The following is an 82,940-nucleotide window of genomic DNA, read 5'->3' as shown; positions in this document are numbered from 1 at the left end:
TTTTGTCGCTTACACACACAGGTTCGGCGATTTTTTTCTGTTTCCTTCTATAAAATTACTTCTATACATAAAAAGGGGCTGTCCCGTCGATAATATCGACTTATGGGACAGCCCCTTTTCCATACTTACGTTCCCGGCGCAGGTACAACCGTTGCGAGCCAGAAGCTTAGAATGACGACGGACGAGCTAACAAACATGATCAGCATCCACGTCAGTGTCTGACGATGGAATACAAGCTTTATGTCTTTAAACATCGCGCTTACGGAAGGGAGCTTGCTCATTTTCAGCATCAGCAGTTCAAGTCCCAGCAGGATCGTCGTTGCAGCAGCAGAAACCATGCAGAACGGGCAGATCGCTTCGATCACGAACAGCTGCAGGTAAACGAAGAAAGCGGATGAAAATACGCCTGCAATCGTAATCGGGGTAAGCACCTTCAGAACGAGCGGATGCTTCGTGTGATACCAGAGACCAGCAAACAAAAGCACCGTCAAATAATAGAAAGCTCCAAGCATTGCAAGCGGAATGCCCATCACATAAGCCCATTCACTCGTCATGACCGCCCACGGTGTTCCCGTCACATCAAACCCTGCCGGCAGCGGCAGCACCCAGAAATGAATACCCGTCAGAAAAACACTGACAGCCCAGCCGATAGCGGCGACTGCTGTAAATAGTGCGAACAGCTTCGGCACCGCTTTTCCATACGCGTATCCTGTATCAGCGGAAGCGCTGTCGCTGTTTTTCTCATTCATCCACATTTGCTCTTGTACCATTTCACTCATCGTTTCATTCCTCCTTGTTATATACCTAGCGGGGTATCTGTTAGATATATTAATATACCCCAATGGGTATGTCAACCCTTCTTGTTTATTTTCGTTTGAACATATTAAAAACCCGTCCACCAGCGGCAGACGGGGCGTTTTCTTTCCGTTATATCCTATTGAAAACCGCTCAGCTTTTCCAGATTTTTTCGCACTTCCTTTTCGTTTTTCCATCATCCAGCGATGCGATCAGGATCCGGGCGGTTTCAGCTGAGCGTTCATCGTTACTATGCTGATAGAGCCGCTTCAGCCCCTCGATGATGTCACTGCGAACGAGCGATCCATTCTTTTCGCTTTCTGCTTCTTCAAAGCGTTCTTTCATGTAAGGAAGCAGCGTATTCCGCTGTTCTTCCCCTGCCAAGCCAATTCTCCAGGCTGCTTGCAGCGTATGCCGGGCTGTCACAAACTTCTCATCCTTTGTCACCTTCCAAAGATCCGGGAATACGTCGAGAATCCGCTGCTCCGGATCGCTGATTGCCAGCTGAGCGAGATACTGGCCGGCCCGGGCCCGTCTGTGCGGATCCGAATGCTTAAGATCATCCACCAGCTCCTCCCAGATCTCATAGGTCCAGTCTACTTCCTGCTTCGTTTGTTCCATAATAACCGTGTAAGCCTCATAGCGTGCTTCCTTTGTACCGTGAGCAGAATCATCAAACCATTTACGCACATCCGGATTCATCATGTTACTACCCCCTGCATGTTTTTTTGCCATAAACGACGATCGTGCCAGTACCCGTATAAGGCATGGTGCTCCAATGCTGCCTCAGCTGAACATCTGTAAATCCGTTTTTTTCGAGAAGCGGACGCAGTTTTTCCGGCTCTGTGTATCGGATGGTGAGTGCTTCTATCAGGCGCTCGTCGGCGTCGTACAAGCTGGAGTGGAGCATGCCTGTTTGCGGATCGTATGTGTCAACTTCGCGTGTGCCGTTTACCTCATCTATTTCAGTCTCGGTTCCTGAATGCGGCGGTGTCCGCGTATCGAAATACAAGCTTCCTCCGGGCTTTAAATGGTGAAAAACTGCTTCCAGCAGGCTGTTCTGCTCCCCTTCCATCAGGAGATGCTGAAAGGAATGACCTGTCATAATAATAAAATCAGCTTGAAAGGGAAGTGAAAAGGAAGCAGCATCCTGCTGAATAAATGAGGCTTCGATGCCTGCTGCTTTTGCTTTTGCGATAGCACGATCAAGCATTGCTTGACTGATATCGATGCCTGTCACAAAAGCTCCTGCTTGTGCCAAAGGCAGAGTTGTTCTACCCGTTCCGCAGGCGAGGTCTATCACAATGCTTCCGTCCTTGATGACACCTTTTAGAAACTCAGCCTCTTTCTGAATGTGGTCATAGCGCACGTCATACCGTTCCGGATCATCATACGGATTGATTGGCATCACTTCATTCCCCCCCCTCTGTTCGTTTACCTCTTTTTCTCTCTATTTGTTCAACAGTTTTTCATAGCAAACCAGTTGATTGTTAGGTGCCCGAAAGGTATCCTTTACATTAGCACATGAACTTCCGGAAGGAGCGAATTCGACTGTGACAAGCGTCGACAGATTGAAAGAGATTATTTTGGATCACACGTCGCACGTGTTCCTCATTACAGATCCGAAGCAGCCTGATAATCCTATTATATACGCAAACAATGGTTTTTTTGAGTTGACAGGATATACAAAAGAAGAAGTGATCGGCCAAAACTGCCGGTTCCTTCAGGGACCTGATACAGACCGCCGGGCAGTCGCTGCTATGCGCCGTGCTATTGAGCAAAAAGATCCGTTTACGGTAGAACTGCTGAACTATAGAAAAAACGGAACGCCCTTTTGGAATTTGCTTCACATTGACCCGGTCTATGTGGAGGATGAGGGGCAGTATTATTTCGTCGGCATCCAAAAAGATATCACTGACTTAAAGGATAAGCAGTCGCGGGCCGATTCCTCTCAGACAGAGCTGGACCTGCTTTCTACGCCCATTGTTCCTATTACAGCTAGTGCGTCGGTGCTTCCTCTGATCGGGCAGATCGATGAGCGACGCCTTGAGATGATCACAGAACGCCTGACTACAGGGCTCGCCGATACCAGAGTGGAAACCCTTATTCTTGATTTAACCGGCTTTCAAATGGAGGATGAAGGGGTTGCCGACAGCATCATCCGCCTCGGCGAAATTCTTCAGCTTCAAGGTATTGAGATGATCGTAACCGGTATTACGCCCGAAACAGCTATGAAATACCGTAAACTCGACCAGAGCCTTTCCAACTTTCCCTCTTTTCATTCTGTTAAACAGGCCTACGAATCGCTGCAGCAGTAGCCAGGTCGTCCAGCTGTATCAGGCTGGACGACTTTTTCTTACCGACTGCCGGGAGACGGTTTAACGATGTCCCGAAATGGGAAAAGCACTAACTGGGGTGTATTCATATGGAACTCAGCCGTACGGAAAAATGGAACATATTCCTGCTTCGTCCGCTAGTTATGACGCTTGTAGCTATTGCAACGCTCTTTTTGCTGGAAGCAGGTTTACCAGACTGGCCGATTATGATTGGCATCACAACCGGCTTGTTTGCCGCGCCGCTCATCACCGCACTCTTTTTTCCAAAGCTGCTTACTAAAAAGCGTCCCCAAAATCCGACCCGGAAGCAGAAAATCGGCCGGGCCGTGTTCTTCAGCGCAGGCGGACTGCTGATCCTTTTTATTGTGGTTCGTTTCTTTTGGCAGATCGCTGCCTGAGAATCAGCTGTACCCGTTGAGAATCCTTCTTTTTCCCTGTCGAAAACCTTTTATCTCACCGATTCTCCTTCGTGATAAATCAACTAAATGCACTATTTTTCAGCGTTTCGCTTTTTATTTTGCTTATAATTTATTATAATTATAATCTGAGAATGAATATTGTATCTTTCTCACTTTTTTATGTGCGAAGGAACAATCGCTCTCTGAATCTTTTCAAAAAATGGAAAGGGGTAGTTATGAACATGGATAACAACGAAAACATGGACAAGTGCCCGGTTACTGGTCAGAGCTTGACGGCAAGTATTCCGACAAGCAGTCCGACAGGCGGCACGAAGAACAAAGACTGGTGGCCGAACCTGCTGAACCTCGATATTCTTGCACAGCACGATACGAAGACCAACCCTCTTGGCGAAGACTTCGATTACACAGAAGAGTTCCAGAAGCTCGACTATAAAGCAATGAAGGAAGACCTTCACAAGCTTATGACGGACAGTCAGGACTGGTGGCCTGCAGACTACGGTCACTACGGCCCGTTCTTTATCCGCATGTCCTGGCATGCAGCCGGTACTTACCGTACAGGCGACGGACGCGGAGGCGGCGGAAGCGGCTCCCAGCGTTTCGCACCGCTGAACAGCTGGCCGGACAACGGTAACCTCGATAAGGCCCGTCGTCTGCTTTGGCCAATTAAGCAGAAGTACGGAAACAAAATCTCCTGGGCTGACCTGCTCGTTCTTGCCGGAAACGTTGCGATTGAATCCATGGGCGGTAAAACGCTTGGCTTCGGCGCTGGACGTCCTGACATCTGGCACCCGGAAGAAGACGTGAACTGGGGTCCTGAAACAGAGTGGCTTGGCGATGAGCGCTATTCAGGCGAACGCGAGCTGGAAAACCCGCTTGCTGCCGTGCAGATGGGTCTCATTTACGTGAATCCGGAAGGACCTAACGGCGAGCCGGATCCACTCGGAAGCGGACGAGACATCCGTGAAACGTTTAAGCGTATGGGAATGAACGATGAAGAAACAGTAGCACTCACTGCCGGTGGCCACACGTTTGGTAAGGCCCACGGCGCTGGTCCGGCTGAATCTGTTGAGGATGCTCCGGAAGCTGCTCCGGTAGAATCCATGGGCTTTGGCTGGAAGAGCAGCCACGAAACAGGCAACGGTGCCTACACGATTACAAGCGGAATCGAAGGTGCCTGGACTCCGACACCAACGAAGTGGGATATGTCTTACTTTGACGTTCTCTTCGGCTATGAGTGGGAGCTTACGAAGAGCCCGGCCGGCGCCTACCAGTGGGAGCCGAAAGAGCTGAAGGAGGAGGACCATGCGCCTGACGCGGAAGATTCCTCTAAGAAGCGCACGATCATGATGACGACGGCCGACATGGCAATGCGTATGGATCCGGACTACGAGAAGATTTCCCGTCGTTTCCACAAGAATCCAGACGAGTTTGCTGACGCCTTCGCATCTGCATGGTTTAAGCTGCTTCACCGTGACATGGGTCCTAAAGACCGCTACCTCGGACCGGAAGTGCCGGAAGAAGACTTTATCTGGCAGGATCCGGTACCTCGCGGCAACTATGATCTGACGGATGCAGAAATCGACGAGCTGAAAAGCAAGATCCTTGACTCCGGTCTATCTGTAGACGAGCTCGTGAAAACTGCCTGGGCTTCTGCAAGCACTTTCCGTATTTCCGATATGCGCGGAGGTGCCAATGGCGCCCGCGTCCGCCTGTCCCCTCAAAAAGACTGGGCGGCAAACGAGCCGGAACAGCTTGCGAAAGCACTCGATGTGCTTGAGGGCATTAAGAACGAAACAAGCATCAACGTCAGCCTTGCTGATCTGATCGTTCTCGGCGGTAACGCGGCGATTGAAAAAGCTGCGAAGGATGCCGGCTTTGATGTAACGGTGCCATTTACTCCAGGCCGCGGTGACGCGACACAAGAGCAGACCGATGAGGAGAGCTTTGAAGTACTGGAGCCGGTTGCAGATGCATTCCGTAACTACCAGCTCAAGGAGTTCGCTGTCAGCCCGGAAGAGCTCATGGTTGATAAAGCACAGCTCCTGAACCTGACTGCACCGGAAATGACCGTTCTTGTCGGCGGTATGCGTGCACTGGGTGCAAACCACGGCGGAACAAAGCACGGGGTCTTCACAAGCCGTCCTGGCCAGCTGACGAACGATTTCTTCGTGAATCTGCTGGACATGGGCGTTGAGTGGGCTCCTGCCGATAATGGTGTATATGAAGCACGTGACCGTCAGAACGGCAACGTCGTTCGCACGGCAACACGCGTCGATCTCGTATTCGGTTCCAACTCCGTTCTCCGTGCCGTATCTGAAGTTTACGCACAGGATGACAACAAAGAGAAGTTCGTGAACGACTTCATCAACGCATGGGTGAAGATCATGGACGCTGACCGTTTCGACGTCAAAAAATAAACAGCTGTATGTCAGCCGCCTGTCCGGATTCATTCCGGCAGGCGGTTTTTCTGTTTGATTTCCCGCCATTGCTTCTTTCCTGGATCTTTTTTCACGGATTAGGCTGATTGTCGTTTATGCCTTCGTTTCTCAGGGAAAATGTAGAACGTGCGTTCTTTTGACAAGCCAGACGAATCCGATCGCTTGCGTTGTGAAGCTGTACATAATCATTCTTTGATTAATCGTTCAATTGGAACAGGTAAACAGAACCTCCGGCCGGGCTTTTTTTCCGCGGCTGTTCTGAAAATGTCGGTTCCAGACACCGCAATGGGTTATGAGTGCTGCGGTATTCGCAAGCGCCTGGATGACTGCTGGCAACTAATTTGCTGGGGAGAGTGTTGTGCATGAAGAAGTTGACGACTGGGCAAGGTGTACCGATTCGGGATAATCAAAACTCCCGCACGGCCGGCGAAAACGCCCCGACGTTATTAGAGGATTATCAGCTGATCGAAAAAATGGCGCACTTTGACCGGGAGCGTGTTCCGGAGCGCGTCGTTCACGCGCGCGGGTTTGGTGCACACGGAACATTTCGCACAGCTGCGAGCATGAAACCTTATACAAAGGCTCATTTTCTGCAGGAAGAAGGCACGGAAACACCGGTCTTTGCACGCTTCTCCACCGTGATTCACGGTAACCATTCGCCGGAAACGCTCCGAGATCCACGAGGATTTTCAGTTAAATTTTACACGGAAGAAGGAAACTACGACTTCGTCGGCAACAACCTTCCTGTTTTCTTCATCCGCGACGCCATGAAATTCCCTGATGTGATTCACTCCCTGAAGCCTGACCCGCGTACGAACATTCAGGATCCGGACCGCTTCTTTGACTTCATGTCCCTGACGCCGGAATCGACGAACATGCTCATGCACTTGTTTTCGGACGAAGGGATTCCCAGAAGCTACCGGCATATGCGCGGCTCAAGCGTCCATGCCTTTAAATGGGTGAACGAACACGACGAATATGTCTACGTGAAGCTGCGCTGGGTACCGAAGCTCGGAATTGAAAATTTATCCGAATCGGAAGCATCCGAGATTCAGGCAGAGGATTTTAATCATGCCACCATGGATGCATATGAGGCGATTGAACGCGGCGACTTCCCTCAGTGGGACCTCTATGTGCAGTTTCTGGATCCTGAAAACGTTGATGACTACGAGTTTAATCCGCTGGATGCTACGAAAGACTGGTTCGAATCGGATTTTCCATATCATCACGTCGGTACGTTGGAACTAAATAAAAACGTGGACAACTATTTCGCTGAAACAGAATCAGTCGGCTTCAATCCCGGCGTTCTTGTTCCCGGCATTGAGCCTTCTGAAGACAAAATGCTGCAAGGACGACTGTTTTCGTACTCAGACACACAGCGGTACCGGATCGGCCCGAACTACCTGCAGCTGCCTGTTAACTGTCCGTTTGCGAAAGTAAATCACTATCAGCGCGACGGTTTCATGCCGGTAAATCAGCCGACAGACCCGGTGAACTACGAGCCTAACCGGTATGAAGAGACACCTAAAGAGGACCGTTCCCAAATCGACCACGTCGCTCCTGTTTCCGGTCCGGCAGGCAGGATTCCAATCGACAAAAAAGCCGATTTTCTGCAGCCGCAGCAGGTGTGGGATCACTATTCCGATGCTGACAAAGAAGCGCTCGTCTCCAACCTGACGAATGCGCTGCAGGACGTACGGGAAGACACACAATTACTGCAAATCTGCAACTTCTACCGCGGCTGTCCTGCATTAGGGGAAAAGCTCGCAGAGAATTTGTCTGTCGACATCAGCGCCTACCGGTAAATAACCGTAGCTCTGCAAGATCTCTTATGATCAAAAGAGGTGCCAAGCCATAGCGGCCGGCACCTCTTTTTCGTGTAAAAAACGGATTCATCGTTACTGGTTTTACCGATCTTCAAACTCTTTACGGAGGATACTCATGCGAATATCATCGTGAAACGTTCCCTCTACCAGCGCTCCCTCGCGCTCGATCCCTTCTTTAATAAAGCCGCTCTTTTCATAGCAGCGGATCGCACGAGTATTATACGCGAGCACCTTCAGTTCCACCCGGTGAAGCCGAAGCGTTTCAAAGGCATAGCCGAGTACGAGCTTCGTAATTTCTGTGCCGAGACCCTGCCCCCAGACGGACGGGTCGAACAGACCGATCGCAAATCTGGCTTTTTCGTCTTCCCAGCGGACGGTAAGTCTCGCCTGTCCGATCAGACGGCCTTCATATTCGACACACCATTCATGGGGATGGCGGCTGATTGCTTCCAGAAAAGCTGCCGCATCCGCTTCTGTTTTTAAAAGGCGCCGATGCCGGTCTTCTCCATACATGTGCAGCATTTCCGGATCAAAGTCGACTCGCATATAGTCCGTATGATCCTGCTCTGCCGGCTGCCTGAGCAGCACTCGTTCTCCTCGTAATTCTGGCGGTTGCTCCATGGTCATACCCCTCTTTCTCCACAACTATTATATCCTTTTATGGAATATAAAACCAGACTGTTTCTTTTCCCCTTCTTTCTTCACACTGATACTGAGAGAAGGAGGGAGAATATGCTTGGACTAAAACGTAATGATGTAAGGCTTGTACCGTACGATCCGCAGTGGAGCCAGAGGGCAGACGAACGGATAAAGGAGCTTTCTGCAGTAACTGACATTCCTGAGAACCGTTTTGCTCATATTGGCAGCACGGCAATAGCTGACATGCCCGCAAAGCCCATCATCGACCTTGCTATCGGTGTGGATCAGTTAGACGCAGATCACAACGATTTATTCTGCCGCTTAAAGCAGTGCGGATTTCTGCGCCTGCGCGTTCAAAAGCAGGAGGAAATCGTATTTGCAGCGTTTACGGACGATTCTTATGAAACGAAGACTCACATTCTCCATCTGATGACGTACAACGGCGAGCTGTGGAACAACCTGCTATTTTTCCGGAATTATATGAACACACACTCTGCTGAACACAGTGCATACGCCGCTCTGAAAAAACGGGCAGCTGCCGCTCATCCGACCAGTATTCCTGCCTATACGGAAGAGAAAACCGCCTTCGTCCACCATATTTATCAGCTGCGCACCTAACCGTTTACTATCTTTTCGTCTACAACAAACGAATTACTTCCCAGTTAAAATGTCAAATTTTACTGGACTAAAGCAGGAAAAACGTGTAAATTCCGGACAATTTCGCCTCGCTCTGGTACCCTGATGTATGAATTCACAGGCGGAGGTAAGGAAATATGAGACCATCAGGCGTAACAGTTGCTGTTCTCCTGCTGCTTGCAGGCTGCTCCGGCAGCGCTGAACATGAGCAGGAAACGGAAGTGCAGGAGCCCGAGACACAGAACGACTCAATTGAAGAGGAAGAGAAGGCAGAAGAAACGGATGATGACTCGACCTCTTATTCGTTTGGAGATTTGGATCGGTTTGGCAGTGAACCGCAGGAATGGATGCAGGCAGCGCCAGGATCCTATAGTGAGGACGACTACGATGAAGATGAAGTGATGACGGTACTCTCTGATTCGATCGAGTCCGGCACGAGCGATGACGAACTCTTTCTGCAAGTGCTTGATCTGACAGCGTTTGATTACCGGAACTACATCGAAGAAGCACTGGCGCTCGAAATCGACTACGAGGAGCTTACGGTACGTCCCGGCGATACAAGCAGCTCCGAAGAGGATGTACAGGGGCTTCATGTTCAGGTTTTATTTGATGCAAGCGGAAGCATGGCTCAGTCTGTCGGGGATGAGATAAAGATGGATGCGGCGAAAGAAGCCGTGCATGAATTTGCGGCTGAACTGCCGGAGCACGCAAACATATCGCTGCGCGTATACGGACATCAGGGAAGCAATCTGGCTGTCGATCAGGAGGAGTCGTGTGCAGGCACGGAAGAGCTTTATCCGTTAGCTCCTTATGAGGAAGCAGCATTTACAGAGGTGCTTGATTCATTCGAACCGACCGGCTATACGCCGATTGCAGCGTCGATTGAAGCTGCTGGAGACGATCTGCTGGCATATGCAGAAGACGGGGACGAGGTTGTCGTCTATATTGTCAGTGACGGAGAGGAAACGTGCGGCGGTGATCCCGTTCAGGCAGCAGCTGATCTGAACGAGAGCGGCATTAATGCGGTCGTTCACATCATCGGGTTTGACGTAGAGGATGATGAGCACCAGGCTCTTATGGACATTGCCTCTGCCGGCGGCGGTGACTATATGCAGGCAGACGATGCAGAAACGCTGCGCCAGACGCTTCGCGAGGAACAAAGCGAGCTGATCAGCGCCTGGCGGGAGTGGCAGGCAGAGAATACAGACGTCAGCCGCGAGCAGCAAAGCGACTATCTCGACCGCTCCCGGGAGCTGCAGGAGACGATTACGGATTTGAGCAGGGCCGAACAAGATCGATTAACCGACCTGAGCCGGGCGCTGGAGGAACAGAACGACGATTATTCCGGCATTCCTCTTCGCTCTTCTGTAACAGACCGGGGTATCGCCATCCGCTCTTATATCACGGAGTCCATGATTCAATTCCGCCAGCAGGCAGTCGATGAAGGCATTCAAAACCGCCAGGATATCACAGAAGAAGGCATCAACGAACGCCAGGATATTATCCAGGGGGATGACAATGAGTAGCAATCTGAAGGGAAAAACGCATGACCTGCAGGAAACAACACGAGCTATCACCATGTATTACGTACTTACTGCCATTCTCTTTCTAGGCGGTGCGGGTATCGTGTGGGCAGCCTACCAGACAGGTTCGGCTGCCGGCCTCATCGTTCTAGGTGGAACAGGACTTGTCCTCATGCTCTCGAGCGTCCTGCTGGTTCATAAAATCCGGAAACTCGATCAGTTCATTGCCTACGGCATCGATGAAGAAAAGCAGGAGATATGGATGAGTCATGAAAAAAGCGGCAGCAGCGAGCCGCTTGACGCCATCCAGATTCCCTTTTCTGCTATTGAAACGGTCCTGCTGGCACCGCAGCTTCAGGCGTATACAACTGGCCAGGGCTCCACTAGTAAAACGATCTATACGTACATTCCGGTTGTACTTGTCGTCTTCCAGGAAGCTGGACAGACACGATGGATGGATATTTCGTTTCGGGACGATGAATCGGCCAATAGCTGGCTGGCTGATGCCCAACACGCCGGTCTGTCTCTTTTCCGCACAGATGAGTCGGTGAACAAACTTTACCGCGACCCTGATGCAGCCGAGCTGATTCAAACGGACCTTTACAAAGAACCGTTTACGTTTAACGGCAGCGTGATAAGCTACATCAACCGGCAGCGTCGCGAGGACCATGCCTATCTGCCGGAATATACGCCTGAGATGGAGACACATTCTCATCACTATGTCACGTTTCCATGGAGACTGCCGCACCTGTTTATAGGCTCCACTACGCTGCTGCTGATGGTGATGCTGCTTGATCAGTGGTACGTGCTGATGCAGCCGGGAAGTATGGCCGGGGACATCAGCCTCGTCGGAACAATTGGTGCCACGATTGTGTTCGGCGCCTTTCACATTCTCTACGGCTACCGGTTTGAACGGGTGAAACCGATCACCCTCCTGCCGATCGCGCTTCTATCCGCAGCATCTTACGGAACGGCCGTCTTCCTTCTGTCGCTTCTGATTGTGATGATGCAGCCCCATGATCCACGGATGCTTGCTCCTTACGCGGTCTTATTTTTCCCGCTTATGCTCGTCACACTGTTCGTTCGCAGGCAGAAGCCGGCTCACCATCATCAAGCTGTAAGAGTGGCAAAGAAAAGCATGCGCAACACGTCTTCTGCCTAGCTGAAAGTCCGTCTGCTTCCAGACGGGCTCTTTTCTTATAGGAATTGCTGCAGCTTTGCGCTACAATCATCGTAACGATCCGATTGGAGGGAGCAGACATGATTCAGCGGTATGGCACGTTCGAAAAGGACGCGATGGTCGTCGAGTATACACAGCGTGGCGAAGGGCCGCTGGTTCTGTTTTTGCACGGCGGTCATGCCAGCTGCTTCGAGACGATCGGGACAGAGGCGCTGCTAGAGGAAGGATTTTCCATCATTGCTCCATCACGTCCCGGCTACGGGGTGACGTCTCCCGTCCGCAATCTCGATGCTGCATGTACGCTTTATGAAGGATTGCTTACCCACCTTGGATTGGAACGAATTCATGTGCTGGCTGCCTCGGCAGGAGGTCCTGCAGGCATCCGCTTTGCCGCCCTTTATCCGGAAAAAGCTGCCTCGCTGACGCTGCAATCTGCCGTAACCAAGGAATGGCTTACCCCTGCAGACCCTGCCTATAAAGCGGCGAAGGTTCTCTTTCATCCGAAACGGGAGCGCTTCACGTGGCAGCTGCTGCAGCTGATAAGCCGTCGTTTTCCAAAGCTGCTTTTTCGCCAGATGTTTTCCTCCTTCAGCACGCTCTCCTATCAAGAAGCAGCTTCACGCATAGCCCCCGGCGACGCGGAAACATTTGCACGAATGATGGCCTCGCAGCGCTCGGGAAAAGGCTTTATGATCGATCTTGAGCAGTCACGTGAAGCAGGAACAGACACACTCGCTGCGATTACCTGCCCCGTTCTGATCATGCACAGTCCGTTCGACGCCTCGGTTCCGTTTGCGCATGCAGAGCACGCGGCAGCCATGATACCGAATGCCAGACTGGAAAAGCTGCATGCATGGGGGCATCTGATCTGGCTCGGTAAAGAAGCCGGCACTACCGACCGCCTGCTGCTGGCCTTTTTACATGAGCATCAATAGATAATCGCCTTTTCGAAGCTTTAGATACAGACTATCGACCTTTTGGACTACCATAAAAAAGGCGCTGCAAAGCATCCGGGTACCTCCGTAACCACTTGTATGTAAAGAAGGGATTTCACCATGACACTCTGGTTTTTACTTGCCGCAGCCAGCGCCATTATCTTTGGTCTGGCTACCTTTTGCTTTAAAGTGAACGCGTTCAAAGGCTGGCCGCTCCTGCCGTTTTTTGCAGGCGTTTATGCCAGCGGCACTGTCGGCTTTGCTGTAACGGCGTACGTGGAAAACGTGCTGTATCTCTCTGCGGTGATTCTGCTCAGCGGAATGATTGTAGGAATCGGCTCCACGTTCGGCAATCTGCTGTTCATGCGGGCGCTCGAATATGGACCGGCGAGCCTGACCTCCCCGCTCGTGAACACGAATATTCTCTTGATCGTACTCATGTCTGTTATCGTTTACGCAGAACGCCCCGGCGCAATGGAATACACCGGGATCTTTCTGATTGTCGCAGCCGTGAGCCTGCTTCCGCTTGACCCCCGAGAAAAACTGAGTATTCCAAACCGGATCTGGTACGTATTTGTGTTTGCTGCGACTGCGTTGTTTTTTCTGCGTAACGGCGGTCTGAAAGTAACGGAAGAGCTTGCGCTTCCAAATACGACTATCCTTTTCGTCGGCTATGCAGTTGGCCTGCTCTGGTCGCTGCAGGCGCTGCTTCGTTCTCCTCAGAGAAATTCGCCTTGTCGACTGAAAAGCTTCCAATTTGGACTCGGAGCCGGCTTGTTTTCCTTTGCCGGCATGCAGCTTTACGCGTGGGCTTTGCAGAGCGGGCCTGCCAGCATCGTCTCCCCTGTATTTTCCACGAACAGTCTCGTTGTGGCGCTGTTGTCGGTGCTCTATTTGCGGGAGCGCCTCACCCGGCTGCAGACGGTTTCGCTTGCGCTCGTCTTCATCGGGATCCTTCTGCTGCAAATAAGCTGAATTTTGACACCAGCTGACTTTAAAAGGTGAATGTTCGGAGGAGAAAGGTAAACGTTTCTCTCCGGTATTTAATCCTTTCTTCGTTTTAACAGTTCTAAGTTGATGCTCGTAAACAGGTCCAAGCCCATGTTAATGCTTTTACAGCTACAGGTTGACGGTTTAGGAAGCCTGTTTAACGCTTTTGCAGAAAAAGTTGAACACTTTCGTTTTCACTATCTGCTGAAGACCGCCGTGCGCAATCAAAACACCCCCATCCGGTTCACAGAACCGATTGGGGGTGTCAGCTGTTATTCTACTGTTACGGACTTCGCCAGGTTACGAGGCTTGTCCACGTCGCAGCCGCGGTGAAGCGCTGCGTAATAAGAAATGATCTGCATTGGCAGAACGCTCACAAGCGGTGTGAGATATTCGTGCACGGCAGGCATCACAACCGTGTCTTCTTCGTGTTCGCAGCCTTCCATGCTGATAAAGCAAGGGTTCGCGCCGCGGGCGACAACTTCCTTCATGTTTCCGCGGATATTCAGGCTGACATCTTTCTGTGTTGCAAGCCCAATCACCGGTGTTCCTTCTTCGATCAGCGCTATCGTCCCGTGCTTCAGCTCTCCGCCTGCAAAGCCTTCTGCCTGAATGTAGGAGATTTCCTTCAGCTTGAGGGCACCTTCCATGCAGACGTAATAGTCGAGCGAACGGCCGATAAAGAAGGCATTTCGCGAGACGCTGAGGAATTCACGCGCTACTTCTTCGAGCACTTCTTTTTTCTCTGTGAAAATTTCCATTGCGTTTGCAACGATCCCGAGCTCCTGCAGCGGGTCAAAGTCGATTTCTACTCCGCCTGCACGAGCAGCATCCACTGCAAGAATAGCCATCACAGCCATCTGCGCCGTGTAGGCTTTCGTTGACGCAACGGCGATTTCAGGGCCTGCATGCGTGTGCAGCGTATAGTCTGCTTCACGGGACAATGTGGAGCCTGGTACGTTTGTAATCGTCAGTGCCGGATGTCCCAGCTCCTTCACGTTCACGAGTACACCGCGGAGGTCAGCTGTTTCTCCGCTCTGTGAAATAAAGATAAAGAGTGGTTTCTTGCTTAGTAATGGCATGTTGTAAAGGAACTCACTTGCAATATGCGTTTCTACCGGAATGTGTGCGATTTTTTCGATCAGTTCTTTTCCGACCAGTCCGGAATGATAGCTCGTTCCGGCCGCAATAATATAGATGCGGTCTGCATCTGTTACCGCGCTGCGGATCTCTTCGTCGAGCTTAATGTTTTCGTTCTCATCCTTGTACTTCGTGATGATGTTCCGAATCACAAACGGCTGCTCGTCGATCTCCTTCAGCATGTAATGCGGGTACGTGCCCTTTTCAATGTCGGTGGAGTCGAGCTCTGCGATATAGGAATCGCGGCTTATCTCCTGGCCGTCCAGCTTCTTCACCTGGGCTGTTTCACGTGTAACAACAACGATTTCTTTGTCTTCAATTTCCATGAATTCGTTTGTTACCTGCAGCATCGCCATCGCATCAGACGCGATAACGTTTACGCCGTCAGCCAGACCGATCAGAAGCGGGCTTTTATTCTTGCCGACATAGATTGTGTCACGATCGGTGTTATCGAGCAGTGCCGTCGCGTAGGAGCCTTCGAGCATGCTGAGCGTTTTACGGAACGCTTCCTCTGTCGACAGGCCTTCTTTTGAGAACGTATCAACAAGCTGAACGATGATTTCTGTATCCGTGTCAGATACCATCTCCACACCTTCAAGATACTCTCTGCGAAGCTGCTCATAGTTTTCGATAACCCCGTTATGCACAATCGTGAAACGGGCAGTCGCACTCTGGTGCGGGTGAGCGTTCAGCTGGCTTGGTACGCCGTGCGTCGCCCAGCGTGTATGACCGATGCCGACTACGCTGTCTTCAGACGTATCCACAACGTCCCGAAGAGCAGCAATTCGGCCCTTTTCTTTATAGACATGAATTCCTGATTCATTCGCAATCGCAATTCCTGCAGAGTCATAGCCGCGGTACTCGAGCTTTTCGAGTCCACGCAGGAGAATCTCCTTTGCATCTGCTGTTCCAATATATCCTACAATTCCGCACATAGCTAAATGTCCTCCCTGTGAGCAGGGCAGGTTCACGCCGGGGGCATGTCCGCCCCACTCTTTCTCGTTTTAATGGTTGTGTGTATCAGGAAATCAGTCAATAAGCTTTTGTTCAGCAAGTCGCCTCGCTGGTTTAGCTCCTTGTTGCGGCTGTGATTTCAGGCAGCCGGGAGGCATCCGCCGAACGTTCGATAACCTCCTCCTCGTCAACTGCACATCGGCAGTCCAGGCGCTTTTGAATGATGTTTCTCAGTCTTCTTTCCCCCTTTCACGCATTTGAATGACCTCATCATACTACACGGCAAAACAGCGGTCAATCGTTTTTTGCACATTTTGGAAATGTTCTGTGTCACTATTCGATCTCCACTTGTATCCGTCAGCTAAATGGGCCGGACTCGCTGTGTTAGTCGCCGCTCAGCGAAGAGTGTTACAGCTCGTCCTCTGTTTTCTGTAACCTGTTTCCCCATCCGTTAATCATGAAATTTGCCGAATCGTCATCCGCCCCGTGTACGGTGTTTTTCTAATCTGAGACCATTTAAAGAAGGCCATGTGCGTCCTTAAAATTCGACAAACGAAATCCTGTCAGGAATAACTGTGACGTAATTGCGTTTTCATTGTGTTGTAGAGGCGATGAGAGCGCTTTACTATAAAGGTACAAGCTACTTATTCTTTATCCTGAAGGGGGATTTCACATGAGTCAGGAACAACAAAAATCGACACTGCGGACACGAATTCAGCGGGTCGGAAGCTTTTTAAGCAGCATGATCATGCCGAACATTGGGGCGTTCATCGCCTGGGGCTTGATCACTGCGCTCTTTATTCCGGATGGCTGGGTGCCATATCCGACGTTCGAAGCGCTCGTCGGTCCGATGATCACCTACCTCCTGCCGCTGCTCATTGCCTACACCGGCGGTAAGCTTGTCCATGATACACGCGGTGGTGTCGTTGGGGCGACTGCCGCAATGGGTGTCATCGTCGGTGCAGAAGTGCCAATGTTTATCGGAGCCATGATCATGGGTCCACTCGGCGGCCTCCTCATTAAACAGATTGACCGTCTGCTCGAAGGGAAAGTACGTCAAGGCTTTGAAATGCTCGTCAACAACTTTACAGCTGGTATTCTTGCGATGCTGCTTGCACTCTTCGGCGTCATCACGGTCGGTCCGGTCGTATTCGGTCTGACGCAGGCGCTCGGTGCAGGGGTGGACGTCATTGTATCACTCGGCCTGCTCCCGCTTGCCAGTATTTTCATTGAACCAGCAAAGGTATTGTTCTTAAACAACGCAATCAACCATGGTATTCTCAGTCCTTTAGGTCTGGAGCAGGCTTCCCAGCAGGGCTCTTCGATTCTGCTGATGCTTGAAACAAACCCAGGTCCAGGACTGGGCGTGCTGCTTGCGATCATGCTCTTTGGAGTCGGCTCGGCAAAGCGTACAGCACCAGGGGCCGCGATCATCCATTTCTTTGGTGGTATTCACGAAATCTACTTTCCGTACATCCTGATGCGCCCGATTCTAATTCTGGCAGCAATCGCCGGCGGTATGGCAGGCATCTTCACCTTCTCGATCTTTGATGCCGGACTCGTCGCAACACCTGCACCAGGAAGCATCATCGCGTATACGCTGATGACGCCGCCGGGCGGTTATCTCGGGATGTTCGCCGGTGTGTTTGCAGCCACGGGTGTCTCCTTCCTTGTCGCTTCCATCATTCTGAAGACGACGAAGAATCCCGCTGAAGATGATATGTCCGGGGCAGCTGCTAAAATGGAAGAAATGAAAGGCAAGAAGAGCAGCGTTTCTGGTACGTTTGCAGAAGGCGAGCAGGCTGCGCCTGAAGCTGGAATCGATCCGTCAAACGTCAACCGCATCATTTTTGCCTGTGACGCAGGTATGGGCTCAAGCGCAATGGGAGCTTCGATCATGCGTGATAAGGTGAAAAAAGCAGGACTCGACATTGATGTGACGAATACTTCCATTAGCAACCTTCCGGAAGACGCCGATATTGTCATCACCCATAAGGACCTCACGCCTCGTGCAAAAGAAAAGCGTCCGGGAGCTGATCATGTATCTGTAGAAAACTTCCTGAACAGCCCGGAATACGACAAGCTCGTGGAGCGACTGAAGCAGTAACAGACTGGAGGGACGTATATGTACGTATCCGCCCGAGACCGGCGCATTCTGGATGAGCTGCTAGCACATCCGGAAGGAGTCACGGTTGCCTATCTGGCCGAAGCGCTGGATGTGAGCGAACGCACCATCCACCGTGATCTGACGACATTTGACAGTCTTCTGCAGCCGTATGAGCTGACGCTGGAAAAGAAGTCAGGGACCGGGCTGCGCCTTTCCGGACCAGATCAAGAGCTTCAGGCTCTTACAGAGGACCTGTCAGAGGCCCGCAGTATTGACTTTTTGCCTGAACAGCGTCAGCTGCTTTTATCATATAAGCTGCTGACAGCAACAGAACCTGTAAAACTGCATGCTCTCGCCTCCGAACTGCACATCACGGAAGCAACCGTCCGCAGTGATCTGGATAAGCTGACAGACTGGATGGAGCAGCATCAGCTGACGCTGCTGAGACGACGAGGCTTTGGGATTCAGGCAGCCGGTGAGGAGCAGGCAAAACGGCGCGCCATTCGCGCGCTGCTTGCCAATCATCTAAATGATACGGATCTGCTCCGCTTCATCCGCCGCAAAACGCTTGCAGAAACCGGCGGACGAACGAAGGCAATCGCCGACCAGCTGCTCGGTTTCGTCGACGAAGATCGGATTCAGGAGGTCGAACGAGCTGTCGAAGAAGTCACCCGCCGGCTTCCGGTTCCTATCGCCGATTCTTCCTATGCTGCGCTCGTCGTCCATCTTGCGCTGGCACTGGAGCGTATTCAGCTCGGTGAACGGGTACAGATGAAAGAGGAGCTGCTGGAGCGTCTAAAGCAGACGCAGGAATTTCCGCTGGCTGCTTCTCTTGCTGCACGGCTCGAGGAACGGCTCGATTTAACCATTCCTAATACAGAGATTGGCTATATTACGATGCACCTTCGCGGCGCCAAGCTGCAGCGGGATACAGCGTTTCAAGCGGACCCGGATCTGGATATTTCCTTTCTTGCCAGCCGCCTGATCCGCCACGTATCCGACCGGTACGGCACGGCTTTTTCCGGACACGCATTGGAAAAGGGCCTCACTGCTCATTTAAGCCCCGCTCTCTATCGCATGCAGCAGCAAATGAGCATTCATAATCCGCTTAAGGACACGATTCAGACTAAATACCCGCAGCTGTTCGCTGCAGTGGCAGATGCCGCTCGTCACGTGTTTGCTGAGCTTGATGTTCCGGATGACGAAGTTGGGTTTCTCGTGCTTCACTTTGGATCGGCGCTGGAACTCGATGACGGTCGTGAATACCACGCCTACGTTATCTGCTCCACTGGTATTGGCTCATCCAAAATGATGACCGCCCGCCTTAAACGGGAGCTGCCGCAGATCACGTCGATGGAACAACTCTCGGTTTATGAACTGGATCAGAAAACGCTTGATCCTGCCGATCTCATCATCTCGACGATTGCCCTGGATGACGCGTACGATTACATTCAAGTAAATCCGTTCTTAACCGATGATGAACTGGCTGAGATTGAACACTATATGGCTCGAAAGCCGGGAAGAACACCAGATTCCGTTTCCAAACAGCCTGCAGCGGGTACGCTGGAATCGATGCAGTCCCAGCTGAACGAAGCTCTGCAGCTGATGCAGCACGTAGAGCTGATTCAGGAATCGACTGCCGTCCCGTTTTGGCAGAGCATGCAGAATACGCTGCTGTATTTGCAGGGAAAAGGATTTGTATCAGACGCCCGCGCCGTTAAAAACGCGCTGCAGGAACGGGAGCAGCTTTCCGGAGTCGGACTTCCGAACACGCAGCTTGCGCTCTATCATGCGCGGAGCAGTGACATTCGTGAACCGGTGTTTCTGCTCGTGGAACGCCTACATCCAGAACCAATCCGAGCCATGGATGGCTCCACCATTCATGTCAGGCGCCTTCTGCTCATGCTCGCACCGCTGGATATGAGTGATACCCAAAGCAGCCTTCTGAGCAGCATCAGCGGCATGATTGTAAAGAATGAACGCAACCTCCGCCTGTTTGCGGAAGGAAGCGAAAAAGAAATAAAAGATGTGATGAGCGGAGAGTTTTTACAGCTTATCCGTGGAATAACGAACGAATAAAAAGGAGTGTTTCATCATGACAAAAGCAATTCTTCCAGAGGAAAACATTCAGCTCGGCGTAAAGGTGACAGACCAAAAGGAAGCGATCCGCAAAGCCGGGCAAATTCTCGTTGACGGCGGCTATACGGATGCCGGCTACATTGACAAAATGTTTGAGCGGGAAGAAATCACTTCCACTTTCATGGGGAACGGTGTCGCCATTCCGCACGGCACTGACGACGCAAAGAGCAATGTTCACTATTCTGGTCTGTCTGTTCTGCAAATTCCTGATGGCGTAGAATACGGCGAAGGAAATACGGCAAAGCTCGTATTCGGCATCGCAGGAAAGGATAACGAGCACCTCGAAATCCTGTCGAAAATTGCTATCCTTTGCTCCGAGGAAGCAAACGTAGAAAGAATGCTGAACGCAACAACAAAACAGGAACTGCTCGACATGTTCCAAGAGGTGGAGTAAATGAGAGCCGTCCATTTTGGGGCCGGGAATATCGGCCGCGGCTTCATCGCTCAGCTCCTTCACCGGGCAGGCTGCCAGGTGACATTTGCTGATGTAAACAATGAGCTGATCAAGCTGTTAAAGCAGGAGGAGAGTTATCAGATTTTCTTCGCAGCCCCTGATCAACCTCCGGAAACCGTTACCAACTTTACTGGCCTGCATTCGCAGCACGAGAAAGAGGAGCTGCTTGCTGCGCTTCGGGAAGCAGATCTCGTCACAACGGCTGTCGGTGCGCCTGTTTTAAAGCACCTGGCCCCTGTGCTGGCAGAAGCGGTTAAGGAACGACTGGATTCAGCCTGGCCGCTGACGGTTATCGCCTGCGAAAACGCAGTCGGCGGCACCGACATGCTGCGCATGCACGTAAAGGAACACCTTTCTGACGAGCAGGCAAGCCAGGCAGAAGCGTTCATCAGCTGGCCGAACGCAGCAGTGGACCGCATCGTTCCGATTCAGGAGCAGGCTCATCCGCTGGACGTACTCGTAGAGCCTTTTTACGAATGGACCGTTGAGAAGAAGGCTATTCACGGCCCGGTTCCGCCTATTGACGGGATTCACTACGTGGATGATCTCGACGCCTACATCGAGCGCAAGCTCTTTACCGTGAACACTGGTCATGCAGCTGCAGCTTATCACGGCTGGCAGAGGCAGCATGCCACGGTTCAGGAGGCGATGAAAGACAACGAGGTCCGCAGTGAGGTGGAAAGCGTGCTGCAGGAAACCGGAAAACTGCTGACGGCCAAGTACGGCTTCGATCCGGACACGCATGCCGCTTATATCCGCACGACGCTCAGCCGTTTTGAGAACGATGCTTTATCTGATTCTATCGACCGGGTTGCCAGACAGCCTCTGAAAAAGCTCGGCGCTCGGGAACGTCTTATCAGCCCTGCTCTGCAGCTGGAAGAACGTGGCATAAATCCGGAAGCGCTGTTACGCACGATTGCAGCCGCACTCGCCTACGATAACCTGCAGGACGAAGAAGCCGCCCAGCTTCATCAGCAGCTGGCTGTGAGTTCCGCTTCTTCCGTTTTGGCAGCTGTCAGCGGACTCGATCCGGACAGTCCGCTCGTACAGCAGGCAGCCGCCTTGTATGAAGCCATTCAAGCATAATAAAAACACAAAGGCCGCCCCATTTGGGACGGCCTTTGTCAGACTGTCGATAAAGTTTTTTTAGGTGAATAACGTTGCATCTGCCTGTATCTGCGGACCCTCGCTTTCCGGAGGGAACGGGCTCAGCTAACCGCTTCCTTCTTCCGTCGGAAGCGCTGGATCTTCGCCTCGTTCTGATCCTCCCGGAGTCGAAGTCCTTCGATGTCGGCAGCTTGCAATACGGTTCATATGTGCGGCTTTTGCTGACACGATTTTCGATACAGATAGAACCTTTACTTTGAGCCGTTTACGTGTTATATAAGGACGCCAGTACGTCATTGAATTTCATGATAAACGTAAAAAAAGTAGTTTCGTCAGCCTGTCGCAACGTTATTCTTTAAGAATCAGAGCCGATTTCCCGATGTGTCCGGCGGGGACGCCTATCGAATCAGCGCAGTCTGAAGATACCGTGCCGTTCAGATCTGCGAACGGCATCAACGCACGAGCGGAGCCGGACTGGCTTTTGAAGGCTTCTTGTAAAAAGCCTGTGTCCGAGTGAAGCCTCATCGCCGTTCGAACTTGAACGGCATGAAAAGCGCGAGCGGAGCCGGACCGGCTCTTGAAGGCTTCTCGTGAGAAGCCTGTGTCCGAGTGAAGCCGAGCCATCCTTCCCTTCATACAGGGGTCAACCTGAGAAATAGCTGAAGGCAAGCCCACGGCAGGCTAGGTAAGCAAAAGGGAAATACCACAAAATGAATAAACATGTAGCCTAATTGACTTTGTCTATATTCTGACAAAGACCGCCCCATTTGGGACGGCCTTTGTATTATTTTTGCAGGCTGCCAAGCTCCTGCTTCACGATGTCAACTACTTTCGCGACGTATTTATCGCATGTTTCCGCTGTTGGAGCTTCCGCCATGACACGCACGAGCGGCTCCGTTCCGGATGGGCGTACCAGAATGCGTCCTTCCCCATTCATCTCTGCTTCAACCGCTTCGATCTCCGCATTGATAACGGAATTGCCTGCAAGGGCATGCTTATCCTGCACCCGGACATTCACAAGCTTTTGCGGATATTTTGGTACTTCTGCTGCAAGCTCAGACAATGGTTTGCCGCAGGTTTTAACGATTTGCACAAGCTGGAGAGCTGAAAGCAGCCCGTCCCCGGTTGTGGAATGATCCAGGAAGATCAAGTGTCCGGATTGTTCCCCGCCAAGGCTGTAGTCACCGTTGCGCATGGCTTCCATGACGTAGCGGTCGCCGACAGCAGTCTGCTTCGTGGCGATCCCTTCCTGCTCCAGCGCTTTGTACAGACCAAGGTTGCTCATTACGGTCGTCACAAGCGTATTTTGCTTCAGGTCGCCGCGGGCATTTAAATACTTGGCGCAGATGTACATAATCTGGTCTCCATCTACAATCTGTCCCTTTTCATCAACGGCAATCAGTCGATCTGCATCGCCGTCGAAGGCCAGACCAATGTCAGCCCCTTTTTCCTTCACAAGCTCAACAAGCTCTTCCGGATGTGTGGAACCAACCTGTTCGTTGATGTTTACCCCGTTTGGCGACGAACCAATACAGGAGATCTCTTCTGCTTCAAGATCTGCAAATAAATGGTTCGCAAGCGGAGAAGCTGCCCCGTTGGCACAGTCAAGTGCAACATGAAGACCGGAGAAGTCATTTTCCACCGTCTGTTTCAAGTAACGGAGATATTTTTGTCCGCCCTCAAAATAATCGCTGACAACGCCAATATCGCCGCCGACTGGCCGAGGAAGATCGTCCTCCATATCATCTTCCAGATGAAGCAGCTTTTCAATTTCTTCTTCCTGCTCATCCAGCAGCTTAAAGCCATCCGACCCAAAGAACTTAATGCCGTTATCCGGAACCGGATTGTGTGAGGCTGAAATCATGACGCCAGCGTCAGCGCTGAGCGCTTTTGTCAAATACGCAACGCCAGGTGTCGTAATGACGCCAAGACGCATGACCTCGGCTCCAATGGACAAAAGCCCGGCTACAAGAGCACTTTCCAGCATGTGTCCGGAAATACGGGTGTCCCGTCCAATTAAAATCTTCGGCTTGCTCGTCTCTTTCGTCAGGACGTAGCCGCCGAAGCGTCCCAGTTTAAACGCGAGTTCGGGCGTCAGCTCTGTGTTGGCTGTACCGCGGACTCCGTCAGTACCAAAGAATTTCCCCATCCAATATCTCTCCTATTCTTCATCTTCATTTATAGTCGAATTATCGTCTGCCGGTTCATCCGGCTCGTTTTCATCGGTCGTTGTTTCCTCTTCTTCGCTTTCCTGAGCGTTGACTTCGACATTTTCGTCAGCGGCTTCATTGTTCGCGTTCTCCTGCGGTTCGTCAGCTTCCTCAGACGTAGTCGTCTCCTCCGAAGCATCGTTCGCCGCTTCACTGCTCGATTCGTCCTCGATGGTGATTTCCACGTCAGATCCGTTTTGTGGAAAGCGGACGTTCTGCGGGCCTCCAATTGCTAAAGGTACCATATGCGTTCCCTCTTCAAGCCCGTCCACATCAACTGACGCTTCCAGATCATCCCGGCTGATCCGGTCAAGCTGCTCCGTGCTGCCTAGTGCACGAAGCGTAAACGTGCCGTCTTCATTTCCCGGGAAATGAAACGTCCAGTCATCCGGCAGGGACTCCACATCAATAGAGAATGAAGAAAATTCCCGCTCTTGCTCTGCAGTCGTATCAATCTCAACCGTCACTTCTCCCGGTTCGACGCGTTCAACCCCGTCCGGTACCGGTACAGGAACGGTCAGCGTCGTATCTCCTTCGAGCTCCTCTAAGTCAAGCTCATCAAGATCAATCACGGAAATATCGTTTAACACATCGACTGGACCGTAAATCGTTACTTCCTCCGGATCCAGGCTGACCGAATCAATCGCCAGTCCATCAGCAAGCTCGCCATTGCGGCTCAGCCGAAGCGGAACGGATTTATTCGGGCTTGTGATTGGTACGGTAACGTCTACGGCAGGCGGATCGGTATTGATGCCCAATTCGTTTCCAGACTCATCATATAATACCACAGAAGCGGTATCAGTAAAACTCTCTGACCGGCCGCTCACGTCAACTGCGGCCCGAACCTGTGCAACCTGCTCCAGCATGCCGGATGCAGCCGTGACATCAATCGTACCTGGCGATGCCTCCGGTTCACCGATCGTATAGCCTTCTGCAAGCTCCTCTTCGTTCAGAATCTGGATATCGACCGGATAGGAGGCTGTCTGCCTCTCTTGAAGAGAGACCTGTACGGTAAGCGGAACAATCGAAACTCTTAAATCAGGCGGAAAACCCCGGTGCTGAATTCGTTCAAAGTGCGTTCCCGCTTCTTCATTTTCCAGGTCGATATAGATTTCCTGCTGTCCCTGAGTTGCCTGGCCGAGCGTCAGCGCGCTGTTTGGTCCGCGCAGCACAACCTGAACCGTTTCCGGCGCATCAGTCAATACATATTGTTCATCATCGTAATACACGTTTAACGGCACTTCCTCCAGTACCCGCTCGCCATCGGTCACTCCCGGTATCGGCAGTCCTGCGCCGGCCTGCTGAGGCTGTGTGTCCATGTTTACCATCAGGAAAAGCATGATCGCAATCACAATGGATGCCAGTTTAATGAACCATCCTTTGCTGAACAGCCTATCCATTTTTACGGCCTCCCCACTGCCAGCGGGATGAACCATTCGTTTCCTGGCGGCTCAGCAGCTCGCGCTCCAGCATGCTGCGAATCCCGTCTTCCTCCAGGTTTCGGTGCATCTCGCCGTTTTTCGTAATTGATATACCTCCAGTCTCTTCTGACACAGCAATCGTAATAGAATCGGTTACTTCACTGACCCCTAAAGCGGCACGATGTCTCGTCCCAAGCTCTTTGGAGATAAACGGATTTTCAGAGAGCGGCAGGTAGCATCCGGCCGCCATAATTTCGTTTCCTTTTATAATTACGGCCCCATCGTGAAGCGGGGCGTTCGGGATAAAAATGTTAATCAAAAGCTCTGATGTGAGCTCTGCATGCATCGGAGTACCGGTTTCAATGTAATCAGTCATTCCCGTGTCACGTTCAATCGACATGAGGGCCCCGATGCGGCGCTTGCCCATGTACTTCGCAGCAGTAATGATATGCTCAATCGAATGGCGCACCTCCTGATCATCCGCCGACGATGTTGACTGGAAAAAGCGGCCGCGGCCAAGCTGTTCCAGGGCACGGCGAAGCTCCGGCTGAAAAATGATAATGATCGCGAGGAGACCGTATGTAACTGCCTGCTGCATAATCCACTGCAGCGTATTCAATCCAAGATAGCCGCTTAAAAACCAGACAGCTAAAATAACGGTAATCCCTTTCACGAGCTGGACAGCCCGGGTACCGCGTATAACCATAATTAATTTATAAATAACAAAAGCTACCAGCGAGACATCGACAATGATGGCGAGTGCCCGCAGCAGGGTGAGATCTTCCAGCATAATGTTTCCCCCAGCGCCTTTACTCAGGCAAGACATTCCAACGATTCTCATTATATCATAGTTATCCGGGCTCTTATCGTAAAATACCATGGGAAATTCGCCGGAATCACGCGGGTTATTCTCATCACTCTTTATGTAGAATGAAGTGACAAGCTTTTGCTTTTACAGTATTTTCTCTATGCACCTATTTCTTAAAAAGCTCTGCACCCGCAGAAAAAAAACGGTCACTTCAGCTGAGAACTCGTTTAACCGCTGCCGGTTCATAACGCCTATTCGTTTCGCTTCTCCAGTCCCGACCTCTATACTAAAAAAAGCTGCCCCCTGTATGTAAGGAGGCAGCCTGTTTTATTCCTCTTCCGATGCTGGTGTTAGAAAGGGAACCGCATCATTCCAGAGCGTCTTCATTTCGAACCAAAGCCATTCGAAAGTCTGGTTGATCTCTTCAATATCACCGCTGATCTGGGCGGAGGAGGCCTGCAGATGACGGCCGTTGACGACGGTGATGTCGCCGGATACTTCACCATTCACTTCGACATCTCCATTGCGGATAAACAAATCGCCTTGAATGGCGCTGCCCTCCGGAATAATAACGGTCCTCTCTGACTCGTTTATAATAAAATGCCCGTCGCCTCTGACGACGATTTCCTCTTCTGCTCCAAAGCCTGCAGAAAGGCTTGTTACGAAGACGAGGAAAAAGACAGCTGCCGTAAGCACGATCGGGTGCCTGCGGATCCACTGCTGCCAGCGCTTTGTCTTTGACTGTTTCGGAAGCCTGTCCATGACCCCCGCAGTAAAGTCCTTCGGCGCTTCAAAATGGGACGCACTTTGAATGATGGCGGTTGTTTTTTTCAGTTCCCGAACATGCTTTTCACAGTCCGGACACGAGTGAAGATGCTCTTCAAATTGTTTTGATTCAAGCAGCGTCATTTCCTCATCTAAATACTGATTAATCACTTGCTGCTTATCCCGTGTGCACGCCATGGCGCCTGTCTCCTTTCTGCAGCTAGGCTTGACCCAGCCGCTTGCGAAGTGCTTTCCGTCCACGATGGATACGGGTTTTCACCGTCGCTACCGGGAGATTCATAACCTCGCTGATTTCTTTCAGCGACAGATCTTCCAGGTATTTCAGTATAATAGCAGAGCGGTATTTCGGTGGAAGTGCCATAATTTCATCCTGAATCCACTGCTGCATCTCCAGCTTCACAACCTGATCTTCAGGCAGATCAATGTCTGCTGCAAACTGGGAGTGGTAATCCAGGTTGTCGGTGCCGCCTACTTGATCCTCCAGATGAAAATCCGGTTTTTTTCTGCGGATCCGGTCAATGGACAAGTTTGTCGCAATCCGGAAAATCCACGTGGAGAACTTTCGGTTTTCATCATAGGACTCGATGTTCGTGTAGGCACGCAGGAAAGCTTCCTGTGAAACATCCTGTGCTTCATGTGCATTTCCAAGCATGCGGTACGCAATATGAAACACTTTATCCTTATATAAATCCACGAGCTCAGCGAACGCATCCTGATTGCCGCGCTTAACCTCACGAACGATTTTTTTTACTACTATGTCCATCCCTGCACCCTCCGCTTCGCTGCGGTTACTTCATTTACGACTGCAACCTGATAAGGTTTCAAAAATACCTTTCTCATTTTACCATGAGAAATGGAAGAAAACACCGAGGGACCGGGATTCAAAATCACTAATATTATGGAAAAACAAAGCAGTTATCCAGAGCTGGAGTTGCCCGTCCTGTCCATTTACGGAATACCCGCATCGAAAGTTTCATTTTTATTTTCGTTGACCAGCTTTTTTGTTCGTTCCGCTTAAGACTCACAAAAAAACACCTCAGACGATAGATGCGTCCGAAGTGCTTCAAACAATATGTATGGTGGAGCCTAGCGGGATCGAACCGCTGACCTCCTGCGTGCAAGGCAGGCGCTCTCCCAGCTGAGCTAAGGCCCCGTATGTGATATGTAAATGGTGAGCCATGAAGGACTCGAACCTTCGACCCTCTGATTAAAAGTCAGATGCTCTACCAACTGAGCTAATGGCTCTCGTTTGATTACAGATAAGCTGCATGTCTCTTCGTCTGCTTCGCTCTTGTCGCGTACCAGATGTACACTCACTTTTACGTTCTTAAGGCTGTCTTTACCCATTTTCTTTTGCGATCACCCATGAAAAGAAAATGGCAGGGCTAGCAGGATTCGAACCTGCGAATCACGGAATCAAAATCCGATGCCTTACCGCTTGGCTATAGCCCTGCGTTATGGTGCTGGCCAGAGGACTTGAACCCCCAACCTACTGATTACAAGTCAGTTGCTCTACCAATTGAGCTAGGCCAGCTCACACCATAAAAAAAGAAAAATGGTGACCCGTACGGGATTCGAACCCGTGTTACCGCCGTGAAAGGGCGGTGTCTTAACCACTTGACCAACGGGCCATGATGGAGCTTCCTAGCGGGCTTGAACCGCTGACCTCATCCTTACCATGGATGCGCTCTACCAACTGAGCTAAGGAAGCATGGCTCCACAGGTAGGATTCGAACCTACGACCGATCGGTTAACAGCCGATAGCTCTACCACTGAGCTACTGTGGAATAAAAAATAGAAACGTGTTGACACTCGCTCCTCCTCCAGGGAGAAACCGGCGTCCATCATCGTGAAGGTATAAAAGAAAAAAAGGACCTAGCGACGTCCTACTTTCGCAGGGGGAGAGCCCCCAACTATCATCGGCGCTGGTGAGCTTAACTTCCGTGTTCGGCATGGGAACGGGTGTGACCTCACCGCTATCGTCACTAGGTTATGGTGTTTGTGTCCCTCAGGACATTTAGTATATTACTATAAAGTGAGTCCGCTTGGCAAGGGGTTCGTGATACTTTTTTATATTTTTTTCTCTCTCCCGGATGACTGCCTGATCTCCAGGAAGGAATGGAGGACGAAAACCAGCGTATAATCAAGTTTTCATCCTCCCCGCATGTTATGTCGCGCGCTTTTGCTTTTTGCCTTTTTTCTTCTGCTTTGTTGCCGCCGTAATTTTACGGTCCCGCTCCTGATCTGCCTTTGTGGAGGGCTGCTTGCCGTTTGGCTGTTCGTGCAGACGGTGCAGGACGAGGATCTGCCATGTATTCGCAACGAGCAGAGGCACAATTGCATTGATGATAAACGTCATGTCATTCTGAGTCAGCGCCGGCACCCACTCAATTGTCGTCACAACAACCATGAAAAACAGAGTCGGTACGAACGCGGAGTAGTTCGTTTCACGGGACTTGATGACTGCTACAATCCAGCTGTAAATAAGCAGGAGAATCGGCATAACCGCATAGCCGACGATGCTCTCTCCATCCGCAAATACGAGCCACCTGAAAAACATCAGGTCGAACAGGGCAAATGCAATGAGAACAATCTGCACCTTATTCCATAACGAGGCAGATTTGAACATCCCAAGCCCGAAGCGGTGAATCGTCAAGTAAGCGAAGAAGCCCATCTGAGCGATGACTGTCCAGATCGCAGCCGTGATCGCTACGACCGTCAGGCCGGCAAAATTAAAGTTTGCCAGATCATTTATGTGTGTCTGAAAATCGAGGAAAAAGCCCATTAAAAAGCCAAAGCCTGTTCCGATTAACAGCGTGGAATTAAATAGAAAAACGACTTTTCTCGAATTCACGCGTGTTCCTCCTAACGCATATGTGTCCACGCTCCATTGTAGCAGAAGCCGCACAGGCGCCGCCACCGTTTTCACCGGCTTGTCACAATCTGACGGTCAAAACATTCCGACCACGAAAAACCGGTGTGAGGGGGATCCTCACACCGGGGCAGATCAGCTATCTTTTTTTGTCTGCTCAATTACCTTTGACGCAATCTCGCTGTAAATTTTCCCGATCTGGTGCTCCTCTTCATAAACCGATGGTGCAAACACACCGCGATCCATGTCAGGCTGACCGAGCGGCACTTGTGCCAGCACGCTCGTTTTCAGTTCTTCAGCAAGCTTGTCGCCTCCGCCCTGTCCGAACACATATTCTTTTTCACCAGTCGTTTTACTTTCAAAATACGCCATGTTTTCAATAACACCAAGAATTTCATGCTCCGTTTTCAGCGCCATTGCGCCGGCACGCGCTGCAACGAAGGCTGCTGTTGCGTGCGGTGTAGTGACGATAATTTCCTTCGTCTGCGGCAGCATGGAGTGAATATCAAGCGCCACATCTCCTGTTCCCGGTGGCAGATCGAGAATCAAGTAGTCGAGATCATCCCACTCTACTTCATTGAAGAAGTTATTGAGCATTTTCCCGAGCATTGGACCGCGCCAGATGATTGGCGAGTTGTCCTCCACGAAGAAGCCCATGGAAATGACTTGTACGCCAAAGCGCTCCACCGGATAAATCCGTTCTCCTTCCACACGAGGGCGTTCTTCGATTCCCATCATATCTGGTACACTGAAGCCGTAGATGTCTGCATCAATGATTCCAACCTTTTTCCCTTCACGAGCAAGCGAAACAGCAAGATTGACGGACACCGTCGATTTTCCGACGCCCCCTTTACCACTTGTAATGGAAATGAACGTCGTTTTATCTGTACGATCCAACAGGGATCCGCTCTCTTCTTCCTGTTCCGAAGCGTACTGGGCAATGACGTCGTCTGACAGCTTCTCAAAACGGAGGCCGACAGAGTCAGCACCAGCTTCTTTTAATGCCGTCACGACTTCATTTTGAAGCTGCATCTGCTCAGCAGTTCCCGGCTGAGCAATCGCCAGCTTGAGACTGAGAAGCTTTTCTTTTATTTTGATTTCTTTAATGGCGCCGATTTCTGTAAGCGATGTATGCAGGTGAGGGTCATTTATGCCCTCGAGCACGCTTTTGACTTGTTCTTCCGTGATCATGCGGACACCTTCCTTTACGTGAATGAATTCGATTACAACAACTGCCATTATAACACAGACACTGCCGTGCTTCAGTGTCGCGCACTCCAAAAGTTCACTTCTGACAAAAAGAACCTTCATGAGAAGGCTCACGAAGGTCACGCGGATTTAATTTGTAATCTGCACGTTTGTAAACGGGAAAAACACGACCGTAGAACGACCTACGATAAACTCTTCATCAATCAGACCAAGACCGTTTCGGCTGTCCAGACTGTTACCGCGGTTATCCCCCATGACAAAGTATTCCCCTTCCGGAAGCGTCACTTCGTCAATCGTCTCATTGTAATCATAAAGCTCATCCAAATACGGTTCTTCTATCTGTTCTCCGTCAACAAACAGCGCCCCTTCTTCCATCTCCAATGTTTCACCAGGAAGGCCGATCACTCGTTTCACGTAGTGACGGTTGTTTTCACCTTCTATAATGATGACATCGCCTCGTTCAAATTCACCGAGCCACGTTGCCGTTTTGTTTACCAGGATTCTGTCACTATCATATAAGGAAGGTTCCATAGAAGCTCCTTCCACTACATACGGAGCGATAAAAAACGAACGCACAACAAACGCCACAGCCACAGCTACAATAATCGGTACGAGCCATGACCCTTTTTTCTTTTCTTCTGCCACGTCGGCATCCTCCTCTGTTCACTCCGTGAACGTCGTTAGTTTCGCCCATCATAATAGCATATTTCCACGTGAAATACACGGTTCAAGTCTGTGAAAAATTACAGAAAGATTGCAAGTCCATAAAAAAGAACCCCTGAATAAGGGGCTCTTCTTGTACATAGTGTCCCTATGTACGCTTATAAAGAGATGATAGCAATTAGAGCAGACTCAGGATCAAGCTGATAACAACCAGCGCACCAATAACCATTAAAATAGTTCGAAGCATAATGAACGTCCTCCTTATAAGTGATTATTGCTCCATTCCTTTTTTATGAAAAAAATAAACCGTTACCTCATTTTTTACATAGTTCAAACGATGATTCCTCTATGAACGTTCCTGCAAATACGCTTCAATCAGCGGCCAGAACTCCGGGTGCAGATGGAGGTCATTGTGGCCTCTGCCTTCGAGCAGATGAAAGACTGCCTCTCCCTCATATTCATCCAGCAGTGCCTCTGTCCGGGCAGGCGTTATAATCTGATCACTGCCTCCGGCGAGCACGAGCATGTGCTCCAGCTCGTTGATACGTGACGCCGTATCGAATTCTGAGCGCAGCAGTGTACGCACTGGCAGGAAAGGATACGCTTCTGCTGCGACTTCTTCCAGACGATCAAAAGGAGAGATCAGTACAACGTCATCCGGCTGAAAAATGGCTGCTGTTCTCACTGCAATCGCCGTCCCGATGCTTCTTCCCATCATTGCTGTGCGCTCATAGCCAGCAGCAGCTTCTTCAAATATATGCTCCGCATCCTGATAGAGCGCCTCTTCCTCTGGCGTGCCGCCGCTCATACCATACCCCCTGTAATTGACAAGCAGCACATCCCAGTCTGACAGCGGACCGGCCATCTCCATGATCTGGCCGGAGACTTCTTCGCCGTTGCCTCCGTAATAAACAAGCAGCTGCTCTCCCGGCTGTTCTTCTGCCTGCATGAGCCATCCGTGCAGTTCAGTTCCGTCATCCATCTCAAACTGGACCGTTTCCGCACGTGGTTCGCGCGCTGCGGCCTGCTCTGCCTCCTGCTCGGACATCGTCTGCGGAAAGAACAAGAGCCGGTCCTGAAACAGGTAAATGAGCAGTAAAAGAAGCCCCGCTGCGCCGCCTGCAGTCAGGATCAGCTTCACCAATGTTCCCATGGTACTCCCTCCTCATCTCTATATACCCTCCTACCCGATTCACAGCGCACTCAAAGCTGCTTTCAGCTGGAACGATACGTGTGGGCGGTTGTGGCGCGCCCAAGGGCAAAGACATCGATTAACTACCAAATTCCTTTTTCATTCATGGATCGCTTCTGCCCAACGCGAGGCAAGTGCCATGCAGCGTTGGCTAAGAACGACTTAACGCCATGCCACAGCGGGAACTATAACGGAACAGACCATTCTGAGAACCAGGGAGCAAGGCGATGCAAACCACTGCCTCTTTCTTCCTCACTCAAAAAAAGAGGCTCTCCGTCATGGAGAGCCCCTTCTCATGCCGTGGCTGTTTTACAGCATCTGGCTGATGGATTTTGGAAGCAGGTACTGAAGCAGGTAGTCCGGGCCTCCGGCCTTGGAATCCGTGCCGGACAGCTTGAACCCGCCGAACGGGTGGTAGCCGACAATCGCCCCGGTACAGTTGCGGTTGAAGTACAGGTTCCCGACGTGGAAGTTCTGCTTCGCGTACTCGAGGTGGTCAACGTTGTTGGAGATCACCGCGCCGGTCAGGCCGTACTCGGTGTTGTTCGCAATGTCGATCGCCTCTTCGTAGCTCGATGCCTTGCAGAGCGCCAGCACCGGTCCGAAGATCTCCTCCTGCATGATGCGCGCATCCGGTGCGGCATCGCCGAAGATCGTCGGCTTGATGAAGAAGCCGGTGCTGTCATCGGACTCGTCGCCGGTGAGCAGCGTCGCTTCTTTCTTGCCGATCTCAATGTAGCTCGTCACCTTGTCATACGCCTTCTGGTTGATGACCGGTCCGAGGTAGTTCTCGTACTTCTCGCTGTCGCCGAGCGTGAGCTTTTCCGTCTCTTCGACGACGCGCTGCGCGACCGTGTCGTACAGATCCTCATGGATCACGGCACGGCTTCCGGCCGAGCACTTCTGGCCGGAGAAGTTGAACGCGGCCGTGACGATCGCGTTGACCGCCGTTTCCACGTCGGCATCCTTATCGACCACGACGGTGTCCTTCCCGCCCATTTCCGCGAGCACACGCTTCAAGTGGCGCTGGCCTTCCTGCACCTTCGCCGCCCGTTCCATGATGCGAAGGCCGGTGGCCTTCGATCCGGTGAACGTGATCAGCGCCGTGTCCTTGTGATCGACGAGGTAGTCGCCGATTTCATGCGGCTCTCCCGGCACGAAGTTCAGTACGCCGTCCGGCACACCCGCTTCGCGCATGATGTCCACGAACTTCGCGGCGATGATCGGTGTCGGCTCGGCTGGCTTCAGGAGCACCGTGTTGCCGGCGACAAGCGGCGCCACCGTCGTGCCCATCATGATCGCCGCCGAGAAGTTCCACGGCGGAATCGTCACCGCGACCCCCGCGGACGTGTAGAGGTACTGGTTGCTTTCGCCGTCACGGCTTTCAATCTTCTTGCCGTCTTTCAGCTCGATCATCTGGCGGCCGTAGTACTCGAGGAAGTCGATCCCTTCGGCCACTTCAATGTCCGCTTCCACCCACGGCTTGCCCGCTTCCTTGACGACCGTCGCCGACAGCTCGTGCTTGCGGCGGCGCATGATCGCCGCGGCACGGAACAACAGCTCGGCGCGCGCGACCGGGTTCGTCTGGCTCCAGGCCGGGAACGCCTTCTTCGCAGCCTCAAATGCCGCGTCGATGTCCTTTGTGGACGCTTTGGAGACGCTGCCGATCACTTCGTCGTGGTTGCACGGGTTGTAGCTGACGAGCTTGTCCTTGGTCGTGACCTCTTTGCCGTCAATGACGAGCGGGTATTCCTTGCCGATGTCTTTTTTCACGACCGCGAGGGCCTCTAAAAATTCTTTCTGGTTCTCTTCCTTCGTGAAATCCGTAAACGGTTCGTGCTTATAATCTGTATACATAGCTCCTGTCCCCTTTCGTGAGTAAAAATCAGCATAAGCTCATTTCGACACGAGGAGGAAGTGATCCTTCTAAACAGAAATATTCCTTCAATTCTGAATTTAAGAGGTTTGATAGGTACTGTAGCCTCCTGGGGAAATGTACAAAGGAATATGGCAACTTTCCTCTCGGTTGATCGAAAAGCTGACAGGAATGACACTGTAAAAAGCATCAGTCTGCATCAAGCCGCGCTCCTCAAAATAAGCCTGCACATCATAGAGCAGCTCGTATTTCCCTTTTTGAAACGTTTCCCCTTCCAACAGCGGATGAAGAAGACGGCCGGAATCATCCAGCCGCCCTTCTTTCAGTTTCACATATTCTCCTTGTTCCTGAGTGTATCGCCAAAGCTCGACCAACAGCCCCGATGCAGGCCGGCCGATGCTCGTGTCCCACACGTGCGTAGTCAGCGTACAGCCCTTCGCAAGCTGCTGGATTGAAAAACCTCTCTCTTTTTCCCTGCCAGGTCTATCCGTGAACGGTTTCTGCATGATGATCCCTCCCGCGGCGCTGCCATTCTTTTACAATCAAATTAGCTGTTTGGCTTCCTTGATAGCCGGACGATGCAAACAAATCGTGCGGCGGTATAAATTCTTCTTTTATTTGCTGGTACACGAGGGCCGGAAACAGCTTTCGTGCCGAAGACCTGCGAAACAGGTCTTCTGTTCCACGCAGCCTCACAGGAGCGTGGTGCCCGCTGCCTGCAGCGAGACGAACGTCCGATACGTCTCCCTCCAGCGTAAAAGTCACCACCCCCGCAGCTGTTACGCGGCTTGAGGTGAACATATCCGGCTTCCCTGATGTCCGAAAAAACCGCAGCGTTTCCCCGCAGACGGGTACAGGATGTATTTCTACCGCGAGCAGCACCCGTTTCTCACTCGCGTCTTCTTTCAGCCATTCTTCCAGCGGCTGCTGTTTCACGCCTTCTGGCAGTGCCCAGATCAACACCGCATCATACAGCAGCAGCGGGAGCAGTGCCGCGCCGGACTGTAACAATACATCGACCGCAAAAGCCATCTGCCGCTCACTCTCCAGCAGTCCTTTTCTGCATGCTTCGGCGAGCAATGGTGCTTCGCGTTGAATCAGCGGATGGTGCATGAGTTCCTCATACGTTACAAGCGGTCCCGCATATATCGTTCCTTTGCGTTCACAAAGCCCTTGATGCAGCTCCGTTAACGCGTCCAGGGCAATCGTTTCTCGCCCGGCTCCGGCTGTGACCCGGATACCATCAACAGTGTAGCAGCAGTCTTCCTGAAATTGCTCAGTCAGTTCCCAGACGGCCTTCAAATGATCTGGTTTCCACACCTTTGTCGTTGTCACGATGATACCCTCCTCTTTGTGATTGGTCGCAGAAGACAGAAACGGCGGAGTATACCGTTTACTATAGAGGGTCAGTTTTCAATAAACAGTTATTTCGTCAGATCAGCTGACAGGATTTTTTCAATCTGTTATATTTTCTGACACACTTTTTCGACTTCTTTTTCCTGCTGTACCAATGCTTCAGCCGTCTTCCCCGAAGATTTCACACAAAAACGAACGGAGAATCTACATTGACACGCTATACTGGTACAACACGCATCTGATGATAGACAGAAAGGATGATCAGTGATGGAAAAAACAGCCTATACTCAGCCCGATGTCCGTCTTCCCGGTGAAAAGAGCGGTCCGCTGCAGGGGAAAACGTTCGCGGTGAAGGATGTCTTTCACGTAAAAGGGACAGCGAGCACGGCGGGGAATCCGGACTGGCTCCGCACCCACCCGCCTGCCAGTACGACGGCTCCAGCACTGGAGATTTTGTTAAAGGCGGGCGCCTCGATTCAAGGGCTGACCGTAACGGATGAACTGATGTACAGCCTGCACGGGGAAAATGCCCACTACGGCACGCCGCTTAATCCGCTTGCTCCGGAGAGTATACCGGGCGGATCGTCCAGCGGCTCTGCTTCTGCCGCTGCTTCGGGGGACTGTGATTTTGCCGTTGGAACTGACACCGGCGGATCGATCCGCATTCCTGCGGCGTATTGCGGACTGTACGGACTTCGTCCTACCCATGGACGTATTTCCACAGCAGGCCTGATTCCGCTTGCGCCTTCTTTCGATACGATCGGCTTGTTAAGCCCCGATTTCGATACGTTGCAGCAGGCCGCTTCTCTTTTTTATCCGCAGACAGATGAAGGACCGACCGATGTTTATTTCCTCGAAGAAGCGTGGGAGCTTGCGGAAGATAAGCAGATCATGGATCAGTTGGATCCGCTTCCGGTAAAATCAGGCGGACTTTCTCTTGCGCACCTGCAGGAAACGTTCCGCGTCGTGCAGGCTGCTGAGATATGGGAGCAGCACGGCACGTGGGTGACCGAGCATGTACCAGCGTTCGGCCCCGGCATTAAAGAACGGTTTGAAGCCGCTTCCCGCATTTCCGCAGCGGAAGCAGCTGAGGCGGTTGCAGAGCGAAACGCGCTTCGTAAGCAGCTTCAGCAGCTGGCGGCCGGAAGCATCCTCGTCATTCCAACCGCCCCGGGACCTGCTCCAGTCAAAAACCTGCCTCCGGTACAAGTAGACGATATAAGAACCCGCAGTTTGCGGCTTTGCGCGATTGCCGGCATCGGCGGGCTTCCTCAGCTGACGATTCCCATTAAGTCGGCTGGACGACGTATCAGCTTCTCTGTCATCGGCGCACCAGGTTCAGAAGACTCGCTCTTTTCCTGGGTCGGAAAGCACATTTCTAACGATGAACAAAGACTCAGCGTTTCACTCTTATAACAAAGAGGCTCTGCTGCTAATTTCTTACTTTTCCCTTTTTTCGTTTGCCGTTTCCTTTGTCAGGAAATATACCACAGTAAGACTATTGGAAAGGGGAACGCTACCTTGCAAACGACAGAATTAATTGAGCGCTCGATGCATTTAAATCACGGCTACTCATTCCAGGAATACGAGCAGTGTATTGAACGAAAGCTGACCGTTGAACGACGACGTGCCCGCAGCTATCAGGAAGGACTTGCGCAGGTGCATGCGATCAACCAGCGCATCCGTTAATGAAATAATCGCCATGGAGAGCCCCGGACAGAACCTTGTCCGGGGTTTTCTGCAGCTATGATCAGGGTACATTCGAACAGGCTATAACGTTCTCACGTTAAGATATCTGCCTATTTCATTTTTTATCCTGACACTAACGTCACCTTCAAGCCCATTACATTAATATTATGTAATTCCCTCTAAATACGTTTACTCCCACAGGTTTCTGGATATGGTTAACTATCACATAATAGGAGGGAACAGCGTATGAACAATGTAACCAATGAATTTCAAGCATTGCTCAGCGATCTCATTGGCTCTCTTGCGAATATTGTCGTCGCACTACTGCTTCTGCTGCTCGCATGGGTCATTGCACTCGCCGCAAAGAACATTATTTCAAAAGGGCTAAAAAAGCTTGGTGCCCATAAAGGACTCGCTAAAACTCCACTTGTCAAAAGTGAGGAACAAGGTGCAAGCATATTGGAAGCGACCTCCAAGCTGGTTTATTTCCTCGTCTTCATATTATTCCTGCCGGCTATTTTAGATGCACTGAACATGGAGTCGGTCGCCGGCCCAATCGCCAACATGACCGAAACGTTCCTGGAATTCCTGCCAAACATATTTGCAGCTGCTATTATTTTATTTGTCGGTATTTTTATTGCACGCCTCGTCAAGGATCTCGTTTACCGGTCCCTTGAAAGTCTGAAGGTTGACCACTGGTTTAATAAATGGACGCGGTTCGAAGGCTCTTCTTCTATGAAGCTGTCGGCGATTCTCGCGAACATCGTGTTCATCTTCCTGCTGATCCCGATTATCACGGTCGCGCTAGAAACGCTGAACATTCAGATGATCTCCGAGCCGATCACGAACGTCTTTAACAGCATTCTCGCAATGATTCCGAATGTCTTTGTCGCCATCATTCTCGTACTGGTCGGTTACTTTATCGCCCGTTTTGTCGGTGATCTGCTTATCAATCTGCTGCAGCGAACTGGTGTCGACAACGTATACAGCTTCTTCGAAATGGACGGACCGAAGAGCAGTTCCTTCCGCGTGTCCACCATTCTTGGACAGATTGTAAAAGTTGTTATCATCATCTTCTTCACGGTAGAAGCACTGAACGTACTCCAGCTGGAAGTGCTGAATAATATCGGCGGCGCCGTGCTTGCGTATCTGCCGCTGCTTGTCAGTGCCCTGCTGATTCTGCTTCTCGGTTTATTCGCAGGCCACTACCTTGGTGCCCTCGTGAAGAAATACTCCGGAAGCGGCTTCTATGCTTCTCTCGTAAAATATACGATCATCGTGTTTGCAGCCTTTATGACGTTTGATCAGCTGCAGTTCGCGACAACGATTGTGAATCTGGCATTCCTGCTGATTCTTGGTGCTGTTTCTGTCGCCTTTGCCATTGCCTTTGGTGTCGGTGGACGTGACTACGCTAAGACGAAGCTTGCAGAGCTTGACCGTAAAATGAAGAAAGAAAACGATAAGCCGGCTGACCCGTCTGCCGGACCGAAAACACCTGGCGGCCAGAGCGGCCCTTCAGGAGCATCCGGTACAGCTGGCGGATCAGACCGCACTCCGCCGGTGAACCCGCCTCGTCCACCTGAAGAAGATGCAGCTCCAAAACCGGTGGATCCAGACGACCCCGATCATCCGGACCACCCAAGGCCATAAAGACTAACGTTTGAAAGCGTCGTTCAGCATGCTGCTGAAGGGCGCTTTCTACTGTTTTTCACCGGTACGGTCCAGACTCTTGTGTCAGCGTTCGTTTTTCCACCATCCTGCATACATGCAGCACTATAGATGTAATTCACCTTAATTGCCGCCCGGCTCCTTTTTAACATAACGTGTATGTCATTCCGGCTTTTGATCATCGTTTGACCCTGGGAAGGATACCGCAGTCAGTGCAACTCGAAAAGACTGTGTCCTTCTTTACGATCATGCATAAGCCTGTCAGGCCGGGACGTATCTGCTTGAATGAATATTCAGTCAGGTAATCTGTCATTTCCCTTACCTTATTCTTATATATTACGATTTTCGAAATATTCAATTAGGTACATAGACCTCCCAACAGCTATATCGCCCCTTAAACAGGCAGGTCTTTTATCGATTTCATGCCTTCAATTGCACACAAAATGTGCATAGACACGGCACTTCGGTAGTATTTTCTCAATTCTAAAAATTCAATAGATTTATTGTGAAAATAATTGTAAAATTCTAATCAATGCGGCTGATCCTTCCTTGATAGGGGGAAGATGTCTGTCTGGATATTATCCGCACATACTATTTTGAGGAAAAGGGGCGTTTTGATGAAAGCAGCATTTCGTAAAAGTGTTGTCGTTTCAGTAGCAGCGTTAGTCGCTGGTTCCGGATTCAGCGGGACAGCAGTAGCGCAGGAGTCTTCCGATGAAGCTTCCGTTGCTACATTCCATCTCGATGCAGATAACGTTACAGAGGGCGACATTTCCGTTGTCGTTGAACTTGATGAAGAATCTGTTCTCGCTGCAGAACAGAGCGGCCGCTCTCAGTCTGCTGAAGTACTGGAGCAGGCACGAGCCGATATTTTTGAAGAGCTTGCCGAAGTAATTCCAGAAGCTGAAGTAAACTTTGAATACGATACTGTCTTCTCCGGTTTTTCTCTCGAGCTTCCTGGCGAAGAGCTGTATGAGCTTGCCTCTGTTGAAGGCATTAAAGCTGTATACCCGGATGTTGAATATGAAGTAGACAGCGTCCAGTCTGACGAATTCTCCATGGGCGAAGTATCGCCTGAAATGGACGAGAGCGCTCCATTCATCGGATCCGATGAAGCGTGGGATGCAGGCTATACGGGTGAAGGCGTGACGGTTGCCATTCTCGATACCGGGGTCGACTACACACACCCGGATCTGGAACACGCATTTGGCGACTATAAAGGCTGGGACTTCATCGATAACAACGATGACCCGCAAGAAACTCCTCCTGGAGATCCGCGCGGCGGTTCGACGAATCACGGAACGCACGTAGCTGGAACGGTTGCATCAAGCTTTGACAGCCCGTTCACAGGTGTTGCACCTGACGCAACGCTGCTCTCCTACCGTGTCCTCGGTCCAGGCGGCAGCGGCTCCACTCAGGGTGTTATCGCAGGGATTGAGCGTGCCGTGGAAGACGGCGCAGATGTGATGAACCTGTCACTCGGTAACGCAACAAACGATCCGGACTTTGCCACAAGCCTTGCGCTTGATCAGGCGATGGCTGACGGCGTAGTTGCTGTAACATCAAACGGAAACAGCGGACCGAACAACTGGACAGTTGGTTCTCCAGGTACTTCCCGTGATGCCATTTCTGTCGGTGCGACTCAGCTTCCATTTGACCTCTATACAGCTGAAGTGGTAACAGAAAGCGGACTGGATCTTTCTTCCGCTCAGGTAATGGGCTATGACGAAGTAGATGATCTGCTTGCACTGAACGACGGCGAGTATGAGCTTGTTGATGCCGGCCTTGCCACTGAGGAAGAAGTTGCAGAAGCGGATCTCGAAGGTAACATCGCACTAATCTCGCGCGGTGATTTCGCCTTCGTTGATAAGGTAACAAATGCAGCAGCAGAAGGGGCTGTCGGGGTTGTCATGTACAACAACGTAGCCGGTTCCATGCCGGAAATTCCAGGTCTGGCTCTGCCAACCGTTATGCTGAACCAGGATGATGGTCAGGCGCTTCTTGCTGACGTTCAGGCAGGCAACGACACTGTCTCCTTCGCGATCGAATTTGACCGTGAAGTCGGCGAAACAATGGCTGATTTCTCTTCCCGCGGACCGGTTATGGACACGTGGATGATTAAGCCGGATGTTTCAGCTCCTGGTGTCGGCATTGTCAGCACCGTTCCAACCCATAATGAAGAAGAGCCGCACGGCTATGCTTCTCTGCAGGGTACGAGCATGTCCGCACCGCACGTAGCAGGTGCTGCAGCGCTGATTCTGGAAGCAAACCCGGATTGGGGCGTTGACTTTGTAAAGTCTTCGCTTATGAACACAGCAGAAAACATGGTGGACCGCGACGGCAATCCGTATGCCCATAATTCCCAGGGTGCCGGAAGCATCCGCGTGATGGACGCAATTGAAACAGAAGTACTTGTTGTTCCTGGCAGCCACTCTTTCGGTATTTTCGAAAAGGATAACGGTCGTCAGGTGGAGCGTCAACACTTTGACATTCACAACACATCTGATGAAGCAAAGCGCTACTCAATGGAACTGACTGGCATGGAAGGCGTCCGCTTGCAGAACAGCAACAACCTGCGCGTACAGCCTGGACAGTCCCAAAAGCTGAACTTTGGTGTACAGGTTGACGCGTCTTCACTTGAGCCTGGCTACCACGAAGGTACCATTCAACTGAGCGACGGATCTTCTACTATTGAAGTACCGACGATCCTCTTCGTCCAGCAGCCGGACTACCCGATCATGAGCCAGCTTTCTCTAAGCATTAACAGTGCTGGACACCTTGCCGGAACCGTTAATCTGCCGGCCGGGGCTGATTACTTCAGCGTCTTTATTCAGGAAACATCCGGTGCAGTAGCCCCTTATGAAACTGCAGTTTCTGAGGACGTCTCCAACGGAATCCACGGCTTTACATGGGACCTGACACTCGGCGGCGAGCCAGCTCCTGCTGGAAGTTATGAGATTATAACCTATGCGAAGCTGGGTGAGCAGGAACTTTACATGTCCGGCGGAGTACTGACACTTAACTAATGTTGATTTTATAAAAACCGTTCCGGGAGCGAAAAGCTCCCCGGAACGGTTTTTTCATTGAATGGAATACTCTTTCCACAGGAAGTTCTGAATGCTCGTTTGTGACAGATCAACCTTCTCATACGGTAAAGACGGCTTTTCGGGCTCATATTATATGGATCGCTTCCGAGGTGCGGAAGCCTTCTTCTTTGCACTTTTTCAGGAAGGCAAAGCTCTACTACAATTCAAGAAAGTGCTTTAATGCGCCGCAAATACCATTCTGCGAGCCGTTTAACGAACTTTCTCCACCTCAGCACTACCGACCGTACCCGGATGAGTCTTCATATACAAAAGAGGCTCTCCACCTAGGAAAGCCTCTTAAAGGGATTTGTTTGTTCGAGAAAAGCGTCCCAATCAGTAGGCGCGGCTCCTTTGCTTTCATGGTGAATACGCTGGAGCACTGGCATCCCTATTCGACATCGAGGCGTCGCATAAAGAAGGGCTCCCTCTGTTTCTAATTAGCTCGTGCCAATCGTCAAGGGGGTCAACTGAACTGCCCGCTGCCGACATTGAAGGACCTCGACCCTGGGAGGATCAGAATGAGGCGAAGATCCGCCGGATAGCAAAACGAGAAGCCGAGGCCGTTCCCTCCGGAAAGCGAGTGTCCATCAATACAGACAGATGCAAGGTGATTCACCTGAAATCACGTTATCGACAATTTGAAAAGAGGCTCTCCGTCATGGAGAGCCCCTTCTCATGCCGTGGCTGTTTTACAGCATCTGGCTGATGGATTTTGGAAGCAGGTACTGAAGCAGGTAGTCCGGGCCTCCGGCCTTGGAATCCGTGCCGGACAGCTTGAACCCGCCGAACGGGTGGTAGCCGACAATCGCCCCGGTACAGTTGCGGTTGAAGTACAGGTTCCCGACGTGGAAGTTCTGCTTCGCGTACTCGAGGTGGTCAACGTTGTTGGAGATCACCGCGCCGGTCAGGCCGTACTCGGTGTTGTTCGCAATGTCGATCGCCTCTTCGTAGCTCGATGCCTTGCAGAGCGCCAGCACCGGTCCGAAGATCTCCTCCTGCATGATGCGCGCATCCGGTGCGGCATCGCCGAAGATCGTCGGCTTGATGAAGAAGCCGGTGCTGTCATCGGACTCGTCGCCGGTGAGCAGCGTCGCTTCTTTCTTGCCGATCTCAATGTAGCTCGTCACCTTGTCATACGCCTTCTGGTTGATGACCGGTCCGAGGTAGTTCTCGTACTTCTCGCTGTCGCCGAGCGTGAGCTTTTCCGTCTCTTCGACGACGCGCTGCGCGACCGTGTCGTACAGATCCTCATGGATCACGGCACGGCTTCCGGCCGAGCACTTCTGGCCGGAGAAGTTGAACGCGGCCGTGACGATCGCGTTGACCGCCGTTTCCACGTCGGCATCCTTATCGACCACGACGGTGTCCTTCCCGCCCATTTCCGCGAGCACACGCTTCAAGTGGCGCTGGCCTTCCTGCACCTTCGCCGCCCGTTCCATGATGCGAAGGCCGGTGGCCTTCGATCCGGTGAACGTGATCAGCGCCGTGTCCTTGTGATCGACGAGGTAGTCGCCGATTTCATGCGGCTCTCCCGGCACGAAGTTCAGTACGCCGTCCGGCACACCCGCTTCGCGCATGATGTCCACGAACTTCGCGGCGATGATCGGTGTCGGCTCGGCTGGCTTCAGGAGCACCGTGTTGCCGGCGACAAGCGGCGCCACCGTCGTGCCCATCATGATCGCCGCCGAGAAGTTCCACGGCGGAATCGTCACCGCGACCCCCGCGGACGTGTAGAGGTACTGGTTGCTTTCGCCGTCACGGCTTTCAATCTTCTTGCCGTCTTTCAGCTCGATCATCTGGCGGCCGTAGTACTCGAGGAAGTCGATCCCTTCGGCCACTTCAATGTCCGCTTCCACCCACGGCTTGCCCGCTTCCTTGACGACCGTCGCCGACAGCTCGTGCTTGCGGCGGCGCATGATCGCCGCGGCACGGAACAACAGCTCGGCGCGCGCGACCGGGTTCGTCTGGCTCCAGGCCGGGAACGCCTTCTTCGCAGCCTCAAATGCCGCGTCGATGTCCTTTGTGGACGCTTTGGAGACGCTGCCGATCACTTCGTCGTGGTTGCACGGGTTGTAGCTGACGAGCTTGTCCTTGGTCGTGACCTCTTTGCCGTCAATGACGAGCGGGTATTCCTTGCCGATGTCTTTTTTCACGACCGCGAGGGCCTCTAAAAATTCTTTCTGGTTCTCTTCCTTCGTGAAATCCGTAAACGGTTCGTGCTTATAATCTGTATACATAAATATCACTCCTTTAAGTAGAATAACTATTACTTAGCCAGTACTTTCTCAATGCGCTCCAGCGCCCAGTCAAGGTCTTCTTCTGAAATAATGAGCGGAGGTGCGAAACGAATGACATTTTCACGTGTTTCTTTGCAGAGCAGCCCTTCTGCCTTCAGTTCTTCACAGTAGGAACGTGCCGGCACCGTCAGCTCGACACCGATAAACAGGCCTCGTCCGCGGATTTCTTTGATTTTATCGTTATCAATTTTAGCGAGACGCTCACGGAAGTAGCTGCCAAGTCTGCGGGAACGATCAGCAAGCTGCTCTTCCTCAAGTACGTCCAGTGCAGCAACGGCAACAGCTGCGCCGAGCGGATTGCCGCCAAACGTAGAGCCGTGCGAGCCTGGATCGAATACACCGAGCACATCTTCATCTGCAGCTACGCAGGAGATTGGAAACACGCCGCCGCCGAGTGCTTTTCCGAGAATGTACATATCCGGCTTCACTTCTTCCCAGTCACACGCGAACGTCATACCCGTCCGGCAAAGGCCGGTTTGAATTTCATCTGCGATAAAGAGAACGTTGTGCTCGTTGCAGAGCTTCTGCGCTTCTTTCAGGAAGCCTTCCGGAGGCAGCACAACGCCGCCTTCACCTTGAATCGGCTCAACGAGAAACGCTGCTGTATTTGGCGTAATCGTCTGCTTCAGTGCTTCAATATCCCCGTAAGGAATGGTCTTGATACCTGGAAGCATTGGCCCAAAGCCCGTTGTATCATTTTCTTCCGCTGCAAGCGATACAGCCGTCATCGTACGTCCGTGGAAATTCCCGTGGCAGGCAATCACTTCTGCCTGGTTATCCGCGATTCCTTTGCGGCGGTAGCCCCAGCGCCGGGCCGCTTTGATCGCGGTTTCAACAGCTTCTGCACCTGTGTTCATCGGCAGCACAAGCTCTTTGCCGGTCAGCTCACTGACTTTATCATAAAAGAAACCGAGCTGATCGTTATGAAACGCACGGGATGTCAGGGTTACCTTTTCAGCCTGATCCTTCAGTGCCTGAATGATTTTCGGATGACGGTGCCCCTGGTTCAGTGCAGAATAAGCACTGAGCATGTCGATATAGCGGTTGCCTTCCGGATCTTCCACCCAGACCCCTTCTGCTTTCGATATAACGATTGGCAGCGGATGATAGTTCCGCGCCCCGTGTTTTTCCGTTTGCGTAATAACTTCCTTTGTGCTTACTGTTGTTGCCATGTGTATCACCCTTTCCATTGATCATCAGGCGTTCATCAACAAACAGAATGCCATCATAATGTTCCACCACTCTAATAATGCAAGAAAGATGCCAACTTTTAAAGCCTTCCTTGAAAGGGGTTTCAACGTATAGCACGCAAAATTATTTTTCTTTCGCAGAAAATAACACGCCAACCATTTTTGCGTCAGCGCATCGTTTTCCGGATACCGAGCTTTTTCATACGATACTGCAGGCTCTGCCTGCTCAATCCGAGCGTTTCGGCCGTTTCCTGTATCCTGAACCGGTGCCGCTCCAGCTGTTCAAGCACAAACCGGCGCTCCGCTTCATGCAAATAGTCCTTCAGCGTGATGTTTTCCACTGCTGCAGGCTCCGGCACCACGGCTTCTCTGCGCCTTTTTTTCTGAAAGTGGAGTGGAAGATGGCGAACCTCAATGCGATCCTCTTCAGTCATCATATTCAGCGCGCCTTCAATGACGTGCTCCAGCTCGCGGACGTTGCCGGGCCAGTGATAGCCGGTCAGCAGCTCATTTGTCTGCGTACTTACTCCCTGTACATCCATCTGAAAGAGGTCATTGTATTTAGTGATAAAAAAATCCGTGAGCACCGGCAGATCCTCCATTCGCTCTCTGAGCGGCGGAACAAACAGTGCTACGACGCTAAGGCGGTAGTAAAGGTCTTTACGAAGTCTGCCTTCAGTCACCGCATCAATCGGATCTTCGTTCATCGTTGCGATCAGGCGGACATCGACCTTTTTTTCCTCCTGTGCTCCAATCCGGCGCACCGATTTCTCCTGAATAACCCGCAGCAGCCTCGACTGCAGATCCGGACTTAACGAGTTCAGCTCATCCAGCAGAAGCGTGCCCCCCTCGGCCTGTTCGAATAATCCGGGCCGGTTCTCCGCTCCCGTAAAAGCTCCCTTTGTCGTCCCAAACAAAATCCCCTCAATCAGGCTTTCCGGAAGCGCCGCACAGTTCTGGCTGATAAACGGACCGGATGAGCGACTGCTGCCGTTATGAATACTTTGGGCGAACAGCTCTTTTCCCGTTCCGGTCTCACCGACAATCAGGACGGACGACGTCGTGCGGACGGCTCGTCGTGCATGATCAATCACTTCTTTCAACGCGGCACTTACGCCGATAATATCCTCAAAGCTGTAGCGCCTGCTTCCGTTTCGCATGTTCTCCTGCACGAGCCGCTCCAGCCGGGTGATATCCTTTGTCACCTCCAGCGCACCGATGATTGTTTCCCCGTCCCGCACGGGAAACGTATGGTTGATCGTTGTGATCTCGACTCCGCGCTTGTTCATGTACGTCTGCTTTTCGTTTCGTGCCTCTTTTCCCTCTGCCATCGCGCGGTGAAGCGTACTCCCGCCATCGTCGGTGAACCGGAACACCTCCCGGATCGGCTGGCCGATCACTTCCTCCGGATCCATGTTTTCGATTTCGGACAGCTTGCGGTTATACATAATCGTTCTGCCGTCAGTATCAATTGCATGCACGCCGACATCAATTTCCTCCATCAGCTTTTCATACATTTTTAAGTTCCGCTCATACTCCTTCACCGGCACGCCCCCTCTACAGCAAATTTTTTTGTCATCATAGCAGGGAATCCGAAAAAAAGCAAAAAAACCTGTCGTATCTCCAATTGCCGAATTAACAAGTAAGCTTGATAAGAAGAAGATAAATGATGAAACAGCTGCCTTGAAAATAGCTCGTTCAACCAACGTACATCATCGGCGAAGGCTTACCCAGGCGAAGGCTTACCCAAGGGCTTGTGCTCGACTACTATTGGCGAAAGAGCCTGTCGCCAACGTGGATTCTCGCACTGCGCTGATCCTTTTGGTGTCCTCGCCTTCGTTTCACAGCGTTCGTAATACTCCTCTTTCATGGTGCAGGTTGTCATTTCATGAGCGTCTCTGGTAACGTTCATTAACCGAGCTTATGTAATAAAGCAGACCTCCAATATAGTTTACAGCATCTCAAAAAAAAAGAGCCGGTAGTCCATGTTGGACCTCCGGCTCTCTGTTCGTAAGCGGGGTTACTGCCTGTCTACAAAAGGCTGCGTTTCCTTACTTTTCAGCGTGCTCCTTTACCCGGAACCAGCCTGGTGTGTTTACGATCGCATTCCAGAGCGGCTCTGGTACGACCAATTCTTCACGGTCATCCACCGACAGCTCGGTACGGATCTCATCCTCGCGCCCTTCTGCGACTTTTTCGATCCAGTGAGGTTCGACGACGAGCTCACGTCCGATTGCCATAAGAGGAACGCCGCCTTCCATTGCTTTGTCGACGTCATCCGGTGTATGCAGCGATCCGACGCCGACGACCGGGATGCGTTCACCTACTGCATCCTGAATCATCTGCACACGGGAGCGGGAGTCACTCTTGTCGCGCATCGATCCTCCGTGAAAATCCTGAACGGAAATGTGCAGGTAATCGAGCTTTTCACTGCTGAGACGCTCCACGAGCTGCATCGTATCTTCCATCGTAATCCCCGGATTCTCCATTTCCTCCGGTGAAATACGGTAGCCGATGATGAAGTCGTCATCTGCTTTTTCAGCGGCCTTCATGACGCTCTCCACAACTGCCAGCGGGAATGCCATCCGCTTTTCGAGGGTGCCGCCCCACTTGTCTGAACGGCGGTTGGAATGCGGCGAGAAAAACTGTTGAATCAGGTACGTGTTGGCACCATGAATTTCGACTCCGTCAAAGCCAGCTTCGATCGCCCGGCGCGTCGCTTCACCGAACGCTTCTATTACTTCATCGATCTCTTCCGGCTTCAGTTCGCGAGGCGTGACAGCCCCCTCCCGTACAGGTGCTACGGCACTGGCACTGACTGGCTGGCCGTCCGGAAGAAGCTCTGGGGGCGCCATACGTCCGCCGTGGAAAATCTGCAGAATCGCTTTTGCCCCCTCGCCTTTAATCGTATCTGCCAGCTGCTTAAGGCTTGGCACCAGCTCGTCGCGCTCCACGCCAATCTCGCCCGGGAAGCCTTGTCCGCCCGGCGTGACGTTGGCACATGCCGTGATAACGGCACCGACTCCGCGGGAACGCTCCCGGTAATAGTCACGCTCAGCCTGCGTCGTTTCTCCGTTTTCTGCTGAAGAAAAGTTTGTCATTGGCGCAAGCATTATCCGGTTGCGCAGCTCTGCCCCATTTGCAAATGTATAAGGTTCCATAAATCGTCTCATGTTCATTTCCTCCTTTAAATCGTTCATGCCTTTCTTATTGTAAGCAGATCTGCAGCGAATGAGAAATGATCTGCTCATCCCTCTTGCAGATCAATGGTGAATGTGCGAAACTATAAATCGTAATAGTTTCGATTTATAATATAGATCAGGAGGAGATGACGATGCTCTCTGCGAGACAGGAATTTGCAAGACGGAGGTGGCTTGACTCGGTTCCGGAGCCGCTCAGAAGCGTTTACGAATAGGTTTACCAGCGGGAGCTGCAGCTGGCTGATGCAGCTGAATCAGAGAGCGATCTGCTCGAGGCAGCCCGCCGCAATCCGCCCGTGCTAGAAGCGTCCGAAAAGTTCAATCTGGATCCGATGCATGTTTACACGCTCGTTCAAAAGCTTGATGCTGAATATATCGAAACCGCCCCTTCGATTGAAGAGGCGGTTCAGGTAATCGACTATACAGATGTCTATAAAAAATCCGGCGGAGCTCGCGAGCGGTATCTGCTGATTCAAAGTCAGAGATAAACCGTATCATCTTTTGACAATCGCTCCAGCTTTAAGCTGGAAAAACACGCTTCATACGAGGCACTTTTCCCTGGACAGCAGGCGTAAATCCCGGCCTCAAGCGGCTGCCCAGCGCTCTCCTCCAAATGGGCGATGCGAATTTGAAACCAGCTTTCGCCATCCTTTGAGGTGTCAATGAATACTTCATTTCCGACCCGGCTTATCCGGAAAAAAACCGGTTTATCCGGATCGGGCTCAGGTTGGGAAGACCAGTCTGAGTAGCCGTGCGTCGTGACGACAGCTCCAAGCTTGGACGGTCCTTTTTCCATGTATTCCACCGAAGCTTTGACCCATGTCTCTTCCGAATGCCGCAGGTAGATGCCCGCCTGATCGTACTGATGCTCAGCTCGTCCGCTGCAGCGGACCGTGAGACGAAAATCGCCCTTCATCCGCGTAAATAAAAATGGTCCATTGTCGTGACAAAATCCATAATGCGTCCGCTGCCAGTAGTCCGTCTCTGCAGCCGGCGCAATGCAAAGACCTTTTTCCCCTACATGCCACTCAGGCTCATTCCTCCAAGTGAAACCGTCCGGAAGCCCATTCTTAAAATCCGTTTCTGTCAGCAGCTCTGCCATCTCCATCCCGCCCCTTTCCAAACTGGTATGTACTCACCTTTACCCGCTTTAGGCCGGCTCAACCCACTGTTTTTAAGCTCAAATAAAGGGGAATAGCACGACGAAAGGATGTGGAGTGCATGAATCTGACAGATCGAATTATTATCGTAACCGGCGGGGCGAGGGGTATCGGCCGCGCAGTCGTCAGCCAGCTGCTTGACAAAGGAGCGATCGTTGCCGCCATAGCCCGTACGAGTGAATCGCTCGAAGCACTGCAGCGCGAGCTAAACAGCAGCCGCCTGCACACGTTTCAGGCAGACGTAAGTTCAGAAGAAGACGTGCTGCAGCTTTTTCAGAACGTTTCATCGACATGCGGACACCCGCATGCGCTTGTGAACAACGCCGGCGTCGGCATTTTTAAGCCGGTCGAAGAAATGACGGCCGATGACTGGGATCAGCAGCTGAATGTCAATACGCGCGGCGCATTTTTATGTGCGCGGGAAGCGTTCCGGATGATGAAGGAGAGCGGCGGCCAGATTGTAAACGTCGCCTCCAACCTTGGCTATGAAGTTCGGGAAAAAGCTTCTGCCTACTGCGCAAGCAAATGGGCGCTTGTCGGCTTTTCCAAAACGCTGAATCAGGAGGGCAGAGCCTACGATATCCGCGTATCGACCGTTTCCCCCGGACTCGTGCAAACCGATTTCGCCGGCGTCAGCGCATCAGAAAAAAGCAGCGGACTGCATCCGGACACAGTAGCCCGGACGATCGTGCAAACGCTGGAGCTTCCTGACGATACCGGTGAGATGGAAATCATCTTAAATCCGTAATCATTTCCCGGGAAATACCGATCGGGCAGCATGCGTAAGTGAAAGTGCCTCCCGGTCGGCAATCACCGTCACATTCGGGTGCCGCTGCAGAACCGTTGCCGGCACTTCTTCTGTTACAGGACCCTCGATCATATCGCGGACTGCCTCTGCCTTTTCGGCTCCGGACGCGAGCAGCAGAATTTCCTCTGCCTTCATGATCGTTCCGATCCCCATTGTGACCGCTTGACGCGGCACCTGTTCTTCTTTTTCAAAGAACCGCGCATTGGCTTCGATTGTTTCTTCCGTTAAATCCACCACTCGGCTTTTCCCATCAAACGGGCTGCCTGGCTCATTGAACCCGATATGTCCATTTGCGCCGATACCTAGAAGCTGCAGCTCAATGCCAAGCGATGTTACCAGCTTTTCGTAATCATCCGCCTCTTTTTCCGGCGAAGCTGCCTTTCCATCCGGCAAATATGCGTGTTCCATCGGGATGTCTACGTGCTTAAAAAAGTGTTCCTGCATATAGACGTGATAGCTGTTCGGATGCGTTGCTCCAAGGCCGATATATTCGTCGAGGTTTACCGTCGTCAGCTCCTTTAATGAATGACTGTGATGGTTGATCTGCTTTGTCAGCCGCTCATAAAATCTGATCGGCGTCCCTCCTGTTGCAAGCCCAAGCACCCGCATACCACTCTGCAGGCGCCGCCATACATATCCGGCGGCTGCTTCGCTCATATCTTCATAGTTTTTCGTCTCGATGATATTCATTTGTCCTCACCTCCGTTATACACACAGACTCCCTTAATGTATGTTTTAGCTACGTCCCCATTCGGATCAAGCATTGTGAAATCAGCGTCTTTTCCAGTGGCAAGACTTCCTTTCCGGTCGGATACACCGAGCGCCTTCGCAGGCTGAAGCGAGGCCATCTGCACCGCTTCTTCAAATGAAGCACCGCTGAATTCACTCATATTGCGCACAGCTTCATGCATACGAAGGACGCTTCCGGCGAGCGTTCCATCTTCCAGGACAGCTTCGTTGCCGCGCACTGTGACTTCCTGGCCGCCAAGCTGATACGTGCCGTCTTCTTTTCCTTTCGCCCGCATGGCATCGGTGATCAGCAGCAGCCGCTCCGCACCAAGCTGCTGATACGTAAACGCACAGGCTTCCGGACTGACGTGCACGCCATCTGCGATCAGCTCTGCCCGGACGCTGCCGTTCATGAGCACTCCGCCGACAACACCCGGATCCCGGTGATGAAATCCTCTCATTCCGTTATAAAAATGAGTCGCATGCGACACACCGCGCGCCAGGGCTTCAGCGGTCTGGCTGCACGTTGCATCCGTGTGGCCCATCGAGACGATGACGCCATGCCCAACAAGTACCTCTGTTAATCCTTCCTCGTCAAGCTCAGGCGCCATCGTCACAAGCCGGATCGTACCGCCTGCCGCCTCCTGAAATTCTTCAAACAGCTTGATCGAAGGTGGCACGATAAAGGCTTCCGGCTGCGCTCCCTTTCTGGCCGCATGGATAAACGGTCCCTCCAAGTGAACACCAAGCAGTTCAGCTCCTTCTCCATCAGGCTGGAATGCGGCAGCAGCTGCAAGCGCCTGCTTCGTATCTGCTATGGACTGCGTCAGCGTCGTCGCCAAAAAAGAGGTTGTTCCTTCGGCCGGAAGCGCGCGTGCGATCGTATCCAGTGCTTCCTCTGTGCAATCCATGACGTCGGCTCCGGCGGCTCCGTGAATATGAATATCGATAAAACCTGGAACGATTCGCAGCTCCTCAGCGTCAATCCGCTCTCCTTCATCCTCTTTCTGCGCAGGACGCAGTTCGGCGATAACACCTTTTTCCAGACGGAAGAGCGGATCCGGGATCACTCCCTGCTCCGTATAAGCATGTGCTCCTTTAAAGATCAGCGTCGTCATGTTTGTCCTCCTCTGCGCAGTTCGGGAATGCGCCTCTCCCAGCGTCTGATCAGCCTTTCGTTCCATTCATCAGCACCATCAATATTGCTGCTGAGCAGCACCGGTGCTTCTTCGCCCCAATCCAGCAGCAGACGAACCGTTTCAGCAGTGAAAGCATGCCCGGCCGTTGTCGCTGCCACCGTGGAAACCGGAGAAAAACGGACGTGAAGCCGCTCGTCCTGTAATACGGCATCACCCGGCGGAACGTGCGTGTCGATCACGACATCAGCCGCTTCAAACAGGCGCATACCGGCGTCGCCCCGCGGTTCTGTTTCCGCGGACGCCTTGACAGAAGTGATACCGATCACCGGCACCCCCGCTGCTTTCGCTGCCCGCGCCACTGCGAGTGGAGCAGGATTTCGTCCGGTAGTCGATACAACGATCATCACGTCTTCCGGACGCAGATCAAGCTGTTCCCTGAACACAGCCTCCCAGCCGTTCTTCCGTTCCGCCTCCATCGACCGAAGCGCCCCGTGCTGTGGAAGCAGTTCATCTATCCAGACCGGCCGGACCGGAACGAGTCCACCGGCTCGAAAAAACAACTCCTCTCCGATCATGTGGGAATGTCCGGCTCCAAAACAGTGCAGGATGCCGCCTTTTGCAATCGCTTCTGCAGCAAGCTGTGCTGCTTGATGAATAGCGCCCTCCTCCTGTTCAAGATCGTCCAGCAGCTCCCGTACTTTCTCCGTATAGGCGCGCAGCACCTTACTTCCCTCCCTGTGAACGCGGGAGATCAAGATGGAAACGGTAACGGTCTGCCCGGTAGCGGGAGCGGACAAGCTCAAGCGGGCGACCGTCTGCGGTGTACGTCTGCCGTTCCATGACGAGAACCGGTCCCCCGGCTTTCGCCTGAAGATGCATCGCCTCTGCTTCGCTAAGCACTGCGGCCTCCATCCACTGCTCTGCACGGCCGATCCGGATGCCGGCCCGTTCTTCCAGCCACGTATAGAGGGATCCAGAGGCAGCTTCTTCGGGCATCGGTCCTGAAAGTGCGGCCGACAGCCACGTTTCTTCAAGCGCCATCGGCACTTTATCCGCAAGTCGCAGCCGCTTCATATAATAAACAGGCTCATCCGGCTCCAGCCCGAGAAACGAAGCAGCCTCTGCCGGGCATTCCTGCTTTTCAAACGTTAATACCGTAGCCGAAGGCTCCATGCCGCGTGCGCGCATGTCTTCACTGAAGCTTGTCAGGCCACTGAGATGCTGCTCAATTTTTTCTTCGGCGACGAAGGTGCCTGTGCCTTGTTTACGATAGACGATCCCGTCATCTACGAGAGAAGCGATCGCTTGCCTGACCGTCATGCGGCTGATCGCAAACTGCTCCGACAGCTCCCGTTCAGATGGCATCATATCTCCCGGCTTGAGTTCTCCCTGGTCGATCCGCCGTCTCAGCTGCTCAGCCAGCTGATAATAAATCGGTATAGACGATTCCTTGTTCACCATAGCGTTCCCTCCTGAAGTCAATGTCTTTCTATATAGTGTAGCAAGTTTATGTATGGTTGTCTATACCACTATACATGCAGGGCATTTATTTCCCTGCTCTTTCAACCATTTCGTTGGCTGAAGCCTGAAGTCCGGTAATCAGGCAGTCCTGTCTGATCCACTCGTGCAGCGTTTCCAGTTTAATCCGGCGGGCCTCGGACACTTCCTCACGCTGTAAATCAAGCCTCTCCAAAGAAAACGGGCGCTCCACGAACCAGATATCGTGCACGTAGCTGTCATGCCACGTTCGCTTCAGCTTGTCTAACTTGGATAGCTCCAGCTCCATTCCGATTTCCTCTTTCACTTCCCGGACAGCTGCTTCCCGGGACGATTCCCCTGAAAGCGCCGATCCGCCTGGTGTTTCCCACATTCCGGGGTGCGGCTTTTCAAGGGCCCGCCGGGTTACGAGCACATGATCCTGATCGACGATCCACGTGTGCACGACTAAGTGATAGTACCCTTCCGGCAATGGTTTGCCGCGCTGGATCGTCTGCCCCGTCTTCTTCCCTTCCTGGTCAAGCAAATCCCAGATCTCCATTTGATCCCGCTCCTTTTTCAGCCAATCATCAGGCGGCTCTCATGAAACGATCACCTTTCCATTATGATAACAAAACGGCGGGGCCACCGCAGCCCGCCGTTTTTTCCTTTTCTACCCGTCGACAATAACGTCTTCATTCCCTATTTTCGCAAACCTGCCGAATCCGCCCATCATGTTTTTCACGTCGGTGATGCCGTTCTTTTGCAAAATACTCGCCCCGATTGCTGACCGCAGGCCGGTTCCGCACTGCACGAGCACCGGTTTGTCTGTCGCCACTTCTTTTATCCGGTGCGGAAGTTCTCCAAGCATGATGTGCGTCGAGCCTTCGACATATCCATTTTTCCGTTCGGCTGCACCGCGCACATCCAGCACGTGCACGCTCCCACTTTCAATCCAGACCGATGCCTGTTCAGGTGTCAGCTGGTCAAACGACTGCGGCTTGCCAATCGTCATCGCGACGGATGGATTGGCCCACCCTTTCAGCTGATCGAGTCCGATCGAGCGAAGCGCCGTTTTCAGCTCGTCGACCTGGGATTCTTCAACGATCGCGTAAATCGGCTCATCGTAGTTCAACAGCCAGCCGGCCCAGTTCGTAAACGATTTGTTCAGCGGAAGGTTCATCACGCCCTCCATATGGGCAGCTGCAAACTGCTCCGGCGGCCGTATATCAATCACTTGACCGGTTGAGACAGCTTCCTGGAGCAGCTCCTTGCCCATCACTTCTGGATCGGTGAGATCCTTCAAAAATGCCGGGCCTGCTTTATTCACTTTCTTCATCTCTGCGAAATAGACCGGCGGTTCCGGCTGGTCTGCCACAAGATCCTGTTTAAACTGCTCCTTATCCGTATACTGCAGCGCCCAGTTGAAGCGCTTCTCATAGCCGACAGTCGAACTCGGCACGGAACCGAGTGACTTGCCGCAGGCGCTGCCTGCACCATGCCCGGGAAGCACCTGAGTAAAGTCCGGCAGCTGCTTAAATGTCTCAAGCGAATGAAACATATCCTCCGCGCCGGCCGCGGCCGTGTCCTTTTGCTTGGCCGCTTTTTCCAGCAAATCCGGCCGGCCGATGTCGCCGACGAACACAAAATCACCGGTGAAAATTCCGAGCGGCTCATCCGCTTCTGCTCCGCCATCTGTGACGAGAAAGGATATACTTTCCGGCGTATGTCCCGGTGTATGCAGGACATCAAACCGGATCTTTCCGAGCATAATCTGATCCTGGTCCTTCAGCAGCTGATGATCCAGCATATCTATGTTCTCGTATTTCCACTCGGATGGCCCCTCATCCGACACATACAGAACGGCTCCGGTACGGTCGGCAAGCTCGCGGGCCCCGCACAAATAATCGGCATGAATATGCGTCTCCATGACACCTGTGATCGTCATTCCGTGCTCCTCAGCGGCTTTAATATACGGCTGCACGTCCCGGGCAGGATCAATCACGACCGCCTCATTCGCCGCCTGGCAGCCTACAAGATAAGATGCCTGGGCAAGCTTGTCATCATAAAAATACTGCAATAGCATAAAACAGTCCCTCCTTGAATCATTTATATACCCACATAGGTACTATCACCTTTCTTCTCCACAATTAAACATGATTCATCTGATTCGTCTGGAAATAAAAAGGGTAATGTCTTACTACTACATGCTTAAAGGAGGCATTCACATGAGTAAGGACGGAATGGAAGACAAGACGAAAGGTAAGTTTGAGAAAGCAAAAGGAAAGACAAAGGAAAAAGTCGGCGAGTGGACGGACGACAAGGAAACGAAGCGCGAAGGTACGAAGGAAAAGGTAAAGGGCAGCGTTGAAGATAAAAAAGGCGATATTAAAAACAAAGACTAGCAATGTCTGTTTTGAAACAAATCTGCTCAATGGGCCGAAGCCGTCCACAAAGAGATGGACGGCTCTGCTCTGCCACTAAATTGACAGTACTGTCATATAAAAGGAGTCGGTTTTTCGATGAAAGCTGTACAGATTGAAACGTTTGGAAGTCCGGATGTACTTGCATACAAAGAGCTTGATACGCCTGTTCCAGGTGAACAGGAGGTCCTGATCGACGTAACGGCGATCGGCGTCAATTTCGCCGATACGATGAGACGTCAGGATGCCTATGTCGTTGACACGCCGCTGCCGTTTATCCCCGGTTCAGAAGTCGTTGGTACCGTGTCCGCAAAAGGAAGCGGCGTCTCCGACCAGGTTCAGGAAGGACAGCGCGTCGCTGCGCTGATCGGAGAAGGGGCATACGCAGAGCAGGTTACCGCGCATGAAAAGACGCTCATCCCTGTGCCGGAAAACCTGAGCGACGAAGAAGCGGCTGCTCTTCCGCTGCAGGGGCTGAGCGCCTACCACATTATCCATACGATGGGCCGGCTTGAAGCCGGAGAAACGATTCTTATTCATGCGGCGGCCGGCGGTGTCGGCACTCTCGCTGTCCAGCTCGCCAAGGAAGCCGGGGCTGGCACGATCATTGCGACTGCGAGCACAGAGAAAAAACGACAGACCGCGCTCGATCTTGGAGCGGATCACGCCGTTGATTATACGAAGGACAACTGGAAGGATGAGGTGCTCAAGCTGACCGGTGATCATGGCGTCGACGTGGCTCTTGAAATGGCCGGCGGTTCCATTTTTCACGATACGCTCGAGATTTTAGCTCCGTTTGGACGCCTCGTCTTCTTCGGTGCCGCGAGCGGAGAGCTGCCGGAATTCAGTCCGTTCAGTCTGCTCGAAAAAAATAAGTCCGTCATCGGCTTCTTTCTGCCGCAGATGATGGCAAGACCTAAAGCATTTCAGGAAAGCCTGGAAACGATCATGCGGCTCGCTGCCGAGGGCAAGCTGAAGCTGACGATCGGCGGCACGTATCCGCTGCGGGAGGCGGCTTCCCTTCACGAAGACATGGAAAACCGCCGCACGAGCGGAAAAATGATCCTGACGCCTTAACCAATCCGCAGACCGACAAAGACTACGACCGCGAGCGCGAGGCCCGCAGACAGCAGCAGTGCTACACTGTAACTGGATGCGGCTGCCCGCGCTCCTTTTTCGTCCAGCTGCTTCACAAGCCGGCGGCTGTAAAGACCGGTGCCGACAGCGGTCACGAGAATAATCAGTGCCCCGGCCTGCTCCATGACGAGCATGTAAAGCGGGAGCGTCTCCCTGTTCAGCTGTAAAATCATGTACACGCCCGTCATCAAAACAATTCCAGCTGCAGGCAGGACGCCAAGATTGACAAACCTTGTCATACGGCAAATCTGCCGCTTTTCTGCTTCTGCTAGTTCCCCCTGCTGCGCCATTCCTCTCAGCAGCCAGGCGAAGGCTGCAAAGGAGCCGATCCAGAGCGCAATCCCCCCAATGTGCAAGCTGTATGCTGCTTCATATACCATGTTCATTCATCCTTTCTGCTGATAACGTCCAACTCAGCGTACCAGGCGAATATGAACAGCAAATGAACAACTGTTATGCTTTCGGCAGCGTCACGGTCACTGTCGTTCCCTCTCCTACACTGCTGTCGGCAGAAACAGCGCCTCCATGCAGCTCCGTCAATGAACGGACAATCGAGAGACCGATCCCGGTGCCTGCTTTTCCGGAGCGGGAGCTGTCTGCTTTGTAAAAACGGTCCCACATCTGCTCCAGCGCTTCTTTTGTCATCCCGCTTCCTTCATCACGTATCGAAACGGAAACTGATTCGCGGTGCTCCGTGAACGTAAGCGTAATCGTACTGTTTTTTGGTGAAAATGCGGCAGCGTTGGCGAGCAGGTTGATCCAGACTTGGTCCAGCCGCTCTCGATCCCCCCAGACAACCGCTTCTGTTTCTCCTGTCAGCACCGTGCGGCGGCTTCCGAGTTCGGGCCGGGCTGTTTCCAGAACCCGCTCGAGAGCAGGTTTAAGTGATACCGGTGCACAATCGAGCTCGATTCTTCCGCCTTCCAGCTTCGTGAGGTCAAGCAAGTCATGCACCAGCTTAATCAGCCGCTCCGTTTCTCCGCGCATGAGTCTATAGTAATAGGGGCGCCGTTCGTCCGGAATCGTACCGTCCTCCAGCGCCGTTAAAAACCCCTTGATCGACGTCAGCGGAGAACGGAGATCGTGGGTCACGTTGGCTAGAAACGCTTTTCGGAGCTGCTCCGTCTCGGCAAGCTCCTCCCCCATCTGGTTTAAAGAACGACCGAGCCGGCTGATCTCAAGCGGTCCGTGCTCATCGACACGCACTGAGAAATCACCGCCGCTTACAGCAGACGCCGCCCTGCTCATCTCACGAAGCGGATCTGCAAGGCGCCTGGATACAACCCAGACCATCCCTGCTGCAAGCATTAAAACACCGCCGATCGTGCCCGCAATCGCCGTGACTGCACGGATGTAATCATGCTCCAGACCGGTGAATACTGTGCGGATATAGCCCTCGTCAAATGACGACACGACTTCGTAATGCAGCTCGCCGCCGGTCCAGTAGCCTGAGGCCGCTTCGCTTCCGCTATCCAGCAGCTCTGCCTCGTAATTAGAGCCGCTGAGCACCGCGGACAGGCTTTCCTCTCGTTCATCTGAAGACCAGCCGTAGCGATCAGCCGTCTGCAGCTGGCTCTTCACTGCTTCCCGGATGTCAGCATGCCGCTGCTCAAAATCGTCGTACAGCGTGTAGTGAAACTGAATGATATAAGCGGCACCGAAGACGAGAAACGATCCGAGAATGACAGCAGCGTATGTCGAGAACAACTTTCGGAACAGCGACTGCTTTCTCATGTTATTTCCTCAAGCCGGTAGCCCGCCTGCCGCACCGTGACGAGTTGAACGCCGCTCTCAACCGTATCAAGTCGTCTGCGGATGCGCTTTACATGTACGTCCACCGTCCGGGGATCACCGTCAAAGTCCCGTCCCCAGACGGCATCGAGCAGCTGCTCTCTCGTCAGCGTCTGTCCGGAGTACTGCATGAAAAAAGCAAGCAGCTCCAGCTCCCGCGGCGGAAACAGCAGTTTTTCTCCGGCAGCCGTCAGCTCCCGGTTTTGCATGTCCACCTGCAAGCGACCGCTTGAAAGCAGGCTCCCGGTCGAAAAAGGGTGAGCCCGCCGGAGAAGCGCGTGAATCCGTGCCATCAGTTCATTCGGATCGAATGGCTTTACGACATAGTCGTCGGCGCCAATGTCCAGTCCACGTACGATGTCGTCCGCCTCTCCTCTTCCGGTCAGCATCAGAATCGGCAGCAGCGGATTGTCTTTTCTGATTTCCCGGCACAGTTCCCAGCCGCTTCGCTCCGGCAGCATAATATCAAGCAGAACTAAGTCCGGCTCCTCGTCATAGTAAGCAGCGAGCCCGGCTTCCCCGTCCGCTGCCGTGATGAGTTCAAGCTTTGCTTTATCTGTATAGAGCGATACGAGCTCGCAAATGTGAGCATCGTCTTCCACCATCAGCAGTTTGTACACGTTCCGCACCTCCTGCCTGCAGTGTAGCAGATTTTTATGAACACCGGATGAACAGCCTGTATGATAAACTGGAAAGAAAGATACATGAGGAGGGATGCACGATGGCAGTAGAAGATTTAGCTTTGCTTGAAGAAGCGAATCAGCAGTTTCAAGGCTTTGGCCTCATCCGCAGCGCCAATCTGGCACAGACGAAAAAGGGCGATCCGTTTTACAATTTGTCTGTCTCAAAAGGAGCAAAGGAAATCCCCGTGAAAGTGTGGAGCGATCAGATCAACGGCCGCGAAGACGAAGTAAAGCAGGTGCTGCAAGAAGGAAAGATTATTTACATAGAGGGCGATACGTCCACCTACCAGGATCAGCTGCAGATGACGGCTCGCTCGTTCCGTCCGATGCAGGAAAACGAGGTCGACCTGAACGAATTTTTGGAAATGCCGCCGGAACCGATCGAATCGCTGCAGCAGGAGCTCGAGCAGGCGATCAACCAAATTGTCGACCCGCTGCTGCAGGAGATCGTCTCCAGCATCTACACTCGCTATAAAAAGCCGTTCAGCAGCTATCCGGCTGCAACGAGCAATCACCATTCCTTCGTCGGCGGTCTTTTGTATCACACCGTTTGCATGGTACGGCTCGGACTCGACATCGCCGGCCGCTATCCTGCGATTAATAAAGATTTTATTATCGGCGGCATCACGCTGCATGATGCGTCGAAGGTGATGGAATATACGAATCACATTGCCCCCCAGTACAGTGTACCCGGTGAATTTATCGGTCATATTTCCATGTCTTCCATGCTGGTCGACCGGGAAGTACAGCGTATCCTGAGCGAACGCGGCGACAATGCCAAGCTGACTAAGCTGGAGCAGGAAGCCGTGTACCAGCTGCAGCACTGCATCCTCAGCCATCACGGCAGGCTCGAGTGGGGCTCGCCGGTCGAACCGAAAACTCTTGAAGCGCACATCATCCACCTTGTTGATATGATCGACTCCCGCGTCAACATGGTCGAGCGTGGATTAAAGGAGGCACCGGAAGGCGAATTCACAAAAGTGTTCCCGCTCGGCAAGCTGTACAAGCCGATGACGGATGAATAGACAGCACGGCAACGGAAACACCCGGCGAGAGCGTTCGCCGGGTTTTCAGGCTGTGAATCAAATCGGGCGCCGGCCCGGTGTTCGTATGAATGGGGAGTGTTCGTTTTGAGGAACGCTGTGTCACGTTTGAAGGTGCTTGTGTTGTTTTATTCGTTATCATGAACTGTTACGTTGCGTAAATCACTTTTGCCCGCTGCTGTGTTCTCTTTCGGCATTGTTATATCGCTTTCGAGCAGCGTTGTGCAGTTTTCACCAATCGTTACGTTGCTTTCAGGCCAAAAGAACCATCTTCCTGCACCGTTATCCACCATAAAAAAACCCGGCACAGCGGCCGGGTTTTATCGTGCTGATTTACAGCAATTTGCTCAGGAAGGACTGGGTCCGTTCGTTCTGCGGATTATCGAAGATCTGCTCCGGCTTCCCTTCTTCCTGAATGACGCCTTTATCCATGAAGATCACGCGGTCGCCCATCTCGCGCGCGAAGCCCATTTCGTGCGTGACAACGACCATCGTCATCCCTTCCTTGGCAAGATCCTTCATAACGCCGAGTACGTCTCCGACAAGCTCAGGATCAAGCGCCGAGGTCGGCTCATCAAACAGCATCACCTTCGGGTTCATTGCAAGCGCTCGTGCGATCGCTACCCGCTGCTTCTGACCTCCTGATAGACTTCCCGGATAAGCCTGTGCCTTGTCGGCCAGTCCTACTTTATCGAGAAGCTCCTTTGCCAGCTGATCGGCCTCGCCTTTTTCCTTGCCGCTCACTTTACGCGGGCCGAGCGTAACGTTTTCCATCACAGTCATGTGCGGAAACAGGTTGAAGTGCTGAAATACCATGCCGACCTGAGCGCGAAGCTTGTTAATATTTGTTTTCGGATCAGTGAGGCTTACGCCGTCGATGATAACTTCACCGCTCGTAATTTCTTCCAGCATGTTCATGCAGCGAAGAAACGTACTTTTTCCGGAGCCTGATGGCCCGATGACACAGACCACCTCTCGCTCTTCGACTTGAGCATCGATGCCGGAGAGAACCTCGTTATCCCCAAAGCTTTTGTGCAGGTTTTTAACTGTGATCATTATACATCCAACCTCCGTTCAACGCGTCGCAGAATGACCATACTCGGAATCGTAATAATCAGATACCCAAGACAGAGCATGATATACGGGACAAACGGATCCCCGGTCGTGCTTACATACTGACGCATCAGATACGTCATTTCGCCGAGTGAAATAACCGCGAATATAGATGTATCCTTCAGACTGATGATGAACTGGTTGCCGAGCGGCGGAATCATCCGCTTAAACGCCTGCGGCCAGATGATATAGCGCATCGTCTGGGTGGATGTCATTCCCATGGAACGGCCGGCTTCCATCTGTCCTTTGTCGATCGACTCAACACCACCGCGGACTATTTCCGCGATATACGCCCCGGCGTTCAAGGCGATAACGAGAATACCTGCCTGGATTGCCGTAAAGTTAATCCCGAGAAAATCGGAAAAACCGAAGTACAGGAAGAGCGCCTGTACGAGAATCGGCGTACCGCGGAATGCTTCTATGTAAACCGTGGCGATGCCGTAAACGACTTTGTTTTTGGAAAGCCGCATCAGTCCGATGAGACTTCCGATGATAAACCCGATAAATACCCCGACGAACGTGACGAGAAGCGTCAGCTGCATGCCGCGCCATAAAAACGGGAGCGTGTTCGTGTAGTGTGGACTCGAGAAAATTTCCTGTAAATTTTCAAGCATGTCCTTCAGACCTCCTCTACGAAATAAACCCGGTCCGACGAGTGATCAGACCGGGTCAACTGCCTGCAGTGTGTTACTCGTTGTTGTCTTCTTCGTTGTCTTCTGCTGGATCGTTTTCAACATCTTCGCCGTCGTTTACTTCTTCATCTGCAGTATCTGCTTCGTCCGCATCCTCTGCATCTTCCGGCTCCAGATTCATCGCATCTTCTGCTGTATCTGCAAGCTGGTCGAGGTTAGGCTCCTGACCGAACCACTCTTCATAAATTTCGGCATATGTGCCATCTTCCATCAGTGTTTCGAGCGCAGCATCTACGTCTTCACGCAGCTCGGAGCCTTCCGGGAAGGCAATGCCATACTGCTCACCAGTGAGCGTATCACCGACTGTTTCCATTTCGCCTACACCTTCTGTTTCAATGTAGTAGAGAACGTTTGGAAGGTCATAAATAGCGGCATCAACGCGACCTGCCTGCAGATCCTGGTAAGCGTTCACGATGTCTGGGAACGTGACCACTTCTGCATCCGTGTTTTCTTCCAGATAAGTCTGGCTCGTTGTAGCAGCACGCGTTGAGACACGCAGACCGTCGACGTCGTCGATGGACTGAATTTCTTCTTCACCCGGCTGTACTGCCAGAATCAGACCGGCACTGTAGTAAGGACGTGAGAATTCAAAGTTCTCGGCACGCTCTTCTGTGATCGTCATACCGGCAATTCCAATATCATAGCGTCCTGTTCCCATTCCGGAAACGATACCGTCGAATTCTACTACTTCCAGATCGATTTCGAAGCCGACTTCTTCGGCAATCGCATTGATCAGGTCAATATCGAAGCCTTCCATTTCCCCTGTCTCATCATTCAAAAATTCAAACGGAACGTAGTTGGAGTCTGTCGCCACCGTGTATGTAGGCATATCCCCATCTTCATTTCCCCCGCAGGCAGCAAGTGCTGCAACTGCTGCTGTACCTAAAACGATACCTGCCCATTTCTTTTTCATGTGTACTGATCCCCTCTCGTCCTAATGGTTTAATTAATTTGAAAATGATTACTGATAAAAAAGAGCGTATCATACAATTACATAATTATCAATATTCTGATAAAACATTTTTATGAATAAGCTGAAAAGTATGTCATATTTCCTTACATGATTTCAGCTCAAATTAAACAGGGAAAACGGCTGCTGTCAGCCGTTTTCTGCCGTTCTCTGTCATGCGTCACCTGACAAAAGCGTCAGCGTGTATACATTTTTAATCGAAAATGTTCGTAATTATGCACGAAGCTGGAATTGCTGCACTTTTTCCTGCAGATTTTCTGCAAGACGGGCGAGATCTGCTGAGCTGGACGCAATCTCTTCCATGGAGCTTAGAGACTGCTCGGTTGAAGCAGCTGTTTCTTCAATTCCGGCTGCCGACTGCTGCGACACAGAAGCAACTTCACTGATCGAACTGCGGATTTTTCCGCTTCCGGCTGTTACCTCGGCAAGCCGGCCGGTCAGGCCCTGCATCCGCTCAGCTGAAGCAGCCGCAGCCTGCTGAACCGTTTCAAACGCTTCGCCGGTCAGGCGTACCTGTTCCGCACCGGCTTCCGCTTTCTTAAAGCCGCTTTCAAGGCCGGCTGCGACAACCGCCGACTCCTGCTGAATCGCGTGAACGATGCTTGTAATTTCCGAGACGGACACCGACACCTGTTCCGCAAGTTTGCGCACTTCATCTGCTACAACGGCAAAACCGCGTCCATGTTCGCCTGCTCTCGCTGCTTCGATCGCAGCATTCAGCGCAAGCAGATTTGTCTGATCCGCCACACCTTGAATCATATCCACGAGCGACGTGATGTTTTTCGTTTTTTCATCCAGGCCGCGTACGTCGGCTACTGCAGAGCGCACCGCATCGTGAATGTCTTCCATCGACGTGAGGGACGAAGCCATTCGTTCGCGTCCTACGGCTGCCGCTTCATCAGCCGCCTTCGTATTTTCAGAAGCCGCCTCCCCTGCAATCCGGCTTGCTTCAATCTGCTCCAAAAACGCCTCAATGCTCTCCGCGAGCGTACCCGCACTGCCGGCCTGAAGCTCTGCACCGGACGCCAGCTCTTCCATCGTAGAAGCGACTTGTTCACTGCCATTTCGCATTTCATCCACGGATTGAAGCAGTTCCTCGCTGTTCTGCGTCACATCAGAGGAGGCATCTGCGACCCCTTGCAGGACATCTTGCAAGCTTTCCTGCATCGTGTTAGCGGATGTCATCAGCTCACCAAGCTCGTCCTTTCGGTTGACCTGAAGCGGCTCCCGCGTCAAATCCCCCGCAGCCACTGCTTTCATATAATCCGACACCCGGCTTGCTGCTCCGCCGATCGAGCGCCCGAGAAAGATACCGAGACCTGCTGCAGCGAGAACCGCAGCAACGGCCGCTGCAATCATTAACATACGGCTTTGCTCAAACAAAGACTGGTTTGCGGCATTGAGTTCCCCCGCAACTCCTTCATTAATCACGATCAAGGACTCCAGCGTTTCCTCCACCTGTGCAAACTCTGTTGCTGCCGTTTCTGTAAAGCGGGTAGCAGCCTCCACATTTCCATTTTGAATTTCCTCATTCATAAACTGTAATGCTGCTGAGAAATCCAGCCACTCTGATTCCAGCTGGCTCAGCGCTTCGGCTTCCTCTGACGTTAAATACGTTCCTGCATATGCTTCCAGGACACCATCTACATATTCCAGTTCACCAAGGGCCTCCTCTGCCCGCAGTACTTCTTCTGTCAATAGTGATGTCAGCATTTCTCCCCTGGCCATTTCGGCATGCTGCACGATGTCGATCAGGTAGCTTAATGCCATCACCCGATCCTCATACATCGTTTCTCCGTTCTGATTCATCGAACTGAGGCTTGAGAGCGCCAGCCCACCAATGACAAAAATAATGACAACAACGACCGAAAAAGCGCCAAGCAGCTTTGCTTTCAGCGTCACGATCTTCTCCCCCTCTTCGTATGGTGGCAGAGGCCCTTGTCCTCCGGTTCTAATATCGGCACCGGAGCACTTAGTTGGAAGCTGAAGGCATAAAAAAAGGTACCTTTCGTAAGTCGAAAGGTACCTTAGTGACTTCTGGACTTACGGTTTTTCCTGCTGCAGAAACTCCAGCATCAGCCGGTTGATGACGTCCGGCTGTTCATGATGAACCCAGTGAGTGGCATCGTCAATATAGATCAGCTCGCCCTTCGCGCAGTATTCAAGACTCACCTTCGCCGTCGTTTTGTGCAGAAACGGATCCCCCAGCCCCCAGAGAATCCGCACCGGTACCTGTACGAGATCGGGGCGAATCTCCTTGTGCCAAATGGCACGATACCAGTTCAGCATGCCGGTCAAAGCACCGGGCTGCGCCCAGGCGGTTTTGTAGCGATCGAGATCGTCTTCGGTAAACGCTCCCGGGTTGGCTGTCATCGCGATGCCTTTTTTCATCTGCTCCAGATCATCCGTCTGCATCAGCTTTTCGGGAAACTCCGGTATCTGGAAAAACGCCATGTATAAGCTTTTCAACAGCTGAGGCGGATAGCGGAGCAGCGCCTTGCCCATCGCTCCGGGGTAGGGGATGTTAATCGCCGTCAGCTTTTTGACGAGCTCCGGCTTTGTCGCAGCCGCGTACCATGCAACCGCGCCGCCCCAGTCGTGACCGACCCAGTATGCCTCCTGATAACCTAGCTGCTCGATCAGACCGGCGATATCGTCGCGGAGCAGATCAACAGTGTAGAGCGACGCGCCCTCGGGCTTGCTGCTTAAATTGTAGCCGCGCTGGTCCGGCACCGCGACCCGGTAGCCTGCCTCCGCAAGCGCTTCGATCTGATGGCGCCAGCCGTACCAGAACTCCGGGAAGCCGTGCAGCAAAACAACCAGTTCGCCGTCCTTCGGTCCGGCGAGTGCGGTGTGCAGGGTCACATGATTCGTATCAATAAATGTAAACTCTATATCAACTGCCATCATTCGTTCCTCCTCTGCTTATGGGGCCGCCGGCTGTTCACCGGTCCAGGCGGCAATTCGTTCCACCAGACCGAGCGTAAGGAGACCATTTCCTTCAGCTGTCAGCGGATTTCCGAGCGGTGTTGTACGGCGGATCAGCTGTGCGTACATTTCTGCCTCTGAAATACGCCGTCCAAAGCCTTCTTCGGCCCAGTGAAGCAGCAGCACCATCGCACCGGCTACGTGCGGAGCTGCCATTGACGTTCCGCTCAACTCCGAGTAGCCGCCGTCGAGGTACGTGGAGAGAATGTTATGACCAGGGGCAACGAGATCAATTTCATCGTTCGTGTTTGTAAACTCCGTCAGCTCACCTTGAAAATTGACTGCGCCGACTTGAATGACTTCATTATAAGCGCCTGGATAAGCAAACTCGTCTGTATCCAGATTGCCATCGCCTTCATTGCCAGCTGCGACGACGACTGCGATCCGTTCTGACACGGCCCGCTTCACTGCCTCGTGCAGTTCCGGAAGATCTTCCGGTCCTCCAAGCGACATGCAGATCACACGCACTCGCTCTCCGTCAGTACCTTCCCAGTCTACTGCATAGTGGATCGCGTCAACGACCGACTGCATCGAACCGCCACCGTTTTGATCAAGTGCCTTTAAGCTGAGCAGCTTCGCTTCCGGAGCCACACCGACTACGCCGGACCCGTTTTCAGCTGCTGCGATCGTACCTGCAACGTGCGTGCCGTGACCGTTATAGTCGTCATAGCTCTCCGGATCTCCCCCGTCATCCTGCGAAAAGTTCCTTCCTCCCACGATCCGATCCTCTAAGTCCGGATGGTTTAGAGAAATGCCCGTATCAATGACAGCTGTAACGTGTCCGCTTCCTTTACCTGCTGTGTTCCAGAAAGCAGGGGCCTCTACCATTTCAATTCCGCGCGGTACGTCCGACATTGTTCGAAACCGTTTTTCCACCTTATATGGAATCAGCCTTACATCGCTCATGCAGGACACTCCTTTCCTGTTTCCACTCTCATTCCCTTCCATAAATTGTACAAACACACACTCCTGCGGGACATAGCTGCTTAAAACAGCGCCCTCATTTCGGGCAGCAGCCATTCTGCGAAAATGGGCGGATTGATTTTTTAGCAATTTACGTTATTATTATAGTAACGAACTATTTTTCAATAGGACCTGAGACGTGTTTTTCTTATCAAATTTGGAGGATGAGTGCTGTGAATCATGCTGCAACTAACGCCTACACGCCGCTGCAGAAGCTGATGACCCGTTTTCTCTATCTAAACTGGTCGGTCCACTTGATTCTGATGATCCTCAACATTTTTTCTGGAGACTGGATATTGGCGAGTGCGCACGTGGTCAGCACGATCGTCGTTTTCCTGCTGCTGCCGTTTGTGCAAAAGGAGCAGTATAAGCAGATTGCGGTCACCCAGCTCGTTAACACAATTGTCCATATCACCATCGGCTCTTACCTCGTCGGTACAGCCGCCGGCCTTCATTTGTTTATATTAAATTTTCCTGTTCTGACCCTGATTTTTCTGCCGTTCGCCTGGCAGGTAGTCTTAAATACTGCTGCCGTTTCGTTTTTCTTTCTCATCTTTTTGATCGCCCCCGCTAATACCGGATATTTTCCGCCGACTGTACTCCAGACCATTTTGACGATGAACGTGTTTATGATATTTGCGATCTTTTTTATCTGCCTGCTGTTTTATAAGCGCATGCACGATCAAAAAAGCATGGAACGGGAAGCCGCCGAGCGGTTTGATCCCCTGACTGGCCTGTTCAACCGGCGTTGGATGTACGTACAGATGCAGGAAGCTCTGGACCAGGGGAAATCCGGCTATTTGGCGCTGCTTGATTTGGATAATTTTAAAAAAATCAATGGCGAGCTCGGTCAAACTGCTGGTGACCACGCCTTGGCTCAGGCGGCCGGAATTATTAAAGCGGAAAAAACGGCACACGCTATGGCAGCCAGGTGGGGCGGCGAAGAATTTTTACTCTATTTTCCTGATGGCGATAAATCAGAGGTCGAGCAGGCGGTACGCCGTATGGCACTCGCGATTAATGAGCTGCCAGAGCCGCAGGGCCTTTCCTTCACAGGCGGCCTGACCGAAGTCGATTCTTCCTTGGAGCAAACGCTGTCCAGAGCCGATCAGGCGCTCGTGGAAGGCAAGCAGTCTGCTAAAAATCAAGTAACGTTTCTGCCTGCTGCGGGTGCGTCATGAGCGCAGTCATCGATTGTAATTTTTGCCTCCATCTAGTAATATGGACTCTGAATCTATTAAGAATAAAGGTGATCGAATGACGATGTCTGTTCAGGAAGCGGAAATATTTGAGGATTTGGACGGCTTAACCGCCGATTTGATGGAAAGTCTGCGGGAGAGCTCTCCATTTTTACATGAGGACGAAAACAGCTATGAGATGCACTACCGTCTATCTTATGGGCTAATGGAGACGATCCGGCGCCGGCTTGAGGGGAAAAACGGGGCCACACCGCTTGATAAACTGGACTATGATACACATAACCGCGCTGCAGAAGGCGGACTGGAAATTGAAGATATGACCGGTTACTTAAATCAGATGCGCATGGAACTGCTGAAACGGCTGCAGGGGAAAGCCGAGCACACGTCGATGAGCTGCTATCAGCTGATCAACAGCGTCGTCGAAGTGTTCGATGAAGTGATTAACAGCACAACCTCGAACTACAACAGCCGCTATCAGGAGCAGCTCGAGCAGATGCGAAAGGAAATGCTGGAGCTTTCTGCACCAATTGTTCCTGTACGCGACCGCATTTCCGTGCTGCCGCTCATCGGCAATCTGACCCAGCGGCGCACGAGCAGCTTGCTCGAAAATACGCTCCCACGCCTGACCGAATCGAAAACACAGACGATCATCGTTGATTTTTCCGGCGCGTATGAAATCACCCAGGAGGTAGCCGACCATTTGTTTATGATTCTCGATTCGATGAAGCTCGTCGGACTGAAGGTGATTGTAAGCGGTATTCGCTCCGAAACAGCTCAGATGATCATTGAACAGAACATCAACCTCGCGGACTATCCAACATATCAAAGCGTGAAATCTGTCTTAAACGACATCGCCGGTCACGAGAACTGAGCTTATAAGCAGCCGGGATAAAATAAGCGCTGAAACAAGGTTGTCCCCTGTTTCAGCGCTTTTTTAGTGTGAGCCGACTCCCTATTGCTGCACATAAATCGATACAGATCCGCCGTCCGTATGGAATTCTCCCCAGCCGTCGCTGTTAATGGTGACAGACGCGCCGTGATTACCCGTCATATCGCTCCACGTTTCGCCGGCCCGATCTCTGCCTACATACATCCACTTTGATCCGCCGGGGCCATTGGACATAACCGCTGCCATGCCGGATCCGGGATGACTGCTGCTTCCTTCACGTGTCCAGCCGACGACATCCCAGTGGTCAAAATAGTCGTGCTGCGTACCGTATGCGTAATCCTGCCTCGCTTCCAGCAGCGTATCGAGCATTTCCTGCTTTGCGCCGATGCCGTCGTTCGGAATGCCGTAATAGTCCCCGTAAAAAACAGACGGATAGCCGCCTTCACGCGTCAAAATAACGGCGTAGGCAAGCGGTTTAAACCAGTCGTCCACCCATGATTCCAGCGATTCTCCCGGCTGCGTATCATGATTGTCGACAAACGTGACCGCATGCATCGGATGCGTTTCAACGAGCGAGCCGTCCAGCAGGTTGCGCATATCGTAGCTGCCGCCGGTTCTCGATGCTTCATAAAAATTGTAATTCAGCGGCACGTCGAACATGGATACATCCCAGTCCATCCGCTCCAGGTAGCTCTCAATCGCACCCAGATCATCCGCCCAGTATTCACCGACGACAAACAAATCCTGCTCCGCTTCGTTACGCTGGAAGCCGACCCAGTCCTTCATGTACCAGGCGGGTACGTGCTTCACTGCATCCAGCCGGTAGCCGTCGAGATTCAGCTCGTCCGTAAACCAGCTGCCCCAGTTCATCATTTCTTCCCGGACTTCCGGGTGGCTGTAATCAATGTTTGCTCCGAGCAGATAATCGTAATTACCGTATTCCAGATCGACGTCGGAATTCCAGCCTGTATGTGCCAGGCGGAAAAGGTGATCTTCTTCATACCGGGCGTCCCAGTCTACGCCGTTAAAATGAAACCAGCGCCACTGAAAATCAGAATATACACCATCTCTCCCTGGAAAGTCAAAGCCGGTCCACGCTTCAATTTCATAAGCACCGGAAATGTCCTGCATCCTGTTGGATCGATTTACCTGCACCGCTTCCACTGGCTCTGTAAAATCCGCCCCCATTTTATGATTCATGACGACATCGCCGTATACCTGGATTCCCTGAGACTGCACTTCGCTGATGGCTGATTCCAGCTCTGCCTTCGTTCCGTACTTTGTCCGCACGGTACCTTTTTGATGAAATTCACCGAGATCGTACAAGTCGTAGGCTCCGTATCCAACATCTCCCTGTCCGGAGCCTTTATAAGCAGGCGGAATCCAAAGCGCCGTAATGCCGGCATCGCTCAACGCCTCCGCCTCCGCGTTCATCCTGTTCCAATGCTCTCCGTCATTTTCGAGGTGCCATTCAAAATACTGCATCATCGTGCCATTTTCTGCTTCTGCAAGCGCTGTGCCCGCTGGCATCAGCATGAAAAAAGCCAATCCAGTCAGTAACGTCTTTTTCATGAAACCATCCTCTCTTTTATGAAATCGCTTTCATTTATGACGTTAGCCTGTCTTTTAGATCTTTGCAACGCTATTTAACACGTTCAGCAGAATGGCATAAGGCCTGTTGCGGCTATCGTTGTGCAAACGATTGTGCAACAGCGCGGATTATACAGGACTATTGTAGACAGGCAGGTCTTTGAGAAAGCAGATTCGCTTATTGGCAGGAGGAGGGAGCGTTATTCACACAGGACGACCGTTTATGAGCATGCTTTCGTCTGTAATGCGTACTCTTTGCCTCCTTATGCGTAACTGGAGGCCCTTATTCGCAGCGGGTGCCTGTTTTATGAGTAGACTTCTGCCCCTTATGCGTATCCAATGCCTCTTTATGAGGTGCTTTTCTCGTTTTATGAGGAAGCTCCGCCGTTTTATGTGAAACTGCCGCCCCCATGAAAAAAGGTGCCGGAGGTCAATCTCCGGCACCGCTCTTTTATGCGCTCTCCTGTTGTTTTGGAGCTGGATTTTTAATGAACATCGCGATCACGAAGCCGATAAATGACAGGCCGGTCGCGACCCAGAAAGAAATGTTCACTCCTTGGATCATCGCCTCGTTTTCGGAGATGCCGTTTCCCGAGGCCGCTGCCCCGACAGTCATCATCGTCACGAGAAAGGCCGTTCCGAGCGAGCCGCCGACCTGGCGGAGCGTGTTGTTCATCGCCGTGCCGTGCGGAATCAGATGCTCCGGCAGCCGGTTTAATCCGGCTGTAGTGACCGGCATCATCACCATGGCCAGCGCAAGCATACGGAAGGCGTGCACCGTCGCCATATAGGCAAACGATGTATCTTCGGTCAGTCTCGTGAACAGAAATGTCATCACTGTTAAGAGCGCCATGCCGCTGATCGCAAGCCACCTTGCCCCGATTTTATCGAAGATTCTTCCGGTGATCGGATTGAACACACCCATCAAAATGGCCCCCGGCAGCAGCATCAGCCCAGACTGAAATGCGCTGAAGCCGAGCATGTCCTGCATGTATATCGGCAGAATCGTCGCTGCCCCGATCATTGACATAAACAGCACAACGCCAATAATGTTGGAGATCGTGAAAATGCCGTAGCGGAACACGCGGAATTCAAGAATCGGCTCCGGCAGCTTCAGCTGGCGGCTGATAAACCAGAACAGCGCTACGGCGCCGACGGATACAGAGGCGAGCACCTGCGCGCTTCCCCAGCCCGTTGAACCGGCGCTGCTGAAGGCATACAGCAGCCCTCCGAAGCCGAGCGTCGACAGCATAATCGAGAGACGGTCAATTTTCGGAAATGTCCGCTTCGTGACGTTTTTCAACACGAAGTACGCGACGATCAAATCAATAACCGCAATCGGCAGGACAATAAAAAACAACGCACGCCACGGATACTGGTCGACGACCCATCCGGAGAGAGTCGGCCCGATTGCCGGGGCAAACGCAATGACCAGCCCGACAAGCCCAATCGCCTGTCCCCGCTTTTCAACCGGGAAGACCATAAATAGCACTGTCTGCATGAGCGGGATCATAATCCCTGCTCCGGACGCCTGGACGATCCGCCCAGCGATCAGCATTTCAAAGTTCGGGGAAAGGCCGGCAATGAGCGTCCCGAGTGCAAACAGGCTCATCGCCGTCATAAACAGTGCTCTTGTCGTATATTTTCCTATTAAAAACGCTGTAATCGGAATCATAATTCCGTTTACGAGCATAAAAATCGTATTCAGCCACTGCGCCGTATTCGCATCGATTCCGAGATCCCGCATAATCGGCGGAATTGCTGTGACAAGCAGCGTCTGGTTTAAAATCGCAACAAACGTACCTGTCAGCAGCACGGCGACGAGCGGGCCTTTTCGTATGTCGTCTGGCATGATGTCCTCTCCCGTCTGGTTCCTGGCTGGAACGCGCCTTCCTCTATCTTACTCTTTTCTACATACCCGAAAAAGGGTTCTGCCTGACGAGAGTCGAAGCTTTTGTTTACGATCCCGCTCCCTTTTCCGTACACTAAAGGAAACAGATGAAGAAAGGACCGATGCTATGAGCCGCACATTTTCACCATCATCGATGCTCCAACAGCTGCCGGAGCAGTTTTTTGCCAAGCTTGCCGGCACGGCTGCCGCTTTGAAACAGGAAGGCCATGATGTCATTAATCTTGGGCAGGGAAATCCGGATCTGCCAACGCCGGAGCACGTTGTACAATCCCTTCAGGAGGCTGCCGAAAATCCGCTCTACCATAAATATTCCCCATTTACCGGCTGGCCGTTTTTAAAGGAGGCTGTCGCCGCCTATTACAAGCGCGAGCACGGTGTCACGCTCGATCCGGAAACGGAGGTCGCCGTACTTTCCGGTGCTAAAACAGGTCTTGTTGAAATCAGCCAGTGTCTGTTGAATCCGGACGACCGTGCGCTGCTTCCGGATCCAGGCTACCCCGACTACCTTTCCGGTACGTCGATGGCCGGTGCAGACGTTACGTTTATGCCGCTCAAACAGGAAAATCAGTTTTTACCGGACTTCGGTCAGCTCGACAGCAGCGTGCTGGATGAAGCAAAGCTGATGTTTTTAAACTATCCGAATAACCCGACCGCCGCGGTTGCAAACAGCCGATTTTTTGAGGAAACGGTGTCCCTCGCCGAACGGCACGGCATCTGCGTCTGCCACGATTTTGCCTATGGGACGATCGGCTACGACGAGAAGCCAGTCAGCTTTATGGAGACGCCGGGCGCGAAAGATATCGGGGTGGAAATGTTTACGATGTCAAAGGCGTTTAACATGGCAGGCTGGCGGGTCGGATTCGCAGTCGGCAATGCCTCTGTTATCAAGCACCTGAACCTGCTGCAGGACCATCTGTACGTCAGCCTGTTCGGTGCCGTGCAGCATGCCGCCGCTGATGCGCTGAACGGACCGCAGGACAGCGTCCGAGAACTGACGGATACGTATAAAAAAAGACGGGACCTGCTTATCAGCGGCCTGCGCGACGCCGGCTGGGAGGTTCCTGCTCCGGCGGGATCATTTTTCGCCTGGCTCCCCGTTCCCGACGGCTGGACCTCGGAAGCGTTCGCTGACAAGCTGCTTCACGAAGCTCATGTCGTCACCGCCCCAGGCAGCGGCTTCGGACCTTCAGGAGAAGGATTTCTGCGCGTCGGTCTCGTCCAGCCGGAAGAACGGATTCAGGAAGCCGTCGAGCGGATCAGCAAGCTGGACGTGTTTCAGCAGTAAATAAAAAATCAGAAAATTTCATTTTCTGTATTGACTTCTTGTTGTAAGCGCTTTATTATGAAAACTAACTTCTTGAATACGTATTCAAGAATGTTTCAGGAGAGATGTCCATTGGTTTCGTCAAAAGATGTAGCTAGATATGCCGGTGTGTCACAATCCACCGTTTCCCGTGTTTTAAACGATCCTTCTAAAGTAAATAGTGAGAATGTTTTAAAAGTGCAGGAGGCAATGAGAGCGTTGAACTACAGGCCAAACTCTGTCGCCAGGTCTCTTGTCAGCAATAGAACACGGACGATCGCACTAATTTCGGGCCCCTTGCATAATCCATTTTTCGTGGAAACTACGACTTCCATTGTGAACTATGCAGAGTCCAAAGGGTATCGCACGATGGTCTTTTTCGAACACACCGATGAAAACAAGCCTATTTATGACGCTGTACTGTCTGAACGAGTAGATGGTATTCTTTTATCTTCAATTTTCAGAGAAGATCCGGTTTTTGACGACCTGCAAGCCCTTGACATTCCTGTCGTCATGTATAATCGCCGTCATAATAAAGGTGGTAATTTTGTAGAAATCAACAATATCGAGTCTGGCAGACTAGCTGCGAATCATTTACTGGAGCTCGGACACGAAAGGCTCGCTGTCGTCAGCGGTCCGAACTATACCTCGACCTTTCATGGTCGAAAGCAAGGATTTTTAGATGAATACAAGCGAATAACTGGAATGGACCTCACTCTAGACCTGATTAAGGAAACCAATACAACTGAAGCTGCTGTTCATCAGGCTGTTTTAGACATTATGAGCAGCAGGAAACCACCAACAGCCATCTTTGCAGCTACTGATGCCATCGCTATTTTTGCAATGGATAAGCTACAGCAAATTGGCTATAGTATTCCAGACGATGTTTCAATTTGTGGTATGGACAACGTGAGCTTAGCAAATCACCGGTCATTTCAGCTTACATCTATTGGACAAAAAGGTCCTAAAAATCTTGGTTTGATAAGTGCTGAACACTTAATTGAATTAATGGAAAAACCAGCTAATGAAGATGTTCAGATCACACTAGAACCAGCATTATATGATCGAAAGACAACAAAGCCCCGATTGTTATAATCGGGGATTCACTTTAAGTTTTCTTGAATACGTATTCATAGAAAGGGAGAGTTGACATGCAACTAACAGAAACTACTAGAGGTTGGTTTTTAAATGGCGAAGAAACGTACGTTGGTAAAACATATGATATTTTTCATCCCCATACAGAAGACAAACTAGCACAAGTGCCTGATTCTACTCCAGATATGATGAAACAAGCGATTGAGGCTGCGCATGCTGCATTCCCAAAGCTTAAAAAGCTAACGAAAAAAGAACGCGCAGACATGCTTTTTAAAGCAGCTTCTTTCATTGAGCAAGAGAAAGAGGAAGTCGCACTAACCATCAGCAAAGAAGCATGTAAACCATTAAAAGCTTCCTTAGCTGAAGTGGACCGAACTGTGCAGACTTTACAGTTCGCCGGCGAAGAAGCAAAGCGACTGGATGGTGAATATCTTTCTTTAGATGCAGCAGCTGGTGGTGAAGGGCGAGATGCGTATACTATTTTTCAGCCTATTGGGGTTATTGGAGCTATTACACCGTTTAACTTCCCTTTAAATTTGACAGTGCATAAAGTAGGACCAGCTCTTGCAGCTGGAAATCCTATAATTATTAAACCCAGTGAACAAACCCCTCTCTCTGCTTTATATTTAGCAAAAGTATTAACTAAATCCGGTTTTCCAAAAGGAGCTTTATCGGTCGTTCCCGGTGATGGAGTTTCTCTTGGAAAGGTGCTGCTGGAAGACGATCGCGTGAAAAAAATATCCTTTACTGGAAGCCCTGAGGTAGGAAAACTAATTAAAAGTCAGGCAGGTCTAAAGCGAGTAACGTTAGAGCTAGGGAGCAACTCCCCTATGTATGTTGACCGCTCCATTACCGATGTAGAGACTGTAGCTCAAAAAGCGGTTCAGGGAGCTTTTGCATATAATGGACAAGTTTGCCTTAGCACCCAGCGCATCTATGTGCATGAGGAAGTAGCTTCATCATTCAAAAAAGCGTTTGTAACGTTTACAGAAAAACTTCGATTTGGTGCACCTGAAGAGCAGGAAACGGATGTCTCCAGCTTGATAAATAAACGCTCTCAAGAACGAGTTTTTAAATGGATTGGAGAAGCTGTAGAGCAAGGAGCCTCTTTGCTTACAGGGGGGGAGAAAAAAGATAACGGAATAACACCAGCAGTTCTTGAACGTGTTCCGGCCACCGCCTCCATTTCTTGTGCAGAGGTATTCGGTCCCGTAGTTTTAATCAACGAAGTGCGTGATAGCCAAGAAGCTTTAGAGGCGATGAATGACAGCCACTATGGATTGAATGCCGGCGTATTTACTAATAACTTATCTCAAGCTATGCAAATGGCTCATGAACTTGAGACTGGTCAAGTACTCATCAATGATGTTCCAACATTACGATTTGATCACATGCCTTATGGAGGTGTAAAACAATCCGGTTATGGCAGAGAAGGAGTCAAGTACGCGATGAGGGAAATGGCTGAACTGAAGATGATCAGCATCAATTACCAATCTTAGGAGGATCTGAAATGGAGATTACCACTATCACCTTTCAACCAACTTCAACGAGAAGACAATTGTACTACCCTTATCTACTTTCAGTATGGCGATCATCATATCGAACACTATTTTCTCCGCAAACAGAGAAGCGCGCGTTAATGACCAACTTGGTTAAAGGAGGAACCAGTTTTGCGGTTCCCCCACATACGACAATTATGAAAGCGTTACCAAGATCTGTGATGACTTCAGCAGTATCTTTTAACGAAGCTGAAGAAGATGCGTTCGAAATGCTTAGAAGATTTTATCTGCATAAAGCCCGTTCCTGGAAAATACCTGATATTACGCTTCAGTATTCAACGCTGGTATATGTTCCATTTGAGTATTATGTCAAGCAAACACGTTGGCTGAAAAAAGATGCTCTTTTTCTGTACGAGCCTTTGTCAAACAGTGAAGAACCTTTAAAAAAGCACCCTGAAATATTAGAGCATGTATCTGCCAAGGAGGCGATTGGATGACTTTTCTTTTTATTATGGGCACGTTAATTATCGGTACATGGATTGGCATGGCACTGCTTCTTTTTAAAACAAGATTAGTAGATGAAGAAGAATAAAAAAAGAAAAGAGGTTTCGTAAATGGATACGACAATTATTACGTTTTCCTGGATATTCATGAGTCTGTTTATTCTTCTTATGCTGGCAATGGGCTGGGTAGGAATGAAACGTACTAATACACCAGATGATTTTGCTACTGCCCGCTCCAGCTACGGTCCTCTTGTAGTGGCATTGGTTATTGCAGCAGGCATCTCCAGCGGATCTACTTTCATGGGTATGCCCGGGCTGGCATATTCCATCGGTACACCTTCGCTGTGGTATCCGCTCCTCTACCCGATAGCGACTGTTATCGGAATGGTTTTTGTAGCAAAGGTAATCAAGCGCTACGGTGATAAATTTGGAACAAGAACGATTCCAGAGTTTATTGGTGAACGATTCCAAAGTGATTTTTTAAGACTAGCACTGACGATCATCTCAATCTTGCTGATCTTTTACGTGGTTTCTCAATTTGTTGCAGCTGCAACGATGTTCCAGACGATGATGGGCATTAACTATGGAACAGGGCTCATCTTAACAGCTGTAGTTCTTGCCATCTATGTATTTATGGGAGGCTCTCACTCAGATATTATTACCGATGCGATTCAAGGTTTCTTGATGGTGATTATTGCTGTAGTTGTCTTCACTACATTTTTAACCAGTTTTGGAACTGGAGGGAACTTCCAGCAAATGCTCTCGACCATCAGTCAGGAGCGTCCTGAAGGTGGTTTCAATCAACTTTTTTTACCAGGGGATGCAACATATGGCTCTTTATGGCTCGTAGGCTTATTGTTTATCGCTCACCTTCCTTTTGCTGTGCTGCCTCATTTGGGAAATAAATTCATGGCAGTTAAATCTGGAAAAGATCTAAAAAAGTTGATCATGTACTGTACGATTATCGCTACCATTTTGCCACTAATGGCACTTGGCGGTATGCTGGGAATCGCAGTCATCGGCGGTGATGCCGGTATCCATCCTGACCAGATTATCCCTGTTTTATTCAGCGAACTGTTTCCACCAGTCATTGCCGCTTTCTTCGCAGTAGCTGTTTTATCAGCAATTATGTCGACTTCGGATGGGCTAATCGTCTCCTTAACCCAGCTTCTTGCAAATGATTTATATCGAAAATCTATTGTTCCAAAGCTGCGGATTACAAAAGAGAAAGCAGAAAGAAACGAACTTCTGATCAGCAGATACAGTACATTTATAGTGATCATTGCAGCCATCTTTATTGCCTGGTCTCCTCCCGAATTTTTATCTGTATTTATGTGGATAGGCATAGGAGGTATCATGGCAGCTACTGCCGGACCGCTAATTGTGGGTGCCCTTTGGAAAAGAGCTACAAAAAGTGCAGCTATTTCGTCCCTCTTGGCTGGCACCATTTCTTATTGGATCATCTATTTGCCTTTCGGATTTGATTTCGCTAATCCATTTGGTGCAGCTGGACTAGGTGTCATCATCAGCATGTCTACGATGTATTTTGTAACCTTGGCCACTTCTGCGAAGCATGATGTTAGTGTGCCTTTTGAACGTAAATCCACGGTGAAAACCGGATAATAGTTGGAGGTTTTAAACGATGTCATTTTCATTTGTATCACCTTTACGTATCGAAGCCGGTGAAGCGGCTGTAAAACAACTTCCCAACCTAGTAAAATCCTTTGGGGCTGAACGAGTATTTGTTTTTGCAGATCCCGGGGTTGTCAAAGCAGGTATTACAACACCTGTAACTGATGAGCTTGATCAAGAAGGGATTACCTATTACGTCTATCAGGATTTACAGCCGGAACCGCCGATTCACATTGGCGATCATGCAGTAGCGGCTTTAAAGGATTTTCAGGCTGACCTGGTGATTGGTGTTGGAGGCGGGAGTGCTCTGGATATAGCCAGTGCAGCTGCTGTTATGCATGGGAATGAAGGCTCTATAGAAGATTATTTAAACTTAAGCGGCACCAAATCGTTCCAGCATAAAGGGCTCCCAAAAATATTAATTCCCACCACTGCTGGAACTGGGGCTGAAATCACAGACATCGCAGTATTTTCTCTGGAGAATACAAAAGATGTGTTAACGCATGAATATTTGTTAGCCGATGCTGCCGTAGTCGACCCCGCTTTGACTTATACCGTTCCCGCTTCTATTACTGCAGCAACTGGAGTCGATGCGCTTACTCATGCGGTTGAAGCCTTAGTATCCGTGAATGCTACTCCTTTAACAGACACATTAGCTATGAAAGCGATTCAGCTCATTTCCAGCAGTATCAGGCAAACAGTGAGAGATGGGTCCAATAAAGAAGCCAGATCCAATATGGCCTGGGGCAGTATGATAGCAGGGTTAAGTTTTTATAACGCAGGTGTCTCTGGTGTCCATGCATTAGCATACCCGCTCGGCGGTATGTTTAAGGTGCCCCATGGTGAAGCCAACGCTGTACTTCTTCCATATATTTTTGATTTCATTTGGCCCTACGCTACCCCTAAAATGAATATGATGGCTCAGGCCTTGAATGTTTATGAAGAAGATATGTCAGAAGAGGAAGCAGCAAAAGCCGCTGTATTAGAACTAAAATCTATTGTAGAAGATGTGCAAATCCCAGCTGATCTAACACACTTCGGAGTAAAGCGCGATGATTTGAAGGCGTTAACGGAAGCAGCTACTAAGCAATCCCGCTTGCTTGCCCGAAGTCCAAAATCCTATTCATACGAAGAGATCTTTGATCGGTATGTAGCAGCTTTCGAAGGAAAATTAGAAGTCAGTAAAACTCATAGTTGATAATAGTTCACCTTTCTAAGGCTCCTCTTCCCATATTTCATGCACTCTTATGCAAATACCGCCATATTGGTTCAGTCAGGTACTTGTCGCTTTCTGTAAGCCTTACGTTATTTTTAAGCGGCTGACTTGTCGTTTTTTCGTTATAACGGTCTGTTAAGTTGCTTTCAAGCCGCTGTCTGTTACGTTTGACCGCGGCTCTCACAAAAACTCTAGCTAGCTGGACGTGTTTCAGCGATCGCACTAAAAAGAGGAGCCGCAGCTTGCCGGCTCCTCTTCTTCTATTCCGTTAATCCCTCTGCAAACACTGATGCGTTGTGGTGCAGCATATCGAGGTACGTTTCTGCCCCGCTTCCTTCTTCACCGACAGCATCGGTGTAAACTTCACCGGCAATCGGTACGCCGGAGTTATCAGAAACGGTCTCCATGTAGCGCGGATCGACGGTTGACTCGACAAACACTGCCGGGACGCCGCGGTCCTGAATCACGTCAATGATCCGGTTCATCTGGCCGGTTGTGCCTTCTTCGTGCGAGTTCAGTTCCCAGATGCCGTCTGTGTCGATATCAAAATCAGCGCCAAAATACTTAAAGGCATTTTCACTGACGACAATCAGCCGCTGCTCTTCCGGGATGTCTGCCAGCTCTTCTTCAATTTGCGCCGACAGCTCCTCCGCTTCCTGCTTCAGCTGTTCGCCGTTTGCTTCAAAATCGGCAGCGGCGTCCGGCGCCCGCTCGGACAGATCTGCGACGATGTTGTCAACGTAGTACGGAATGTTCGCTGGACTCAGCCATGCGTGCGGGTCGACGCCTTCTTCACCCTCAAGCGGAATTTCCTCAACGCCGGTGGACGTCTCCACGACATCGGTGTCCGCAGCGTTTTCGACCACCCGCTGCAGCCACTCTTCCAGTCCCAATCCGTTTACGTAAAACACATCTGCTTCATTTACGTTACGAAAGTCACTCGGTACCGGCTCGTACTCGTGCGGCTCTTCGCCGATCGGCACGATGTAATCAACTTCCGCGTGCTCGCCTGCAACCGTTGCGGCAATGTCACCGAGCACCGAAAAGCTGGTTGTAATATATAAGTTCTCTTCTTCATTGCTGCTTCCGGACTCTGCTTCTCCGCAGGCGGCCAGCAGCAGTGCCGGCAGCAGCCAAATTGCCTTTTTCATTCGTCATCCCTCATTCAGATAAAAGTTTATGTACAGCCACGATGTTTCCCTAAGGAAACTTTTATTGTTGAGACCATCTTATCCTGCTCTTTGTGAAAAGTAAAGCTGTTTGCTTCAAAAAAAAAGCAGAACGGTTCTGTATTGCTTCGAAGCCGTTCTGCTTATGATGATAAAGTCAGGATGTTTTATGCTTCCACTTCATTTCTTCTCCAGATTCCCATTTTACTTCTACTTCTATTTTTTCGATTTCTGATTCATCCAGGTCCAGCTCGGTGACCAGCTCGTCTTTCATATCACGAATCGGACGGTTCGTCTGCAGTTGAATCGCGCCAAGCAAAGATTCGATCTCCTCAAGAGCTTCACGTCCTTCCACTTCTGTTCCGTCACGTCGTTCTATTTCCGCCTCCGGATCGTCCGCTTCATAGTCGTATTCCAAGTCCTCACCGTTTGTAAAATCGATATCTATGTCCAGCTCCCGCACCGCTCCCGGCTCTGTACCGGCGATATTTTCCTGATCCACCTGCAGCTCTTCTCCGGAAGCAAGCTTCATTTCAATTTCGATATCATCAAGCTCCTCGAGCGGCATATCGATGTGAGCGAGGATATCATCACGCATCTCTTCAATGGAGCGGTCCTTGTGAATGTCAACGGCTGCTAGCAATTCTTCTATTTCCTGTGCTGCGGCTTCTCCCCGG

70 protein-coding genes, 7 tRNA genes, 1 rRNA gene and 1 pseudogene (1 of these 79 only partly in view) are annotated in these 82,940 nt (G+C 51.4%); 30 read left to right on the top strand and 49 right to left on the bottom strand.

The features are described 5' to 3' along the window. Positions 1-125: 125 nt before the first annotated feature. The 3 genes from ACSZLD_RS12450 to ACSZLD_RS12440 form a co-directional block, all read right to left on the bottom strand. Positions 126-779: a vitamin K epoxide reductase family protein gene (locus ACSZLD_RS12450; protein ID WP_377910541.1), complete on the bottom strand. Its 654-nt coding sequence runs from the start codon at positions 777-779 to the stop codon at positions 126-128. A gap of 169 nt (positions 780-948) precedes the next feature. After that, positions 949-1,500: a hypothetical protein gene (locus tag ACSZLD_RS12445; RefSeq protein ID WP_377910542.1), complete on the bottom strand. Its 552-nt coding sequence runs from the start codon at positions 1,498-1,500 to the stop codon at positions 949-951. A 4-nt stretch (positions 1,501-1,504) separates the two neighbouring features. Beyond that, positions 1,505-2,203 (bottom strand): class I SAM-dependent methyltransferase, encoded by a 699-nt coding sequence (locus ACSZLD_RS12440; RefSeq protein WP_444685357.1) that lies wholly within the window; start codon positions 2,201-2,203, stop codon positions 1,505-1,507. 145 nt (positions 2,204-2,348) lie between these two features. Between ACSZLD_RS12440 and ytvA the strand changes: the two genes are divergently transcribed. From ytvA to ACSZLD_RS12420, 4 genes are all read left to right on the top strand, one after another. Next, positions 2,349-3,113, top strand: coding sequence for a YtvA family blue-light photoreceptor (gene ytvA, locus ACSZLD_RS12435; protein ID WP_444685353.1), 765 nt, complete (start codon positions 2,349-2,351; stop codon positions 3,111-3,113). 107 nt (positions 3,114-3,220) lie between these two features. Next, on the top strand, positions 3,221-3,529 hold the full coding sequence (locus ACSZLD_RS12430) for a hypothetical protein (RefSeq protein WP_377910544.1): 309 nt from the start codon (positions 3,221-3,223) through the stop codon (positions 3,527-3,529). 236 nt (positions 3,530-3,765) lie between these two features. Beyond that, positions 3,766-5,967 carry a catalase/peroxidase HPI gene (gene katG, locus ACSZLD_RS12425; RefSeq protein WP_444685352.1) on the top strand — a complete coding sequence of 734 codons (2,202 nt, stop codon included), beginning with the start codon at positions 3,766-3,768 and terminating at the stop codon, positions 5,965-5,967. Between the two features lie 383 nt (positions 5,968-6,350). Further along, on the top strand, positions 6,351-7,793 hold the full coding sequence (locus tag ACSZLD_RS12420) for a catalase (RefSeq protein WP_444685351.1): 1,443 nt from the start codon (positions 6,351-6,353) through the stop codon (positions 7,791-7,793). Positions 7,794-7,895: 102 nt separating this feature from the next. Here ACSZLD_RS12420 and ACSZLD_RS12415 read toward each other — a convergent pair whose 3' ends face one another. Beyond that, on the bottom strand, positions 7,896-8,435 hold the full coding sequence (locus ACSZLD_RS12415; RefSeq protein ID WP_444685350.1) for a GNAT family N-acetyltransferase: 540 nt from the start codon (positions 8,433-8,435) through the stop codon (positions 7,896-7,898). A 111-nt stretch (positions 8,436-8,546) separates the two neighbouring features. Here ACSZLD_RS12415 and ACSZLD_RS12410 point away from each other — a divergent pair, with 111 nt between their 5' ends. The 5 genes from ACSZLD_RS12410 (at position 8,547) to ACSZLD_RS12390 (ending at position 13,702) form a co-directional block, all read left to right on the top strand. Then, the gene (locus ACSZLD_RS12410) at positions 8,547-9,071 is read left to right on the top strand and encodes a GrpB family protein (RefSeq protein WP_444685349.1); all 525 of its coding nucleotides are present in this window, start codon (positions 8,547-8,549) and stop codon (positions 9,069-9,071) included. A 155-nt stretch (positions 9,072-9,226) separates the two neighbouring features. Then, positions 9,227-10,615, top strand: a complete 1,389-nt coding sequence (locus ACSZLD_RS12405) for a vWA domain-containing protein (RefSeq protein WP_444685348.1) — start codon at positions 9,227-9,229, stop codon at positions 10,613-10,615. Next, positions 10,608-11,774, top strand: a complete 1,167-nt coding sequence (locus ACSZLD_RS12400; protein ID WP_444685347.1) for a hypothetical protein — start codon at positions 10,608-10,610, stop codon at positions 11,772-11,774. The genes ACSZLD_RS12405 and ACSZLD_RS12400 overlap by 8 nt, the downstream gene beginning before the upstream one ends. Before the next feature lie 98 nt (positions 11,775-11,872). Beyond that, the gene (locus ACSZLD_RS12395; RefSeq protein ID WP_444685346.1) at positions 11,873-12,727 is read left to right on the top strand and encodes an alpha/beta fold hydrolase; all 855 of its coding nucleotides are present in this window, start codon (positions 11,873-11,875) and stop codon (positions 12,725-12,727) included. 120 nt (positions 12,728-12,847) lie between these two features. Beyond that, complete coding sequence (locus ACSZLD_RS12390) at positions 12,848-13,702, top strand: EamA family transporter (protein ID WP_444685345.1); 855 nt, start codon at positions 12,848-12,850, stop codon at positions 13,700-13,702. A 287-nt stretch (positions 13,703-13,989) separates the two neighbouring features. Here the strand turns inward: ACSZLD_RS12390 and glmS are convergent, their stop codons facing one another. Further along, positions 13,990-15,792: a glutamine--fructose-6-phosphate transaminase (isomerizing) gene (gene glmS / locus ACSZLD_RS12385; RefSeq protein ID WP_444685344.1), complete on the bottom strand. Its 1,803-nt coding sequence runs from the start codon at positions 15,790-15,792 to the stop codon at positions 13,990-13,992. Between the two features lie 692 nt (positions 15,793-16,484). On the opposite strand from glmS, the gene ACSZLD_RS12380 reads away from it, so the two are divergent. The 4 genes from ACSZLD_RS12380 to ACSZLD_RS12365 are packed head-to-tail and all read left to right on the top strand — an operon-like array spanning position 16,485 to position 21,597. Next, positions 16,485-17,918 (top strand): PTS mannitol transporter subunit IIBC, encoded by a 1,434-nt coding sequence (locus ACSZLD_RS12380; RefSeq protein WP_377910555.1) that lies wholly within the window; start codon positions 16,485-16,487, stop codon positions 17,916-17,918. 18 nt (positions 17,919-17,936) lie between these two features. Continuing rightward, positions 17,937-19,997 (top strand): BglG family transcription antiterminator, encoded by a 2,061-nt coding sequence (locus ACSZLD_RS12375; RefSeq protein WP_444685343.1) that lies wholly within the window; start codon positions 17,937-17,939, stop codon positions 19,995-19,997. Positions 19,998-20,013: 16 nt separating this feature from the next. Further along, positions 20,014-20,451 (top strand): PTS mannitol transporter subunit IIA, encoded by a 438-nt coding sequence (locus ACSZLD_RS12370; RefSeq protein ID WP_377910557.1) that lies wholly within the window; start codon positions 20,014-20,016, stop codon positions 20,449-20,451. Next, the gene (locus ACSZLD_RS12365; protein ID WP_444685342.1) at positions 20,452-21,597 is read left to right on the top strand and encodes a mannitol-1-phosphate 5-dehydrogenase; all 1,146 of its coding nucleotides are present in this window, start codon (positions 20,452-20,454) and stop codon (positions 21,595-21,597) included. An 805-nt stretch (positions 21,598-22,402) separates the two neighbouring features. On the opposite strand, the gene glmM is transcribed toward ACSZLD_RS12365, so the two are convergent. From glmM to ACSZLD_RS12265, 20 genes are all read right to left on the bottom strand, one after another. Next, positions 22,403-23,767, bottom strand: coding sequence for a phosphoglucosamine mutase (gene glmM / locus ACSZLD_RS12360; RefSeq protein ID WP_377910559.1), 1,365 nt, complete (start codon positions 23,765-23,767; stop codon positions 22,403-22,405). Between the two features lie 12 nt (positions 23,768-23,779). Next, the gene (locus ACSZLD_RS12355; protein WP_444685341.1) at positions 23,780-25,228 is read right to left on the bottom strand and encodes a CdaR family protein; all 1,449 of its coding nucleotides are present in this window, start codon (positions 25,226-25,228) and stop codon (positions 23,780-23,782) included. Further along, positions 25,221-26,042 carry a diadenylate cyclase CdaA gene (gene cdaA / locus ACSZLD_RS12350; RefSeq protein ID WP_502306121.1) on the bottom strand — a complete coding sequence of 274 codons (822 nt, stop codon included), beginning with the start codon at positions 26,040-26,042 and terminating at the stop codon, positions 25,221-25,223. The genes ACSZLD_RS12355 and cdaA overlap by 8 nt, the downstream gene beginning before the upstream one ends. A 342-nt stretch (positions 26,043-26,384) precedes the next feature. After that, entirely contained in the window at positions 26,385-27,020 is a 636-nt protein-coding gene (locus tag ACSZLD_RS12345) for a zf-HC2 domain-containing protein (protein ID WP_377910562.1), read from the bottom strand. Between the two features lie 22 nt (positions 27,021-27,042). Then, positions 27,043-27,606 carry an RNA polymerase sigma factor SigW gene (gene sigW, locus ACSZLD_RS12340; RefSeq protein ID WP_444685340.1) on the bottom strand — a complete coding sequence of 188 codons (564 nt, stop codon included), beginning with the start codon at positions 27,604-27,606 and terminating at the stop codon, positions 27,043-27,045. A gap of 314 nt (positions 27,607-27,920) precedes the next feature. Beyond that, a tRNA-Ala gene (locus ACSZLD_RS12335) sits at positions 27,921-27,996 on the bottom strand. A 16-nt stretch (positions 27,997-28,012) separates the two neighbouring features. After that, positions 28,013-28,088: transfer RNA gene (locus ACSZLD_RS12330), tRNA-Lys, on the bottom strand. Between the two features lie 132 nt (positions 28,089-28,220). Continuing rightward, positions 28,221-28,295, bottom strand: a tRNA-Gln gene (locus ACSZLD_RS12325). Positions 28,296-28,301: 6 nt separating this feature from the next. Beyond that, positions 28,302-28,377 (bottom strand) — tRNA-Thr (locus ACSZLD_RS12320). Positions 28,378-28,399: 22 nt separating this feature from the next. Beyond that, positions 28,400-28,474, bottom strand: a tRNA-Glu gene (locus tag ACSZLD_RS12315). A gap of 4 nt (positions 28,475-28,478) precedes the next feature. Continuing rightward, positions 28,479-28,554 (bottom strand) — tRNA-Thr (locus ACSZLD_RS12310). A 1-nt stretch (position 28,555) separates the two neighbouring features. Further along, a tRNA-Asn gene (locus ACSZLD_RS12305) sits at positions 28,556-28,630 on the bottom strand. A gap of 86 nt (positions 28,631-28,716) precedes the next feature. Further along, positions 28,717-28,833 (bottom strand): 5S ribosomal RNA (gene rrf, locus ACSZLD_RS12300). Between the two features lie 177 nt (positions 28,834-29,010). After that, positions 29,011-29,697, bottom strand: coding sequence for a KinB-signaling pathway activation protein (locus tag ACSZLD_RS12295; protein WP_377910564.1), 687 nt, complete (start codon positions 29,695-29,697; stop codon positions 29,011-29,013). A 153-nt stretch (positions 29,698-29,850) separates the two neighbouring features. Next, complete coding sequence (gene salA, locus ACSZLD_RS12290) at positions 29,851-30,906, bottom strand: iron-sulfur carrier protein/transcriptional regulator SalA (protein WP_377910565.1); 1,056 nt, start codon at positions 30,904-30,906, stop codon at positions 29,851-29,853. Positions 30,907-31,053: 147 nt separating this feature from the next. Continuing rightward, positions 31,054-31,569, bottom strand: coding sequence for a signal peptidase I (gene lepB, locus ACSZLD_RS12285; protein WP_377910566.1), 516 nt, complete (start codon positions 31,567-31,569; stop codon positions 31,054-31,056). A 364-nt stretch (positions 31,570-31,933) separates the two neighbouring features. Beyond that, positions 31,934-32,740: an alpha/beta hydrolase gene (locus ACSZLD_RS12280; protein WP_444685339.1), complete on the bottom strand. Its 807-nt coding sequence runs from the start codon at positions 32,738-32,740 to the stop codon at positions 31,934-31,936. Between the two features lie 348 nt (positions 32,741-33,088). Next, positions 33,089-34,636: an L-glutamate gamma-semialdehyde dehydrogenase gene (gene pruA / locus ACSZLD_RS12275; RefSeq protein WP_444685334.1), complete on the bottom strand. Its 1,548-nt coding sequence runs from the start codon at positions 34,634-34,636 to the stop codon at positions 33,089-33,091. A 99-nt stretch (positions 34,637-34,735) separates the two neighbouring features. After that, positions 34,736-35,161: a hydroxyisourate hydrolase gene (uraH, locus tag ACSZLD_RS12270; RefSeq protein ID WP_444685338.1), complete on the bottom strand. Its 426-nt coding sequence runs from the start codon at positions 35,159-35,161 to the stop codon at positions 34,736-34,738. Then, on the bottom strand, positions 35,139-35,990 hold the full coding sequence (locus ACSZLD_RS12265; RefSeq protein WP_444685337.1) for an FAD binding domain-containing protein: 852 nt from the start codon (positions 35,988-35,990) through the stop codon (positions 35,139-35,141). Before ACSZLD_RS12265 ends, uraH begins: the two co-directional genes overlap by 23 nt. A 288-nt stretch (positions 35,991-36,278) precedes the next feature. Here ACSZLD_RS12265 and ACSZLD_RS12260 point away from each other — a divergent pair, with 288 nt between their 5' ends. From ACSZLD_RS12260 to ACSZLD_RS12245, 4 genes are all read left to right on the top strand, one after another. Further along, entirely contained in the window at positions 36,279-37,427 is a 1,149-nt protein-coding gene (locus ACSZLD_RS12260; RefSeq protein ID WP_444685336.1) for an amidase, read from the top strand. Positions 37,428-37,532: 105 nt separating this feature from the next. Further along, complete coding sequence (locus ACSZLD_RS12255) at positions 37,533-37,700, top strand: YuzK family famiily protein (RefSeq protein ID WP_377909719.1); 168 nt, start codon at positions 37,533-37,535, stop codon at positions 37,698-37,700. A gap of 246 nt (positions 37,701-37,946) precedes the next feature. Further along, on the top strand, positions 37,947-39,350 hold the full coding sequence (locus ACSZLD_RS12250) for a mechanosensitive ion channel (RefSeq protein ID WP_377909720.1): 1,404 nt from the start codon (positions 37,947-37,949) through the stop codon (positions 39,348-39,350). Positions 39,351-39,985: 635 nt separating this feature from the next. Beyond that, complete coding sequence (locus ACSZLD_RS12245) at positions 39,986-42,394, top strand: S8 family serine peptidase (protein ID WP_444685335.1); 2,409 nt, start codon at positions 39,986-39,988, stop codon at positions 42,392-42,394. 749 nt (positions 42,395-43,143) lie between these two features. Here ACSZLD_RS12245 and pruA (ACSZLD_RS12240) read toward each other — a convergent pair. From pruA (ACSZLD_RS12240) to ACSZLD_RS12225, 4 genes are all read right to left on the bottom strand, one after another. Beyond that, on the bottom strand, positions 43,144-44,691 hold the full coding sequence (pruA, locus tag ACSZLD_RS12240) for an L-glutamate gamma-semialdehyde dehydrogenase (RefSeq protein WP_444685334.1): 1,548 nt from the start codon (positions 44,689-44,691) through the stop codon (positions 43,144-43,146). 29 nt (positions 44,692-44,720) lie between these two features. Then, positions 44,721-45,923 carry an ornithine--oxo-acid transaminase gene (locus tag ACSZLD_RS12235; protein WP_444685333.1) on the bottom strand — a complete coding sequence of 401 codons (1,203 nt, stop codon included), beginning with the start codon at positions 45,921-45,923 and terminating at the stop codon, positions 44,721-44,723. Positions 45,924-46,108: 185 nt separating this feature from the next. Further along, on the bottom strand, positions 46,109-47,458 hold the full coding sequence (locus tag ACSZLD_RS12230; RefSeq protein ID WP_444685356.1) for a sigma-54 interaction domain-containing protein: 1,350 nt from the start codon (positions 47,456-47,458) through the stop codon (positions 46,109-46,111). 534 nt (positions 47,459-47,992) lie between these two features. Further along, a complete protein-coding gene (locus tag ACSZLD_RS12225) occupies positions 47,993-49,120 on the bottom strand; it encodes an NADH-dependent flavin oxidoreductase (protein ID WP_444685355.1) in 1,128 nt (375 codons plus the stop codon). A gap of 317 nt (positions 49,121-49,437) precedes the next feature. Between ACSZLD_RS12225 and ACSZLD_RS12220 the strand changes: the two genes are divergently transcribed. Then, positions 49,438-49,629, top strand: coding sequence for a hypothetical protein (locus tag ACSZLD_RS12220; RefSeq protein ID WP_444685332.1), 192 nt, complete (start codon positions 49,438-49,440; stop codon positions 49,627-49,629). Here ACSZLD_RS12220 and ACSZLD_RS12215 read toward each other — a convergent pair. Then, positions 49,620-50,243 carry a DUF1349 domain-containing protein gene (locus ACSZLD_RS12215; RefSeq protein WP_444685331.1) on the bottom strand — a complete coding sequence of 208 codons (624 nt, stop codon included), beginning with the start codon at positions 50,241-50,243 and terminating at the stop codon, positions 49,620-49,622. The two genes, ACSZLD_RS12220 and ACSZLD_RS12215, sit on opposite strands and share 10 nt — an antisense overlap. 119 nt (positions 50,244-50,362) lie before the next feature. On the opposite strand from ACSZLD_RS12215, the gene ACSZLD_RS12210 reads away from it, so the two are divergent. Next, positions 50,363-51,049 carry an SDR family oxidoreductase gene (locus ACSZLD_RS12210; RefSeq protein ID WP_377909393.1) on the top strand — a complete coding sequence of 229 codons (687 nt, stop codon included), beginning with the start codon at positions 50,363-50,365 and terminating at the stop codon, positions 51,047-51,049. On the opposite strand, the gene nagB is transcribed toward ACSZLD_RS12210, so the two are convergent. From nagB to ACSZLD_RS12180, 6 genes are all read right to left on the bottom strand, one after another. Further along, on the bottom strand, positions 51,050-51,799 hold the full coding sequence (gene nagB, locus ACSZLD_RS12205; RefSeq protein WP_444685330.1) for a glucosamine-6-phosphate deaminase: 750 nt from the start codon (positions 51,797-51,799) through the stop codon (positions 51,050-51,052). Then, on the bottom strand, positions 51,796-52,956 hold the full coding sequence (nagA, locus tag ACSZLD_RS12200; protein ID WP_444685329.1) for an N-acetylglucosamine-6-phosphate deacetylase: 1,161 nt from the start codon (positions 52,954-52,956) through the stop codon (positions 51,796-51,798). Before nagA ends, nagB begins: the two co-directional genes overlap by 4 nt. Next, entirely contained in the window at positions 52,953-53,699 is a 747-nt protein-coding gene (locus ACSZLD_RS12195; RefSeq protein WP_444685328.1) for an SIS domain-containing protein, read from the bottom strand. The genes nagA and ACSZLD_RS12195 overlap by 4 nt, the downstream gene beginning before the upstream one ends. A gap of 1 nt (position 53,700) precedes the next feature. Beyond that, entirely contained in the window at positions 53,701-54,438 is a 738-nt protein-coding gene (locus tag ACSZLD_RS12190) for a GntR family transcriptional regulator (protein ID WP_444685327.1), read from the bottom strand. 85 nt (positions 54,439-54,523) lie between these two features. Beyond that, on the bottom strand, positions 54,524-55,015 hold the full coding sequence (locus ACSZLD_RS12185) for an NUDIX hydrolase (protein WP_444685326.1): 492 nt from the start codon (positions 55,013-55,015) through the stop codon (positions 54,524-54,526). 111 nt (positions 55,016-55,126) lie between these two features. Then, complete coding sequence (locus ACSZLD_RS12180; RefSeq protein ID WP_444685325.1) at positions 55,127-56,539, bottom strand: MBL fold metallo-hydrolase; 1,413 nt, start codon at positions 56,537-56,539, stop codon at positions 55,127-55,129. 142 nt (positions 56,540-56,681) lie between these two features. On the opposite strand from ACSZLD_RS12180, the gene ACSZLD_RS12175 reads away from it, so the two are divergent. After that, a complete protein-coding gene (locus ACSZLD_RS12175; protein ID WP_168004398.1) occupies positions 56,682-56,858 on the top strand; it encodes a CsbD family protein in 177 nt (58 codons plus the stop codon). A gap of 117 nt (positions 56,859-56,975) precedes the next feature. Continuing rightward, on the top strand, positions 56,976-57,953 hold the full coding sequence (locus ACSZLD_RS12170) for a quinone oxidoreductase family protein (RefSeq protein ID WP_444685324.1): 978 nt from the start codon (positions 56,976-56,978) through the stop codon (positions 57,951-57,953). On the opposite strand, the gene ACSZLD_RS12165 is transcribed toward ACSZLD_RS12170, so the two are convergent. The 3 genes from ACSZLD_RS12165 to ACSZLD_RS12155 all read right to left on the bottom strand — a co-directional run bounded on the left by ACSZLD_RS12165 (position 57,950) and on the right by ACSZLD_RS12155 (position 60,424). After that, positions 57,950-58,393 carry a hypothetical protein gene (locus ACSZLD_RS12165; RefSeq protein WP_444685323.1) on the bottom strand — a complete coding sequence of 148 codons (444 nt, stop codon included), beginning with the start codon at positions 58,391-58,393 and terminating at the stop codon, positions 57,950-57,952. The two genes, ACSZLD_RS12170 and ACSZLD_RS12165, sit on opposite strands and share 4 nt — an antisense overlap. A gap of 73 nt (positions 58,394-58,466) precedes the next feature. Then, complete coding sequence (locus ACSZLD_RS12160; protein WP_444685322.1) at positions 58,467-59,747, bottom strand: sensor histidine kinase; 1,281 nt, start codon at positions 59,745-59,747, stop codon at positions 58,467-58,469. Next, on the bottom strand, positions 59,744-60,424 hold the full coding sequence (locus ACSZLD_RS12155) for a response regulator transcription factor (protein ID WP_444685321.1): 681 nt from the start codon (positions 60,422-60,424) through the stop codon (positions 59,744-59,746). Before ACSZLD_RS12155 ends, ACSZLD_RS12160 begins: the two co-directional genes overlap by 4 nt. Before the next feature lie 101 nt (positions 60,425-60,525). On the opposite strand from ACSZLD_RS12155, the gene ACSZLD_RS12150 reads away from it, so the two are divergent. Continuing rightward, on the top strand, positions 60,526-61,512 hold the full coding sequence (locus ACSZLD_RS12150) for a 3'-5' exoribonuclease YhaM family protein (RefSeq protein WP_444685320.1): 987 nt from the start codon (positions 60,526-60,528) through the stop codon (positions 61,510-61,512). Positions 61,513-61,863: 351 nt separating this feature from the next. On the opposite strand, the gene ACSZLD_RS12145 is transcribed toward ACSZLD_RS12150, so the two are convergent. From ACSZLD_RS12145 to ACSZLD_RS12120, 6 genes and pseudogenes are all read right to left on the bottom strand, one after another. Beyond that, the gene (locus ACSZLD_RS12145; RefSeq protein ID WP_377909405.1) at positions 61,864-62,586 is read right to left on the bottom strand and encodes an amino acid ABC transporter ATP-binding protein; all 723 of its coding nucleotides are present in this window, start codon (positions 62,584-62,586) and stop codon (positions 61,864-61,866) included. Continuing rightward, positions 62,586-63,257: an amino acid ABC transporter permease gene (locus tag ACSZLD_RS12140; protein ID WP_377909406.1), complete on the bottom strand. Its 672-nt coding sequence runs from the start codon at positions 63,255-63,257 to the stop codon at positions 62,586-62,588. Before ACSZLD_RS12140 ends, ACSZLD_RS12145 begins: the two co-directional genes overlap by 1 nt. A gap of 235 nt (positions 63,258-63,492) precedes the next feature. Then, positions 63,493-64,248, bottom strand: a pseudogene (locus tag ACSZLD_RS12135) (transporter substrate-binding domain-containing protein); the annotation flags it as partial. A gap of 270 nt (positions 64,249-64,518) precedes the next feature. Continuing rightward, a complete protein-coding gene (locus ACSZLD_RS12130) occupies positions 64,519-66,207 on the bottom strand; it encodes a methyl-accepting chemotaxis protein (protein WP_444685318.1) in 1,689 nt (562 codons plus the stop codon). Between the two features lie 141 nt (positions 66,208-66,348). After that, on the bottom strand, positions 66,349-67,212 hold the full coding sequence (locus ACSZLD_RS12125; RefSeq protein WP_444685317.1) for an alpha/beta fold hydrolase: 864 nt from the start codon (positions 67,210-67,212) through the stop codon (positions 66,349-66,351). Positions 67,213-67,230: 18 nt separating this feature from the next. Further along, entirely contained in the window at positions 67,231-68,199 is a 969-nt protein-coding gene (locus ACSZLD_RS12120) for a S8 family peptidase (RefSeq protein ID WP_444685316.1), read from the bottom strand. 230 nt (positions 68,200-68,429) lie between these two features. Between ACSZLD_RS12120 and ACSZLD_RS12115 the strand changes: the two genes are divergently transcribed. Both ACSZLD_RS12115 and ACSZLD_RS12110 read left to right on the top strand, forming a co-directional pair. After that, positions 68,430-69,437, top strand: coding sequence for a GGDEF domain-containing protein (locus tag ACSZLD_RS12115; RefSeq protein ID WP_444685315.1), 1,008 nt, complete (start codon positions 68,430-68,432; stop codon positions 69,435-69,437). 76 nt (positions 69,438-69,513) lie between these two features. Continuing rightward, entirely contained in the window at positions 69,514-70,326 is an 813-nt protein-coding gene (locus ACSZLD_RS12110) for an STAS domain-containing protein (RefSeq protein WP_444685314.1), read from the top strand. A gap of 81 nt (positions 70,327-70,407) precedes the next feature. Here the strand turns inward: ACSZLD_RS12110 and ACSZLD_RS12105 are convergent, their stop codons facing one another. Both ACSZLD_RS12105 and ACSZLD_RS12100 read right to left on the bottom strand, forming a co-directional pair. After that, the gene (locus ACSZLD_RS12105; protein WP_444685313.1) at positions 70,408-71,916 is read right to left on the bottom strand and encodes an alpha-amylase; all 1,509 of its coding nucleotides are present in this window, start codon (positions 71,914-71,916) and stop codon (positions 70,408-70,410) included. A 469-nt stretch (positions 71,917-72,385) separates the two neighbouring features. Beyond that, entirely contained in the window at positions 72,386-73,786 is a 1,401-nt protein-coding gene (locus ACSZLD_RS12100) for an MDR family MFS transporter (protein WP_444685312.1), read from the bottom strand. Between the two features lie 166 nt (positions 73,787-73,952). Between ACSZLD_RS12100 and ACSZLD_RS12095 the strand changes: the two genes are divergently transcribed. The 6 genes from ACSZLD_RS12095 (at position 73,953) to ACSZLD_RS12070 (ending at position 81,076) form a co-directional block, all read left to right on the top strand. Beyond that, positions 73,953-75,131 (top strand): pyridoxal phosphate-dependent aminotransferase, encoded by a 1,179-nt coding sequence (locus tag ACSZLD_RS12095; RefSeq protein ID WP_444685311.1) that lies wholly within the window; start codon positions 73,953-73,955, stop codon positions 75,129-75,131. A 111-nt stretch (positions 75,132-75,242) separates the two neighbouring features. Then, entirely contained in the window at positions 75,243-76,244 is a 1,002-nt protein-coding gene (locus tag ACSZLD_RS12090; protein ID WP_444685310.1) for a LacI family DNA-binding transcriptional regulator, read from the top strand. A 56-nt stretch (positions 76,245-76,300) separates the two neighbouring features. After that, positions 76,301-77,743, top strand: coding sequence for an aldehyde dehydrogenase family protein (locus ACSZLD_RS12085; RefSeq protein WP_444685309.1), 1,443 nt, complete (start codon positions 76,301-76,303; stop codon positions 77,741-77,743). Between the two features lie 11 nt (positions 77,744-77,754). Then, positions 77,755-78,240 carry a hypothetical protein gene (locus tag ACSZLD_RS12080; RefSeq protein ID WP_377909417.1) on the top strand — a complete coding sequence of 162 codons (486 nt, stop codon included), beginning with the start codon at positions 77,755-77,757 and terminating at the stop codon, positions 78,238-78,240. 117 nt (positions 78,241-78,357) lie between these two features. Continuing rightward, a complete protein-coding gene (locus ACSZLD_RS12075) occupies positions 78,358-79,869 on the top strand; it encodes a sodium:solute symporter family protein (protein ID WP_377909418.1) in 1,512 nt (503 codons plus the stop codon). Between the two features lie 19 nt (positions 79,870-79,888). After that, positions 79,889-81,076 carry an iron-containing alcohol dehydrogenase gene (locus ACSZLD_RS12070; RefSeq protein ID WP_444685308.1) on the top strand — a complete coding sequence of 396 codons (1,188 nt, stop codon included), beginning with the start codon at positions 79,889-79,891 and terminating at the stop codon, positions 81,074-81,076. A gap of 278 nt (positions 81,077-81,354) precedes the next feature. On the opposite strand, the gene ACSZLD_RS12065 is transcribed toward ACSZLD_RS12070, so the two are convergent. After that, the gene (locus ACSZLD_RS12065) at positions 81,355-82,245 is read right to left on the bottom strand and encodes a metal ABC transporter solute-binding protein, Zn/Mn family (protein ID WP_444685307.1); all 891 of its coding nucleotides are present in this window, start codon (positions 82,243-82,245) and stop codon (positions 81,355-81,357) included. A gap of 175 nt (positions 82,246-82,420) precedes the next feature. Continuing rightward, on the bottom strand, positions 82,421-82,940 hold the 3' portion of the coding sequence (locus tag ACSZLD_RS12060; protein WP_444685306.1) for a YusW family protein. Its footprint extends 386 nt past the window's final position; 520 of the gene's 906 nt are visible here — the last part of the coding sequence; its start codon lies off the right edge, out of view; it ends in the stop codon at positions 82,421-82,423.

The organism is Alkalicoccus luteus (assembly GCF_052061695.1).
Classification (GTDB): Bacteria; Bacillota; Bacilli; order Bacillales; family Salisediminibacteriaceae; genus Alkalicoccus; species Alkalicoccus luteus.
This window is presented reverse-complemented; position numbering and strand designations above follow the sequence as displayed.

Coding starts and splice junctions, on each gene's coding strand:
- ACSZLD_RS12280 (WP_444685339.1), bottom strand. CDS start 32,740: ATGGGAACATTGGTGAAGCTGATCCTGACTGCAGGCGGCGCAGCGGGG.
- ACSZLD_RS12355 (WP_444685341.1), bottom strand. CDS start 25,228: ATGGATAGGCTGTTCAGCAAAGGATGGTTCATTAAACTGGCATCCATT.
- ACSZLD_RS12395 (WP_444685346.1), top strand. CDS start 11,873: ATGATTCAGCGGTATGGCACGTTCGAAAAGGACGCGATGGTCGTCGAG.
- ACSZLD_RS12260 (WP_444685336.1), top strand. CDS start 36,279: ATGGAAAAAACAGCCTATACTCAGCCCGATGTCCGTCTTCCCGGTGAA.
- ACSZLD_RS12445 (WP_377910542.1), bottom strand. CDS start 1,500: ATGATGAATCCGGATGTGCGTAAATGGTTTGATGATTCTGCTCACGGT.
- ACSZLD_RS12165 (WP_444685323.1), bottom strand. CDS start 58,393: ATGGTATATGAAGCAGCATACAGCTTGCACATTGGGGGGATTGCGCTC.
- ACSZLD_RS12210 (WP_377909393.1), top strand. CDS start 50,363: ATGAATCTGACAGATCGAATTATTATCGTAACCGGCGGGGCGAGGGGT.
- ACSZLD_RS12065 (WP_444685307.1), bottom strand. CDS start 82,245: ATGAAAAAGGCAATTTGGCTGCTGCCGGCACTGCTGCTGGCCGCCTGC.
- ACSZLD_RS12070 (WP_444685308.1), top strand. CDS start 79,889: ATGTCATTTTCATTTGTATCACCTTTACGTATCGAAGCCGGTGAAGCG.
- ACSZLD_RS12175 (WP_168004398.1), top strand. CDS start 56,682: ATGAGTAAGGACGGAATGGAAGACAAGACGAAAGGTAAGTTTGAGAAA.
- pruA (WP_444685334.1), bottom strand. CDS start 44,691: ATGTATACAGATTATAAGCACGAACCGTTTACGGATTTCACGAAGGAA.
- ACSZLD_RS12080 (WP_377909417.1), top strand. CDS start 77,755: ATGGAGATTACCACTATCACCTTTCAACCAACTTCAACGAGAAGACAA.
- ACSZLD_RS12370 (WP_377910557.1), top strand. CDS start 20,014: ATGACAAAAGCAATTCTTCCAGAGGAAAACATTCAGCTCGGCGTAAAG.
- uraH (WP_444685338.1), bottom strand. CDS start 35,161: ATGCAGAAACCGTTCACGGATAGACCTGGCAGGGAAAAAGAGAGAGGT.
- pruA (WP_444685334.1), bottom strand. CDS start 34,636: ATGTATACAGATTATAAGCACGAACCGTTTACGGATTTCACGAAGGAA.
- ACSZLD_RS12245 (WP_444685335.1), top strand. CDS start 39,986: ATGAAAGCAGCATTTCGTAAAAGTGTTGTCGTTTCAGTAGCAGCGTTA.
- katG (WP_444685352.1), top strand. CDS start 3,766: ATGAACATGGATAACAACGAAAACATGGACAAGTGCCCGGTTACTGGT.
- ACSZLD_RS12140 (WP_377909406.1), bottom strand. CDS start 63,257: ATGCTTGAAAATTTACAGGAAATTTTCTCGAGTCCACACTACACGAAC.
- ACSZLD_RS12235 (WP_444685333.1), bottom strand. CDS start 45,923: ATGGCAACAACAGTAAGCACAAAGGAAGTTATTACGCAAACGGAAAAA.
- ACSZLD_RS12450 (WP_377910541.1), bottom strand. CDS start 779: ATGAGTGAAATGGTACAAGAGCAAATGTGGATGAATGAGAAAAACAGC.
- sigW (WP_444685340.1), bottom strand. CDS start 27,606: ATGGACATAGTAGTAAAAAAAATCGTTCGTGAGGTTAAGCGCGGCAAT.
- ACSZLD_RS12440 (WP_444685357.1), bottom strand. CDS start 2,203: ATGCCAATCAATCCGTATGATGATCCGGAACGGTATGACGTGCGCTAT.
- ACSZLD_RS12170 (WP_444685324.1), top strand. CDS start 56,976: ATGAAAGCTGTACAGATTGAAACGTTTGGAAGTCCGGATGTACTTGCA.
- ACSZLD_RS12180 (WP_444685325.1), bottom strand. CDS start 56,539: ATGCTATTGCAGTATTTTTATGATGACAAGCTTGCCCAGGCATCTTAT.
- nagB (WP_444685330.1), bottom strand. CDS start 51,799: ATGAATATCATCGAGACGAAAAACTATGAAGATATGAGCGAAGCAGCC.
- ACSZLD_RS12125 (WP_444685317.1), bottom strand. CDS start 67,212: ATGGCAGTTGATATAGAGTTTACATTTATTGATACGAATCATGTGACC.
- ACSZLD_RS12390 (WP_444685345.1), top strand. CDS start 12,848: ATGACACTCTGGTTTTTACTTGCCGCAGCCAGCGCCATTATCTTTGGT.
- ACSZLD_RS12160 (WP_444685322.1), bottom strand. CDS start 59,747: ATGAGAAAGCAGTCGCTGTTCCGAAAGTTGTTCTCGACATACGCTGCT.
- salA (WP_377910565.1), bottom strand. CDS start 30,906: ATGATCACGGAAGAACAAGTCAAAAGCGTGCTCGAGGGCATAAATGAC.
- ACSZLD_RS12110 (WP_444685314.1), top strand. CDS start 69,514: ATGACGATGTCTGTTCAGGAAGCGGAAATATTTGAGGATTTGGACGGC.
- ACSZLD_RS12150 (WP_444685320.1), top strand. CDS start 60,526: ATGGCAGTAGAAGATTTAGCTTTGCTTGAAGAAGCGAATCAGCAGTTT.
- ACSZLD_RS12120 (WP_444685316.1), bottom strand. CDS start 68,199: ATGAGCGATGTAAGGCTGATTCCATATAAGGTGGAAAAACGGTTTCGA.
- ACSZLD_RS12190 (WP_444685327.1), bottom strand. CDS start 54,438: ATGGTGAACAAGGAATCGTCTATACCGATTTATTATCAGCTGGCTGAG.
- ACSZLD_RS12185 (WP_444685326.1), bottom strand. CDS start 55,015: ATGGAGATCTGGGATTTGCTTGACCAGGAAGGGAAGAAGACGGGGCAG.
- ACSZLD_RS12215 (WP_444685331.1), bottom strand. CDS start 50,243: ATGGCAGAGCTGCTGACAGAAACGGATTTTAAGAATGGGCTTCCGGAC.
- glmS (WP_444685344.1), bottom strand. CDS start 15,792: ATGTGCGGAATTGTAGGATATATTGGAACAGCAGATGCAAAGGAGATT.
- ACSZLD_RS12410 (WP_444685349.1), top strand. CDS start 8,547: ATGCTTGGACTAAAACGTAATGATGTAAGGCTTGTACCGTACGATCCG.
- ACSZLD_RS12375 (WP_444685343.1), top strand. CDS start 17,937: ATGTACGTATCCGCCCGAGACCGGCGCATTCTGGATGAGCTGCTAGCA.
- ACSZLD_RS12085 (WP_444685309.1), top strand. CDS start 76,301: ATGCAACTAACAGAAACTACTAGAGGTTGGTTTTTAAATGGCGAAGAA.
- ACSZLD_RS12400 (WP_444685347.1), top strand. CDS start 10,608: ATGAGTAGCAATCTGAAGGGAAAAACGCATGACCTGCAGGAAACAACA.
- ACSZLD_RS12405 (WP_444685348.1), top strand. CDS start 9,227: ATGAGACCATCAGGCGTAACAGTTGCTGTTCTCCTGCTGCTTGCAGGC.
- ACSZLD_RS12250 (WP_377909720.1), top strand. CDS start 37,947: ATGAACAATGTAACCAATGAATTTCAAGCATTGCTCAGCGATCTCATT.
- ACSZLD_RS12430 (WP_377910544.1), top strand. CDS start 3,221: ATGGAACTCAGCCGTACGGAAAAATGGAACATATTCCTGCTTCGTCCG.
- ACSZLD_RS12095 (WP_444685311.1), top strand. CDS start 73,953: ATGAGCCGCACATTTTCACCATCATCGATGCTCCAACAGCTGCCGGAG.
- ACSZLD_RS12415 (WP_444685350.1), bottom strand. CDS start 8,435: ATGGAGCAACCGCCAGAATTACGAGGAGAACGAGTGCTGCTCAGGCAG.
- ACSZLD_RS12100 (WP_444685312.1), bottom strand. CDS start 73,786: ATGCCAGACGACATACGAAAAGGCCCGCTCGTCGCCGTGCTGCTGACA.
- ACSZLD_RS12145 (WP_377909405.1), bottom strand. CDS start 62,586: ATGATCACAGTTAAAAACCTGCACAAAAGCTTTGGGGATAACGAGGTT.
- ACSZLD_RS12365 (WP_444685342.1), top strand. CDS start 20,452: ATGAGAGCCGTCCATTTTGGGGCCGGGAATATCGGCCGCGGCTTCATC.
- ACSZLD_RS12345 (WP_377910562.1), bottom strand. CDS start 27,020: ATGGCGTGCACACGGGATAAGCAGCAAGTGATTAATCAGTATTTAGAT.
- ACSZLD_RS12380 (WP_377910555.1), top strand. CDS start 16,485: ATGAGTCAGGAACAACAAAAATCGACACTGCGGACACGAATTCAGCGG.
- nagA (WP_444685329.1), bottom strand. CDS start 52,956: ATGACGACGCTGATCTTTAAAGGAGCACATGCTTATACGGAGCAGGGA.
- ACSZLD_RS12225 (WP_444685355.1), bottom strand. CDS start 49,120: ATGAACATGAGACGATTTATGGAACCTTATACATTTGCAAATGGGGCA.
- ACSZLD_RS12230 (WP_444685356.1), bottom strand. CDS start 47,458: ATGTATGAAAAGCTGATGGAGGAAATTGATGTCGGCGTGCATGCAATT.
- glmM (WP_377910559.1), bottom strand. CDS start 23,767: ATGGGGAAATTCTTTGGTACTGACGGAGTCCGCGGTACAGCCAACACA.
- ACSZLD_RS12420 (WP_444685351.1), top strand. CDS start 6,351: ATGAAGAAGTTGACGACTGGGCAAGGTGTACCGATTCGGGATAATCAA.
- ACSZLD_RS12075 (WP_377909418.1), top strand. CDS start 78,358: ATGGATACGACAATTATTACGTTTTCCTGGATATTCATGAGTCTGTTT.
- ACSZLD_RS12105 (WP_444685313.1), bottom strand. CDS start 71,916: ATGAAAAAGACGTTACTGACTGGATTGGCTTTTTTCATGCTGATGCCA.